Origin of the sequence: Photobacterium damselae (assembly GCF_003026815.1) — a bacterium.
Taxonomy (GTDB): domain Bacteria; phylum Pseudomonadota; class Gammaproteobacteria; order Enterobacterales; family Vibrionaceae; genus Photobacterium; species Photobacterium damselae.
This window is the reverse complement of the sequence record NZ_PYOG01000009.1, coordinates 57,672-155,188: the sequence shown is the minus strand read 5'-3', so window position 1 is coordinate 155,188 and position 97,517 is coordinate 57,672. Positions and strand designations below refer to the sequence as shown.

Here is a 97,517-nt window from a genome sequence, read left to right as displayed (position 1 = left end):
GCCGCTCGCCGCCCTTAACGTTCCCCGAAGGTTCAGTTAAGTCGCTGCCGCTCGACTTGCATGTGTTAGGCCTGCCGCCAGCGTTCAATCTGAGCCATGATCAAACTCTTCAATTAAAGTTTTGTTGCATCTAACGATACGGCTCAATGAATACTGTTAATTCATCATAAATGATGAATGAATTGACTGTGCTGATACCCTTCTTTATATAAAGAAGTGAATCAATTTGGTCACTCAGCTTCATTGATTAAATCTTTTAGACTAAATCATTTCACGAGTGCCCACACAGATTGCATGGTCAAATTGTTAAAGAACAATATCATCACAACCGCTCTTAATTCAGTGCCTTGTCGTGACAACAGGGATGCATTATAGGTAGATTTTCGCCTCTGACAATAGTTTTTTTGATAATTTTAAATGAACGAAGTTTTATTATTCATTTTTGTGATTTTTGCCAGTTAGCACAGCAAATTGCTGTCTTTAATTTAATCAAACTCACTGTATTTGGATAATGCAGTCTTAAGACTTACTGCTTGAGAGACTCCATGACGGTCAGACCAACTCACTTTGACATCAATTGTTCTTAATGCACCAGACAAAGATAAATTAGAAGCATCACACGTTAATGTATAGATAGAACCGCTCACCATAGATTGTCGGCAATAGGTAGAATCAGCCATACTAGCAAAGGGAATCAAACCAGTTGCTCCACTAACATTGCTAGCCCGTGTTTGATAATACTCCATTTGGCTTTCTGCTATATGAAGTGCATCTAACGTTTTTAATGCATTTTCTGCTTTTACTTCCATATAGGCTTGCATTTTTACAAGTCCTAAAATACCTACAGATAGCACGGCAAGAGTTATTACGACTTCTAATAGGCTAAAGCCTTGGGGTTTTATTGCTTTAGAAGTCATGCCATGATCCTTTTTTCCAATTAGGCTTATATTTGGGAACATAAGGATTAAAATTGCGATTGTAGGTTAGATTTAATGATGATGAATATGTAGTCACTCCTTTTGGAGTATCAAAGATTATCCCACCAGTTGGCACAAAAGATCCAAATGAGAAAAAAACAGAATTAGTATCTAATAAATGAGCATAAAATGAACTACTACTCATGGCTTCCCATCTAGGAATAAGACTAACATTATAAAAATCTGGCTCATCTATTAAATGATAGACTGAACCATTAAAAGTTGTAGAACCAACAGTCCCAACAATCCCATTTTCAAAAACTAAGACTTTAGCTTGATTTATAATTGTTGGATTAGATCCAATTAAATCACCATGTAAATCGCAATCTCCTTTTACCCAAACTTTATTTGAAATAGCAAATGCTTTATTAATCTTCTCTGCACATCGATTATCAGAAGTAATACTATCTATCGAGCCATTTATTACTTTAAATTCGGATTTTATCGATGCTATCTCACTTCGCTTTTTATTAAAAAAACCTTCAAATGGATCAAAAAAAGGATCATATTCAAAATCTTTTTTGACTGGGCCATTTGACGATGGAGGAGTTATATTTGTATCAAAATTAGAAGCATCAGTATTATACTCATTATTGCAAATAGCACTGCTACTAACATTTGGATAAGAAAATGTCACATTATAATGCCCCTCTCCAGGTTTAAGAATTTTTAATCTATCTAAGGATTCTACCTTAGACGAATATTTAATACTAATACATCGATAATTATTTCCAGATATATGATCAATAACATCTGGAGCTATTTTTACATCTCCCAAAAATTTTAGATCAGATCTACTTTGAATAGCACCATAAGATTCTGGTAATAAAAAAATCTCTTTCTCTATTTTCTTTACCGCCAATTTATTATAATAACTTACAATAATATTATCTGAATTTATATCAACATCAGCCAAATCTAATTCATGTTCACAATCAGGAAAAGATGCACGAGCATCAGATATACTTCCTACTTTTTGAACTTTCGCAAACCCACACTCTAACCCGCCTTCCGCAGCCCAATGAGCCTGCCTCGCTAGCACTTCATTTTGAGTACGCTTAATCTGATAAAAGAGATTTTTATAAGAGGCTAACGAAAATATCAGAGCCACTACTAATAACATACTTGTTATTAGTAGGGTCGACATTCCTTGTTGATAATATCTATTCATTATTGCCAATTCCTTGTTTTAATTTGAATCGACTTTGTCGTACTTACAGCTGACGACTTTATTTTAGCTGCTAGTTTTATTGTTAATAATTGACTGGTAGCACTAGCTGAACTTATTGGTGTATTTTCAATATCAAATTGATTAACCGTAATCTGCTTATCATAAATTAATGAATAAGATCGTTCTCTGGATAAAGAACATGCATTTAAAGCTGTTATTTCATCATCAATTGATCGATAAACTAATTTTCTATCTTGTTCGTTATACATTACTTCATTATATCGACGCCCATCAGGAGAATGATAAGCATAAGCTAGACAGTTATTATCAGAATTTACATAAACGACATTACTCGCACCTGATAACTTCAAACTTGAAGCCCCACTCGATACATACCCTGCCCGCAGTACATCTTCTTTGATTAATCGAAAAGCATCATTAACATCTTGCTGTAATAATAATTCTAATGAGCGCTTATTTGCTGCTTGATAACCAGATAAAAAAACTGATCCAACAATGCCAATAGCAATTAAACCTACAGATGAAGCAATTAATAACTCAATTAAACTAAAACCTTTAGCACTTTTCATAGCCACTTAACTTCTCAGAATCCGCTTCAAAGCAGGTATAAATCCGTCCAGTTTTATTAAAAATAACTGTTTTTAGATGATAATCACCAAATTGATAATCAAAATTACCGCCAAAACCTACATTTTTGGGTTTACCATAAATAGGATCGAAAGAAAATTGCTTCAATGTACTACTATTTTTAAACGTGACCCCAGAAAAATCAGCACTCTTTATTGATGAAAGACTACTTGTATCGATATCATCACAATTCTTTTTTGTATCTATTGAAGAAAAAACACACCAATCGCTATTTTCTCTCATACCTGGTACTAATGGGGCATAAACATACACTTCCACTCCACGCATCACAGCTTCTGATTTTGCATGCACCAATAGCCACTCAATCTCCGTTGCTAATCGCTTTATTTTATTTCGCTCTATCAGATCGCTAAAAGAAGGCGCAGCAGCACCGAGTAATACCACCATGACAGACATCGCAATAATCAACTCAAGTAACGTAAATCCACGGCACTTTAAGCTATTTTGCTGTAGGTGATGTAACTGAAAGAGAGTTTCGCGAGCCATTTCTCAAATCCCTAACATAGAGGGGTACTCTAGGTGATAACAACTTGATTCATATCTTATCACCGCCGCAAAATAGCCTTTATGGAAGAAAAAAAAGTTATCGAGTTAACTCTGATATTTTAGGGATATAACTAAATGAGTAGACAAAAAGGCGTGACACTGATCGAGTTGCTGATTGCTGTTGTTGTTATTGGTGTATTAGCTGCGATTGCCTATCCTAGTTATCAAAGTCACGTAATCAAAGCACATCGCACTCAGGCTATGGGTGATCTCACGATGATTCAACTAGCGCTGGAAGAACAGAGAACAGCAGGTGTTAGCTATGCAAATTACACTCACACCGAGATTCAAAATAAGCTCTGCATCGCATGTGTCGATAAAGAACGCTATGAGTATGCAGTAAGCAAATCTTCTAGTGGTTATACAATCACAGCAGTTCCACAAAAACCGCTACAAAATGACCCAGAGTGCAATACATTATCTCTAGACCAAACAGGCCAAGGACAGCCATCTTCCTGTTGGTAACAAATAATAGATATCTTTAAATAGAAAACCTTAATTAACAGGTAACCATTAATTAAAGGGAACTAAATGATTCAGTTCCCTTCTATATATTGCTCCAAACTGAAAATATCAACCTAAAAAAAAGGTTTTTCGATTTTTAACTTAACCATAGCTAAATATTTTATTTTTCTATAAATATTACTGTACTTGGTTAAAATATTCTTCGAGTCAATTACCGTCATATTTCCCCAGTATGACAAGGTATGAATGCCATCGCTGTAAGGTTCTACAGGCATCACATCTTTGTAAAACTCTTCTTGATAGCTTGTTGTTGATATGTCTGTGATTCTCATAATCTTCAAACTACCGCCGTACGTAATCTCACAATTTTGACAAACTCGGTAATACTGTCCATTACGCTCAATAATAGGTCCGCCATTACGACCAAATGCTTTATTATTTGCTATTGGGGAACTTGGATGCAGTGTATAGTCGCCGAGCAGAGAATCTGATACATACAACTGCTGCTGGAACGCATTATCTGATGTTGATGTAAACAGATAAAATGTATCATCAATTCGCTTAATACAAGTATCGATAAACTTTGAACCACTTAATAGCGTTTTTTGTTTAATAAATTTCACACCATCAAACTTGTACAAAGTGATCTCATTGAGATCAGATGTTTCAACAATACAATATAGCTCATGGTCATCTTCAAAGACGAAAGGAAATGATTTATGTCCAACGATATTGCTGATATCTTCAAAGAAGTTGTATCGATTTCCCTCAAAATCAACACACTCAATTTTTCCATTTCCGTGAGAATAATCAAAGATTTCATAAGCAATATAAGATTTATTTTCAAACACAAAAACAAATGGATCTGCTTCAAAATCTTTATCAGTAAAATTAAACCACTGAATATTACATGCACTAAGGCCTTTTTCGATAACATCTAGTGGATGTTCATTAATCAAGCCAATACGCCAAAAATCCTGATCGGTAAATCTACTGAGTAAAGTCATTGAACCTTATTCCTTCATGTTGTTGTGTTTTATCATCTTATAAAATCACTATTAAATATAGTAAGCAGATAATCATAACACCTGCAAATAATTTATCATTTGAAAATTTACGTTCAAAAAACAATCGTATAATTGAAATGGTTATACTATATCTAAAAGCAATAAACGTTATTCACATACATAATGATAGTTAGTTTTAAGATTTACTACGTTAACTGATAAAGTGATTTTATATGTCAATATTAAATAAAAATTTCATCCAGATTTCTCTTATAAGCTTATTAGTTCCAATAACATCACATGGAATGTCTATCGAACACAGTCCAAAAGAGAGTTATGAGATAATTACAAATCCTGATATCGGAATTACAGATCATCAAACAATTAATATAAGAAACAATAAAGACTGGAACATACCGAGTTACCCTGAAACTTCAGTTGTATATTACCGTTGGTATTGGGAGGAATTAGAGCCAGAAAAAGGAAAATATAATTTTAAGTTGATTGACGATACTATAAATGAAGCCAAAAAATTGAATAAGAAGATAGTTATCCGCTTCATGACGCTGGCTGGTCTTAACGAAACTTACTATGAAGATTCACCTAGAGCTGGGAAAAAAATTCTTGGTATTCCTTGCTGGCTCAAGCAACAAATCGATCCAAAATCTAAAAATGGTTGTCAAAACGATAATAGTTTCGTTGTAAATTATACCGATCCTAAATTTAAAAAGTCATTACAAAATTTCATTACAGCTATGGGGAATCGTTATAATAATAACTCTAACATTCTACGACTAGATGTTGGCCTTATTGGCACTTGGGGTGAATGGCATTTAGGTACCCATAAAAAATACTCTCAATCCACCTTAGGATTTTCAGGCTATAAAAATAAAGATCTAACACCATATATTGATATAATGATGAATGCTTTTCCTAATCATATGCTAACTATAGACCTAGGAACAACCGATGATCATTTTACAAGCTATGCAACTAAAAGAAATCTAGGATGGAGAGCCGATTGCTTTGGTGACTGGAGACCTGGCTGGAATCATATGCAACAAGCTTATCCTGAAACATTCCAACATATCAAAAAAGATAAAAGTTCAAAAAATGATACAGATCCTTATTTTTTAACACGCTGGAAAAAAGCACCTGTAGATTTTGAAATCTGTGAAACAATGAAAGAATGGGATGAACAACCAAAGATATATACCAAAAAGAAAGTGGAACAAACTTTTGATGATGCTCTTTCCTTACATGTATCACTAATGAATCTAAAATCTGATCCTATTCCTAAAAAATATCAAAAGATACTTAATCAATTTTTGACTAAAATCGGATATAGATTCGTATTAGAACATATTAAAATAACCAGTGATTTCCAGAAAAACACACCAATAACAATTACATCGCAGTGGAAAAATGTCGGTGTTGCTCCAAGTTATAACAACTACCCTATCACTTGGCGTATTGTGAATAGCAAAGGTGAAGTCATTACTTATTATGATACTAAGAATGATATTACAAACTGGCTTCCTTCAGAAAAATTAAATGATACAGCGCCAATTTATACTCAAAAAAATACATTTACATTACCAAAGACAATAAAAACTGGAAAGTACCTATTAGAGGTTGGGCTTGTTAAACCAGGGACACACGAAGCTATCATTGGTTTAGCTATTGAAAATAAAAATAAAAACCGATGGTATCAATTACAAGAGTTTAATATTAGATAGAAAAAAGGCATGTGAGTAAGCATGCCTTTATTTTATTGTAAGAAATTAGCTTTAAAATAATCCCAAATACCAAATGAGAAATTTTTAAAAATATCAATGCCTAATGCTGACTTAATTAAATACAATGTTAATACAGCAGACATAAATAGAAAAACGAGTATAACGACAAGAGAAATAACTTTAATAATCGTAGTTATAGATTTCTCACGTCGTTGCTCGATCCGGCGATTCTTCCCAAGCAAAAAAACAGCATAATACCGCCACCTCCCAAGACCAAAAGTAGGCCTAAAGTCAATGTAATGCTCGCTAGTTCGGCTACTTGCTATAATAGCATCCTCAATTGCATTACGCTGAGTATCATCAAACGAATCCAAAATTTCATTTGGTATATGATAAAGAACTCGTTCAACAATACCTTGTTGGTTGTGACTTATTTTACTGTTAGAACTCATGCTATTCACCAGTACTTATTTATCATGCTCGGCCTGTTGAAAAACATTATAAGTCTGCTCAGCAATTAGATCCCAGTCATATTTTTGTAAATAATCATCATAAGATATTAAAGGTTGACCAACAGACTCTATCAGTTTTTTTGCTAAATCATCACTATTTCCACAGGAAAAATAACGATCATTAGGCAGATGAACTGCTTTATTAGCGGGGATATCACTAACTATAACAGGTAGAGAAAATGACATGGCTTCTAACAGGGCAATAGGCAAACCCTCACTGAAAGATGGTAATACGAAAGTATCTGCCTGAGAGAAAATACTATGCAGTTCTTCACCAGATAAAAATCCAGTTAGGACAACGCCAGAAGTCTCCTTTGCTACTTTTTTCAGGTCATCACTATATTCAGTTGGATGATCACAATCTCCAACTAGAACCAGCTTTTTATTAATCCCACTTTTCTTGTAGGCATCCAATAAAACATCTAGACCTTTTTCTTGAGAGAACCGACCGACCGCAACAACATAATCACGAGATTCTAGATCAAATTTTGATAAATACTCATTGATTTTATGCTGCTCAGGAAGCTGTGGCTTATGCACACCATTAAAGATTAAATGTGTATCTTTACGACCGTACTTTTCTTCCATTAAATTTTGCATAAAGTCTGAAATAACAATAACTTCAGATGCATATTTAACAGCACATCTTTCGCCAAGTCGTAAAACAAACTTAGCTAATTTACCCCACTTTTGATGATCATAATTCTGACTATGATGAGTAAAAACAACTTTTTTGCCAAACAATCTTAATAATGGCGTAACTAGACCCGGACCAATGGCATGGATATGAACAATATCGGCTTTTTCTTTAATAGCATACAAGGCCGCTAACAACGAATGTAACGGTGCCTCTAATGATTTATTCGTAACCGAAGGTAAGGCTTTAAGTTTTACACCTAAATACTCACTTTCAGAATATGGCACATAGGGTTTTCGTGCTGTAACAGTAATATCCAAGTTGTATTTCTCAACTAAGAGTGGATATAACGATTGGCAATGAGATTCAACCCCACCTTGTACATTGGGAATACCTCGGGTGCCTAGGACTAAAATAGATTTATTCACAAGCTCATCTCGTCAGAATAAAGTACCTACGCATTTGCAGGTACATATGATTATCAAAATTATTTAGAAAGTAGAGACTGATATAACTTTATCAATTCACGTTTATGCACATCTAAAGAATATTTTTCTAGAAGACGAGAGCGAGCTTTAAGTCCCATATCGGTAACCAGTTCACTATTATCAGCTAGAGCCTGCATTTTACTTGCTAAATCATTAGCATCGCCCGATTTAAACAGATAACCCGTTTCACCATCAAGGATCTGTTCTGGAATACCACCGATATTGGCTCCGATAACTGGTTTACCATAGCTCATAGCTTCTAGAACTGACATTGAACAATTTTCATTCCATTCAGAAGGAACAATAACTGCTTTAGCATTCTTGATAATATTAGTTAAAGTTTCACCAGTCTGAAAACCTAATAATTCTACATTATCAAAATTGTCTTTAAGATAATCAAACATCGGCCCAGTACCCAATACCTTAAGAGGGGTATCACCTGTTAGCTTTTTATGGGCTTCAGCTAAAGTTACAACGCCTTTTTCCTGAGTTAAACGCCCACAGAATAAGAAGTATCCACCATCGTCTCCAACTTCAGTAGCCGAGGCATCAATACCATTAACAATCACTTCCACATTCGCAGATGGAATTTGGCGCAAGATCATCGATTTCATAAAATCACATGGTGCAATAAACGTATCTAGAGCTTCATAGCTTTTCATCACTCGATGATACAAAGCTTCAAGAGAAAGAAGAATACTGCGAGGCCAAGAACCATCCTGCCATTGATATTTAAATAGATTAATATTACTACCAGAAATCCAATCTAAATCAATACTCTCACCTGCTGCTAACATGCTGTAATTAGGGCATACAGATTTATAGTCATGAGCAGTTAATACCGTTTTACAGCCATGCTTTTGAGCAACTTTGATTACCGATGGGGTAATTTGATGATAGATATTATGAAAGTGCACAATATCAGGCTTTTCTGCTTTAATAAGTTTCTCAAATTGTTCACAAGCATCTTTATTATGTACAAAATTAATAGCGACTTTTAAGCTATCAAAAATAGAGTGCTTACCATGATAATCAACATTTTCAACAAAATACTCAGATTGTTCTGATGGAATATTTTTCTCATGCTTCATCGAAAAATCAATGACTTGATACCCTGCTTCTTGTACCATCTCTCGCTCTTGGAAAAATACAGTTTCTGCACCACCATGCGGGAAGAAGAATTTATTAACAAATAAGACTTTCATGAAAACACCAACTATTATGAATTATTTTGGTTAACAACATTCTTAATATCTGCAGCAACTTGCTGTCCAATAGAAGCATAAGAACGATTATTTTTTATATAATTAAATCCTGCATCCAGCTCTGATTGCGTCATAGGCTGCAGCGCTAATTCAATCATTGATTGAGCGTATGATTTAACAGACCCATCAGTTACACGACCACAACCTGACTCTTGAATAACAAATTGCTGATCTGGAGAATCATTACAAATCATCGGTTTTTTGAGCGCCATATATTCCATAGCCTTTGTTGGTGTTGAAACATCCAACAATAATCCTCGATTCATAAAACCAATCACCATATCTACACCTTTTAAATAGGCCCAAGCTTCATGTGTTTGTACCCATCCTGTAATACAGAAGTCTTCAGTTAACCCCATATCATCAGCAGTTTGTTGTAGAAAATCGCGATCTTTTGCTACTTCAGAATCACCCACAAACAGCAGTTTTAACTCTGGAACAGTTTTTTTGGCCTCTTGAAAAGCTTCAATAATAACTTCCAGTTTACGTAAACGATCTAAACTACCTAGATAGCCTATAACTGGAGCATCACCCCATGACTCTATTTTCTTGGCTTCTGTTTCTGAAAATGCGTCAATCTTTTCAAAATCAACGCCCATTGGTACTACCATCATGCTATTTTCATCAATACCTTTGTTTTTCATATAATTAAGCATGAAATCACTTTGAGCATAGACACGATCTGAATGCGGTAGGATAATATGATATAAAATAAACTCTTCTAATAAACCACGAGCTAAAATTATCGGTCGTTTCCAACTTGGAATATTTTCACTCTTATCTCTCGCTCTCATTGAACGACTTTCGGCATAAAGAAATGAAACCCAATAGGTATATGGCAGTTTAATCATCTTTGCGATCAATAGACAAATCAAGCCCACCCATACCATGTCTCTAACTTGGATTAACTGAAAACCATTTTTCTTTGCTTTAAAAGACATCTTAGCCGCAGTAAAGAAATACACTAAAGAATCTAAATGACGATTAGTCGTTTTTTTACTTGTCACTAAAGTACTATCGTTAGATTCAATTTTTATTGTTTCATCTTTTGGCATACCGATGATTGTTGTTCTAACCCCTTCTTTAGGCAACTCTTTTGAGTAAAGAACATCAACATCAGGACGATACGATGGTAGTTCTTCTGGTACAAAATTAATTACATTGACTTTATTATCCATCAGTTAACCTTCACTTATTTTTTTAATCACTTTAGCTGGACTTCCTACTGCAATTGAGTTGGCAGGAATATTTTTTACTACTATTGATCCAGCACCTATAATTGAATTATTGCCAACAGATATACCACCAAGCACAATAACTCCAGGACTTAATTCCACATTATTTCCTATCACTGGAGAAACATGCTTTCCTGTAATAGGATCAATCTTATTACCAATAGTAACGTTATGTTTAAGCATCACATTACGGCCTAAAATACTGTCAGCATTTATAACTATATTTTGAGGATGATAAAGTATCATTCCCTCCCCAATTTTTGTCCTTGGTGGAATATCCAAGCCACAAATAAATTTCAATAATTTTAAAAATAATATATTTACAATAAAAACCTTATTTATTAATGAACTACTATAAAATAAACTTGCCAGCCTAAAGTTAATAATAAATAACTTTGCAGTTAAGCTAGCGTTTATAGATAGTTCATTCCTGATTAATCCGATCATAATGAGCCTCACATTTAGCTAATGTTACCTTCCTTATAATCATTATTACACCAAGAGAAAAATAAAACTGAAATTGAAATACTAAAATTAATGCTAACAATGGAGCATAGGGTAAAGTAATCAAACCAGCGATAATAAAACCAATAAATGCCGGTTGATAAGACAATAACTTTATATCTGCTTCTGATAATTGTGTTTTAGAAAACATTGGTCTAGGATTTGAATTTTTTAATATCAAGTAGACGATTGTAAGCAATAATCCAACACCAACTACACCAATTTCCCATAGATAGATAGCTAATGCCGTAGAACCTAAACCGAGATCAAATAGCATCGCAATATAGCCAGGCTCTGCTCCACCTGCATTCGAACTATTTAGACCATATCCAAACAGTTGATTGACGAAACCGTATATATCTGAATTGTGGGACCAAAAGACTAATGCCGTTAAACGCCCAAGTTCATCTAAATTACCATCTAAACCATCAACAATAGTATTAGGGTCAAATATATAACCAATATTCTCTATAAATATATCAAAAATACTCATTGAGTGTGATTGATACTTACTAGCATAGCCAAGAGATAAGATAGTAATAACTATCGTTAAAATGGCTACAATCCCAGTAATTGCTAATAGTATTGTTTTTACATCAATAACCCTAACTTCTTTAACATAGCTTGGCTTGATATAAACCAAAAGTAAGAAAATTGGAGCTAGCAACGTTACAAATTTCACTTCAGCAACAATACAGATGCTAAAACCAATCGCGAAATGCAGCAACACGGATTTTAATGTCGTTACTCCATGCTTATACTCTGATAACTTCATCATCATAATAAGCAGTGTGAAAAGCCCCATTGATGCGCCATTACCACCGGCAACCATACTACCGCCAAATGTGCCAACAACGGAGTCCCATGAATCCATTTCACCTTGAGCAGCTACTCGAGCGGGTACAATGACAAGAACTTCATAGATTACAAAAGGAATTTGGGCATAAAAAACCCAATACAACTTCTGACAAACTTTATATATTTGAGATTCTCGACAAAAACCTAATAGCAGGCATGGCAATAATAAAGCCATACCTAAACCATTTTTCACACCTGCAATAGTCGTTTTAATCCCTTCTTGAAGTAATGAACTTGTTAGGGCTAAAACAAATAAACCTAAGAATAGAATCAAAATAGTAATTTCAATTTGATCTAAAGGTTCAAAATTATATCGCGTTTGTAATGGCAGAAGACAAAACATAAGAATTGTCATTATAAATGGTAACCAGAGGAAAGCACTAACTCCGGTAAAATACTGTGCTGTTCCACTAAAGATTAGTGTAATAAACACATAAATCTGAAAGAACAATCCTGTATTCATTTATAAAATACCTTCTTCGTGTAGCTTCACTGCATCTTTATTTATCTTGATATAAATCATCAAGTATCGTGCTGCAGTAAGTACCGTAAACATCAATAATGATACTACATAGCTCTTATACACAAAGGGAATAAGAATAAAGGCAATAATAACTATCGCTAATTGTTCACATTGAATTCTTAAAAAATAGTTTGGGGTACCAAAAATTAATTCAATTACTGTCATTGGTACAAACGCCAACATAGCAAAAACATAAGGTAGCATTAATCGAGATGTCTCAACTGATTGTACCCATTGTTCTCCAAGAACATGTTCTGTCAACCAAGGATAAACAAAATAAATACCAGCCACAGTAATCAAAGCAATTGAAATTAAGAACAAACGTACTTGTTTAAATTCCACATAGTTAAAGGTTTTATTTCTAAAATCTTCAGACCATTTTGAAAATGTATAGTTACGAACCGATTGCCCAAGAATAAGCACAGGTGACAGACAAAATCTATTTACTACAGCAAAATAACCAGCAACAAGTGGACTGAACCAATAGTTAATCAAGACAGTAGGTAATTGCAAACTAGCATTCGCAACAACTTCAGCTGTACCAACACGAGATAAATGATTCCAATGTTTAAACAAGAATTTTACTTGAGTTGTTGGTGAAAAATCGCTTAGCGTAAAGTCATTTTTATCTAATGATGAATACAACCAATAACAGATTAGAATTAGATGTGCAAAAGCCCAAATATAGTAAAAATATTCAACTTTCCATGAGATCAATAGTGATAAAGAGACTATTGATGTGACACTAATACGCTGAACCGCTAATCGTTGAAATTTCTTCGAACGTAGTAATATATTCTCAGATACAATCATCATGGCATAACTAGCAGTTAATACATAAATAGCCATTAATGGTAATGAGAAGAAATAACTCACCACGAATATATAGGCTGCACTCACAATCCAAGATTGAAGTAATCCAAATACTACAGCTTTACCTAAATCCTGTTGATCAACTTTAGGTAATAAGAAATGTGAGCCATATAGCGCAACTTGTGCTCCAATTAATATAATGCCATATATTAGTGAGTAATTACCAACATCAGACATACCAAAACGATATGACATGAAGAGAATGGTAAATGCACCAATCACTTGAGATATAACGGAAGCGCCCCCTATTGTGGAGGCACCTTTAATTAAACTCATAGAAGAACATCCTTAGATGGAGCTATTTGCAAATTTTCATTAGATTCTAATAAATTTGTATCCACTTTATTCAATACGCAACCAACTACCTGAGACCCATATTGTTTCAATAAATCAATTGCAGAAACACATATATTTGAACTGTTATAATTAGATGCTGTGACAAACAGAACTTTATCTGCATGTTTACTTGTTAATATTGCATCTTTAGAATCCAATACAGCGGGAGTATCTATAATGATGAAATCATACAGCTGACGAAGTTCAGTAAAGACTTTCTCTAAGTTTTTATTTGTTAAAGTAATAAGTGGTGACTGATTCGCCTCTTGACCAACAGATAAAAAATCTATTGATTGAGTATGAGTAATTGCATCTTTTACAGACAGCTGTTGACTTAATAGATCAGTCAATCCAAGTATTTCAGTACAACCTAATGATTGAGTTAATTGGCTAGAGCGAAGATCCATATCAATCAAAAGAACTTTTGAATCAACTGCAAGTGCTTTTGCTACAAGCGTTGCTATTGAAGATTTTCCTTCTTGGGCAGTTGCCGATGTAACAACATATACCTGAGCAACATCCTCCTGAAGTAACAGCTGACTACGAATACCAAAAGAAGCTTCATCAAGTGTATTTAAATCTGAGCTATTATTGATAATATTTTTAGGTGTCACCTGTTGAGAATAAGCGCGAACTTCACCCAACACAGGTAAACCAAGACGACGTTTAACTTCTGCAATAGACATTACTTTATTATTAATTGCTGCCATAACAATCACAAATAATGTTGATGTAAGTAATGACATAATAGCAATAACTGCAATTAATAATGTTTTATTTGGTTTCGTTGGTTTTAATGGGATAATCGCCTGATCAATAATTTTTGCAGATGACTCTGAAAACTGACTACTTACTTGAGTCTGATTCTGACGTTTTAATAACTCATTATATAACTCTCTAGTTTGACTAATGTCATCCATCATATTGTCATAACGAGTCTTTTTATCACCCAACAGTTGAAAAGCATTTGCTTGTTTGTTCACCTCTGCTTGCAGTTGATTTTCTTTTAGTACAGCAGCTTGATACTGCTCTTTAATACCTGAGGTGATCTCATTTACTAAACGACTAGCCTGAGCTTGTAAAATGTTTAGCTGAGAACGAGCTTGAATTACTTTTTCATACTTAGGCCCATAACGATCTTCTAGATTAGAAAGCTCCGTTCGTTGCTCAATAATCATCTGACGTAAATTTTCCATTTGGGGATGGCGAGATACATCAGGAATACCAACTAAGCCATTGATGCCCAACTTTTTTGCGTCACGTGTAGTTTTATAGATAGCTTCTAAATTTGCTCGTTGTGCAGTCGCTGTCGCTAAACTATCTGTTAATAAAGATAATTGTTCTGTTTGAAAACCGTCGACGCCACGAAATGTAATCAAACCTTCTTTTTTTAAGAAGTCATTTAATTTTGCTTCTTTTTGCTTTAATTGAGTATCTAGATCTGTAACTTGTTTTGCCAATAGATTTGAAACATTAAGGCTTGCTTCATGATTATCATTGATAGAAAAATGAGAAAAAACATCTACAATCTCATTAGCAACGCTTGCAGCAATTTTAGGATCTGTTGACTCAAAGCCAACTTCAACCATCTGAGTTTTACGGACAGGCGAAATTGAAAGATGCTTAGTTAAATATTTGATACTACGCTCTTTCTGCCTAGCTAAAGAATCATCTTTTACTTCTTTTTTACCTATAAACTCAGGTAACTCATACAGTTTTAAGTCATCAACAACCTGTGACATTACACGGCGTGATTTTAATAATTGATACTGGGTCTCATAATATTCTTTACGAGTAGAGTCAAAATCTACAACTTTTGCAAACGTAGTTGGATTCGTTAGCTCTGCCTTAAGTAAAACTGTTGCATAAGCTTCATACTTAGGCGTAAGCTTTTGGATTAAAGGAATTGAGGCACCAGTAGTCAGCACCGAAAAGGCAATAATCTTCCACCAATTCTTTTTCGCAGCTTTTAGAAAGCGAGAGAAATCAATCGTGCTTTCTAATTTACTTCCATCCTCTACAAATAATGAAGCCATTTATTCTTACCTTAAATTAGAAAAAACTTTGATCAATGATAACCGTATCACCAGGGTTAACCGTTTGAGTTGGTAATACGTCCTCTAAAAGCTGGCCATTTTTGAGACGAATACTAACATCATCACGATCTGCCCTATCGGTAAAACCTCCAGCAATAGCAATAGCCTGCTCCAGAGTTAATCCCGGATGATACTCAAAATTCCCTGGAGATTTCACTTCGCCAGATACATAAAAATCTCGAAAACTACGCATAGTGACAGTAACCATTGGATTTTTTATATAACCATTTTTTAACCGATTTTGAATCTCAACAGATACCTGATCTAATGTTTTACCGATTAATTGCAATTCACCAATAAGTGGGTACATAACTTTACCGCTGCTATCTACGATAAAATTCATTGATAAATTTTCTTCGTTATATACAAGGATTTGAATATGATCGCCGGCACCAAGTAAATACTGATTTTTTGGTGCTGTTGATTCAGCCATTACGCTCATACTAGAGATACAACTGATCACATATACAAATATAAATATAAATATAAATATAAATATAAATACTATTAATTTTTTCATATTAAATCGCCACTTTTATCGATAATCCAAACTGATTTTTCTCATAACCTAAATTCCTACCATATAAATTTGGACCAGATATCACATTTATATATAACGGATCAGAATTTAAACTAGAATTATATACTGAGTAGTTATATTCAAAATTAAATTCAACTCGAGGTCTAAATACATAAGTGACATTTAATCGCAAGTAATCATAATCATCATTCCTATCGCGAATATGATATTTATCATCTATATGGGTATAAGATAGTTGAGTAGATACATTACCCAAGAATTCATGGTTCCAAGAAATACTATTTATATATGACTGAATATAATCACCTGTATTATCAGGCTCCTTTACTTCGCTAGCAGATTTTAAAACGATTGCTGAATAATTAACTGGTTGCCATTTATACATAACACTCCAATTAATACTTGAAGTGTCAGTAGTATTCATATACTTCTGGACATTCGTTATCGATGCTTCAATTTTTGATTTACCCGTAATTTGACTAATATAAGACACCCCAGCAAGTAGCTCTTCATTATCGCGGGTACTATCTAAGTATTCGTACTGCCTGTACATTAAAATGTAATCAAAACGTGTTTTATGAGTATAAGAATGTCTAAAGATTAAAGACATTTCACTTTCAGTCAGATTCTCATTCTCTAAATATGTTTGAAATGTACTACTATAACTATTTAATACATCATAACGTAGTCGTTTTTGACCTACAGAAAAATCAATTCTTCCCTTTGCGTCTTTCGCTCCATAACTATATTTAATTGCAAAATCCGTATCTTTCTTTTCTATAGGCTTTGTTATTTGAAAATTATCAAAGGATGCAACATCTTCTGCAGGAGAGTTATCATCAAAATAAAATCCGTTAGTTACCCCAGTACCTAAGGCTTCATGCCCTAAGCCATAGTTTGCTGTTAATTCTAGATGATGACGTAAACCCATCTCCCATTTAAAGATTCCGTTAAAGTTATGGTCGCTATAGTTCTGGTCGCTACTTCCTTGATAACTAGTCACATCATTCGTATATTTACGATAATCACCTGAATAATAGAGACCAAAATCCTTAGTGTAACGATGACCTGTTATAGAGAATGCAGGCTTAATCGTATAGTAATTTGAACCAACAATATGATCACTGTTTTGATTAAATACATTGTCATCATAGCCATAATCACTCGATACTGATGAGGAAAACTCAAGCCCTAACAAGGGATCTATATGCTTAGATTCTTGAAAAGTAATGTTTGCACTTGCATTGATTGCGTAAGTCGCACTAAGACAACTTAATAATAACAAGTGAATTTTATTGCTCTTAAACCGAAGCATAATTATTGTCTGACACCCTCTCTGATAAACAGTGTTTGACCTACGAACCATATAGCATAACAAAGCCACTAATATTGATGATTATAATGAAAACATCACACCACACTGTCAATTTTTTGTCACGATATGCATTTCATAGATTTACTTTTACTTCATGCTATTGATTTTAAATAATAACTTAAGAACAAATTAAGCTTTTAAAACTAATAATAAATCGATCAGTAATTATCAAACAGCTCTCACATTCAATATCCGAATAAATAAAGATCGAAGCATTCATGAATTTATATACAAACAACTATCATTGTTAGCACAAATAAAATATCAGTCATAAATATCTGTTCAAAATCATCTAGTAGCTCTAAATTTTCAATCGTTGCCTATTTGTCTCCAAGTAACTTCAACAATAAGAACAAGTTGAGAAAGACTTCCAATCGTTTCCCTAAAGCCGACACCTTGACGTTACTTAAGCATATTGTTGAAATAATAAATTCTATTGCAAAAAAAAGCCGATGCTCTCAACAAGCATCGGCTTTAAAAAAATAACGTCTAAACGCAGTGATTAGTTCGTTAGATCATCAAAGAACTTCTTCACACCGTTAAAGAAACCTTCGGATTTTGGCTTGTGCTTACTTGCCGCTTTACCATCAAATGTTTCTTCTAACTCTTTCAGTAATTCTTTCTGACGAGAGCTTAAGTTAACAGGCGTTTCAACAACCAGTTTACAGATAAGATCGCCCATAGCACCGCCGCGAACAGACTTCACGCCTTTACCACGCATACGGAACATACGGCCAGTTTGCGTTTCAGAAGGTACTTTTAGATTAACACGACCATCTAGCGTTGGAACCTCAACTTCACCGCCCAGAGCTGCCATTGTAAAGCTTACTGGTACTTCGCAGTATAAGTTGCTGCCATCACGTTCGAAAATATGGTGAGGTAATACATGAACCTGTACATATAGATCACCTGCTGGTGCACCCATTTCTCCAGCTTCACCTTCGCCAGCAAGACGAATGCGATCACCGGTATCCACACCTGCAGGAATTTTAACAGATAAGGTCTTTGTCTCTTCAACTCGGCCTTCGCCATGACACTTACCGCAAGGATCGGTGATGATCTTACCGCGGCCATGACAGTGAGGACAGGTTTGTTGAACAGCAAAGAAGCCTTGACGCATCTGAACTTGACCAACACCATGACAGGTTGAACACGTTGACGCTGTAGAGCCCTCTTTAGCACCTGAGCCATGACAAGTATCACACGCTACTAAAGTAGGAACTTTGATTTCTTTTGAACAACCACGAACGGCTTCTTCCAAGCTCAGTTCTAGGGTATAACGCAAATCTGCACCACGTTGAGCACGTTGCTGTTGACGACGACCGCCACCACCAAAGATATCACCGAATACATCGCCGAAGATATCACTAAAGTCAGCACCGCCACCACCGAAGCCGCCGCCACCCATACCACCTTGTTCAAAAGCAGCATGGCCGTATTGATCATAAGCAGCACGTTTTTGGCTATCGGTTAGAATTTCATAAGCGCTTTTAACTTCTTTGAACTTCTCAGCAGCTTGCTCGTCACCCTGATTACGGTCAGGGTGAAACTTCATTGCTAGACGTTTATACGCTTTCTTAATATCACGCTCGCTGGCATCACGCGCAACACCAAGCACTTCATACAAATCACGTTTAGACATAATTTTTAGGTCACCTGTTATATAGATACGGGCGTAAGAGTAAACCCCAACGCCCGTATCGCCATAAGACTATGAATTAATTATTAATTACAAATCTTATTTTTTGTCGTCTTTAACTTCTTCAAACTCAGCATCAACAACGTTATCGTCTTGCTGTTGAGCTTGTTGCTCGCCTGCGCCAGCTTGCTGTGCTTGAGCTTGCTGCTGAGCGATTTCCATTAGTTTTTGAGACGCTGCGATCAGTGCTTGAACTTTCGCATCAATCGCTTCTTTATCTTCGCCTTTACGCGCTTCTTCTAGTTCAGAAACAGCAGCTTCGATTTTCGCTTTCTCATCAGCAGGAAGTGCATCACCAGCTTCTTCGATTTGCTTACGAGTACCGTGAACTAGTTGGTCAGCTTGGTTGCGAGCCGCTACAAGATCTTCGAACTTCTTGTCCGCTTCTTTGTTTGCTTCCGCTTCCTGAACCATTTTCTCGATTTCTTCATCGCTTAGACCACCAGACGCTTGGATAGTGATCTTCTGTTCTTTACCTGTGTTCTTGTCTTTTGCAGAAACGTTTAGGATACCATCTGCATCAAGGTCGAAAGTTACTTCGATTTGAGGCATACCGCGAGGTGCAGCTTGGATACCTTCTAGGTTGAACTGACCAAGAGACTTGTTGTAGCCAGCTTGCTTACGCTCACCCTGTAGTACGTGGATAGTTACCGCGTTTTGGTTGTCTTCTGCAGTTGAGAATACTTGGCTAGCCTTAGTTGGGATAGTTGTGTTCTTCTCGATTAGCTTAGTCATTACGCCACCCATGGTTTCGATACCAAGAGATAGTGGAGTAACGTCTAGAAGTAGAACGTCTTTCACGTCACCTGCAAGAACACCACCCTGAATCGCAGCACCAACAGCAACTGCTTCATCTGGGTTAACGTCTTTACGAGCTTCTTTACCAAAGAATTCAGCAACTTTAGCTTGAACTAGAGGCATACGAGTCTGACCACCAACTAGGATAACATCATTGATATCACCTACAGATAGGTCAGCATCAGCTAGAGCAACTTTTAGCGGCTCAAGAGAGCGTTGTACTAGATCTTCAACTAGAGACTCAAGTTTTGCACGAGTCACTTTGATGTTCATGTGCTTAGGACCAGTCGCATCAGCTGTGATGTATGGTAGGTTTACATCAGTTTGCTGTGCAGAAGATAGCTCGATCTTCGCTTTTTCTGCTGCTTCTTTTAGACGCTGCATTGCTAGCGGATCGTTCTTAAGGTCGATGCCTTGCTCTTTCTTAAACTCGTCTACTAAGTAGTTGATCATACGAGTATCGAAATCTTCACCACCTAAGTGAGTATCACCGTTAGTTGCTAGAACTTCGAAAGTTTTCTCGCCTTCAACTTCATCAATTTCGATGATTGAGATATCGAATGTACCACCACCAAGGTCGTAAACTGCGATAGTGCGGTCGCCGCCTTTCTTATCAAGACCGTAAGCAAGTGCTGCTGCTGTTGGTTCGTTGATGATACGTTTAACATCTAGACCTGCGATACGGCCAGCATCTTTAGTTGCTTGACGCTGTGCATCGTTGAAGTATGCAGGAACTGTGATAACTGCACCAGTTACTTCCTCGCCAAGGAAATCTTCTGCAGTTTTCTTCATTTTCTTAAGAACTTCAGCAGATACCTGAGGAGCAGCCATTTTCTGACCTTTCGCTTCTACCCATGCATCGCCGTTGTCAGCCTTAACAATTTTGTAAGGCATGATTGAAATATCACGCTGTACTTCTTCGTCTTCAAAACGACGACCGATTAGACGCTTAATCGCGAACAGTGTGTTTTCAGGGTTTGTTACCGCCTGACGCTTAGCAGGCTGACCTACTAGAATCTCACCATCTTGAGCGTAAGCGATTACAGATGCTGTTGTGCGCTCGCCTTCAGCATTTTCAATTACACGTGGTTTGTCACCATCAAGTACTGCTACACAAGAGTTAGTTGTACCCAAGTCAATACCAATGATTTTACCCATCAGGCTCTCTCCGAATTCGTTAGTTTCTAGCGTGCTTCTCACCATATTATGAAAAGCAGCGTTGAGGGGAACTTCCCCTGACAATCATTTAATGTCGTATGACTACTAAATAAGGTCGGCAAATTGCTTTTCAAGGGAGAATTCAAAAAAAATTTCAAAATAATTAAAAAAACCCACCGAAGCGGGCTTTTTTAGTCACTTAAATGAATAACACTTAAGCTTGAGTATCAATATTACCTGCAGGCGCTTTTGATACCATAACCATAGCTGGACGAATCACACGACCGTTTAGCTCGTAGCCTTTCTGCATAACAAACATAACAGAGTTAGGCGCGTGGTCTGCACTTTCTTGGATAGACATCGCTTGGTGGAACTCAGGATTGAATGCTTCACCCATTGGGTTGATCTGAGTTAGACCAAACTTAGCCACTGTGTCTGTCATTGTTTTCAGTGTTAGTTCAACACCTTCTAGCATTGGCTTAATCGCTTCATCTGACTTATCAGCCATTTCGATAGCACGCTCTAGGTTATCGATAACAGGCAGTAGCTCTTCAGAAAACTTGTTCAACGCAAACTTACGTGCTTTATCAATTTCTTGTTCTGCACGGCGACGAACGTTTTCACCTTCAGCCATTGCACGTAGTGCTGAATCTTTTGCTTCATTTGCTTTTGCTTCTGATGCAAGTAGTGCCGCTTCTAGCTCTGCAATACGTGCTTCATATAATTCTTCTGCAGTCATTTCTACAGCTTCTTGCTCAGCAGATTCAGTTTCCACAGTCTCAACATTGTCTTGTTGTAGCTGCTCGTCCTGTACTTTTTTCTCTTCGTTATTCATGCTTACGCTTCTCCGCCAAGATAAATTAAGTTCGTTTACTGTGAGTGGTGCCCAGAAAAAAGCATCACAAAAATTACAGTCTTGTGCCATATTATGGGGACGATCTTTTATGATTCAACCTTATATTCTTAAGTTACTTAAAGATATAAAACACAAAATAGGACAAGTTTTCAGTTGTAGCGCTATACTGGCGTTACTTTCGTCTGTCGGATCAATGACATGAAGCGTATTTTTGACACCATCGCCCTTATTGGCAAGCCTCGCAATCCAGAGGCATTACAAACTCATCTTAACCTCTATAGCTGGCTCACCGAGCAAGGTTACAATGTGTTGGTCGATCAGAGGTTAACCGGTGATTTAGACATTCCGGCCGATTGCTTTTGCGATCTGCTCACCATCGGCGATCTGGCTAATCTAGCGATCGTTATTGGTGGTGATGGCAATATGCTAGGGGCTGCTAGAGTGTTATCGCGCTTTGATATCTCGGTCATTGGTGTTAATCGTGGCAATTTGGGATTTTTAACCGATCTCGACCCTGATGAATTCCAACAACAATTGGGCGCAGTATTAGCCGGTGAATTTGTTACTGAACACCGCTTCTTACTGGAGGCTGAAGTTCATCGCCACGGCCAAATTAAAAGTCGCAATGCCGCGCTAAATGAAGCGGTTCTTCACCCAGATAAAATTGCGCACATGATTGAGTTTGAGGTTTACATCGATGAACGATTTGCGTTTTCTCAGCGTTCAGATGGCTTAATTATCGCAACCCCAACAGGCTCAACGGCTTATTCGCTATCTGGTGGTGGGCCAATTTTATCACCGAGCCTCAATGCGATTACCTTAGTGCCGATGTTCCCTCATACCCTTTCGTGCCGACCAATTGTTGTCGATGGTAATCATCGTATTAAATTGATGGTTTCACCTGAAAATGGCAGCACATTAGAAGTCAGTTGTGATGGTCAGGTATCTCTTCCAGTTAGCCCAGGTGATGAGATTCATATCTACCAAAGCCCAGAACAGTTACAGCTCATTCATCCAAAAAGCTACAGCTATTACAATGTTCTGCGCAGTAAATTAGGATGGTCTAGCAAGTTATTTTGATTAAATAGCTAACAGCCAGATGAAAAGCCAACCAATGTGTTGGCTTTTTTTATGTCATTTTTTTGTCTTGATATCAGAAACTTATTCAAAATCAAAAAATATCACTAAAAATAGAGAACAGGACTTTACTGGGTATAATTACAGTATATACTGTATGAAAAAACAGGTGTTGATTTAAACAGGTGAACACAAATGCTCTCGCACATGACAATCTCAAACTTCGCTATTGTCAAAACCCTCGAATTTGAACTGAAATCAGGAATGACCACCATTACCGGTGAAACAGGTGCAGGTAAATCGATCGCTATCGATGCACTCGGTTTATGTTTAGGCGACCGTGCTGAAGCCTCTATGGTTCGCCCTAATGAAGATAAAGCCGATATCTCTGCGACATTTTCATTAAATAATAATCAGTCTGCTCGTCGCTGGTTAGAAGATAATGAGCTTATTGATGGCGAAGAGTGTATCTTGCGCCGAGTGATCACCAAAGAAGGTCGTTCTCGCGGTTTTATCAATGGCAGCCCTGTTCCTGTCTCGATGCAAAAATCGCTCGGGCAACTGCTTATTAATATTCACGGCCAGCATGCGCATCAGCAACTAATGCGCCCTGAATATCAACAACAGATGCTTGATCAATATGCAGGTCATCATCTATTAATGGAACACACTCGTGAAGCGTATCAACGTTGGCGTCAAGCTCATAACGAATTAAAGCGTCTAACTCAGAGCCGTGAAGAAAACGAAGCTCAAAAGCAGTTGATCCAGTATCAAGTCAAAGAGTTAGACGAACTGAGTTTAGGTGAAGATGAATTTGATGAGATCGAAGAAGAGCACAAACGCTTATCAAACAGCGGAGAGCTTGCAGTATCGAGTCAAACTGCTCTATCTATGCTTTATGACAACGATGACGGTAATGCACTACAAATGCTGCAAATGGCCAGTCAGCAAGTGTGCAATCTAGGTGAATTTGATAGCAGTTTAAGTGCGATCCCTCAAATGCTAGAAGATGCCATCATTCAAGTTCAAGAAGCGAGCCAAGAGCTACGCTGCTATCTTGATAACTTAGATATGGATCCGCACCGCCTAATCTATTTAGAAGAGCGTCTAGCTAAGATCATGTCATTAGCGCGCAAACACTATGTGATGCCAAATGAGTTGTACCAGAAACATCAAGATCTTCTTAAAGAGCTAGAAAATCTCGATTGCAGTGACGAACGTTTAGATGAAATGGCGCAAAACGTAGAATTATTGCGTCAAGAATGTTTAGCCGCAGCAGAAAAACTCAGTAAGAGTCGTGAACGCTATGCAAAAGAGCTAAGTTGTAAGATATCAGAAAGCATGCACCAACTGAGCATGGAAAACGGTCAATTCTGTATTGATATCCAAGCCGATCCAGAACGCATGTTAAGTCCATTAGGGTTTGATAATATTACCTTTTTGGTTTCAACAAACCCAGGACAACCCTTACAACCATTAGGCAAAGTAGCATCGGGTGGTGAACTGTCCCGTATCTCGCTTGCTATTCAGGTGATTACCGCGCAAAAAGTGGAAACACCAAGCCTTATTTTCGATGAAGTTGATGTGGGTATCAGTGGCCCAACAGCGGCCATCGTGGGCAAAATGCTGCGCAAGCTAGGTGAATCGACACAAGTTATGTGTGTTACGCACTTACCGCAAGTTGCCGGCTGTGGTCATCAGCAGATGTTTGTTGCAAAGAAAAGCTCTGAAGGTCAAACAGAAACAAACATGCGCCCATTAACCGTTGATGAGCGTGTTGCAGAACTGGCGCGTCTATTAGGTGGCAGTGAAATTACTGAGCGCACCTTAGCCAATGCCAAAGAACTGCTGGTTGCCGCTTAATGTAACTACTTAGCTAGACAATAATTTTTACTTCTTCCCTCACAATCACGCTCAAAATTCGGAAAAGTGGTAGTGAGGTGAAGAAGTTTTCCTATCCCTTTGCGGCGAAGTCAAATAAACTTAGCCTTTGATGCAACTATTCACCTTGTGATTGGTCGAATATCAAACTTCAAACACTTTTTTATTCACCGCTTTTTACTTCTGCCTTTACCTTGTTTATCATCGCAGCAGTTAAAACTAAAAAGCCAGGATGCTATGAATTGGAAAAACGTTGTCGCGTTAACCTTAGCGTTAAGCGTACTAAGTGGCTGTTCAGTCCTAAACCGTTTGGTTTACCAAATTACTATTGATCAGGGTAACTACGTAGAACAGAAAAACGTTGATGCTCTTCGTATGGGTATGACGCAAGAACAAGTTCAATATGTACTTGGAACCCCAATGCTAGTTGATCCTAGCTATCCAAAGACATGGAACTACATTTTCTACGTCAAACCGGGCCACGAAAAACCTGAACAAAAAAATCTATTCCTAAACTTTGATGATCAGGGTCGCTTAGTCAGCATGTCGGGAGACTTTAAACAAGGTCCTAACTTCACGACACCAATGAACTAAATAAAATTTGGTTCGAGTTAACTAAGCTCAATAGCCAAACAACAAAAAGCTCGCCTAACATAACATTAGGCGAGCTTTTTTATTGAAATCGACCAAGAGCTCAAACTAAGCTTTTGCTTGCTCTAAACGCTTACGGCGGATTTCACGAGGATCTGCTGTGATGGGACGGTAAATCTCAATTCGATCGCCATCATAAACCGTAGAATCTAACCGTACATTACGGCTATAAACGCCTACTTTATTCTTTTTCAAATCGATATCTGGGTACTGAGTTAAAATACCCGATTGCTCGATAATCTCCTGAACAGGGGTATTCGGTTGGACCGCCAATTTCAGTACTTTTTGCTCTTGAGGTAGCGCATACACCACCTCAACATGAATTAATCTTTCTTCAGAAGCCATAAATTTCTTTTGCGCGAGAGGTAAACGCACCCATCATATTATTGGTTAAATCGCGGAAAACTTTACCAAATGCGGCGTCCATCAAACCATTGGCAAACTCAAAATCGAGATTCAGTTCCACCTTACATGCAGAAGCATCCAGCTCGGTAAACGTCCAGCCACCAACTAACTTTTTAAAGGGGCCATCAACCAGCTGCATCTCGATAGCTCTTGCCTCAACCAACTGGTTTCGAGTGACAAACGTCTTCCTAATGCCTGCTTTAGATACATCTACCGCAGCCATCATATATTGCTCAGAGCTTTCAATGATCTTGGTTCCTGCACACCCAGGTAAAAACGCAGGATACGAGGCAACATCATTAACCAGTTCAAACATTTGCTGAGCACTAAAAGGAACCAGTGCAGAGCGACTAATTTGCGGCATAGCTTCTCCTTCATAGAAATCTTTCTCACCTATCAAGAACTTAACGCTGGTAAATCAAGCACTAGGATATGTGATAGAGCAATGATACCATTATCTGGCAATCAGCGAAAATAAAGCACAATAATGCGTGCTGATTGAATTCGACCAAACACATCGATGTTTTGGGACTGCAACAGAGACTTAAGAGGTCAACATGGCTAAAAAACCAAATAAAAAGCCAGGTAGTAATACCATCGCTAAAAATAAATCAGCTCGTTTTGAATTTGCGATTACTGACGAATACGAAGCGGGTATTTCACTTCAAGGTTGGGAAGTAAAAGCGATTCGTGACGGTAAAGTAAACATGACAGAGAGTTACGTTTATCTGCGTAACGGTGAAGTGTTTATTTCTGGCCTAACTATCACCCCACTGCAAGCTGCATCAACGCACGTGGTTGCCGATCCAACGCGTATTCGTAAACTGCTGTTAAACCGCCGTGAAATCGACAAACTAACAGGCGCAGTAAACCGTGATGGTGAAACAATTGTGGCGCTGAATATGTACTGGAAAGCCTCATTTGTTAAAGTGAAAATCGGTACTGCTCGTGGTAAAAAACTTCATGATAAGCGTGCCGATACTAAAGCGCGTGACTGGCAGCGTGATAAGGCTCGTATCATGAAAGGTAGCCTACGTTAAGTTCGCGTTAATTAACGTCTATTTTCGAAAATCAAGTGGTGGATAATCATCCAAACAGGCGGTAGCGTAGCATTAAGTTGTTGACGCTACCGAATTATCTGCTACCATCGAAAACATATTCAGGGGCTGATTTAGGATTCGACAGGATCACGACGGCTCGTGGAGCATGCCGAGGTGCGGTTGGCCTCGTAAAAAAGCCGCAAAAAAATAGTCGCAAACGACGAAAACTACGCACTAGCAGCTTAATAACCTGCTCAGAGCCTGCTATCCCTAGCTTCAGCTTGTAAGACGGGGAATCAATAGCAGTCAAACCCAAACAAGATAGCGAGGGAATCTTTGACTAGAGAGATGAACCGCGAAATAGAATTCTGGTATGTCTTTGCATGGCGTGTCTGTCCGCAGTGCACTGACGAGATTAAAGACTGACTAAGCATGTAGCGCCATTAGTTAGACTGGTTTTGGACGCGGGTTCAACTCCCGCCAGCTCCACCAAATTCGTATACGAAGACGTCCTAGGACGTCCAGAGAGCCCACTAAGACATTGTTTTAGTGGGCTTTCTTGTATCTATAGTATCCATTACTGTCCAGTAGCATCCACACCTTTTGGTATTCCACGTGGTATTCCAAACTTTTTGGAGTACAATTTTGGAATACCATTAGCAACGGAGGCTAGTTATCATGGGTACTAAGGCAGTACGACTCAACCAAAAGCAAATTGAACACGCCAAACCAAAAGAGAAAGATTATGTACTCTCTGATGGTGACGGATTACAACTCCGAATCCGTACTAACGGCTCTCGCCTGTGGAACTTCAACTACCGCCACCCTATTACTAAAAAACGAATCAATATGGGGTTAGGTGCCTTTCCTGAACTCTCTTTAGCTCAAGCTCGAAAACTCACAATGGATGCTCGATCTCTTGTTACTCAAGGTATTGACCCTAAAGACTATCGTGAGCAACAAAAAATTGAAGAACAAAAAGTAAGTAAGCACACACTTATCAACGTGTCAACTCAATGGTTTGAATTAAAGAAAGAGACTATTACACCGAACTATGCGGAAGATATCTGGCGTTCACTAGAAAAGCACATATTTCCTCAAATTGCTAACTACCCTATCTCTCAAATCACAGCCCCAATGATCATTGCTATTTTGCGTCCTATTGAAGCAAAAGGCAGTTTAGAGACCGTAAAGCGTTTAACTCAACGTCTTAACGAAATCATGAACTATTCGGTTAACTGCGGATTAGTAATTTCTAATCCTTTAAGTGGTATTAAAGCCGCTTTTAAGAAACCGAAAAAAGAAAACATGGCATCACTAAAACCTGATGAGCTTCCAGAGCTCATCAATGCAATTGCTAACGCTTCTATTAAGCGAACGACACGTTGTTTAATAGAATGGCAACTTCACACTATGACACGCCCAGCAGAAGCTTCTAGTACCCGTTGGGAGGAGATAGATTTAGAGTCTAAGATCTGGACAATCCCGCCCGAACGCATGAAGAAACGCAGAGAACACCGTATTCCTTTGACAGAACAAGCACTCTTACTACTTGAAACGATGCAACCAATTAGTGGACATAGAGAATTTGTCTTTCCTTCAGATAGAGATCCTAAAAAGCCATGTAATAGCCAAACGGCTAATATGGCTCTTAAACGTATGGGATTTGCAGGAAGATTGGTAAGTCATGGTTTGCGGTCACTTGCCAGCACTACACTAAATGAGCAAGGTTTTGAAGCGGATTTAATTGAGGCAGCATTGGCACACGTTGATGATAACCAAGTACGCAGCGCATACAACCGTACTGATTATCTGGAGAGACGTATACCTATGATGATTTGGTGGAGCCGACATATAGAAGAGGCTACCCAGGGGAGCCTCTCTGTAACAGGCACTAAGCAATTGAAAGTAATCGGATAAAAATCAAAGCTGGTGAAGGGGAATATCCCCCTTCACCTTTATTTATTCACACTGAAACGCCTGATAATCAAGTCAGCTGAGTCGGTTATTTTCCCCAACCATTTAATATCACCATACAAGCCATCAGAAGACGTTACAGGAATGACATGAACTTTACCCCCTATTGGCAGCACTTATGCGCAATTTTTGAACTAAAGTACGCTTTTGCGTTTCTGCTGTACCGTCTGTATTTAAACAGATCCAATATAGTGACTTGTTATTGTCTTCTATCAGTTGACGAAATAAACCATTTATATGGCTATCATCAATGTTGAAACCATAACCAATCACTACTATTGCATCACACTCAGAATAACGATCAAAGAGACTCACATAACGTCGTGACATATCAACTGACGTCAGCGGTTTTAATCCACTTTGAGTTAAGATAAATGGAACATAGATTTGATCCTTTGGGATATCCTCTACATGCTGACAAGACACTACTGAGTTCTTGTATGGGTTATAATAATCACATACACCACCATTCAAATGATGAACATTTGGAATTTGATAATCAAGTTGTTCAGCAATAGCCTCCACAAGATTATTGTAGTTAGCCGTTCCTATTGCTGATATTTCAATACCAAGTTCTTCACAGCGCTTCAGATCGTGATAGTAGCCATTATCCGGCAACTTCCCAACGTGATCTAATTGATCTTTGATGTACTTTCTTGTAGCCCACAAGAAAATAACCATTTTAGAAAACTTAGCCCATTCGGTTTTTGGAGAATATAAATAGCGGAAATGACTATCAATAAGAGACTGATAATCTAGAACAGTCGTGAATATATTCTCTAAAAGTTGTTGAGCTAAAGCAGAAAGTAAGTCACAGGTAGATCCATTTTCTACGTCATACTCTCGTTTCGATTCCATCAGCAACTCTAGGGCACTTAACCCAGCTTGGCTGAACTCAACTTTGAACATCCCTGATACATCATCAAAAATAGGAATATCATCAGGAGCAGCCTCAAAGAGCTCTTGATTAAGTCGTTGAACTAACTCTTGCCCATGAGCGCCAACCAATAATTGCAAGAAAGCACCCGCATACCTCTGAAGGTCGGCTGTATTATCTTTAGATCTCAAAATGCTCAGCATTGCCGAGTACATCTCACTTCCAAATAACTTAACTTCATCAGCAAGTAGACTATTTATCTGAACAGCTGTAGAAAACAGCTGATCACCAAAAGCATGGTCCATTTCTTCATTAAACTTATCAATAGCTGCTTGCTTATCTATACCAAGGTCAGCTAGCGCTTTATCCGCTTCTATATCAAAGTTATTAAGCCTACGCACGATTTCAGACTTTCGGTATTCAATTGAAGATTCAATAAGGCTTGTGAACTCGTTTTTACCAAACGCATGAATTCGTTGGGTCGCATACTTTTCCGGAAGCCAACCAGTAACATATGGATCATATTTATCTAAGCTTCTTAAATGATCCCGCAATGCTTGTTTATGTTCACTGACATCTTGGCGAAACAGATCAATCGCAAATTTTCCACCTATAGGCAGCCCATAGCCTACTTCAGCACCCGCTCCAAAGAAAAAGCCTAACTTCATACTTTCAATACACCTCGATTTTAGTTAAGCATACAGTGTCATAAACTAAATCGAAGAAAAGAGTAACAGTTCACATTATTCAAAGTATCGAGTAGATCTACCACTTCATCCTTATCACTGAGCCTTAGCCACTTAGGTATGCACTTATCCACCAATATTACCGAACCTGGTTACTTTTCGTTCTATACAGATAACTTACAATAGCTTCATTCCCGGGCCACCGTTGGCTACCAATAACAGCGCCCTTATTATTCAAATTAGCTTTCCTGTTAGCAGCCATAAAGAGTTCATATCTCCTACTGAACAATATCCTAAAAAGACTGTAATCATCAGGCAACCAATATGGACTTGAAAATAATAGAGGTTAGATAAAACTGGTTAGTCATGGCCTACGCTCGCTTGCGAGTACCACGCTCAATGAACAAGGCTTTGAGTCAGATTTGATTGAGGCTGCATTGGCACACGTTGATGATAACCAAGTGCGGAGTGCTTATAACCGCACTGATTATTTGGAAAGATGTATACCAATGATGATTTGGTGGAGCGGGCATATAGAAGAGGCCGCCAAAGGCAGCCTCTCTGTGACAGGGACCAAACAACTTAAGATAGTTTAATATTCATAACCTAAGATGGAGCGCATCATCTTAGGTGCGCTTCAGGCTTTAAATATTCAGAACCAGCTTACAATGTATCCATCAAAGCTAAACACATCACTCTTTCCCAATGGTTAATAAAAGACGACGCATCTATGACGGTTTGAAAAATGATGTTTTTACTAGTCTCCTTATCAACCGGAGCAACTAGCAATGCATTGTACTGAGCCATCAGTGATACAAGCCTTGGCCCTGCTTCTTTTGAGAACCTTAAAGCCAAATCAAAATCTTTAAAATGCTTATCAACGCGTTTTTTTTGGTCGTCCTCCCAATATTCAGGAGGCGAAACAAAGTATTCAATTACACCTGGCTCATCATTCTCTCCGGGGTGATAACGAGCATACAACCATTGTTCGTTGAAAAATCTATCATCATCTAAATACGGTTGCAAAACTTGCTCTTTCTCGGCAGACGCAAATGCCTGACCTTTTCCATCCATATTACAGTCGCGGCACGAAGGAACGAGGTTCACCGGCACTATAGAAAACTGAGGATAATGAGCTTTAGGTAAGTAATGATCTAAGTTCCTTGGACGTCCAATTCCACCACAGAACGGGCACTTATCGTTGGCCGCAACCATTAGCGCATCATATACCGCCCTTGCTGGTTTCCTTTTACCTACAACATAATAGTCATAGAGCTTAACTAAGTCCGACTTTTTTAAGCAACCAATTACTACAGGGTCGTCTTGTGGACGAGGAAGTGGATCAATCGTATATAGTTCACCTGTTGTCGCTGATGCTTCATATTCCTCAGCCTTTTGTTCTAATAAACGGGATACATCAGTTACGTTTTGCCGTAACCCTACATTGCCGGTAATTCCGCTGCGACAAAGACTTAGCATTTCCGGATAAGAACTAACAGGGCGTTTTAGCTTTAACATTCGTCCTTGCTCCTATCACGATTTACAACTAGAGCTTTGAGGAGTGCTCTTGCCTCAATACCAAGCTGATCACGATAATCTTCAACAATAGATTCATATGTTCCCCCTGCTTCAACTGATTTTACCAATAAGTCATGAAAACCGGATTTTACTACTTCAAGGCCAAACACTTCTCGCGTCAATATTCCAACATTCTCTCCAAACGTCTCAATTGAAGGTCTCAGCGGCTTGGTTTCCAATCCCGAACGATTTATCTTCCAAACACATCTTCTAGGCACTTCTTGGAGTACAACTGGAGAATGAGTCGCGATGATCGCCACCCCATTACGGTCCAAAAGTAAATCGGATAGTGCACGAACAAAGGCAGACAATAGCGGCGGATGAAGATGACTTTCCGGTTCATCAATCAACACTAGTGTTTTTTCTTCCACCGTAGCGACCAATCGAGTAATAGTTAGCAATACCACTGCATGGCCGGAGCTCATTTTTTTGATACGTTTTCGAGCCTTGCTTGTAAGTACTTCCCCCGAATATTCAGCGAGTTCTTTTAGCCCCATACCTGCAAAATTTTCATCAGACTCCAACGTATCAATCGCTTTGAGCCATCGCCCTTTCTTCGGAGCTTGATTTAGACAAGCTTTTAACGCGTGAAGGAAATCTTCATGTATATCATTCAAACCCTTAAGAGAATCATCCCCATTTTTTAAGCCTATGTAAAAATAGCAGGTACCTTTCGAAGGGTCTGGTTGTTCGCTAGGAGGGGAGAAGGGATCAAATGCGCTAAATGAGACTGATACAAGGCTACTGAAATAGTCTGTGTCAATAGGGTTGTTACGCCAACCCTCAACATCATAAAATTTTGCAACTGACTGCCCTTTGCTGGTCACCGCATCAATCATTCCATTGAGAAGCGTTGTTTTCCCGACACCATTGCGACCTATAATCGCATGAATATTCGATGTGGGCTTATCTCCAACTTTCACACTAAATTTCAATTCAATACCGGACATTTTATCTTGCACCGGTCTGACAAATTTAAACTCAAAATCGGTCAGCGGGCTGCTTCCATCCAATACCCTAGAAAACTGTCCTTTGATAACAGACAAGCTCACATCTCTAAGTAAAGATGTACGAAAAACATCCTCATCCTGAACTAGTTCAATAAGGCTAGAATCAAAAGCAATATCTTTTAGTCCGTTGAGCAAGGCCTCCCTTGTAAATTCAGAGAGTTGGGCAATATTTTTATAGTATTCGACATCTTGACCTACAGAAAAATAGCCGTCGGGTAGCGCATGAAATAACGAACTCAATGTGCCATAAGTGGATTTTTCTGTAGTTTGTCCTTTAAACCCTATTTTGACCTGACCGATGTCATGCCCTCCCCCCTTCTCATCAAAGACCGTAAGGAAGAACATAGTGACGAATGAAAAATCATTCCATCGGTCAACATGCAAATAAGCAGTGTTTATACCCGTAGAAGGAACTTTTTGTTCTCTTGGTACGATAATAATATTCATTTTAATTTTCCATCATCTAATATTGCTCAACGTTGTAAATAAAAAACGATTCGCATGCTTAGTACCTTTCGTTGTCGTTAAGAACTAAGCAGTTCTATTCAAAGATCCAGCCCTGCACCATTATGCTTCAACCAAGAAACATGTTTTTGATAGTCAGGCATAATTTTATCGACGATATTCCAAAAAGCGGCGCTATGATTTGGTTCAATGCGGTGTGCTAGTTCATGAACCACAATGTAATCCAGAACTACGAGTGGTGCCATCAGGCAACGCCAATGAAAGTTGAGGTCGCCTTTCGGTGAGCAGGAAGCCCAGTGGTGTTGAAGATCCATTACACGGATTGCACGATAATCCACTCCTAGCTTTGGGGCGAAATGCTCTACTCTTTTGCTAATACGAGATAATCCTTTGGTGCGATAGAAGTGCTTGAATAGCTCGCTACCGTATCCCGTTTTATCACGACGCATGAGGAAGTAACCATTTTTCAGGATCAAGTCTTCTTTCTGCTCGTCCACCAGCTTTAATCGATAATTGCGACCCAGATAGGGGAAGCCTTCACCGCTCACGAACTCACGTTCGACTTTGGTACGGTTAAGATCTTCCCACTCTGCAAGGTTGCGATAAATCCAACTGCGTTTTTCCTCAACGATGCTCTCTACTTTTTCGATATCGTAACTTTCAGGCGCAAGCACAGTCACACTCCCATCCCGTTCGATAAGAATGCTAGTAGTCTTTCTCTTGCTTTGTTTCAAGCTGTATTTGATATCTTTGTATTGCATTAGTGATATTTTTTCTTATCTTGATTTGGTGAATTGCGTTCACGCAATTGCTTTAGTGCATCATCAACTAGATTTTTTTCTTCTGTATAAGAAATCCCATAACTTGATTCCTCAAGCCCTCGCTCTGCGCGATTTCGTTCAACCAACGCAGGTAACTCAGTTTTAACACGCTCACTTTTGGAAAAAATATTCTTTATTGGTTGACGCCCCTTTAGGGCTGTTGTTTTCATGACGTCATAGATTAAACTGGTCATTAACCCTATAACAACCGTTATAAACAAGCTTCCCTTGGCAGTTTCTTTTAATGCTATGATCGGCTGATGTTCTAACTCTGGGAAAGTTAGCTCTGATTGTATTGATAAAATTATATCGGCAAGAGCTTCTCGAACATCTTCAGCATTAAGCAAGAACTGCTTCCTGACTTCATACGGCAACGAAGATTGGTGCTCTGCCTCTTCAACATAGTTAATATCAGTTGCTACCTTGATCAGACCTAGCTCATAGAAACTCTCATATTGCTCCAACTCTTGAGCTAGGTATAAATCAACACCATCCAAGTCATATTTCAGCATGGAGAGATCAGGTTGTTCGCTGATTTGTTTTTGCAAGGCGTCAGGATCAATCGCGCGGAGCTTTTCGATAATTTCATCGATACGTTGGTTCAGCGCCTGATCGGACAGAATCAATAGCTCCCGTCTACGCGCCAGCGCCACCACCTCAATCGTTAATTTTTCACGCGCTTCTTTCAGTTGCGGTACTTTACTGAGTATAAAGCGTTTTTTGATGCGCCCTCTCAGCTCAGACACAAGGTCTTCACGCTCCCAGAAGTCTAGGCTACTGATATTCTCACCTAGCTCTTCCATAATGGCATCGACACAGGCTTTCACCTTGTCCAGAGGCTTAACAGGCTCGCCTTCTGGGAATGCAATGCTGACAATCAAATCAAAGAACGGATCCGATACTTTGGCGTTGGGCCCGCGTCCCGCGTCGATTTCATCTCGCAAAGCACTCAGCTCTAAGATCATTTTTTCCCAGTTGCCAGAGTGCTTTTTGATTATCTCATCCAGCTTCTCACTCATTTTTTTGTGGAAGACTGGGTCATCATCCGCATTGACTTTGCAGTGCTTACGAATGGCGTGTTCCATCTCACTCGCTTGCGCTTGTAAATCCGGCTCTTTACCCATGTGCGTCATAAACGCATCACTGAACAGGTCAATCGGTTTAATTTTAGGGTTAATGCCCAAGCTGATCAGATGCTCGTTCACAAGGTGGCGAATTTTTGCGCCCACGCCTTGGAAGCTCATGCTGTCATCTTGGTAACGCTGGCGTGCTTTCGCTTGAATGTGCACAAACTGGTACATCGGCGTTTTATAAGGGTCCGCCAAGGAGTTGGGCATGATGATGTCCATGCTTTGAAGGAACTTCTTCAAGAACACGTTAAAACTGTCACGCTGGCGAGGGTCTTCTAGAACTGCGATCGCTTGAAGTTGAACTTGATAGTGCTCATCGATACTAAGCTTCTGGTTCACAAACGCTTCGATGTTGTGAACCTTGAGTTCGGTAAACAACTGAAGCAATCGGCGATACCGACTTTCCAAAACTGGCACTTCGCTATCAATATTTTGCAAGCTTTCCAGAATGTCCTCTTGGTCATCCTGCGAGTACATGGACAGGGCATCTCTCAGGTGATGAGCCAGACCAATATAATCGACGATATACCCACGCTGCTTTTCTTTCGCAGTGCGGTTCACACGGGCAATTGTTTGCAGCAAGTTATGCTCTCGCAGCTTTTTATCGAGGTACATCACCTGTTCAATTGGCGCATCGAAGCCCGTTAACAGCATGTCGCAGACAATCAAGAAAGCGACGCCAGTATTTGGCTTGCTGTGATCAAACTTCTTCTTGAAGCTCTCGACGGCTTTTAGCTCTTTGGCCTGCTTTCTGGCATAGGTGAAAGACGCTGCCTCATTGGTGTCATCGCTGGAGATCACTACCGCCGTTTTCAAAAACTCAAGGCGTTCAAGCCAGGCTTTGTCTATACATTGCTCTGATTGCTTTTTGTATCGCTCGATTTCTTTCGCCAGCGCCTTTTCAATGTAGGTTTGGTAGTGAATTGCTGCTTGCTTAGAAGAGCACACCACTTGAGCTTTAAAGCCTGCTGGCAAAATCTGCCGTATGTAGTGTTTTACTAGGTCCTCAGCAATTTCCTCAATGCGCTTCTCTGCTTCAAGAATATCCCCTTCAGCACCGTACTTTTTACGGATCTCTCTTAGCTCTTCTTCTGTTCTGTCCGAAAAGAGATCTTCAAACTTGGTATCAAACCCCGCTTTATCGTAAATCGCACTGTCAGCGGTTTTACCTTCGTAGAGGATTTTTAACGTGGCACCATCATCGACAGCATCCTGAAGCTTGTATTTGTCGATATAGGCTTTTTCCTGGCTGACGCCAAAACGCTTCCAGGTTGGATAAGTGTGGTGGTCAGCAATAAGCGGTGTTCCCGTGAACGCCACTCGGGTTGATTTGGGGAAAGCATCAAACAGATTATCTGAAAGACTGGGGCGGTCTTTGCCGCCTCGCTGGGTGCGGTGCGCCTCATCCACCAAGATCAGGACTTTTTCACCGGCGTTGATCACGCCGAAAGGTCGATGCATAACAATCTCAGCATCAAAGTCAGCTTCCAGCTCTTCAATGCGCTCAACATCGCCCGCTTCTTTTGCTTCTGCGAGGTGCTTAGACAATAGCTTACGAACGGATTCAGGCAGGAAACTGCTGTCTTGCTCGCGGAACTTATGCACCATCACCATATTAGTGTTCGAGGTGTCGTTGGCCAGCTTCTCTTTTGCATCCTTGGTGCTCTTGATCTCAACGACCGTATCACCAATTAACGCTGCAGTATTGGTCAATTGCTCTTCAAGATCACTCCGGTCATTTACCATCAGTACCTTGTAGCTTTTCAGCTCTGGGTGGCGACGAAGCTTACGCACCAAGAACACCATGGTCAGGCTTTTTCCGCTTCCTTGGGTATGCCAAACCACGCCTGAACGTTGAATCCCCGTTTCGCCTTGCTCCATACGCTCAATGATTTTCTGCACCGCGCGAAATTGTTGGTAACGGCAAATCACTTTTACGCGAGGGCCGTTGTCGGTATCCATAAACAGGGTAAAACAGCGGGTAATATCAAGCAGCCGTTGCGGGTGAAGCATGCCCTGAACGAGCTTTTCCTGGCTGCGATGGGTGCCAATTTCTGGTGCAATATAAGGCTCAGTATCGGGGTGGATAGTTTTCCAGTTGAAGTAATAATCCTCATTCGAGGTGATAGTGCCCACTTTGCAATCATCACCGTAGGTGCTGATCATCAACTGGTTGGTAAAGAACAGAGCAGGTTCACCTTCGCGCAGTTTGCTGTGTTCAGGCTCGCGCAAGTCTGCATAGCGGCGCAATTGGTCAATACCTGCAGCCATTGGGTTGCAGCAATGCTGTGACTGCTCTTTACACTCAATCACCACCAGCGGCAGGCCGTTGACGAACAATACAATGTCTGGGCGTATGTGCTCTTTACCTAGCCCTGGGGTATCAACGCGGAACTGATTGATGGCGGTGAACGTGTTGTTGTCCCAGTTATCAAAGTCAATCAGCTTAACAACCGGATCTTCTTCGCCGGTCAGTTCGTTGCGATCAAGCTGCCATTTGTGGAGACGGCCAATAAACTCTTCATTGGCCGCCAGTAATTTGTGAGTACCAAAATCGGTGACATCATCGAGCAAAACATCGAGTTGGCTATCCGTCAGCCAAGGCTTACTGTCATCAGTGGTATTAATGCGGTGAACTGCGGCTTTAAAAATGTCTTTTAAGATGACTTCACGAAACGAGCTGCGAAAGCTGGTGGTTGGGTCGGTCGGCACACCTTGCCCTAAATCCGTTACATCCCAGCCCATGCTTTTAAGCTGGTTTAGCAGCGGCTTTTCGACCAATTGGTACTCTGACATTGTTTGATATCCTTATTACTGGCAGCGAGGCGTTTGCCTGCTGCCATTTTTCTTATTTTTTGTTATGCGGGTACGGGGACTTTGCCTGTTAAGAGGTCTTGCATTAGGCCAGTCTTTTGAAGTTTCAGCTTGTCCAACGAGGTCTGATTAACTTCAATATGATTATTTAAATTTTCATAACGTTCATAGATCGCATTTTGCTCTACTGGCGAGGGAACTACTAGCTTCAGTTTCTTGAGCGTTTGAGACTGGATTGCATCCATAACCCCCCCTTGCGATTCACGCCTAAACCAACTTTCAGCCCAAGGTGAATGATTCAATTGCCAACAAACTAGTTCAGGTAATATTTGTTCCTTATCAAACGTCATTGTCCATAAATGCTTAGACGATAAAGCCAGCCCTATGGATTCGGGAATAACGCACGATCTTCCGACCGTTCCCATTATCGTTATGACTACGTCTCTTTCTCGAACGGCATAACGAGATAGTTCTCTAAACTTCCGCTCAGTAACAAAGCGCTTATAGCTAGCCTTGAATCGCTCAACAAAAATATTATCGATACCTAATAAGGGAATACCTTCACTGACCAGCTCTTCTTTCAGCAGAGCACTACCGAATGGCCCACTTCGCATTGGACTGGTTACTTCATCCAGCAGGTTTTCTAACTCAATCACTTTCCAACCCTTCGGCAACATTCCCAATGGCGTCTTATAATAAAGCTCTGGCGCTTCTTCAAAAGTTGGGCGAAGGGTTTTGGTTTCTGGGTCGATACCTCGGCTAAACAAATCCGCCATCATGCCTTGCTTGATGGCGGTGTATTTGTCGATAAGGGCTTGAGTGGCGTCGAGTTCAGAGTTAAGGCATTGGATTATATCTGTAACTTTTTCGCCCACTCTACGATTCTTTGGCATAGGAATTTTCATTTCCGAAAGATCTTTTGCGCAAATAGCATCAAAAGTTGAACCTTGAGCACGACGATGAAGAAAACTAGCCGATACAGTGAACGCCTCCCTCAAATATAACGCCGATACAATATTGCTTTTAACCGCAGCTAACCCTCGCCCAATACAATAATCTTTGTCTGCAACATTGGTTGTACCAACTGGAGCTCTTACACTAACTAATAAGCTACCTTCTTTAGCAACCTTTCCAGGAGACGTACAAAAAACACCAGTCTCAGGATAGCTACCTGTAAAATCTCCACAACCTTGCAAGAAAGGGATGTACCTATCATCATCTGTATATGTTTCAGAGTCTGGCGATTGCCCCATCGTAATCGCAGCAATTTTCCCTAGTTGCACCCATTCAAAATCACTCATAACCCAGCTCCTTCATAAAGCCAGCTAGCTTGTTCGCTTCCTGCTCTCGCTTGGCAATAATGCTTTTGGCGGTAACTTGGTATTTGCGGTGTAGGTTCTCGATTGCAGCGATACGGTCAAGCAGTAACGCACGCACATAACTTTGGTATTGGCGATCCAGTTCGGTTTTGAACCGGTCCAAAATCAACACTTTCGCTTCTTCTGGTGTGATTGCGTCACGGGCGATCTCAAGCAGTTCATCGCGGCGTTTTTCGGTTTCCTTGATTTCGGCTTTTAGCTGTTTCAACTCATCTTCTAAAGCTTTGTGTGCTGCAAATTTAGCCTCAATCGCGGTAGCTTCAGCAGCCGCCACAGCACCTTTTCGCGCGTGTTCTTTAATCAGCTCAAGGTTATCTAACTGAACGCCGAGTTCATCCGCTAAAGCAAGAATCTCGCTATGGACTGCGAAGTTCATTTCTTTGCCTGTCAGCCCTTTTGCAAAATCCCCTTGCTTAGTGCCTTTTGGAAGTTCGGCATTGCTTTTCAGTTGGGTGAACGCATCTTTGATTTGGGCTTTCAGCACTGCCAAGCTGGTTTTGATCGTCGCTTTGTGTTCTTTCAGCTCGTCTTTAAGCTGCTTAACATACTCAGACGGTAGCGCAGGGTTTTCATCGGTCGGCTCATAGTCCTCTTCATCTGCTGCATCAACAAAAGCTTGCAGTTCGCTGATACGCGCTTGCTTGATCTCCAGCTCTTCCACCACATCCGCGCACTGGCTAGCAAACAGCACTTCGTCCGGAATGAGCTCAGCATTCCAACCGCTTGCTGCAACAGATTTGAAATCTGCTTCCAGGGTTTTAAACCAATCCGCTAATGCACCACGCACCTTGTATTGGTTCAGCAGTTTGATCGGCATTAGGTGCTTTTCAATGGTGTTCAGAGATTCGCGGCGCAGAGCAAATACTCCTTCATCACCGAGCTTTTTGTCCCCCAAAGCTTCAAAGCCAGCAAAGTCTTGTTTCCAATCATCCAACGCTGCTTGAAAATCCGCATGTTTTTTCAGTACTGCTGGGAAGCTTTCAATGTGAGATTTGAGCGATGATAGTGCTTCAAACTCGTCGGCAAAGTCTTGGAACTCGTTGTTAGCACGTGGAACGAACAGACTTTCTTTCAATCCTGGGTAATCATTCCAAGTGCTTTGCAGCGCATCAATTTCTGTGGTTGGAATACCGCCGCTTAAGTGCGCTTTAACGTTTTGAGGTTCAGGTGCAGGGCTGTTATCGACATAGCGGCGAATATTGAGGTTGTAATCTTCTCGTGCCAGTTCATCTTTGTGTACCAAACGCGCATATTTTTCGACGCCTGGGTGCTTTTCATCTTCCAGCATGACTTTATAGACGCTGGTGATTTTCTCAATATCTTCAGGGCGCAGGCTATTTTGGTTTTTACCTTCACGATATTCACGGTCAGCGTTAATATACAACACTGAGTCACGTTTTTTACACCCTGCTTTATTCAACACCAACACACAGGCAGGAATGCCCGTACCGTAGAACAAACCTTGCGGCAGGCCAATCACGGCTTCAAGAATGCCGCGCTCAATGAAGTCTTGGCGGCAAGTACGCTCTTCAGCGCCACGGAACAATACGCCGTGAGGCATCACCACAGCCGCTTTACCATTCGCTTTGAGTGAGGCCACCATGTGCTGCACAAACATCAAGTCCGCTTTCTTGCCAGACTCTGGCATAAAGGTGTTAAAGCGTTCTTTGAGCTGCATATCCGCTTTCTTATAGTTTTGTGAAAATGGAGGGTTGGCAATTACGCGATCGAAAGGACGCACTTCACCATCTTTGGTTCGGTGCAGTGGTGTGGCTAGCGTGTCACCATTTTCGATATCTGCGCCACCTGTTCCGTGCAAGATCATATTCATCTTACAGATAGACCAGGTGCCGCCATTATCTTCTTGGCCAAACAGATGAATTTTCTTAACGTTGCCGCCCGTTTCCTGCACGTAGTTGCGGCTTTGAATTAGCATGCCGCCCGAACCACAAGTCGGATCGTAGATCTCCATGCCTTCTGCAGGCTCAAGAATTTCTACTAGCAAGCGCACAACTTCGGCAGGGGTGTAGAACTCACCACCTTTCTTACCCGCACTATCGGCAAAGTACTTGATCAGGTATTCATAGGCTGCGCCCAATAGATCGGGGAATTCGAAATCGCTATTTGAGAGAGGGATGCTGTCAAAATGCTGAATAAACTCAACCAGGCGCTCATCAGGGATCGGTTTTTTGCCCACCTTACGGTTGAAGTTAATGTGCTTAAGTACACCTTCCAAGCCTTTCTTGGTATTACTCTCTTCCAATGCTTCAAGCGCTTTGTTTAGCCCTGAGCCAACATTGGTTTTCAAGTGCTTTAGGTTTTCCCAGCGCGCTTTTTCCGGTACGAAGAAATCAAATTGTTCTTCGTCTTCTAGCAGAAGTTCGATCTCATCATCGTCATGCCCCTCTTTCTTTAGCTCGCTTATTTTCGCTTGATAGTCCTTGTGGAATTGGTCTGACATGCGTTTAAGAAATAGGATGCCGAAAATGTATTCCTTGTACTCAGAGGCATCCATTTTGCCACGAAGGATGTCGCAAGCTTTGAATAGCTTGCTGGACAGTTTATTAAGCGTCAGTTTTTGCATAGTTTTCTCAATGATTGTGTTCAGCCAGTGCGGAACCGTTGAATTTGATAATGGGTTAAAGATAGATAAGCTTGGTTGCCAATAGGCTATTCACCCACACCTTTTTGCTTCTCAATCCAGGCATCGAGATCTTCTCGTTTGAAGCGCCATGAACCGCCGACTTTGAAACCAGGAAGCTTTCCTTCGCTTGCTAATCTATATGCTGTTTTTTCTGCCAACTTTAGGTAAGCGGCCACCTCTTTCAAGGTTAAAATTTGGTCTACCATTCAGAGTGTTATCTCATGTTGGTTTAATTCATCAGAATTGATATTGAGAGAATATGGGAAAATTGGGGAATGGACAATGATCTAAGCCTAATTATGCAATCAATTGTTCTTTAAAGAATCAAACAAATTTCAGATATATATCATCTTTGTGTAGAAGCCCATTTACTATAAGGAACCAAGGCTATGCACGAACTAAAAGACTATGTTGTACATACTCCAATGACAGCAAACCAAGTATTAGAAAAAGCCGCAGAAATTGTGGCTAACCGATATTTACGTGGTGATGTATTTACCAACCCACAGGCAACAAAAGATTTTCTGCAATACAAAATGGCAAGCTATGAACGTGAAGTGTTTGCTGTATTACTTCTAGATAATCAACATCGGCTTATTGAGTACAAAGAGTTGTTTTTTGGCACCATTGATGCAGCAAGTGTTTATCCGAGAGAGGTAGTAAAAGAGGCATTTAACTGCAATGCTGCTGCGGTGATCTTTGCTCATAACCATCCATCTGGAATAGCTGAGCCGTCTAATGCCGATAAACACATCACGCAAAAGCTCAAAGATGCCTTAGCACTGATTGATATTCGCGTATTGGATCATTTTGTGGTGGGAGATACGTGTATCTCTTTTGCTGAGCGGGGGTATTTATGATTGAACAACACTATGGTGAATTACAATTACCACTCGCCCTACATCATCACCTTGAAAAGCTATTGAGCTGTTATACGATCCCCGTTCAAGCAACGCGTTTAGTAATAAATTATAGGGCGTTAGATTATTATCAAACCAAACAAGGTATCCACCCAATAGAAATACAACTCAAGAAAAATGGTGATCAATGGCTAGTGATGTTTATTGCCAGTTTTTCATTTACCAACACACATCATAAATCTGTCGATGTTGAATTATATTTTCACTTAATCAACCACTGGTGCTATCAACCTGATGCTGGTGGCCGTTGTAACCTTCTTCATCCAACCATTAATGATCTGTTCCACACTTGGGTCGCAGCTTTTCTGCATCACATTCAATACCAACGATTCGATGATATTAGCTTAACCGTTCTACGCTAATTCTTATCTGGTTTTAATACCTATTCCACAACCAATATCTTGTCGCTACAAGAGGCTTCATTATGTCTGTAATTTCATTTACAACAACCTTACTACCTATTTCAAATAAGCTGAAATTATTACTGAGTCAGACACTATGCGTCTATCTAACTCAAGCAATGCAACTTAATCAACAATCAGCAGAACGTTATACATTTAATTTTAGAGATACTAGCTATAATACTGAAAATGGTGGATTCCGTCCGATTGAAATAGCTATTAGCCAACAATCATCGGGAGAATGGAATATTGAATATATTACTGAATTTGCTTACTTCGGAAATTATTACCCTGAGTTAGAAAGAAGTATGGATTTTGATATAACTAATAACTGTTGGTTCACTTCTCACAGTGGCTGGCTATCATTTAAAACTCACCAGCAAGATGTCAATGAATTATATCAAGTATGGGAAGGTAACTTCTTAGCTTATGTTGATATGGATGCTTACGACCAAATAAAAGTAAATTGCTAATATATTAAAATAATACAAATTAAGATAGAGGGTATTAATACCCTCTACCATTTATTAGTTTCTATCTCTTTCTGCTATTTTTTCAACAATCCAATCTTCTACCTCTGATTCAATCCAAGCAACAGCTCTATCTCCTAATGAAACACTTTTAGGAAATCGAGACTCCTCCATAAACTTGTAAATACTTGAACGACCTAAACCAGTTAAACTCATTACTTCTTTTAATCTAATTAATCTCATGACGATTTCCTCTAATTCGTACACAAGATTTAAGCTCTGAGTAAAATTAAACTGTTATCGACAACTACACCCAAAAGAACGATAATACCTATTAATATTTTTTGTTCTTGTTTTAGCTAAATAGCTCACTCTACGAAACAAATCATCATACTGTTCTTCATATTTACTATCATGATAGTTAACTACATAAGCACAGTTATTAGGGAAATAAACAAGACTTTTTCCTTGGTTATAATCTAAACTTAAAGAACTTCCCCAAGCCGATACAATCATTGATGCTAAACTTCCATCATGATGATATTCACCAATACTTCTATATACATCTTTGTTAACAATGATCATCACATGATAATGTTCGTTATCTGATTTATCTTGCTCTCTGCACCAAACATAATGTAAATCACATTTATAGTTTCCTTTCCATCTTTTATTCTTTCTTCTTACATCATATTTTATTTTAGACTTCAATGAATCAATAAATCGAGGTATTAATCTATCGCGATTAAATCCATCATGAAGGTCTCTATCAAGAAAGTCTACATAATTAACCTTAGGTAATCTTAAATCAAATCTTATTGCTAGTATCCTTGGATATTGATCTATTGATTTATCAATAACTTTTTCAATAGAATTCAAATAACTATTATTAAAGTCTTCATTAACAACACTTCTTTTATTCCATTGTTTCTTTATTAAATAACTCATTAATTACACCTATCAAGTTTAAGTATCATAGGTATATACATTTAAGTTATTTATTACAGGTTACATTAATAATGAATATATTAGATATAGCAATAGAGTAACAGCCTTATGAAGATAATATTAATTATATCCAACAGATCAACATAGCTAACAATCGTTGACAGCTATAGACTCATCGACAAGCTATGATAGAAGAAGTACTCTGTAGTTAGAGTAATGTGATATGTATCCATAATTCGATATAGATCACAGAACATCCAATTCAAAATCAATAAAATCATAAACTTAAAAAACACTTAAAATGTTATATAAATCTATTGTAAATACACTAAATCTCTATGTGAGATTCTTATAAACACACTAAAAATTCACTAAGTGATATAAAATGCATAAATATATAATAAATGAATATGAGTTTGATATAGCTATAAAATACTTAAAAAGACACACACGAGATTATATAAAAGAAGAATTAGATTATTTATCGGATGAATATCTACCCTTAAATAAAAAAATAGAAAAGCTAGAAGATATAATTAATTCAGAACAACTGAAAAGTGATTTAATAAGAATAAAGAGATTAATTGAAGATGAAAGAATAACTAAAAGTGAACTATTATGGATAGATAGTAAAAACCATAGGTTATGTAATTATATATATTATATATTGAATAACAGAAGAAAATTATATTTATTAAATAACACTGAACTGGATCTACCATACCTTATTGATGATGAATCATATGAAATAGATCATGACATTTATAAAAATACAATTAAAACAAACTCAATAAACCATCAAGAAAAATACAATTCCATATGTGAACATATCATAACATCAAACTTCAACAAAGAAACAAAACTTAATTTAATTCATGTTCTAAAAGAATCATGGCGCTCAGTATCAGAATGTAAGATTATAACTAATTTTTTAAATGATAAAGATATTAATAAGTGCACATGGGCTGTTGAATACCTAAAGAAAAATAAAAAAGATAGATTTGATTTTGAGATAATATCTGAAGAAGACTATTATGATAATGTCGTCTTATATTTTGATACTTGCGATGATAAATATAAAAAAGAATTATTGATAACCAAAATGAAAAAGGCGTGGTCTCAGAAAAAATGTAGAGATGCTAAAAATGGTTTTAAATATTATAGTTTCAACATGAAAGAAAGCATTAATAACAAGCTATCTGAAATGTCTAGAGAATTAAATATAAGTAAAAATCTTTTAGTTGAAAAAATTATTGAAAAAGAATATAAACAATTTAAAGATAATTTAAAATAAAAAGATAAGAACTGATGATATATCATCAGTTCTTTTGTCATCATCTATCCCATACTAACCAATCATCAATATCAATATTATTTTTGCTATTAGTCTTCAATTGCATCAAAGAGATATCATAATTATCTAAATCCCCAGATATACAATAACTACAAAATTGATGACAATTATAGCGATAAAATGAATATTCGTCATGAATACCAATTTGAGATTCCGCTCTCCATGCAGAAACTACAGAACCAGAGGCGTTTCCCTTATAAGAACTTACATATATTGATATTGCAGTAGTATTTTCAATAAAATCTTTTGATGAAACTGATTCTATAATCCCATGTCGATTCTTATGGACTATTTGATCATTATCAATATAGATTCCAGAATGTTCTGCATAACCTAATAATAAATCACAATAAACAATCGAACCTTCTACTGGTTTTACTTTAGGTCTTAGTACATTATCAATAAAACTATCAGTTATATTATTAATAACTGGTATTAGAGTCAAGTAACGTAACATTATAAATATAATCCTATCTTATTATCCAAGTTATGATATATATTTAAAATTATTTGAAATTTTCTATTTCAGAGTAAGATGTAAAATAAAATCCATACATGGCTTTTATTTTTAAGGTAATTAGTAATCTAATCCCCAATTTTTCTTATACTTGCAGAGCACAAGTAAATGTTAATACTTGCCCATTATTGTTCGATAATGTGTATACGTTATATTCTTGCTATTATGCAAGCGACCAGTAATCAGGTATCGTTGATTGAGAAAACATTAGAACAGATAGCATAGATAAAAATGCAAGAGAGGTAACTTTAATCATCAGACTTTACCAATAAAGTTATAAGTATGATCTTAATATGCGATGAATACCATATCGTGATTATTGTCATAAATTGAAAACTGTAAAAATCCTTTAGATATATATCCATTAAAGTCCATTAACAACCGTAAGGTTTTGTATTCCAAACGGTATTCCAAGGAAAACTTGAATTAACAACAAAACTTTAAAAACAAGGAATTATAGCATGAATTCAACTTACGCCAGCCCACCAAACGTTTGGGAAGGCCGCAAGTTCAATAGGACTTGCGGCCTTTTTGTATCTATCGTTTCCATTAGCATCTACATCTGTTGGTATTTCACTAGATACCACTACTCCTCAGCTTCTTGCGCAGACCTCTCAATATCCCCAGGAAGGGATAAATACTTCCTCATCCCTTAGTGGGGATAATGTAGACTTTACCCTCTTGTGGGGATATACTTTTACCTATCCTCACTAAGGGATAATTAAATATCTTGAAGGTGCACCTTAATTCTATAGAGAACTGGAACAAATGATATATAGTCCAAAACAATTAGCAGATATGATGCTACTGATACGTCAGAAGAATGGATGGACACAGTCAGAACTAGCCAAAAAAGTCGGCATCAAGCAAGCTACAATCTCGAACTTCGAAAACAACCCTAACAAAACAACACTTTCTACCTTCTTTAAGCTGGTCCAGGCAATGGATCTAACATTGAGTATCCAAGAGAAATCGCAGGTAGCTTCGTTAAATGAAAATGATGATGAGAGTTGGTAATGCAAAAGCTAATCGCATACATGAATGGTGAACTTGTTGGTACTCTAGAGAAACATAAGAATGGTGCTCACACTTTTCAATATGATAAAAACTGGTTAACCAATGCGGTAACTCGACCACTATCATTGTCTTTAAAACTTCAATTACCAGCTATCACTTCCGATGCAGTTATAAACTATTTTGACAATCTCTTGCCAGACAGCCCTCAAGTCAGAGATAGAATAGTTGCAAGGTACAAGGCGTCATCCAAACAACCATTTGATCTACTAAAAGAAATAGGAAAAGACAGTGTTGGTGCGATTGCTTTACTTCCTCCAGACCGCCCCTATAAAAAAGAGCCACTTAGCTACGAAGTCCTTGATAACAAAAAACTAGAAACTGTTCTTTCTGCATACAAGTCTGATATTCCGCTCGGAATGCTCGAAGAAGAAGAAGACTTTAGAATCTCCGTGGCAGGAGCTCAAGAGAAAACGGCTCTCCTATTCGCTGATGAGCAATGGTGTATACCGAAAGGAAACACCCCCACCACTCACATCATCAAGCTGCCAATCGGCGAAATACAACAAGCCAACGCGACCCTAGATCTCAAAGATAGCGTAGAAAACGAGTACCTTTGTATTGAGCTAGCTAGAGCTCTGGGGGTTACAGTTCCCAACGTCAATATAATCCAAACAGACAACATTAAAGCTTTAGCTGTAGAACGCTTTGATAGGCGCTGGACAAAAGACAGAGCAAGCTTGCTACGCTTACCTCAGGAAGATATCTGCCAAGTATTTGGTATGCCATCATCCATTAAGTACGAATCTCAAGGTGGCCCTGGCATAGCTCAGATCATGGAGTTATTAATGGGGTCAAGTAATGCTCTAGAAGATCGGTATAACTTCATGAGATTCCAAGTATTTCAATGGCTCATTGGCGCTACAGATGGACATGCTAAAAACTTTTCTATCTATATTGATAAAGGAGGTAGCTACAGACTCACTCCATTCTACGATATTTTGTCAGCCTACCCACTATTAGGAGGAAAAGGGCTCAATATCAGAAAGCTTAAGCTGGCGATGGGATTGAAAGCAACAAAGGGCAAGAAGTATGAAATCAGTAAAATCCTGCCTCGTCACTTTTTGGATACAGCTAAAGATGTAAACTTTAATCAAGACACGATGCAAGAGATAATTGATGAAATGAAAGATGCCTTACCGAAGGCGATGTTACAGGTAAGTGCTACATTGCCTAAAGGCTTTCCTGAGCATATCGTGGGCTCAATTTTTGAGAATACTCAGAAAATAGTTAAGAAGATTTAGCTATATCAAACCAGAATCATCAGGAAAATCAACATAAGCGGACGCGGGTTCAGTTCCTTTTTCAGTAGGAAATTAATGTAATAACAAATTCAAACAATCGTTTTAAATTATTGAATTTAAAATAAATGAGACAACTATTCAACTTACGCCAGCCCACCAAACGTTTGGGAAGGCCGCAAGTTCAATAGGACTTGCGGCCTTTTGTATTTATCGATTGATAATCTAGAATTCCAAGATACACATCATAGCCAAAAGTAATATTTCCCACCTCTTCGCTATACCCTTATGACACTAGCTTAATTCAATAAAAGATTTTTGGTACACAGATGGGTACTACGTACTCGTTATTTTAGTTCTTTCTCTTTTGGGTCTCTCTTCAAGCTCATATAATAAATAAAAACGAAGAGTTAGGGTGACCGATGAACCAAGACCTATTTAAAAGCTCAGTTGCCAAAATCAAAGTAGGTAAAAACCTGCCGGATGCTATCTACTTACATAAAGATGCTTTTTCTTCCTTACCCGATAATCTGAAGCAATTTATACCGGCTGTCGCAAAAGCCATTAAACTTGAAGATGAGCAATGGGATCTGGTTAAGTTATACAAAAAAGAGTTCCGGTTATCTTTTCTTAGTTATCCTACCTTCTATAGCGAATCTTATCCGCCACTTAAGCAAAGTGTCATCGTTGATCTTGTTAAACTAACCCACAAACGTACCGATTACTGTAAATCAGAAAACCCACCTATTTTGCATCGAAAAGAGATCATGATAACGACAAAGTTAGCTTAGACATCATTAAGCTTGGTTTATCCTCAGTAAGCACTTATAGGCTCTGCTTAGTATGAGGGAGGAGGAGTAATTCCTATCCTATAGCTTTCTTCTTCGCTATTTTCTCAAAACTTTCACTTAATTCATTTTCTTCATGGTAAGTCACAAGCAAATGTTTCATTGCTCGGGTGAACCCAACATATAATAAACGAACAATTGAGGATACATCGTCATCATTCTGGTACTGGTGACTACTATCTATGATCACAACCGTATCAAATTCAAGGCCTTTGCTACTGTGAATAGGTAAAATAGCTAACTGATTCTTTTTAGGATCGTACTTTTTCTTATAGTCTGATTTAGCAAGCCAAATACAATCTATTCCAGCTTTTTTTAATGCATCTAATGCTTTTTTACCCATATAACTACTTGGATATAAAATAGCTATATTTTGTAATAATCTGCCATCTAGTTGCCATTTTTTAATGCATCTAACTAAAAAACAAACTTCTGATTCAGCATCTGGAAATTGGCGCACAATTGGATTATCCCCCGATATTCCTGCCGCTTCGGGTTTAATCACGGGTATATCATCATGATCAGCTTGTTCAAAATACGTTTGAGCAAATTGATATGAGAATTGCAGTATTTCTTGAGTATTACGATAGTTTAATTTTAAGATCGTTGTACGGCCTTGAGCTTGAATACCAACACTAGACAATGAAAAATTAAGCCCATTTTTATGTTTATAAATAGACTGTGCATCGTCATATAACAACAATAATGAGTTAGTGTCAGGATCAACCATTTGAGTAATCAACTTTAGCCAATCAGCTTCAAAATCATGCCCTTCATCAATCAAAACGGCACCATACTGAGCTCTAGGTATATCCCCCTTATCAACCCCAGCAATAACACTATCAACTTGCCTTTCCCAAACTGCATTATCTCCATCAACTAACTTGATGTGATAAGTACGTAATTGTTGACCACACCAATCATGGAAATGGTAAACCTGTACCTTATGCTCTATTTCTTTATCTCGTATAAAACTACGTAATTTGGATGCCAATGTAATATTGAAACACAATACTAAGATTGGCTTGTGCAGTAAGGCTGCCAAGTGAAGACAACGATAGCCTAAAATAAGTGTTTTACCTGATCCTGCGACGCCATGAATAACTCGGTGTCCTTCACCTAAGCTTCTAGCCAACTGTTCTTGCTGGATATCCATAATTTTGATGATATCCGGCATATTTCCTGAAAAATCCTCATGCTTAAATTCAAAATCCTCTTCCTCGAATAACGATGCTTGATCTGGGGACTGAATACGTATTTCAGGATAAAGATGCCATCTAATTCGATCTATTTGAGGAAACGTTAACTGATTAGGAAATGTATAGTTAAACATTCCCCATAATTGACTTTGGAATACTTCTATATCAACACTATCAGTCATCTCATCTTTACAAATAACCAAATGTGGCGGTAAGACAGTATCTTGCGCATCAAGAGGAATGGCATCATTTAATTGTTTGCGAGTAATATTTGTTAATACCACGCCATAACCATAGGGTAATACTAATGAACCTTTATATTTTCCTTCATGATTAATTAATTGTAGATCAGATTTTAGTTTGTTTAATACCGTGTAGGTACATTGTCTAACCTGCTCTAAAGGATTCGCTTTTCGCTCTAATCCCTTATCTGTATGTAATGTAACTTGAGTACTAGTAAGATCAGAAATTGATGATAACTTCCAGTCCTTAACTTCAAGGAAAAGTAGACCGCGATCAGGGTGCAATATAATAAAATCTGGATAACGACGCTTTTTTCCTACTGGTATATCAAACCAGCACAAATAATCATCTTCTAAATGCGTTTCAAGCCGACGAGCAAAGCGTCTCTCTCCCGATGTCATCTTTTTTAGGCATGTGGATAATGCAGGGATCAAAATAGCCATACTCGTACTCAATTACACGATCAATATTAACTAGCAGAAAGTACCGTATAAGAGTCAGTATAAATATGATATAAAACACAAATTTGTTATTTGATAGCCTATTTATAATGCAGTCTGCATTTATGAAAAGATTATATGTATTATTAGCCTATAACTAATTGGTGCCTATTAGGATGTTCTATGTCGATTGATTTCTACAACACTCATGCAGATGATTTCTACCAATCTACCGTTAATGTCGATGTCAGCCCGCTTTTAGAACGATTTATTCCTTATTTATCTCCTCATGCACATGTGCTTGATGCTGGCTGTGGTTCTGGCCGCGACAGCAAATCTTTTCTTGATATGGGTTATCAAGTTACCGCGATTGATGCCAGTGAAGAGTTAGGCAAACGAGCCGAGCAGTTAATTGGTCAATCGGTTGAAATCACTACGTTTCAAAACTTCACCAGCCAGACTCAATTTGATGGGATTTGGGCTTGTGCTTCTCTGTTGCATGTTCCCTCTCATGAGCTTGCTAGTGTCTTTAATAAACTGTCTAACATGCTAGTTACTGGCGGGGCTTTTTACTGCTCATTTAAATATGGCAATGATGATGTTGAACGTAATGGCCGTTTCTTTACCAATAGTACAGAACAACGACTACAAAGCTTTTTAGTTGGCTCTCCACTACAAATTCAAGAAACATGGATTACAGGCGATTTGCGTCCAGGGCGAGAAGACGAAAAGTGGCTCAATGTTATTTTGGTGAAGTAAGATGACTAACTCTTTATATTACGGTCATAAACTAAGTTCAGGTTCGGCAGAAGATCCCCTACTACCGAAATTAATCCATGCAATCAATCACGCTTCTATCATTGAGATCTCCGTCTCTTTTATTATGAAGTCTGGCATTGAATGTCTATTTAATCCCCTGCTTGATGCCTTAGACAGTGGCGCAACCATTGAAATTTTGACCTCTGACTATCTATCAGTTACTCAGCCAGTAGCCCTACGACAGTTAATGTTACTGGTTGAACGAGGAGCAAGAGTTCGAGTTTTTCAATGCGATCATAACGTCAGTTTTCACTTAAAATCGTATATCTGCGTTAAAACAAAAGAAAACTGCATTGAGCAAGGTTGTGCTTGGGTTGGTTCAAATAATATGAGCCGAGGAGCATTATGCAGCAGCTATGAATGGGCATTACGCTACGACTATGAACATCCTGATGACTCTGAAGCTGCAACCGAGTTTTATTATATTCGCCAGCAATTTCAGCGCTTATTTAAGCATCCTGCAACCCATTGGTTAACGCACTCCTGGATCGATGCTTATATCGAACGCTATCAACAACAAAGTCCTGAGATCATAAAATTAATCACGGGAAGTTTTGATATAAGCGATGAACCGTTTCATCCTAATAGCATTCAAAACGAAGCTTTAGTCGCGTTAAATAAAACACGAGAAGCAGGATATCAAAGAGGACTTGTTGTTCTTGCTACAGGAATGGGGAAAACTTGGCTATCGGCCTTTGATGCAAAACAACTGCAAGCACAACGCATTTTATTTGTTGCCCACCGAGAAGAGATTTTAACGCAAGCTGAACGTACTTTTATTTTACTAAATGAGCAGGCAAGTACGGGACATTATCACGGCCAAAATAAAGATCTGGATGCTGATTATTTATTTGCCTCCATTCAAACATTGGGTCAAGAAGAACATCTCAAACGATTTGCACCAGATCATTTCGATTATATTGTGGTGGATGAATTCCATCATGCAAGTGCTCCAACCTATCAGGCCTTACTCAACTACTTCACCCCTCAGTTTTTATTGGGTTTAACAGCTACACCAGAGCGCTCGGATCAAGCTAATATTCTGTCACTTTGTGATAATAATCTGGTGTTTGAGCGTAACTTGGTTCACGGCATTGATGAGCGTATTTTGGTGCCATTTGACTATTTTGGTATTTATGATCAATTCGTAAACTATCAAGAAATTCCTTGGCGCAATGGTAAATTTGATCCCAAAGTTTTAGATAACGCTTTTGCAACTCAGCTTAGAGCTCAGCACATTCTTAAACATTGGCAGGAAAAGAAGCAAACTCGGACTCTCGCTTTTTGTATCTCAAAAAAACACGCTGATTATATGGCAAACTTCTTTACCCTAGCTGGAATTAAAGCCATTGCAGTGTACAGCTATTCTGAGGTTCGTCGTAATGAAGCGCTAAAACAACTAGAACATGGCGAGATTGATATTATTTTCTCGGTAGATCTCTTTAATGAAGGCACAGATATTCCTGCGATCGATACCATCTTGATGATCAGACCAACTGAGTCAAAAATCCTATTTTTACAGCAACTCGGTCGTGGATTGCGGCAGTCTCCAACAACAAATAAGCAAAAGTTAGTGGTTTTGGATTTTATCGGTAACCATCAATCTTTCTTAATCAAACCAACAGCCCTACTTGATGTCTCGAATATCCGTGATTTAGTCAAAAAGATAAACCACGGCACGCAACTCACTGAAGGATGCTTTATCAATTATGACCTTCAATTAGTGACTTTTTGGCAAGAGATGGCAAAGCGCTATCGCATCAATAGCGAAGAAGAATATCAAGAGCTCAAAACTGTACTTGGTCATCGTCCAACAGCCACTGAGTTTCTACAAAAAGGTTATCGTTTAGATAAAGTTCGCCAACAATATGGGAGTTGGTTTGCCTTAGTTGCGGCACAAGAAAACAATGAACAACTAAAGCAATTAGTACAAGAGTTTGGAGATTTTCTCCATCGAGGTATCGCGCAAACAGCCATGACCAAATGTTTTAAAGCGATTTTGCTTGAAGCCTTTTTAACTCTTGATGGCTTTACGACTGCACCAACAACTGAACAATTAGCCTCACAAAGTTTATTGGTGCTAAATCGTTACCCAGAGCTAAAACAGCGCGATGTAGCGAAAGCCGAGCAACATTGCCAACCTAATGATGAAAAGTGGCACAAATACTGGTTAAGAAATCCTATCCGAGCCTACACCACGGCTAATCAAGATGGTCAGCGTTGGTTCTCTCTTGAAGATGGTCGATTTAAAGCAAACTTTGTTGTTAACGCATCAGATCGTGAAATGTTGCATCAGGCAGTAAAAGAGTTAGTAGATTTACGTTTAGCTGAATATGTGTTGCGGGTGAAAAAGTGATAAAAATAATATTCACAGTTAATGTTATTTTTATAAATAGTCTATTTCCCCATCATTTAAACTGCATATCTAAGTTGATTTTTTAAAAAAAGTGAATAATTAAAGCATATATAAGGATAAATATATGCTTTAACCAAAATCGTGATCGAGATCAATCTTTATCATTTGTATGACAATTAATATATATCAAAAGAAACAACACATTCTTATTATCGGAGTTAGTTTAAATGTGTTCTACTTCAGGTTTAAACAGTTTGTTTAAATATCGATTAAATATAATCATTATATCCTTCGGGGATGATAGTGATTACTCTTACTGCATCTCAAATCTATTATTCTAACCTACTTAAGCGTGGCTTACTCTAAGTCTATTTGCGCTTATCTAAAATCTAATACAATTAGACCATAAATTTCATATTTATGATTGGATAGTTGTATCTTCAATTTTATTTTACTTAATTTTAATTAACTTAGGTGATCACTATGTCTGATATGAGTATATCGCAAGCTCATAAGATAGGAGTACTTGCTTTAACATTAGTTACTGCATCAAATATGATGGGTTCTGGTGTTTTTATGTTACCAACTAATTTAGCTGGTATTGGTACAATATCTATTTATGGATGGATTTTTACTATTGTTGGTGTATTAGCATTAGCTTTAGTATTTGCAAAAACGAGTTTAATTAACCCTAAGGATGGCGGAATTGTCGCTTATGCCAATGATGCTTTTGGTCCATTTATTGGTTTTCAAAGTACTATATGTTATTGGATTAGCGCATGGATTGGTAATGTTGCTTTATTAGTTGCAGGTGTCGGTTACTTAAGTTTCTTCTTCCCAATATTAAAAGATCCTACATATGGCAGTATTACCGCAATTTGTATTTTATGGGCATTCGTTATTCTCGCAAGTTTTGGTGCGAACGTAGCAACTAAAGCTCAATCATTTACAGCAATTTGTGGACTTATCGTTATTTTAGGTGTTGGTTTAATTGGTTGGGGTTGGTTTAACCCACAAACTTATAATGCCGTTTATAACGGAACAGGGCAAAGTAATATGCATGCTATTATTTCTGCTGCGTCAATTGCATTGTGGGGTTTCTTAGGCGTTGAATCAGCGGTAGTTGCATCAGGTCAAGTAAAAGATCCAGAGAAAACAGTACCTAAAGCAACAGTTTATGGCTTATTGATCACATCGGTTTGCTATGTAGGTAGTTGTGCTGTAATTATGGGAATTGTACCTCACGATGTTCTAATCCATTCACCAGCACCATTTGCTGATGCTGCAAAATATATGTTTGGCCCAACAGCAGGTAACATTGCCTCGGCTCTTAGTATTATTGCTTGCTTTGGCTCAATATCTGGTTGGTTAATCCTTCAATCAGAAGCCCCTAAAGCAGGTGCTAAGTCAGGTTTATTCCCTAAATTCTTTGGAGAAGTAAATAAAAATAATGTTCCGATGAAAAGTTTAATATTCACAGGAGTATTAATGAGCATCGTATTATTAATGACCGCATCACCTAATTTAGCAGACCAATTCCAAATTATTATTCTAATGTCGGTATTTGCATCATTACTTCCTTATATGTATGCAATTATTGCTTTACCAATAATTATGGCTGCAAAAAAAATGGATAAAGGTCGTAAGTTCTATACCTATGCTATTTTAACTGCCATTGGTATGATTTATTCAATCTTTGCACTTCTTGGTTCTGGTAGTGATTCTATATTCTGGGGGGTTGTAATGCTTATATGTACAATACCTTTATATTCTTTTGTAGCTGCAAAAAAAGCACACAGTGGTAAATCTGTAATTGATGCAAAAGCATAATTAATCATACCACAAACAATTAAATTTAAATTATCAACATGAGACTATATTAAAATGACTCTATCTATCGAAAATCAAAATAAACTAGATGTATTTTGGGCGCACTGTGTTAAAAACCAATACTTTAATATAGGTTATCCTGAATCGGCTGATTTTAATTATACAAATCTAGAACGTTTTCTTCGTTTTTCTATTAATAACTGTGGTGACTGGAGCGAGTACTGTAACTACTTACTAAACTCTTTTGATTTTGAAAAAGAAGTTATTGAGTATTTTGCACATACTTTCAAAATTCCATTTGATAAGTGCTGGGGTTATGTAACTAATGGTGGCACAGAAGGTAATATGTTTGGTTGTTATTTAGCTCGTGAGCTTTTCCCAGATAGTACCTTATATTATTCAAAAGATACGCATTACTCTGTTGCTAAAATTGTTAAGCTTCTTCGTATCAAGAGCCAGGTTGTCGAGTCGCTTCCTAATGGTGAAGTAAATTATGATGATCTAATTAAAAAGATCGAACAGGATGGAGAAAAACATCCAATTATATTTGCAAATATTGGTACAACAGTTAAGGGAGCTATCGATAATATTTTCGAAATTCAAGATCGCATTGCAAAACTAGGCATTGCACGTGAAGATTATTATATCCATGCCGATGCCGCTCTAAGTGGTATGATTCTGCCATTTGTCGATGAACCACAAGGCTTTAACTTTGCTGATGGTATCGACTCTATTGGCGTATCAGGTCATAAAATGATTGGCTCTCCAATCCCATGCGGTATTGTTATTGCTAAGAAAGAAAATGTTGACCAGATCACAGTAGAAATTGACTACATTGCAGCTCACGATAAAACCATTACAGGCTCTCGTAATGGCCATACTCCATTAATGATGTGGGAAGCAGTGAAGAGTCACAGTTTTGATGAGTGGCAACAACGTATTAACCGTTGTTTAGAACTCGCTGAATATGCTGTTCAACAGTTCCAAAAAGCAGGTATTGACGCATGGCGTAATAAAAATTCAATCACTGTAGTATTTCCTTGCCCATCAGAAGATGTTTGGAAAAAACATTGCCTCGCGACATCAAATGGTCTTGCTCATATGGTGGTATCTGCTCACCATCTTACACATGAAAGCATCGATGATTTAATTAATGATGTTATTGCTGATGAGACCAGAAAAATTGCTTAATCACTTCTAATAATAACAAGGCTATACCTATCTATGAGGTATGGCCTTTTTCACTATAAGGAACATATAAATGGACATAAAATCGATTCGAGGAATGAAAGATATCCTTCCAACAGAAACACCTATTTGGCAATGGGTAGAAAAGGTTCTTCGTAAAGCAACTAAAAATTATGGATATAAGGAAATTCGTCTACCTATCTTAGAACCTATCGAATTATTTCAACGAGCTGTTGGTGAAGCGACTGATATCGTTTCTAAAGAAATGTATGATTTTATTGATAAGTCTAACGAGCATATAACATTAAGACCAGAAGGTACCAGTGGTTGTGTCCGTTCTGTTATAGAAAATAACCTTTGTTATAACAATACCCAACGTCTGTGGTATCAAGGTCCTATGTTTCGTTATGAGCGTCCACAAAAAGGTCGCTTAAGACAATTTAATCAATTCGGTGTAGAGACATTTGGTATGTCGAATGCAGATATTGATAGCGAGTTAATTTATTTATCTAATGAGATATTTTCAGCATTAGGATTAACCAAGCATATTAACTTAGAAATCAATTCCTTAGGTACTATAGAAGAACGTTTAGAGCATAGAAAAGCACTTATTAATTACTTTAAGAAACATCAAGATTTATTAGATGAAGATAGCCTTATTAGGCTAGAAAAGAATCCTCTTCGCATTCTTGATAGTAAAAACCCACAGATGCAAACTATGCTAGAAAATGCACCTAAACTCTTAGATTATTTAACAGAAGAATCTTTAGATCACTTTAAAACTGTTTGTAGTAATCTTGATCAGGTCGACATAAAGTACACGATCAATCCTCGATTGGTAAGAGGCTTAGACTATTACACTAGAACTGTCTTTGAATGGACAACAGATCAATTAGGATCCCAAAGTACGGTGTGTGGTGGAGGTCGTTATGATGGTCTTGTTGCTTTATTTAGTGGTCAGTCATTACCAGCGTCTGGCTTTGCTATCGGTATAGAGCGTCTCATCTTATTACTTGAGGCAGTTAATATTACCCCACCTCACGACAGCTCAAAAAAAATCATTTTCACCTGTGAAGATAAATTAGATACCAATAAAGCGTTAATCCTAGCAAAAAATTTACGCGATACATTCCCTCAACTCGAGGTTTATAGTGATTTTTCTGGTAGTAAACTCAAAAAACAGCACCAGCGAGCATTAAAAGAATCAGCAGATATTGTAGTAACACTAAATGTAGATCATACATTGGGCATATGGTCTATTTCTGATAATGATAAGCTAGTTATAAATAAAGAAGAATTTCTTGATCATATACAAATATTTATCAAGGAATAGATCTAATAGAGGTAAAATAAGTTCTTTATATATCATATATATAGAACTTATTTTACTTGAGTCCAGTGAATCAAACACTGGGCTCAACTTCAATAAATGTTACTAGCCCTAAACCACGCCAGCTAGCACACCTTCAATTTCATTATCGGTCGCCATAAGTGGCAGTGAAAATGAGAAATAGTGATCGCCACGGCCTGCGTCAACTTCAACCAAGCAATGCACTAAACTGCCCTCTAATACAAACGATAATTCCAGTTCTTTATCTGAAAACATGCTGTCATTGCGAAACTCAATTTCTTGGTAACAACCCGATTGAGATAAAAAGCCATTACCACGCAGTTGGCCTTTTTCTACATCTGCTTTTGCTAAGGTATAACCGCGATTTTCGATAGTTTGAAGAATCTTCTCAACCACAGGTAGAGGTTTAATTTCCAGATAGTCGCGATCTTGAGGGTCAATAGCAAAGTTCAAATCAAGAGTTGTTTCAATCCAAACATGACTCTGATTATGACTAGCATTCAGTACCGTTATTGGCGTTTCATCATGAAGGGCTAAGGTAAAAGGAATTTCTAACTGCTGATGAGCTTCAATTTCAAAACTATCAGTCAGTTGTAGTGAGCCTAAAGTTAATACTTCGTAGTGCGAATTTTGTTCTGTTTCAACTTGAACTTCGGTATTTAACTTCAAATGAATGGCATCCACTTGCTGAGTTACCTCACCACCGTGAATATGAATGGTGCCACGCAATGTTTCTCCTTGATAGAGGACCGAATTATCAACAATGGTATCGACTTTAGCGCCACCAATACCTAATGATGCTTTGAGTTTGGTAAACATAACTTTCCTTTGTCCTTCTTTTATCGCTAATTCTTATTATTTGAACTAGTAAAATAGCAGATATACAGCATAAAAAACCAAATAAAACTCTAACTTTAACAGGAATGCTCAATACGCATATTTTTGCCCTTTATTAGCACTTTTTACTTCTAATATGAATATCCCAATCAAGCCTATAAACTACATTCACCACGCAAATAATACAAATACAACCATTTCCGCTTAAATATTGAACTAATTATAATTCTATTAGATAAATCAAAAACAAACATTACAACCAATATGCAACATCAATTTAACCAACAGATAGCTCTAGGATAATTAGATAATCAGCATAAAACACCAAAAATGTCATTTGTTTGACGCTTGATGTGGCACATTCTAATATGTTTACCATTTATGTTTAGAGAACACGTGTACGCTGAAAAATTGCTATAGCTTATTTCGATTCTTAAATTTTGTTCCTTTTTTTACCCATATTGCTTTTTAGGTATATTCCTTTAACGAAATCAATCGCACTTTTTATACCTAGTTAATGGCTTTGGTTTGGAAATAGCTACAATGAATTATGACTTGTGCGAATGCACCATTATTAGAATTTAAATTGTGAGCGAGAAGCATTTTTATGGAATATTTAGAGCGAATTAAACGTCTAGCAAAAATCCAAGGTATCAGCCAGAAGCAACTAGGCGAAGCGTTGGGTCTACAGCAAGGTACAATGAGCCGTAAACTATCAGGTAAGTATGGTATTGAAGTTCGTGAATTAGAGACTATTGCAACGACTCTAAACACCTCTATCGGCTATATCCTAACAGGCCAAGTAGATACGGGTACTCAGGCAACAACAACCATTACTAACGAATCAGCAACAGGTTCTACTTGTACTTATATTCCTGTTATTCACCGTAAAGATTTTACATCTTACGCAAGCGGTGACACAGTTGATGTAGTTAGCAAACGTGCAATTCCTCAACATCTTGACCGTGAAGAGTGCCTAGGCCTTCTTGTTGATAACGAAAACATTGCTCAGTGCGCACCTGTTGGTAGCTATGCTCTGGCAACTAAAACAGCACAATACCGTCCAAAGCAGCCAGTATTTGCATCAGTTCGTGGTAGTGAGCCAGATTTCTACCATATGACTCAGCTAGCTGATGGCGTGGTATTCTCAACATCACAACCAGACTTCCCTAACCTGTTTGTGAATAATGGTGAATTCGAAGTTCACGGCTACATCATTCAATCTGACTGGGCTTACGACCGTTAATGGTAGCATCGATTCTTTAACGATTCGCTCACAGTTCAGAAAGCAGGCCATGCAGCAATGTATGGCCTGTTTTTGTATTATGAGTAGAGTTACTTTATAAACCGCTTCAACAACACAGATCCGATTAAGCCAGTTAGCGCAGCACCGCCTATAGCCCCTCCATTTCGTTCTTGTTCGACCTGATTTTTATCTGCAATATCATTTAATTCAGACCAATACTGATCTCGTTGACTTTCATCTTTAGGCTTTATGTAATCAAGAGCATCGATGTGATGAATACGACTTAGCTCATCTAAATCTGGCTCTGTTAACATTGATTTATAATGTTGTCGTAACAAAGCGGGGGTCTTATTTTTTGGTGGAACCCAAGAAAAACCTAAAATCATACATCCTAAGGCATAATGATAATAACGACTGTGACTCCAAGCTGTAATCGTTGAAAGTCGACGAGGAGCAAAACTAACCTTTACTTCTTCTTGTTGGAAAGCTTCATAACTGTTCCATAAGTTATAAGATTTACCATTGGTATCAAGTAATGTCAGATAAGATGGAATACTGCCACTTTTCAAAATAACAGAAGATATAGGAAAGATTTCCCCATCAATAGCTTCAATGGCTACCGTTCGTGTTTCAACGCCACGATGATAATCAGCAATCACTTGAGTTGAATTGACTCGGTGCTTATCAAGATTATAAGGACCTTTACCGTCAGGATACGCAACATTTAAATTAACAGGACGACCATCGAAAAAATCAAGAAAGATCGAGTTGAATGACTCAGCTGGTTGAGTATAAATGGACTGAACTCCCATTCCACCCCGAGCAAAACCTCGGCATGTGCCATCCCAATCATCAGCAGTTCCATAAGCTTTAGAAAAAATATCTTTAAATTGTGTTCGATCAAACTCAAAAGCTTGAGGATTGAGATCGACATCCATCTGTCGAAACATCTCAATATAATCGTCACAATATTTAATCGTAACAGCATTAAAATCTGCAAAGTAGTTATAGTACTCAGTCTTATGTTGGCCTACTGGTGGACTATGCTCTTTGAGTTTATATCTCTCGGCATCAACGGTTTTCAATAAATAATCAGAATAACTTTTCGTATACTCCTTCATATCTTTCTTGAGCAATTCATATTCATTGTTTGAAAATAGATGTTTACCATTAATCAAACCATCTCGTAATAGTGTTAAATGCAAACTAGAAAAGATACTAAAAAGAGGATACAACACATATTCATGGTTCTTTTGTTGAAACCAAGGTCTTTGATTAATAAAGAACAAATTAGCTGCTAAAAAGTGTATTTTAATTTCGTCATCAGAAGCTCCAGCTTGAATAGTTTTAAGATACTGCTTTAAAACACCTTCTAGACCTTCTAATACTTGTTTTAATCTTTCATAAGTATCTTCAGACAGCTTTTGATCTATTAATTTCTCTACTTTTTCTCTTATTTCCTCCCAAATATCTTTCTGAGAAGACGGCCATAATAAATGAACAAGAAATGATAAGATATCACCAATATAGGGGACATAATGCAGCGCAAAAGCTAGGGATAGCTTGAAGTCCTCAATAATATCGTCCGTTGAAAAATCTGGAAAAGCAGCTTTTACTGACACTCCTGTTGAATCAAAATTATCGCCATGTAATATAACATTCGCTCTACTGTTACTTGAAAATAAAGCTAATGCAATCAACGCCGACAATTTTTTTAAGGCTAACCGCCGTTCATTAGTGAAGTTATCCATTTGATTATCCTCATTGACTCATTACAAAGTACAACAAAATAGGGGCTTAAAGTTCTAAACCCCTTATGGTTATTATTTCACTTCTTCACACCATGGGGCCCATAATGGACCGCTGGACTGATAGTTTTTTGATGTGCCAGATTGTTTAACAAAGTTTGGCGTACACACTATTTCTGCCCCTGAACTCGCCAAAATAGGAGCAACATGAACGGTAACAGGATCACCATCTGCAACATCATCAACGTTAATACATCGAGTCTCACCTAAATTGAACTTTTCTGTCATTGGAGACTGAAAATTAGGTGCTGTTGCATAAATTTTAGCTGCATAACCAACTCCAAAAGGTAGATTTACACAGACAAAACTGGATTCTGAATTATTACCTGTAACAACATTAGCCATAGATGCTGATGACATTAATAATACAGATAAACAAATGGCTGAATTTACTTTATTCATAATAAACTCCATAACATTAATATGATTATTAAAATTTGGAACTTCTGTTTTGCGCTATTATTAAATGTCATTATCTCCTTAATTGTAAAAACAAGGATTCTTATTGATTCAATTAAAAATTATCAACTTAGCATATAACACCTAATAAAAACCCAAAATCCAGCGTTATTGTCTAAGGATGCATTTAATTGCAAGCTAATACATAGCATTTAAACTACATGTATTTTATTGTCGAAAACTAAAGGCAATATTGATATTGAAGTAATATAATTAATTACATTCAATTACATTATTTCAATAATTAAGATAAGACCAATTTAAAATTATTTTATTACCCAGAAAATTAGATTTATTAAATATCAAAATCACAATCATTTAATGAATAGTTTTCTAAATTAATGGATATATATCTTAATTTCTCATGATAAAATCGCTATAGTAATCCTCTTCTGATATCACAAGCTCAATCGTCAAGGACTCTGTATGCAAAAGGTTATTGTTGCCTCCACCAATCCCGCAAAAATATCGGCGGTCTCAAGTGCTTTCTCTGCCGTTTTTCCAGAACAACCATTTGAATTTATTGGTGTATCTGTAGAGAGTGAAGTACGCGATCAACCTATGACAGCAGAAGAAACCTTAATGGGGGCTCAAAATCGTGTTCGTAATGCACGAGCACAAGAACTAGATGCAGATTATGTGGTTGGTTTAGAAGCGGGACTAGATGGCGATCTAACGTTTGCATGGATGGTCATTGAGCATTGGGGCAAAATCGGTAAAGCACGTTCAGCCTCTCTGCCTCTTCCTCCTGCTGCATTAACGCAATTGGCTCAAGGGCGCGAACTGGGTGATGTTATGGATGAGATGTTTCAAGCCCACAATGTGAAGCAAAAAGGGGGAGCAATCGGAATGTTAACCAATCATTTGCTAACCCGCAGTTCAGTCTATCATCAGGCGCTAATTTTGGCGTTAATTCCATTTGTGAATGAAGAATGGTTTTAAGCGGTTTCGAGGTTTCGAGGTTTCGAGGTTTCGAGGTTTCGAGGTTTCGGCAATAGCTTGTATCAATAAATTCTATTATCAAGCTCTCTGCCGACTTTTTCCTCTTAACCTAAACACCTTTTTTCACTGATTTTTTACTGCTTATCAACCATTTGTTTAAGCTGTTCACCAATCCAAGCTTTAGTTGCTTCATCTTGGTGTTTTAGTTCATTAGAACCACGAGTAATGGTTGCTACTCCAACACCTAATAGCTCGCTGATTTTACGCTGACTACGCTGACCATTAAGTAACTCATGAACGATATTTACTCGCGCTAATAATGCATCGCGCTCATCAGGAGTCAGTAGCAATTGCAACAGTGCATCTTCTTTTTGTTCTGTTGCTGCTTGGCGAAGTAAATCAATAACCTGTTGCCACTGGGTAAAATCTGGCGTTTCTGGTGTTGTTGACATGGGAACCTCAATTAGCGTGTTTCGATATCGGAAGTTTACCTGTAACTCGTCTATCTACCAAGAAACAAAACCTTAACCAAGCATAATAATGAACTGCTCGATTAAGGCTTATACCGTTAATGACGTTGTAAAATGCGATTAGTAACGCGCTTTCAACTCATTAGGACGCAATAGTGAGGTTTTCTGCCCCAATTGATCACCGTAGAAAATATCAAACATTAAGATATTTTGGACATAATTACGGGTTTCATTAAATGGGATCTGCTCAATAAAGGCAAAGGCATCGAGCTTACCATCAGTGACTTTACGCCATTGATTCACCCGTCCTGGACCTGCGTTATAACCAGCGAAAGCATAGATACGATTATTATCAAAACGATCCAGCGCCATCTTCAAGTATCCACTGCCCAAACGAATGTTAGTACCCGGGTCATACAATGAATTCACGCCGCTATAACTGCGTCCCAATTTTTGCGCCGTTTCTTTTGCTGTTGCAGGCATTAGCTGCATTAAACCACGGGCGCCTACATACGATTGTGCATGAGTATTAAACGCACTTTCTTGACGAGATAGAGCCATCAGGGTCGTCATTGGAATATCGCGTTTTTCACCAAAGAACTGATACCACCACTTATGAGCAACAGGGAAACGCAAACTAATGTGATCCCACATTTTGGCTGAAATCGTAGCTTGAACCGCTAAGTGATGCATTTTGTGCTGCTCAGCATATACTGCCAAAGCTTTCTTGGTTGGCTCATCAACTCGACGTAATAAAAACGCCCATTCGCTATTGGCAGCAACCACTTTATCTCGTGCCACCAGCTCACGAATACGCACTAATGTCTTGTGATACGGTTTTAATAAAGCATCGTTTGGCGCAGCGGTTTTCTTAGGATAAGTGATCGGCTGTTTTAAGATTGTCGCAGCTGCTGCACTGTAAAAATCACGTTGACCAAGTAGGGATTGGTAAATCTTATTGGCTTCTTTGGTTTTACCCGCTTTTGCTAGCACATAAGCATGCCAGAAGGTCCAGCGTGTGCTCTGTTTGGCTTCTGTCGGTAACCGATTGATCCAACTGCGAGCATCAGACCAATTTGCCTCTCTAATTGAACTTTGAATACGACGAGCTAAAACAGACTCATTGTCGCTGCTCTTAAGTTTGCTATCGCGCCAAGAAGCCAATTGTGGATCTTGTGTCGACATCAAACGTGAAGCGACATAATCGGCTAGTTCTTGTTTTTTTGCCGCCGAATATTTCTGTCCTGACACCACTTGGTTGTATTGTGCAACGGCTTCTTTAGGATCTTTACGCGCAAGTAACTGATAAGCCGAAGCAATCATCTCTTGGTTTGTTGCTGTTACCGCACTGCTTTTGGCGATCGCTCCAACTTTATTAGGGCTACTCACCAAAGTTAGCATCTTATCGCCCGTCGCTTTCGCTGAACCAGAGAGCTGTTTATCTAAATGCGTCAACAAGCCCTTATCACCACGAGCAAGTACCAACTGCATACGCTGTAAAATCAATGCATTCGTACGGTTGCCTGATGCAGCCCAAGCCTCTAATAAATCATCACAGCTATTTGGTAATGATTTACCTGTTAACCAAATTTCACGGGTCGTTTTCCAAGCTTGCGTTGCTTTGCCGGTTTGGCTTTGGGCTAAGACATAATTACATTGCTGCCACTTACTGCTTGGCTCTGTTGGCTGAACCGCTAGATACGAACGCCATTGATCGTCTGCCGCTAAGTTAGTTAAGTAACGATTTTTTACTCGGGTGCTAAACGGTAAGGTACTGTACTCTTTTAAAAAGCTTTGTACTTGCGGTAGGGTTTTGTCACTCAGTTGAGCATTAAACTCGCGATAATCGAGATAAGGTGTGAGTGGATAACTGTTTAATTTAGAGCGTAATGACTTAAATGTTGAAATATCTTTGTTATCTAACGCTTTTTGGGCTTGATCATACCAAGCTCGTTGTTGTTCTAATGAAGCGGCAGTAGCGGTATTGCTGCATCCTAGCGCAAAAACCACGGCCACAAAGATTTTTTTTACAGAAGAAATAGAAGGCACGAAAAAGCTCCGTTTCGGTGTAATAACGGCTACCAAAAGCAGTGAAATACCGCGGTAGACCTAGCCAATTTATGATACCAGCAAGTTTAGACTAAAAATCGAGCACTAAATTCACTAATTTTTTATATTCTAATCAACTTCAAGAGGTTGATCCTCGCTCCTTAGAGAGACTTGAGTATAATAATTATCAACATCACTGTTAAACTTGTGTCTATAACAGGTAAAATAGTTTCTTTCATTTAAAGATCAGAGATAACAACGGATATGGCTGAATACGTCTATACCATGTCGCGAGTTGGCAAAATTGTGCCACCAAAGCGTCAAATTCTAAAAGATATTTCGTTGAGCTTTTTCCCAGGCGCTAAAATCGGTGTTCTAGGTCTCAACGGTGCAGGTAAATCTACCCTGCTACGCATTATGGCGGGTATCGATACTGATATCGAAGGTGAAGCTCGCCCACAACCAGGTCTAAAAATCGGTTACCTACCGCAGGAGCCTGTATTAGACGAAGAAAAAACCGTTCGTGAAGTTGTAGAAGAATCGGTATCAGATGTTAAAGAAGCTCTGATTCGTCTAGATCAAGTTTATGCCGCTTACGCAGAACCAGATGCAGACTTTGACGCCCTAGCTAAAGAGCAAGGCGATCTAGAAGCGCTAATCGAAACTAAAGACGGCCACAACCTAGGCATGCAACTAGAGCGCGCGGCAGATGCCCTTCGCCTTCCTGAGTGGGATGCAAAAATCAAGCATCTTTCTGGTGGTGAGCGCCGTCGTGTTGCTATCTGTCGTCTACTACTCGACAAGCCAGATATGCTGCTACTTGACGAACCGACTAACCACTTGGATGCTGAATCTGTTGCATGGCTTGAGCACTTCCTTGTTGAGTACTCAGGTACTGTTGTGGCAATTACCCACGACCGTTACTTCCTAGATAACGCTGCGGGCTGGATCCTAGAACTTGACCGTGGTGAAGGTATTCCATGGCAGGGTAACTACTCATCTTGGCTAGAGCAAAAAGATGCGCGTCTAAAACAAGAAGCGTCTCAAGAGCGTGCTCTACAAAAGACCATCGAGAAAGAACTTGAGTGGGTTCGTCAAAACCCTAAAGGTCGTCAGGCGAAATCTAAAGCACGTATGGCCCGTTTTGAAGAGCTACAAAGCAACGATCACCAGAAGCGTAATGAAACAAACGAACTGTTCATTCCGCCAGGTGAGCGTCTAGGTGATAAAGTTATCGAAGTGAAGAACCTAACCAAATCATTTGGTGATCGCGTTCTTATCGACGATTTATCATTTAGCATGCCTAAGGGTGCTATCGTGGGTATTATCGGTGCTAACGGTGCAGGTAAATCAACACTATTTAAGATGCTAAGCGGCAAAGAGCAGCCAGATTCAGGTACTATTGAATTAGGTGAAACAGTAAGTCTAGCGTCAGTTGATCAGTTCCGTGATAGCATGAACGATAACAACACGGTTTACCAAGAGATCTCTGAAGGCGCTGATATCATTAAGATCAACAGTTTTGAGATCCCAGCTCGTGCTTATGTATCTCGCTTTAACTTCAAAGGTAGCGATCACCAAAAACGCATTGGCGACCTATCAGGTGGTGAGCGTAACCGTGTTCACCTAGCGAAACTACTAAAAGCGGGCGGCAACGTATTGCTACTCGACGAACCAACCAACGACCTTGATGTTGAAACACTACGTGCACTAGAAGAAGCACTGTTAGAGTTCCCAGGTTGTGCCATGGTTATCTCGCACGACCGTTGGTTCCTAGACCGTATCGCAACGCACATTCTAGACTACCGTGACGAAGGCCAAGTGAACTTCTTTGAGGGTAACTTCACTGAATACGCTGATTGGTTGAAGAAAACGCTAGGCTCAGATGCGGCAGAACCACACCGTATCAAGTACAAGCGTATCGCTAAGTAATCGCGATATTCTGTTATAACGTATCTAAGGGTGGCAATCGCTGCCCTTTTTTACGCCAATTACTCTTAACGTCATTCTCTATTCTTCACCTTTTTAAACAGCCAGTTACGAGTGTTTACACTAATTTTCACGGTAAAACATAGTCAAAAGGCATATTTTCGCTTAAAATTCCGCCTCTTTTCATTTATGAGAAATACGGCATCCATATTTGATCTATGATGCTAATGAACCGAAAATTGAGCTGAAGTGGTATGAGTAAAGCGAATAAATCCGTTAACAACAAAGCGCCAATACGCAAGCTAAAACAAGAAAAGCCACGCGATAACAAGCCGTTGATTATGGCTGGTGCGGGGTTTTGTGGTACGTTGTTTGCTCTACTTTGCTACGGCACTTTTACGCTTTATCAAGACGCTTATGACAATAATCAGCAGTTAGATTTATTAAATCGCCAAGCACAGGAATTGGCCGCCTCTTTAAATGAAGAGAGCGAGATGAATCAAAAACTTAATGCAGAGCTTGAAAGCAAAAATGAGTCGCTTGAACATTTAAATCAACGCTTAGACGATATGGAAACTGTGCTGGGGTTACAAACGGATGGCGAAAACCCTTATACGCTAGAGCAACATATTGATTCCGCAGCGATAGATTCTGCAGTACGTGCCACCTTGTTTCGTCTGATCCCAAATGGAATGCCAACTCCCGAGCATATTCAGCTCACCTCAGGCTTTGGTACTCGTGTTCACCCGATTACGAAAAAACGTCGCAGTCATAATGGGCTTGATTTCGCAGCCAAAATTGGCACACCGATTTATGCCCCTGCCGATGCGGTTATAGAGCAAGCCCGTTCTAGCAATTCAGGCTATGGTAATCATTTACAGCTAAACCATGCGATGGGCTTTATCTCTACTTACTCACATTTAAGTAAGTTTAATGTAAAGCGTGGGCAGTTTGTTCGTAAAGGGGATCTCATTGGTTGGACAGGTAATACCGGACTGTCAACGGGGCCTCATTTGCATTATGAAATCCGCTTTTTAGGTCGACCACTCAACCCTAAAGCCTTTGTTAAATGGACGCCTGAAAACTTCGACTCGCTGTTTGCAAAAGAAAAAAGTGTGCAATGGGCTTCTTTGCTCAATATGATCAATGGCATGGTGGGAATGCAGGTACAACTCACCCATGATGACAGCACAAAAGGCCTAACAACGGCACAAGTGACTCATGAAACGTCCGAGCAAGATGATAATAAAAGTCAAACCAAATAAGCTGATAGCAGACTCAAATAGCGACTAAAAAATAAGAGCTCATCTTCTACTATGACCCTAATTAACGGTTATGTAGAGAATATGAGCTCTTTTTAATGGCTAGTTGGCAAGTGTTTATTTGGCAACACGCTCAAAGGCTTCGAGCGCTTCTTGCAGATCTTCTACCGGAATAATTTCAATCCCCGGGATCTGGCGACTGGCATTGGCTTTGGGTACAACAGCGCGAGTAAAGCCTTGTTTTGCAGCCTCTCGAATACGCTCTAAACCATTTGCAGCCGGGCGAATATCACCATTTAGGCCGATCTCACCAAATACAATCACATCTTGAGGGATCGGAGCGTTTTTGAAGCTAGAGAAAATCGATAACAATACCGCTAAATCCGCCGATGTCTCTTCAATACGAATACCCCCCACACAGTTGACGAAAATATCCATATCCGATAAGCGTACTCCACCATGACGAGCTAATACCGCAGTCGACATTGCCAAGCGATTAGAATCATAACCTACGGTCAAACGACGAGGATTTTCCGTCACCGATTGATTACATAGAGCCTGAATTTCCACCAGCAAAGGACGCGTACCTTCCCATAATGTGGTGCATGTCGAGCCCGGATGATTCTTATTAGAACGACTTAAGAAGATAGCCGATGGGTTCTTAACCTGCTTCATGCCTTGCTCGGTCATCGCAAAGAAGCACGACTCACTATCGGAGCCAAAACGGTTTTTCGACGTACGTAAGACTCGGAACTTTTCATCAGCTGTAGATGAGAGCGCAAACAAGCCATCAACAATGTGAATAAGCTGCATAGGACCCGCTACATTAGAATCTTTATTGATGTGACCGATGATCAAAAATGTCACTTCATGAGTTTTCGCATAACGGGTGAGCGCCGCTGCAGATTCTTTAACTTGGCTTGGGCTACCTGCAGCAGAATCGTTATGTGCCACCGTCATGGTCTGAATTGAGTCGATAATCACAAAGTCTGCTTTTTGCTGTTCAATCAGATTAATGACCTGCTCAACCGATGTTTCGGCAACCACATTAATGCGATCAAGGTTTGGCGTACCTAAGCGTTTTGCACGCTGTGAAATCTGATGAATCGATTCCTCGCCCGAAACATACAGAGCCGACTTATGAGCAGCCACAGCGCCAATACTTTGCAATAACAGGGTAGATTTACCAGCGCCAGGGTCACCACAAAGCAGCAATACCGAACCTGGCACCACGCCACCACCAAGAACTCGGTCTAGCTCACTGATACCAGAGCTAAAACGTGGTACATCTTTACTCTCAACATCAGACAGCTTTTGAACTTTACTTGGTGCACCCGCGTAACCACCGCTAGCACTGCCTGCTGCGCCTATTGCTGATTTTGTTTTCGGGATTGTAAACTCAGTAATGGTATTCCAAGCGGCACAGGCACTACACTGGCCCTGCCAACGCGGGAAATCTGCACCACAATCGCTACATACATAAGCTCGTTTTGCTGCTTTTGCCATTCTCTACCTTAGTTGATTTTTTGACGATCAAAGCCTTAAGTTTTGACGTCTTCGGTCGATATTACCGATAGATATTTTGGATATAGAAATTACCATGCAGCCAGTGCACGATAAAGGTCTTCTCGAACAATTAGTTTCACTCTACCACGATGGTGACTTTGAACCTATGTTCGAAATGCTCACTCAAGATTTTAGTGGCCCTCAAAAGCTGCAGTTAAAAATTGAACTGCGCCAACTTATGATGCCCATTAATAAAGAAATTGATTTGCGCGGTAGAGTGAAAGGGGAATGTCGCCCTTATTACCTTAATGAGCGTCAGCACTGGCTCGATGATGTGGCGTTGAATATTTATCATCAGCGTATTCAGCACTATGGTGGGGTTTTATGTTATGGCCTTTACCAAGAGATTATTCACAGCCGTAATAGTTTTCGGGTTTTACACAAACAACAAACCGAAACTAAACCGCCACAAGAACCCACTCAACTACTCGACCCTTTTGCGGTTAATATGATCCGTTTTGGTCACTATTTAAGCCGTGAAGAACACCGTGTCCAGATCTCAACTCAAGTAACGCTAGTAACCGATAAACAACAGACCATTCATGGTAATAGTTATGATTTATCATTTTCTGGAGCAAAAATTAAAGTTCCTGCTGCGTTTCATTATCAATTAGGAGAGGTCATTGCCCTTACCTTTCCGATATTGGCAGAGAAATTAAATGACGATCGACTCAATCAGAGTATGTATTACCGAGTTCTTGCCATTGATGATATTGCCGAGAATCAAAGCAGCAAATGGTTACGCCTAACCACAACTCAAGATAATTTAGCCCTAAAAGAAGCGATCCTAAAAATTAAACAGGTGGCGGCTCATTCACGAGATGATCATCAAGATAAGTTCATTCGAGCTCGAACCAAGGGGTATGAGCATTGCTACTTAAAGCACTCAACAGGCCTGCCTTTATTTTTTAGTCAGCAGCAATTGAGCTATGCCCTACTAACAGAGCACAACCGTCACCTTTGGCACTACTGGCATGATGAACGTAATCTGCCGAATATCAATCACCTGCTAAATCCACAGCGGATGGCCATGTTGACCAAGCACGGGTTATCACACAGTAGAACGTTAATTTATAGCTTTTGCCACCAGCATGAAGGTAAAAGCTATTTCTACTCAGCGTGCTTGCCAGAAATGAGTCTAGAACAGCGCCGTCTATTTTGGCATTTAGGTGCAGCAAGAGATAGTTGGCGAGTCTGGCAACTGACGCTTTCCCCATTGCAGGGAGAAGATCTTGCTCAACTTAATGAGCTGGCGCCCGATCAGACTCAGGAATATCAAAATTTCACTCACATTGCGCTGTTGCAAGATCTCACCGATACTCACGCTCAGCAGGATTATCGTTTAACCTTAAAGCCCAATGCCTCAGCAAAAATTTTACAGCCATTTCGCCATCAAAGAGATCCTATTTGCCAAGCATCGGCCATCTTGTTTGATCCTCGCCCTCAACGGAGCGAAGAGCGCTTTACTTATCAAACTGAGCTAACGATATCGCATGAAACCGGTTCTTTTTCAGGTTGTACAGTTGATTTTTCAACTAAGGGATTAAATATCCAATTAGCCTCACCTTTGGTTGCCAAACGAGATGATGAAATAGCAATTAGCTTTCCTCAGTTACAGCAAAAAAATAAGCAATTACCACTATCGGATCTTAGGTATCGCATAGTACGAATCAATGCAGAAGGTACCAATCTACAAGCTCAATTACTGGATATTGTCTGTAATATCAAAGGGGAAAGCTGCTTAAAAAATATCGTTAAGCATAATGCAAAACACTTGGCTGTTTGTGAAGAAGATCGACCTCAACATGTTCTATTACAAGCTATGCATCAACTGCTTCTCACTCGATTAGACAGCGTGCCGTACTTTGTTGAAAAGCTGGAACATAAACTAACAGTTACCAGTATTGGTTGTAATATTCCTCTGCCAAGTTTAGCTAAGTTATTTCAGCAATTTTCTCATACTCAGCAGCCGAATGGATTTTCTCTTGCCCCAATCTTTAAGGGTCGAGTACAAACTATGCTAGCAAAGACTCTGCGCCCTGTTGCTATCACAAAACCATACAGCCATGAGCTTTATCTGCATTTGGTTCATCAACAAGGGAAAACGCAATGTGTCGCATCATGGTTATTACAAGAGTTTGAATCCACTCAAGCCAGAATTACTTTTATTGAACATGCACGTAGCCATGGGGAAATAAAAGTGCTACGCATTACTGCCGCCCCCATCTTTGATTCGATGACATTATTAACCCAACAAAAGCTGAGTGAACTGGCCAGACTCACCCTACACCGCGCCCGAGGACTGGAAAACGAATTCTCAGCGTTAGTCGGATGCGGAGAGATTTTTGATATCACAGATGAAGTACTGGTTCGTTTAGCCATTAGCTAGTAGCTAGATTTTGCCTATTGCTAAACTCTGGATGGTTTCTGTGATAGGCTAAGTATAGATTATAATCTATAATAGGCGTAACGGATTAATGTGGACAGTTATCACGACAGACTTATTTGATCAGTGGTTTGATTCGCAATCTGATGATACTCAAGAAAAAGTATTAGCAGGCTTGGTTGCATTACAAAGAGGAGGTCCGACGATTGGCCGTCCTCTTGTTGATACAGTTAATGCATCTAAATATGGCAATATGAAAGAGCTGAGAGTACAACACCGAGGGGAACCAATAAGAGCTTTTTTTGCATTCGACCCTTTACGCCAAGCCATTGTCCTCTGTGCTGGCAATAAAGGTGGAAATGAAAAACGCTTTTATAAACAAATGATCCCCCTTGCCGATCTTGAGTTCACAAAGCATCTTGAAGAATTGGAGAAATAACTATGGCTAGAAATTTAAATGATATGTTGGCATCTCGTTCTCAAGAAAGCCAAGACCGTATTGCTGAAATGGCTGATGAAATGTTACTAGAGGTTCAATTTCAAGCTATCCGCGAAGAGCTAGAGATTACTCAAGCAGAACTTGCCCGTAATATGGGGATTAGCCAACCATCTGTTGTTGCTATTGAGCAGCGAGGAAACGATGTAAAGCTATCAACCATTAAGCGTTATATTGAAGCAATGGGAGGTAAAATGAGTATCAATATTGAGTTACCAACGGGTAAGCATGTTGGGTTTAATATTTAGCAGTTACTATGAGCTACAAATTAGTTGTAGCTCAATATATTTTAGTATCTAGTGCCTTTAGCAATATTATCTCTAACCAAACGAATTCATCCAATCGACTCCGCTCCTAACTTTAAAAATACCGCACTATCAACTAGAAATAGCCTTCATTCCTACCTCTGTTTACTTTTCGATATTTTGACAACAACTCTGGTTTTTCCACGATAAATGATGTGGAACCAAGCTGGCCGATAATATACACAACACAGCACCTAATGAACCATAATTAATGGCGGTTTGCGCCTGTTGCTGAACTTTAGGCTTGGCATGAAACGCAATACCAAGGCCTGCAGCTTTCATCATCGCCAAGTCATTTGCACCATCACCAATTGCGACCGTATTATGAGGTTCAATCTCAAACTGCTCACTTAATTGATGTAAGTAATACGCTTTGGCATCGGCATCAACCACACTTCCTACTACTTCCCCAATTAGTTTACCGTCTTGAATTGCTAACTGATTGGCATAGACACCATCTAAATCCAGCATCGCTTTAAGTTGATCAGCAAAGTAGGTAAAACCACCCGAGGCAATTGCGACTTTCCAACCAAAAGCTTGTAGCGTTCGTACCAGTTCAATCAGTTCAGGCATCAAAGGTAATTGCTCTAGCACTTGCGCTAAAATGGCTTCATCAGCACCTGAAAGTGTCGCAACCCGTTGACGCAAACTCTGCTCAAAGTCTAACTCCCCTTGCATGGCTTGTTCGGTAATGGCAGAAACCAACTCTCCTGTCCCTGCTAATTTCGCAATCTCATCAATACATTCCATTTCAATGGCGGTGGAATCCATATCCATCACCACCAAACCCGGTTTATTAAGCTCAGGGAGATCTTTGGTTAACGCAAAATCACACTCAGCACGATAAACAGCAGCTTTGATTGGATCGCTAAGATCATTTTTGATCAGCAGAACATCGTAATCCCCGACCTGCCAAGCGGCGACCAACTGCAATCTTTGTTGAGCCCATTCTTCAATAAGAGCAATACGCAATGATGAGAGATCTTGGCCAAATAAGATCCACTGTCCTTGCTGTTTATCACGTAACGAGGCTTGTTGTAATTCAGGAAAGCGACGGTATAAAGCCGCATGTTTTTTAATTTTCAAAGGAGATAACGATAATTCCATGGGTTTCCTTATCCATTGATATCGAATGAGGTATATGTCCTTTCTCTACGTTAAAGAGCTGTTAACAAAAGTGCAAGCGGAAAGGGGGTATTTAAACTCAATTTGTGCTGATTTTTTACTCAACTGCTCCTTGAGACAAAAAATCATGTAGAATGAGCCGCAATTAAAACAAATAGCGAATAACACTGCTTATGTGGAAACTGAACAAATCTCGCTGGCCACGGTTTAAGCAACTCGGCGTCTTGCTGTTTAGCTTAATCGGTGTGATTGGCATGTTGGAATATGGCGCACGCCTTACCCAAGATAATTATGAGATGCTTGGCGAACAGACGCAGGCGCTTTCTCGTATTTTAGTTCGTCAAGCGGCAGAAACGGCAGCTCCCGATATTTTGGATAATGACCAAGATAAATTACAAGATTTGGTGCAACAGCTTTCTAAAGAACCGCTCATTTTAGATGCCAGTGTTTATAACTTAGAAGGTCAAACCTTGGCAAAAACAGAAGGCTCAATGCCCCTTGAACAGGTCACAGGCCTTTCAACACCTTTAGCGGTGGCAAGCATTGGCCGTCAGCAGATTGTGGAGCCTATTTTCTCAGATCAGCATATGGTGGGTTTTTTACGCATCACCTTAGAGCACGATAAGCTATTGGCTCATGCAAGCAGTCAAATTGAATATATGACAACGATCATTCGCGGCTTAGTGATCTTTGCCATTGGCTTAGGATTCTTACTGGCGTTTACTTTTGGCCGTCGTAAAGATATCTGGCACTTTCCATTTTTGATGACGGCAAACAGTAAAGAGTAAACCACGCTCTCGTTTTACCTCACACGAAAGACATATATCAAGGACCAACAATCAATAGATATCAAAAAAGGGCTTGCTCAATAACCAGAGCAAGCCCTTTTACTTAGGTGTAAATAAATCAGCGATTATGCTTCTTCTTTATCACCGATAAGTACAGATTCTAGAGCGATTTCCATCATTTCGTTAAATGTTAGCTGACGCTCTTCAGACGTAGTTGCTTCGCCTTTTAGGATGTGATCCGATACAGTACAGATAGTTAGCGCTTTAGCACCAAACTCTGCTGCTAGACCGTAGATACCAGCAGCTTCCATCTCCACACCTAGGATGCCGTATTTGTCCATAGTTTTGAAGAAATCGAAATCTGGGTTGTAGAATAGATCTGCTGAGAATAGGTTACCTACGCGAACTTTAATGCCCTTCGCTTTTGCCGCTTCAACTGCATTTTGTACCATGCCGTAATCTGCCAGCGCTGCAAAGTCATGACCACCGAAACGCATACGGTTTACTTTAGAGTCTGTTGATGCACCCATACCGATCACAACATCACGTAGATTTACGTCGTCACGAACCGCGCCACAACTACCCACACGGATGATCTTCTTAACACCAAAGTCTTTTACTAGCTCTGTTGCATAGATAGAACATGATGGGATACCCATACCGTGGCCCATTACAGAGATACGACGACCTTTGTAAGTACCAGTATAGCCATACATATTACGTACGTTACATACTTCTTTGATATCTTCTAGGAAAGTTTCTGCGATGTACTTAGCGCGTAGTGGGTCACCTGGCATCAGAACTACGTCTGCGAAATCACCCATTTCTGCATTAATATGTGGAGTAGCCATAGTTGTGTCCTTTTCCTGATTAGTTACGAATCTTATTCGCAATTTGTTGTAAATAATGGCGTTAATTTACTGTGGTAGTTATCTATTTCAGTGATAACCACCACACAATGCATCATTAACCTATCGACTGAAAAAATCAATCAATTAAAGAAACGATTTACCGAATTCCATGTCGCTAGTGCCAAAGTACTGTGCCAATGATTGACCAATATCGGCAAATGTTGCACGGCGACCTAGAGAGCCCGCTTTAATTTGTGGGCCATAAACAAGAACTGGAATGTGCTCACGAGTATGATCAGTACCAGGCCATGTTGGATCGCAACCATGGTCTGCGGTGATCAATAGAACATCATCATCTTGAAGCAGTTCTAGGATTTCAGGTAAACGCTTGTCGAAATACTCAAGTGCAGCAGCATAACCTGCCACATTACGGCGGTGACCGTATGCTGAGTCAAAATCAACAAAGTTTGTAAATACGATGGTGTTATCACCCGCTTGTTTGATCTGCTCAAGTGTTGCTTCAAACAGAGCTGGAATACCTGTAGCTTTCACTTTCTTAGTGATACCGCAACCTGCATAGATATCAGAGATCTTACCAATAGAAACCACTTCACCTTGTTTTTCATCAACCAATTTTTGTAATACGGTTGCTGATGGTGGCTCAATAGATAGGTCACGACGGTTACCAGTACGTTCAAATTGACCTTTACCCGCACCGATAAATGGACGCGCGATAACACGGCCAATATTGTAATCTTCAAGCTCTTCACGAACGATCTGACACAATGTCATTAGATTATCTAAACCGTAAGTCTCTTCGTGACAAGCGATTTGGAATACTGAGTCAGCTGAAGTGTAGAAAATTGGCTTACCTGTTGCCATGTGCTCTTCACCAAGATCATCCAGTACTTGAGTACCAGATGCGTGGCAGTTACCTAGGTAACCTGGAAGATTGGCACGCTCAACGATGCGATCAAGTAGCTCTTGAGGGAAGCTGTTGTTGTGCTCTTTAAAGTAGCCCCACTCAAACAATACCGGCACACCTGCAATTTCCCAGTGGCCAGATGGAGTATCTTTACCAGAAGAAATTTCTTGTGCGTGGCCGTATGCACCCACAATCTTAGCATTTGGATCTAGGCCTTCAGGGAAGTAGCCTGATGACTCTTCACACGCTTTACCTAAACCCAGTTTATTCAAATTAGGAAGATGCAACGGACCACTACGTTCGCCATTGTCAGCTTCACCGCGAGCACAAGCTTGTGCAATGTGGCCAAGGGTGTTAGCACCAACATCGCCAAATGTTGCTGCATCTTCTGTTGCACCGATACCAAATGAATCAAGAACAAGAATAATTGAACGTTTCATAATCACTCCATTAAACATCTTCAGGGCGAATGCGAGCGTATACTTCCGGTGTTGCTTGTGGTTTTTCATCAGCAATAGTGATGTTAGCGCGAACGGCTTTTGCTGCTTCTTCCCACTGAGCTTCAGTGCGAGCATGTACCATAGCAAGAGGCGTATCTGCGTAAACTTCATCACCAAGACGAATCATATCAGCAAGGCCTACAGCATAATCAATGGTATCTGCCGCAACGCGACGACCACCACCCATGCCAACTACAGCCATGCCTAAACCACGAGTATCCATCGCACTCGCAAAACCAGTTTTCTCTGCAAATACTGGTTTAATAATTTCTGCAGTATCTAGGTAGTTGTTATAGTTTTCAACAAAATCTAATGGACCACCTAGGCCTGCGACCATTTTACCAAAACATTCGGCTGCTTTACCGTTGTCCAGTACAGCTTGTAGCTTAGTACGAGCTTCAGCTAAATCTTGTGCTAAACCACTTATCACTAACATTTCAGCACATAGCGCCATCGTTACTTCATACAAACGAGGGTTACGGTATTCGCCAGTTAAGAACTGAACCGCTTCACGTACTTCTAATGCGTTACCTGCAGTTGACGCCAATACTTGGTTCATATCAGTCAATAGTGCTGTGGTGCGAGTACCTGCACCATTAGCTACAGCTACGATAGATTTTGCTAGTTCTTCTGATTTTTCGTACGTAGGCATAAACGCACCAGAACCCACTTTGACATCCATTACTAGGGCATCAAGACCAGCAGCCAGTTTCTTCGACAAAATCGATGCTGTGATAAGTGAGATATTATCAACGGTCGCGGTTACATCACGAGTTGCGTAAACACGTTTGTCGGCTGGCGCTAAATCACCTGTTTGACCGATAATCGCCACACCCGCATCTTTTGTTACCTGACCAAACACTTCGTTGGTTGGGGTAATGTTGTAACCAGGAATTGATTCTAGTTTATCTAATGTACCACCAGTGTGACCTAGGCCACGACCTGAAATCATTGGAACATAACCACCGCATGCTGCCACCATAGGGCCAAGCATTAGAGAAGTTACGTCACCGACACCACCTGTTGAGTGTTTATCAACAATTGGGCCATCGAAATTCATGTGGCTCCAATCGATAACCATACCAGAGTCACGCATTGCACAGGTTAGCGCAACACGCTCAGCCATGGTCATATCATTAAAGTAGATAGCCATTGCAAATGCTGCGATTTGACCTTCTGATACCGTATCTTTTGCAACACCTTGAATAAAGAAATTGATCTCTTCTTTTGTTAGTTCGATGTTGTCACGTTTTTTACGAATGATTTCTTGTGGTAAGTACATAATAAAATCCCGTTATTTGCCGTTATTGGTGCTCTATCTTGAGGGTAAAGATAGAAATAATTATTCATCTGGGTGGTGATTTCTGACGTTTTTTTCATCACCGATACTGCAAAATAACGAATTTCAGGTGCAGAAAAGGAAGACACGTATTATTCGCGCCATTCAAAACCAGTTTATTGAATAATTATGAAACGAAGAGTTGGAGCCGATGGCCTGCACATCACAGACCATCGTAACCTTGCGACAAGTCGCAGACAGCGATTAGTAACCGCCTTCTGCTGCCTTCTCACCTTCACCTAGAGTGTGAAGTAGGTTTGCAAGTAGGCTTGATGCACCAAAACGGTAGTGCTTGTTATCAGCCCAATCAGAACCGAAGATACGATCTGCCATGTCTAGGTAGATTTGTGCATCTTCTGCAGTGCGAACACCACCAGCAGGTTTAAAACCAACTGTTTTCTCAACACCCATAGCTTTAATCACGTTTAGCATGATTTCTGCGTATTCAGGTGTTGCGTTTTCAGCCACTTTACCCGTTGAGGTTTTGATAAAATCAGCGCCTGCTTTGATTGAGATTTCAGAAGCTTTCTTAATTAGCTCTTCAGTTTTTAGCTCGCCTGTCTCGATGATCACTTTAAGTTGAACATTATCGCCACATGCTGCTTTACACTGCTTAACAAGCTCAAAGCCTACTTCTTCGTTACCAGCCATTAGAGCACGGTATGGGAATACTACGTCTACTTCATCTGCACCGTAAGCTACGGCTGCTTTAGTTTCAGCAACAGCAATTTCGATATCATCATTACCGTGCGGGAAGTTAGTTACTGTCGCAATACGGACTTCAGGTGTACCTTGCTCACGTAGCTGCTTCTTAGCAACTGGAATAAAACGAGGGTAGATACATACTGCTGCTGTGTTACCTACTGCAGTTTTGGCATTCTTACAAAGCTCGATAACTTTTGCGTCAGTGTCGTCATCGTTCAGTGTAGTAAGATCCATTAATTTAAGTGCACGTAGTGCAGCAGCTTTTAAATCGCTCATGACTATCTCCAGTCCAGTTAATTTCTAACAAGCTATAGATTCCTGCTCTATTTGCTCGACGTTCGCTTTTCTACTATGCGCGTCTGCAGACAATGAACAGTCAATGCTAAATCTAGCATTTATGAGCGGACTTGTTCCCTGAAGACTTCGATTGTTATCGAACTGCTATCCTTAGCACCGCGCAAGGCTTTTTCACCTTGTCACCAATCGAACTCGCATTATTGCCAGCTCAAGTAATCGTTACTTTTTGGTGGAAGCTCATCATACCAAGGTCGGTAGCAAGCCTCCATTAAAGTTGTGTTTCCTGGGGTGGACAATGTGTTTCTCAACAGCGATAAAGAATTACCGGAGAAATCTTGCGTTTTTTCATCAAATTATGAGAAAAATCGCTCAGCAATCCAACCCCAACAAATGCCACCTAAATAAACCCCAACTATTCCCATTACCCCCGATAGTACAGGCGGTGCTGGTATAGGTAATTTAAGGGCTGAAAAGAAAATTCCAACGGCAAATCCGGCCACGGTAGCTACCATCACTTCATACATAACATGCTCTCTTTGTCGGCTCTGTTATCAATGAGTGTAGACCGAATTTATCGCTTCGTTGACCCGACTAATCCTAGCAGATCATATTGTCAGAAATTGGAACGCAATCGATTTTATGCAATCTGATGGGAAACAATTAAGGGTATGTTTACGGAATCTGTTGATCGAGTGGTAAGTAGCAAAAAAAACGCCACGGCTTTTACCCCGTGGCGTTTATTGCAATTGTTATATTGCTAAAGCTTACATAGATAGGCTAACAAACAGACCTGCGATTGTTGCAGACATTAGGTTAGATAGCGTACCTGCTGCGACAGCCTTCATACCAAAGCGTGCGATTTCTGCGCGACGAGTTGGTGCTAGACCACCTAGACCACCTAGTAGGATTGCAACCGAAGATAGGTTTGCGAAACCACATAGTGCGAAAGATACAATGGCCTGAGTTTTCGTACTCATTACCGCCTTTGTAGTTTCTACACATAGAGGTAATGTCTCTTTTACTACGTCAGCGGCAACCATTGTACACTGTTGTGCTGTTGTGCTGATGTAAGGGGCAAAGTTTAGGTATGCTACAAATTCGTTCACAACCACTTTCTGGCCGATGAAAGAACCGGCTACTAGCGATTCGTTCCAAGGAACACCGATTAGGAATGCTAGTGGTGAGAACACATAACCTAGGATAAGTTCTAGTGTTAGGTGTGGCATACCGAACCAACCACCAACACCACCAAGTAGACCGTTGATAAGTGCAATTAGACCAATGAATGCAAGAAGCATTGCACCTACGTTTAAAGCAAGTTGCATACCAGATGATGCACCCGCTGCCGCTGCGTCGATTACGTTAGCAGGTTTTTCGTCTGCATTGTCGTCATCGTCAGCTAGTTGCTCAACAGGCTGCTCAGTTTCAGGCTTGATGATTTTCGCAAATAGAAGACCACCAGGTGCTGCCATGAATGATGCTGCGATTAGGTATTCTAGAGGTACACCCATAGATGCGTAACCTGCTAGTACACCGCCCGCAACAGAAGCCAAACCACCACACATTACTGCAAACAGCTCAGATTGAGTCATTTTAGGTACGAACGGACGCACAACTAGAGGTGCTTCTGTTTGACCAACGAAGATGTTCGCTGTTGCAGACATAGATTCAGCGTGAGAAGTACCAAGAACTTTACGTAGACCACCACCAAGAACATTGATAACGATCTGCATAACACCTAGGTAGTAAAGTACGCTAATAAGTGCAGAGAAGAATACGATAACTGGTAGTACTCGTAGGGCGAAGACGAAACCGCCACCACCGAACACTTCAAACATTTTGTCTGAAGTTAGGCCACCAAATAGGAAGTTGATACCGTCGTTACCGTAAGCAATAACGTTAGCAACACCTTGTGACATACCGTATAGAACGTCACGACCAACAGGTACATAAAGAACGAATGCACCTAATAAGAATTGGATGGCAAAAGCACCACCAACAGTACGTAGATTAATAGCTTTACGGTTATCAGATAGAAGTACTGCGATTGCTAGCAGTACAACCATCCCAACCAGGCTCATAAACAGGCTCATAGTTTATGGCTTCCCTTTAGTTAAGTTTGGCGTCTCGACAATGTGACTCATCAAGTGAGTTCGGCGCATTATACTCATGCAACGCCGGATAAAATAATGCGAGCTTCACAGTTTGCAAGGAAAGGTGATGTAAGTTTAATCATACTTGTGAGGGCGATCACAAAGCGCAGTACAAGTTACGCAATCGTTTTACGCAAACGTTTTAATAGTGGGAGTAATATCACAGCTTAAGCTTAAAAAGTTCAGTTGAGGTTAAGCTTGTTATCCGTTCAATTTCTGCTCGGGATTCTCCTCTCAACGCCGTTAATACATCGACGATATCAACCAATCGGTCAGGACGGTTCGGCTCACCTTGATAACCACAAACAGGCATATCTGGCGCATCGGTCTCAAGCATTAAAACATTAAGCGGTAGTTGAGAAATAGTATGGCGCGTTTTCTTCGCCCGAGGGTAAGTAATTGTTCCGCCAACACCAATTTTGATACCTAGCTCGATAATCTGTTGCGCTTGCTGCACACTACCACTAAAAGCATGGAACACACCTCCCGCTTTCAGCTGATTATGTTTAATCAATTGAATTAACTCAGGAAATGCCTTTCTACAATGGAGGATAACAGGAAGATTAAACTCATTAGCAAGCTGTAATTGACCTTCAAGCAGGGCAATTTGTTGCTGTTTGACGGCGAGGGTTTGTCCTCCCTCTATCGCAAAATCCAGTCCGCATTCACCAATAGCAACACACTTTCGCCCAATATTAATATCGGTTTCGATGTGCACTTTTAACAGCTCTAATGCAGCAAGATCATGTTGGTGATTAAAAAAGGGATGCAGTCCCAAACCGTAATAGAGTTCAGGATATTCACTACAAAGTTTGGCCACTAACGACCAATTATTCAAACCAACAGAGGGAATGACGATAGCGCCAACCCCCGCTTGTTTGGCTTGTTCTAAATATGAATTGGGCGCTTGAATAAAGGGCTCAAAATCAAAATGGCAATGACTGTCAATTAGCATAGTAAAACCGATCAATTTAGTGCGTTCAATCGCACTTTTCCGCCGCTGTTGTTTCCATATTCTGTTGAAATTGTGCGGCAGTGCGATCGCGCTTTTTTTACTGTTTTTTTTCCACCATAACAATCATAGAACGTCCACTCGCAATAATATTATCATCTTGATATTTAGGCGCTTTTTCCATTCTATAAATATCATTAGGCGGCTCCAGGCCTGTATTAACCAAAATATACCAATCACTGTGATCTCGTTTTGGTAAAGTAAAGTTTAACGGGTCCCAATACGCATTACAGATAACATAAAGCTCATCTTGTGTCAGTGGATGATGAACCGTTAATGCAACCGAATGAGAGCGCTCAGACCAATCAGGTTGATTTGGCTTCACACCATGCCACTCAATCCCAACATTACCGAGCACTTCTTCTAATGAACGATGCATATTCCACTCTATCGTTGGCTCTGCTCGTCGAATTTGCGCCAGTAACTGCACAAAGCGTAATAAGTCAGCATTTTTCTCAACCAACTGCCAATCAAACCAGCTGAGCTCGTTATTCTGACAGTACGCATTATTATTGCCCTGCTGCGTCCGTCGTACCTCATCCCCCATACAAAGCATTGGCGTACCAAGAGAGAGATACAGTGTCGTTAGGAAATTTTTGCATTGGCGGTGACGAATCGCTTCAATTTCGGCAACATCCGTTGGACCTTCGATACCATAGTTACACGAAATATTATGGTTATCACCATCACGATTATGCTCGCCGTTATCCCAATTGTGCTTGTCTTGATAACTGACCAAATCATTTAAGGTAAACCCATCGTGGGCACAGATAAAATTCACCGAACGATGTGGCGTATGATGCTGAGAGCTATAAATATCAGGAGAGCCTAAAATACGAGAAGAAAAACGGCTGACGGTATTGCGATCACCACGCCAAAATGCACGAACATCATCTCTAAACTTACCGTTCCACTCATTCCAGCGATCGCCAATAAATGAACCGACTTGATAAAGCCCTGCGGCATCCCACGCTTCGGCAATGATCTTAGTGCCACTTAACACAGGATCAGAATCAATTGACCACAACAATGGCGGCTCTTTCATCGGTTTACCATCGCTATCACGAGCTAACACTGACGCCAGATCAAAGCGGAAACCATCAACATGCATCTCTTTAACCCAGTAATGTAGCGCATCAATAATCATACGTCGCTGAACGCTGTAGTTTGCATTACAGGTATTGCCACAACCGCTGTAGTTCGCATATTGATGTGTTTTCGGATCAAGGAGGTAATAGCCATCATTTTGCAGTCCTTTAAAACAAAAAGTTGGACCGTTTTCATCCCCTTCTGCGGTGTGGTTAAACACCACATCTAAAATAACCTCAATTCCCGCTTTATGCAGCTCTCGGACCAAGGTTTTAAATTCATTGATCGCCGCTAATGGATCTTTGCTCGAACTGTATGGGCTATGCAAAGCAAAGAAATTAATCGGACTGTATCCCCAATAATTTTCTCTGCCCGCGGGAGCATCATGTAGATCAAAATGTTGGATCGGCATCAGCTCAACTGCGGTAATGCCGAGCTGTTTAAGATAGGAAATCTTATCGATGATACCAGCAAAAGTACCACGATGGCTTGGTGTAACATTAGAGGATGGGTGCTGAGTAAAACCACCGACATGCATCTCATAAATGATGGTATCGGTTAGTGAGTGGCGCGGAGAGTCTGTGTTTTGCCAATCAAAGTGGCTATGATCAACCACAATGCTTTTCATACAACAATCCATATTAGAATCAAAATCTCTAGCTCGCTCACGGGAGTAGTCATGATTCATACAAATAGCATGGCTGTAGGGATCCAGTAGTACCTTGTTTTTATTAAATCGCAATCCTATTTCAGGTTGCCACGGACCATCGACAGTAAAGGCATAAATTTGCCCATGAGTAATATTAGCGACAAACGTGAACCAATAATGTCCTCGCTTGTGGTAGATAGGATCTAACGTAAATGACTTAAAGGGAGTCGGCGCATCCGCACTTTCAAACAGATGCAACTCAACTTTTGTCGCATCTCTAGAATACAAGCTAAAGTTGACCCCTTTGGCTTTGATTGTTGCCCCAAGGGGATAGGGTTCACCAATTGCCGAGAAGATCCGTTTATATTGTTGAATGTCCATGCTTATACGCCTTAATTACGCAATTAATCTCTTAACTAAGGCGTATAATACAAAGTCTCAACTTAAGTAAGTGTGAATAAAAATTCTTGTTACTAAGATCACGAATGGTGCAAAGGTATTTCCCATTACGCCATGGAGTTAGGCTAAGTTTAATTCCACAGGTGGAGCGATAAAGCCCTGATATCTCCAAATAGGCAGCCCCTCTAGTAATGCAAGTTGCTCACTATATTGAATACCTGTAGCGATCACTTTAATATCCAATCCAGCCGCAATACTTGCCAACGCTCGTCCTAATTCATATTTACCAGATTCTGTCGAAACACCAGCAAAAGATTGGTCTAGTTTTACGTATTTAGGTCGTAATGATAGAAGATAATCCACACTGGTTAACTGACGCCCATAATGGTCGATTCCCCATGAAATATCTTTTTGATTAAATAACAGTGCTAAAGATAGACATGCTGATAAATCTTCCTCAATAGCCGACTCAGGAACTTCGAACGACAATTTGTCACTCATGGCACTTTCATTTAAAAAATGTGCTAGCCAGCTTTGAAATGATGAACTTCTAATACTATTTACCGTTAAGTTTATCGCTATCGTCGACCCACTATGCGCCAATAACGAAGCTTGCTCAATCATCTGTAAAATACATTGGTCAAGTCGCTCTCCCAAACCATACTCTTCCACATAAGGCATAAACGTCTTAGCCACCACTCGTTCATCTCCCAGCAGTAATTGGCAAAAGACTTCATTTTGTACCGTGGCTGTTGTCGCTATATTTTGAATAGGTTGAGACTTAAAAACCAGTGCACGATCAGTGATTGCTTGTTCTATCGATGTAGCCCAATTTAAAACGGCTAAACCATGATAATGGGTGACTGTATTATCTGCCCAATGTACTTTTTGATGGTGCTCTTGCGCATAATTAAGAGCTGAGAGTGTTTCCTGATATAAGCTATTTTTAGTACTAGCATCAGTCTTTGAACTTACACCAATAAAAAACTCACCATTGCTTATCTCAGATTGTTCTATCTCATTTTGAATATCTTGAACAATATACTGGATCTCTTGCTGCTGCTCTTTAACCGTATGTTCCGTTAAAATAATGGCTAATTGAGAACGATTGAGTTGTGCAAGAACGGTACTTTTTAAGCATCGCTTTTGCAGACTTTGGGCAAGTAAACGTAAACTATCTTGATAGACAACACTGCCATACTGTTCATGAATTTGCTCTAGCCACGCACAATCAATGATCGCTAAAGCGCCAGCAACAGGTTCATCAAGCCAAGAGTTCATACGATCATAAAAATACTCAGCATTTGCCAGCCCAGAACGTTTATCGATCTGTTTTTGTAATCGCAGTGACTGTATTTCCTGGTTAGACAGTTGAATATAGTTATTGAGTTGTTTAGCCATTAAATTGATAGCTTGGGTAATCCCATCAAGTTCAGGAAGAGCTCGCTCAACAGATACGTGAGACTTTTCATGTTTTGCCACTTGCTGAGTATGCTGCGTTAATACATCAAGCCGAGACATTAATCGCTGCCATCCCCAACTCATTATCAGTAATGCCGCAATAACAACGGAAATAAACGTGCAAGCAATCGCTAAAAAGTAGTACCACAGCTGTAAATAAGCCCATGATGGATTAATGCTCACAGTCAAAGAAGCCAATTCTAACCAACCTGCTTTTATCGTACGCTGCTGTTCTAAGTTCGACCATGCAATCCATTGTGTGAACCATGAAGGGACAGATGTTGATTCTTCTATCGCCTTTTGCCACTGATAAACCTGCCCATCAACCAAACTCGTTAAATGAATCTCAGCTAAATTGCGAGGCTGTTGCGGAGTAATAATCTGCTCAATAGATTGATTATCCCCCATCTCAAGCGGTGTTACTGTTGCAATAGAAATATTATGAATTGTATTAACCAACTCGGCCTGTAATTGGTTATTGACCAGTTCTTTCACTTCTTTTAGTTGAAAATAACCAGCAATGCTAAAAACAAAAACTAACAGCCCTAACAACATTAAAGAGCACTGTTTGTATAAGCTCATACCTTACCTAATATAAAAAAATAGCAGGAAACCGTTTGATCCCCTGCTCAATTATTTACTGACCTTGAACACCGCTTATATATTCTTGTTCACCATACCAAGTCTCTGGTGTGGTAATTTGCAGCGAAGACAACAGTTGTCCAGTCGCATTAAGTAATCGATATTGAGCTAACAATTCATCAAATTCTGCGCCAAGATAATCCTTTTTTGCTTCAAATAATTCATTTTCCGAATCCAATAAATCCAGTAATGAACGTTGACCTAATTTAAATTGCTGAGCATAAGATGATTGTGTCTCTTTTGAAGCGGCAACATGTTCTTGAATAAATGTTTTTTGTTCACCTAAATACTGGTATGCATTCCACGCTAATGTCGTACCATCAACAATACTACGATAGGTATTTTGTTGAATTCCTTTTGCTTCACCAATCTTATAAGCCGCCTCTCGCTCTCTAGCTGTATCCTTGCCGCCATTAAAGAGGTTATAGCGCATTTGAATACCTGCTTTTAGCTCTTGGCTATCACCATCATTAGGGCTACTACGATCATAAGATTCATTTGACCATAATCCACTAAGTTCCAAATCGATGTCAGGGTAATAGTTCGCTTGTGTCGCGTCTTTCTCAGACTCTGCCGCTTGAATATCACTGTAAGCGGCTTGTAGCACTGGATGATTATCCTTAGCTAAAGTGAGTGCTTGCTCTAATGTTTGTGGTAACGCAGCCCGATCAGCAGCAGGCTTGGTCATATTGATCGGAGCTTGTTTAGTAATTTTGGCATACTCACTTTTTGCATCTGCCAAATTATTTTGAGCGGCAACTAAATTAGATTTTGCTCGCGCTAGACGGCCTTTACTTTGTGATAAATCCGCCGTTGAACCCAACCCAGAACGAGTTTTCTCTTCAATTTGACCATATAAGGCTTGGTGCTTATTCACATTTTCCTGTGCCAGCGCCACAATTTGACTTGCTTCTAAATAATTTAGATAAACTTTAGCAACCTGCAATGCCATATCTTCAGCGGTTGCAAATAACTGCCATTGCGCAGCACTCGTTTCATGATCTAAACGATCAACATCATGGGTGGTAAAAAAGCCGTTAAATAAATTTTGACGCAGACTTAAACCTAGCTCACTACGATCTAATTCAATATCTCCCTTTTTAGCGGCTTTACTCACTGGGGTTTCATTTTTTTCTAAACCATAACCTGCCGTAAGATCTAAAGTCGGTAAATAACCAGACATCGCCTGATTAACCTGCTCTTCTCGGGCCTTAAATTGATTAAATGATTGTGTAATCACAGGGCTTGTTTCAATGGTATACGCAACTGTTTGTTCCAATGTTTGGCTATTAACAACAGGAGCAAATAATGCAGAACTCACCGCTAAAGCCAATAGTTGTTTAGCCGTCATTCGTCCTAATTTATGTTTTTTAATAGCTAAATCATGAACTCCATTTGTCATGAAATGATCTCCATATTCTTTTAAATTAATGCTCACGCAAAGCCATCTCTTTGGCTCTTAAGATTGGGTTTAGAATGTAATCAAGAACACTTCGCTTTCCTGTTATTACATCCACGCTGGTTAACATTCCGGGAATAATCGGCATCAATGTGCCGTCGGACCGGGCTAAACTTGATTCTTTTGTCCTAACTTTAATAAGGTAAAAACTGTTATCGTCTTTATCTTGTGTAGTATCAGCACTAATGGTTACTACTGTGCCATCTAGTCCACCATAGCGAGTAAAATCATAAGCGGTCACTTTCACTACTGCGGGTAACCCTGGGTGTAAAAATGCGATATCTTTTGGCGCAATCTTTACCTCAATAAGCAGTTGATCTTCACTTGGCACAATTTCCATAATGTCTTTGCCAGGTTGAACAACGCCCCCAAGAGTCATGATATTAATCATCTTAATCGTGCCATTCACAGGGGATGTAATAATGGCTTTGTCAACTTTGTCTTGAGCTCCAACTTGAGCCTCAGTTAAACGAGAAAGACGAGCACTAAGTTCATTTAATTGAGCCCGAGCTTCTTTGTTATAAGTTAAAACTGCTTCTCTTCGTTTTAAAATTGCTTCATCAAGTGCCGCTTTTACTTTAGGTTGCTGTAAATATAAGGTAGACAATTCGCCTTTAGTTTCATTAACTTGTCGCTGAAGCTGTAATAAATCCACTTCAGATACAATGCCTTTTCGAGCTAATGGCCGGGTCATGACTAACTCTTTATTAATCAAATGTAAGCTACTCTTTAAGGTTTTTATTTGAGAAACCAATCCATGACTTTCTTGCTGTTTCTGGACAATTTGTCGAGCTAAGATGGCAATTTGGTTATTCAGTTCATCTAAACGACCATGATATTCTGCCGTCTGTTGTTTAATGAGTTCGGGTTCATTTGCAACTAACGCCTTAGGAAAATCGAGCGGCGCTTTATTCACTCTAACTTGTTCCTTCCACCCTTTATTCGCATCCGCAATTTCAATACTTTGAATCTCTTGCTTTAAACGAAATATATTCGCTTGCAAGCTCTCTTCCTCTTCCACTTGCTGCGCAAGATCAGACCGAAAGCGAGTATCATCAATCCGAGCTAAAGGCTGTCCTTTTGTAACTTGCATACCTTCTGTGACAAACAACTCTTGTAAAATACCGCCGTCTAAGCTCTGAATCATTTGCACTTGAGAAGAAGGAATGACTTTGCCTTCACCACGAGTGACTTGATCCAATTGCGCCCAAGCAGCCCAAGAGATAAAACAAATCACCATAATAAAAAATAACCGAATGACCCAACGATGCTGCTTAGGGGAATCAAGCAACATCGCCTTATATAGATCATCAGTCATATCCAATTCATCGAGAGAGCTTGACTGTTTCATTGCTCACCTCCAACTAAGCCACGGCGTAATTTTTCTAGAACGGGTGCTTTTTCACCATCGAGTATGATTTGCCCCTTATCCAGAACCATAACCCGATCAACTAACGTCAATAGAGACATTTTATGCGTGATCATCACTAAGGTTTTATTGGGTAAAATACGCTGGATCGACTGAATAAATTGTTGTTCAGTAATGGCATCCATACTGGCGGTTGGCTCATCCATTAATAAAATGGGTGGATCGACCAAAATAGCACGAGCAAGAGCTACTGATTGACGCTGGCCTCTAGATAACGATAAACCACCTTCGCCAACCTGTTTATCCAACCCTTCACTGTCTTCAGTGCAAAATTGAGCGACACCAGAAAGCTGCACCGCTCGCAATAGTTGATGTTCCGTAACCTGACGATGTCCGAACATAATATTGTCACGAATGGTGCCATGAATAAGTGTGATATCTTGAGGCATGTAGCCTATATTTTTTCGTAGATCCGCAGGATGAATTTGACTCTCGTTGATCCCATCAAAACGCAATTGACCATCACTTGGTTGATATAATCCGGCTAACAGTTTTGCAAGAGAGGTTTTACCCGATCCATTTTTACCAAGAATGGCAATTTTCTCACCAGGCTTAATATTAAAATTACATGGGTAGAGCGTGCTGCGTTTTTGCTGCGGATAAATAAATTGAAGATTCTCGGCTTGAATGGCCCCTTTTAATCGGTGACGACTAATCAAATGAGCTTTGCCTGTAAACTCATCCTCTTGTTCCATTAAAAGATCCAGTTGAGTAAGTGCATTAGCCGTTTGATTTGAGCGCGTTAATAGATTAGCTAACTGCGCCATTGGTGATACAACTCGCCCAGATAACATCACTGCGGCGATAATTCCCCCCATAGAGATATCCAAAGTTGAAAGTCGATATACACCAAGAATTACCACCCCAACCGTTGTTAATTGCGTAATATACGTCGCAAAGAAAGCAACTGAGTTAGACAGTTTTTTAAGTTTTAACTGCCAATCTGCAGTATGAGCATTCATCTGCTGCCATGATCGCTGCATAATTCCTTCTGCAACGTTAGATTTGATGGCTTCCGCTGCAGTTAAACTCTCAATCAAATGCGCGTGTTTAATTGTGGAATATTTGTTAGCTTCAGTAACTGCAAACTTCAACTTAGGCTGAACCCATAAGCTATAACCAATAATCAAAATCCCGGCACAGAGCGGAATTAGGGCTAAGTCTCCAGCAACCAAATAGATAATGACAAGAAATAATGCGGCAAATGGTAAATCAACCAGAGTCGTTAAGGTGACAGAGGTTAACATATCTCGAATACTATCAAACTCACCGATCTGTTTAGCGGTAGCTCCAACAGATAAGCCTTTTTTTGCCAACGGAATCCCTAATACCTTGGCAAATAATTGTGATGAGACAATAATATCAATTTTCTTTCCCGCTAAATCGATTAAATAACTACGCATATGGCGGAGAATAAAATCAAATGTAAAAACTAATGCAACACCGCTCGCTAATACCCACAGCGATTCAAACGCTAAATTGGGTACTATTTTGTCATAAACATTCATCATAAATAGCGGTGATACTAAAACAAATATATTAATTAAAATTGAAGCTAATAGAGCATCACGATAAATAGGAGAAGCATCTTTAACTAAAGACCAAAGCCAATGTCCTTTTTGCTCAATAAAATTAACATCTATACTTTTGTCACCTCGATATTGTTGTTTAACTAAAAAAGCATACCCTGTATAAATATTATTAAGCTCTGAAATAGCTATCTCAGATTCCCCACCATTTTCAGGTAATTGAATAATAACTTTATCTTGATTTGGTATAATTTCGCGTAATATGCAAGCTTTCTTATTGTTTAATAACAAAATACAAGGTAAAACCAACGGCGATAATGTATCTAATGGCTTACGTAATAGCTTGGCTACTAGACCAATACGACTCGCCGCTTGAGAAAATAGCTCTGGCGTTAACTGTGCATTATTTAAGGGCAAACCGACAAGAAGTGCTTCACCTGAACATGGATTGCCATAGTGTTCGGATAATAAAACCAAACAATCTAACAAAGGATCTTCAGTAGTTTTTTCAGATGCAGGAATTGTCCATTGCTCTTGCTTTTTCTGTTGTTCTACTACAAATACCACTTAATTATCTCTAGCAATAAAAACAAAAATAGAGGGCAGAGTACCCACCCTCATTTTAATATTTATAAGTTGTCATCAATTACTGGATTTGGAATCACGGTCAATTCTTGAGAGCTATTGGAAGCCAAATCATTAAATATCAACTCATCTTCCTGATACGTTAGTAAACCATTTGTGATAATGCCTAAATTATCGCTAAGTTCATCTAGTGTGATATTTTCTAAAATAATCTCAGTCTCTTCAGCCTGATCATTAATAGTAATCACACTGTTATCATCTCTTTGTGAAAACGAAATATACTCATCAATCGTTTCTGTTGTGGCATGAGTTAATAGGAGTGATAGATCTAATTTATCATTCACAATATCAAAATCAGATAATATTTCTGGTTGTTCAGTCAAAACTCCAACACTATCTAACAATATATCCTCTTGTAATAAAGAAGATTGATAGTCATCTTGATTTTGCATCAAACCTAATAATGGATGTTCATCTTCTGACTCACTCAATAAACGCTCAGCTCTCTCCATTGATGACTCATCATCCTGTTGTTCAACAGAGAATAATGAACGTGAGCGGCCATTCATTGAAATACCGTCAGCATGAGTAATATTTTGATCTAAATTACTATTTTCCTGATTAACCACAGTGATTGTTGGCTTAATTTGATCAGCAAGTTCAGCATCAACAACCAACTTAAGATCAGAGAGCGAGACGGATGAATCTGAACTATTCCACAATCCGGTTAACGTAATACTTCCTTCTGCATCAGCAATACCTAATACCGTTTTACCATCACTCGCGTAGAGCACAGCCCCTTCAACCAATCCAGCTAATCGGATTTCAGTTATTGATTCACTGCCATCTAAGTCGGTCAGAGTGACATTAATATCCAAAGGATAGGTCATTATTGGTTGTTCTTTAACCCACTGCCCGTCTTCTTGATCCCAGTAATAGGTGCCATCAGCAAACTGAAGACGCTCGATGTCATAAAGCGCATCCTGCCCCTCTCCTGCAAATGGTGATTTCAAAGAGTAATCTTTATCCGTAACTTGAATAAAGATACTGCCACCTGGGCTCACTGTTGGATTGCTAATATGGTAATCATTAAAATTCCCAGCAAATACTGCGGTATCAATGCCTTCATTACCATATAGAGAATCATTACCTTGTTCCCCGATTAAAATATCATTACCAGAGCCACCATATAGAGTGTCATTAACCGTATTGGCTGGATTAACAGGTGAGCCATCAAGATTCACATCCACATCGTTATTGCCAAGAATGCCATCATCACCAATTAAAATGAGATCTTCTGTACTGAAATGCCCTGAGATAACATCATTACCACCGTTACCTTTAATTGCTGTTTTATCTTTAATCTGATAACTATCAGTATCTTCGGTTAAAGAATGAGCTTTATCCCCCACATTGATTAACGTATCTTCCCAACTAATGAAGTCTTTTCCATCTTGATAAATGGAGCCATTATGATAAACACCCTGGCCAATAATAAATTCGATATCAACTTTATCGGCTACAGCATTAACATGAATCACCGTTGAGTATTCAGGACTTTGCAATTCACCATCTGAAATAACAAAATCAAACTCCGCATAAATACTGCCGTTATTGCCAGTATCTTCACTCCCCTCCATGCCAGATGAATGATTGAGTTCAGGAACAAAGCGAACATCTCCATTATCAAACATAGCCTTTGTTAATAATGTTGAAGTCGTAATATTTTGCCATTGTCCATCAACTTGAATTTGTACCACACCATTAGCTGGTAACTTGGTGATATTAATGCTGAGTTCACTGTCTGGGGTATCAATGTCTTGAGCATTAAATAGCTCCCAGCTTAAAATTGCGGCAGTATCTTCATTGGTAGTGATCTCTATATTTTGTCCAGTTGGCGCTTCATTCACATTTTGCTCATTTAAAACAACATCGACAGTCGTTTGTTTTCCGCCATCTGACACTATAATTTGTAATTGATGCTCGTTATCACCTAATTCATAATCGTTTGCGGCGGCAAGTAACCCTTTTTCAGTTAAGGTTATTTCGCCTTTATCATTAATTTGGAACCAGCCATTATCATTACCTTGTGAGATCTCATAATTGAGAGCACTACTATCGATATCAGTGGCGGTTACTTTGCCAATAACCGTTCCTTCTGTACTATTTTCATCATAATTAAACTGATAACTGTCTTGATCAAATTCTGGTGCATCATTATCTGGCATCACTTTAATCGTGACGGTCGCCTCCGACGTCGCACCATGGTTATCGGTAATTTGATAATCAAAGCTCACATCGCCACTGTAGTTGGCGTTTGGAACAAAGGTTAAGGTGCCATCGGCTGCCACTCGGATTTGGCCGTTTTCAACCGTTATCTCTTGCTCCCCACCAGTTAATTCCACTCCGGCAATCTGAGTGATCTGTATGGTGCCATCCACATCGCTATCGTTGCTCAAGAGATCTAACGCTATCGCGTTATCTTCCTTCGTTGTCACTCGATCATCATGAGCTTGTGGTTCCTCGTTGGTACCAACGATCTCAACGGTGATGGTGTGCTCGGTGCCATCGATGGACTCCACCACAAAGTGGTCGGTGACCACCTCCCCTTCGGCCAATTCATCCAGAGCGCCGTTGGAGACAAAAGTCCACTCACCTTGACTGTTGATCGTAAACTGACCGTATTGACCCGATACCCCCTCTTGCGGCTTAAAGCTGTTGTCTGGGTTATCAACATCCGTTGCGGTTAAGGTGCCGCCTGTGGTTAGGACTTCGTTGGTTTCGATTAACGATTGATGATCGTCGCCGCCTATGACCGCCTCATCGTTAACAGGAGTGACATTAACAGTCACCGTAATGGTAT

General features: G+C 39.4%; 77 protein-coding genes, 1 rRNA gene, 1 other RNA gene and 3 pseudogenes (1 of these 82 only partly in view). 29 read left to right on the top strand and 53 right to left on the bottom strand.

Annotated features, from left to right (window positions below; genetic code table 11):
* The 5 genes from CTN07_RS10855 to CTN07_RS10835 all read right to left on the bottom strand — a co-directional run.
* Window positions 1–116 (bottom strand): 16S ribosomal RNA (locus CTN07_RS10855); the annotation flags it as partial.
* Between the two features lie 369 nt (window positions 117–485).
* Window positions 486–917: a type IV pilus modification PilV family protein gene (locus CTN07_RS10850; protein ID WP_036764344.1), complete on the bottom strand. Its 432-nt coding sequence runs from the start codon at window positions 915–917 to the stop codon at window positions 486–488.
* On the bottom strand, window positions 907–2,148 hold the full coding sequence (locus tag CTN07_RS10845) for a hypothetical protein (protein ID WP_005300920.1): 1,242 nt from the start codon (window positions 2,146–2,148) through the stop codon (window positions 907–909). The genes CTN07_RS10850 and CTN07_RS10845 overlap by 11 nt, the downstream gene beginning before the upstream one ends.
* Complete coding sequence (locus CTN07_RS10840; RefSeq protein ID WP_005300923.1) at window positions 2,148–2,738, bottom strand: PilW family protein; 591 nt, start codon at window positions 2,736–2,738, stop codon at window positions 2,148–2,150. Before CTN07_RS10840 ends, CTN07_RS10845 begins: the two co-directional genes overlap by 1 nt.
* Window positions 2,725–3,303: a GspH/FimT family pseudopilin gene (locus tag CTN07_RS10835; RefSeq protein WP_005300926.1), complete on the bottom strand. Its 579-nt coding sequence runs from the start codon at window positions 3,301–3,303 to the stop codon at window positions 2,725–2,727. The genes CTN07_RS10840 and CTN07_RS10835 overlap by 14 nt, the downstream gene beginning before the upstream one ends.
* Window positions 3,304–3,438: 135 nt before the next feature.
* Between CTN07_RS10835 and CTN07_RS10830 the strand changes: the two genes are divergently transcribed.
* On the top strand, window positions 3,439–3,828 hold the full coding sequence (locus CTN07_RS10830; RefSeq protein WP_036764346.1) for a type IV pilin protein: 390 nt from the start codon (window positions 3,439–3,441) through the stop codon (window positions 3,826–3,828).
* Between the two features lie 113 nt (window positions 3,829–3,941).
* On the opposite strand, the gene CTN07_RS10825 is transcribed toward CTN07_RS10830, so the two are convergent.
* Entirely contained in the window at window positions 3,942–4,835 is an 894-nt protein-coding gene (locus CTN07_RS10825; RefSeq protein ID WP_005300928.1) for a glucosamine inositolphosphorylceramide transferase family protein, read from the bottom strand.
* A gap of 233 nt (window positions 4,836–5,068) precedes the next feature.
* On the opposite strand from CTN07_RS10825, the gene CTN07_RS10820 reads away from it, so the two are divergent.
* Entirely contained in the window at window positions 5,069–6,574 is a 1,506-nt protein-coding gene (locus tag CTN07_RS10820) for a DUF4832 domain-containing protein (RefSeq protein WP_005300930.1), read from the top strand.
* A 32-nt stretch (window positions 6,575–6,606) separates the two neighbouring features.
* Here CTN07_RS10820 and CTN07_RS10815 read toward each other — a convergent pair whose 3' ends face one another.
* The 13 genes from CTN07_RS10815 to grpE form a co-directional block, all read right to left on the bottom strand.
* A complete protein-coding gene (locus CTN07_RS10815) occupies window positions 6,607–7,026 on the bottom strand; it encodes a hypothetical protein (RefSeq protein ID WP_036764348.1) in 420 nt (139 codons plus the stop codon).
* A 15-nt stretch (window positions 7,027–7,041) separates the two neighbouring features.
* Entirely contained in the window at window positions 7,042–8,151 is a 1,110-nt protein-coding gene (locus CTN07_RS10810; RefSeq protein WP_107183705.1) for a glycosyltransferase family 4 protein, read from the bottom strand.
* Between the two features lie 59 nt (window positions 8,152–8,210).
* Window positions 8,211–9,416, bottom strand: coding sequence for a glycosyltransferase family 4 protein (locus CTN07_RS10805; protein WP_005300934.1), 1,206 nt, complete (start codon window positions 9,414–9,416; stop codon window positions 8,211–8,213).
* Between the two features lie 14 nt (window positions 9,417–9,430).
* The gene (locus CTN07_RS10800; protein ID WP_005300941.1) at window positions 9,431–10,654 is read right to left on the bottom strand and encodes a glycosyltransferase; all 1,224 of its coding nucleotides are present in this window, start codon (window positions 10,652–10,654) and stop codon (window positions 9,431–9,433) included.
* A 3-nt stretch (window positions 10,655–10,657) separates the two neighbouring features.
* A complete protein-coding gene (locus CTN07_RS23235) occupies window positions 10,658–11,158 on the bottom strand; it encodes a serine O-acetyltransferase (protein ID WP_036764350.1) in 501 nt (166 codons plus the stop codon).
* Window positions 11,136–12,536 carry a hypothetical protein gene (locus tag CTN07_RS10790; RefSeq protein WP_005300943.1) on the bottom strand — a complete coding sequence of 467 codons (1,401 nt, stop codon included), beginning with the start codon at window positions 12,534–12,536 and terminating at the stop codon, window positions 11,136–11,138. Before CTN07_RS10790 ends, CTN07_RS23235 begins: the two co-directional genes overlap by 23 nt.
* Window positions 12,537–13,745 carry a lipopolysaccharide biosynthesis protein gene (locus CTN07_RS23060; protein ID WP_005300946.1) on the bottom strand — a complete coding sequence of 403 codons (1,209 nt, stop codon included), beginning with the start codon at window positions 13,743–13,745 and terminating at the stop codon, window positions 12,537–12,539.
* On the bottom strand, window positions 13,742–15,841 hold the full coding sequence (locus tag CTN07_RS10785; RefSeq protein ID WP_005300949.1) for a GumC family protein: 2,100 nt from the start codon (window positions 15,839–15,841) through the stop codon (window positions 13,742–13,744). The genes CTN07_RS23060 and CTN07_RS10785 overlap by 4 nt, the downstream gene beginning before the upstream one ends.
* Before the next feature lie 16 nt (window positions 15,842–15,857).
* Window positions 15,858–16,334 (bottom strand): polysaccharide biosynthesis/export family protein, encoded by a 477-nt coding sequence (locus CTN07_RS10780; protein WP_050787771.1) that lies wholly within the window; start codon window positions 16,332–16,334, stop codon window positions 15,858–15,860.
* A gap of 88 nt (window positions 16,335–16,422) precedes the next feature.
* The gene (locus CTN07_RS10775; RefSeq protein WP_036764352.1) at window positions 16,423–17,757 is read right to left on the bottom strand and encodes an outer membrane beta-barrel protein; all 1,335 of its coding nucleotides are present in this window, start codon (window positions 17,755–17,757) and stop codon (window positions 16,423–16,425) included.
* A gap of 562 nt (window positions 17,758–18,319) precedes the next feature.
* Window positions 18,320–19,459 (bottom strand): molecular chaperone DnaJ, encoded by a 1,140-nt coding sequence (gene dnaJ, locus CTN07_RS10770; RefSeq protein ID WP_005300956.1) that lies wholly within the window; start codon window positions 19,457–19,459, stop codon window positions 18,320–18,322.
* A gap of 96 nt (window positions 19,460–19,555) precedes the next feature.
* Window positions 19,556–21,472, bottom strand: a complete 1,917-nt coding sequence (gene dnaK, locus CTN07_RS10765; RefSeq protein ID WP_005300958.1) for a molecular chaperone DnaK — start codon at window positions 21,470–21,472, stop codon at window positions 19,556–19,558.
* A 214-nt stretch (window positions 21,473–21,686) separates the two neighbouring features.
* Window positions 21,687–22,307, bottom strand: a complete 621-nt coding sequence (grpE, locus tag CTN07_RS10760; protein ID WP_005300962.1) for a nucleotide exchange factor GrpE — start codon at window positions 22,305–22,307, stop codon at window positions 21,687–21,689.
* 219 nt (window positions 22,308–22,526) lie between these two features.
* Between grpE and nadK the strand changes: the two genes are divergently transcribed.
* The 3 genes from nadK (at window position 22,527) to bamE (ending at window position 25,880) form a co-directional block, all read left to right on the top strand.
* A complete protein-coding gene (gene nadK, locus CTN07_RS10750; protein ID WP_005300967.1) occupies window positions 22,527–23,408 on the top strand; it encodes an NAD(+) kinase in 882 nt (293 codons plus the stop codon).
* A 192-nt stretch (window positions 23,409–23,600) separates the two neighbouring features.
* Window positions 23,601–25,268 (top strand): DNA repair protein RecN, encoded by a 1,668-nt coding sequence (gene recN, locus CTN07_RS10745; RefSeq protein ID WP_005300970.1) that lies wholly within the window; start codon window positions 23,601–23,603, stop codon window positions 25,266–25,268.
* 255 nt (window positions 25,269–25,523) lie between these two features.
* Window positions 25,524–25,880, top strand: coding sequence for an outer membrane protein assembly factor BamE (bamE, locus tag CTN07_RS10740; protein ID WP_036765125.1), 357 nt, complete (start codon window positions 25,524–25,526; stop codon window positions 25,878–25,880).
* 105 nt (window positions 25,881–25,985) lie between these two features.
* On the opposite strand, the gene CTN07_RS10735 is transcribed toward bamE, so the two are convergent.
* Both CTN07_RS10735 and CTN07_RS10730 read right to left on the bottom strand, forming a co-directional pair.
* Window positions 25,986–26,282 carry an RnfH family protein gene (locus CTN07_RS10735; RefSeq protein ID WP_036764354.1) on the bottom strand — a complete coding sequence of 99 codons (297 nt, stop codon included), beginning with the start codon at window positions 26,280–26,282 and terminating at the stop codon, window positions 25,986–25,988.
* A complete protein-coding gene (locus CTN07_RS10730) occupies window positions 26,272–26,706 on the bottom strand; it encodes an SRPBCC family protein (RefSeq protein WP_036764355.1) in 435 nt (144 codons plus the stop codon). The genes CTN07_RS10735 and CTN07_RS10730 overlap by 11 nt, the downstream gene beginning before the upstream one ends.
* A 193-nt stretch (window positions 26,707–26,899) precedes the next feature.
* Between CTN07_RS10730 and smpB the strand changes: the two genes are divergently transcribed.
* The 3 genes from smpB (at window position 26,900) to CTN07_RS10715 (ending at window position 29,302) form a co-directional block, all read left to right on the top strand.
* Complete coding sequence (smpB, locus tag CTN07_RS10725; RefSeq protein ID WP_005300982.1) at window positions 26,900–27,382, top strand: SsrA-binding protein SmpB; 483 nt, start codon at window positions 26,900–26,902, stop codon at window positions 27,380–27,382.
* A 122-nt stretch (window positions 27,383–27,504) separates the two neighbouring features.
* Window positions 27,505–27,874: a transfer-messenger RNA gene (gene ssrA / locus CTN07_RS10720) on the top strand.
* 186 nt (window positions 27,875–28,060) lie between these two features.
* The gene (locus CTN07_RS10715; protein ID WP_005300985.1) at window positions 28,061–29,302 is read left to right on the top strand and encodes an integrase domain-containing protein; all 1,242 of its coding nucleotides are present in this window, start codon (window positions 28,061–28,063) and stop codon (window positions 29,300–29,302) included.
* A 153-nt stretch (window positions 29,303–29,455) separates the two neighbouring features.
* Here the strand turns inward: CTN07_RS10715 and CTN07_RS10710 are convergent, their stop codons facing one another.
* Window positions 29,456–30,904, bottom strand: coding sequence for a hypothetical protein (locus tag CTN07_RS10710; RefSeq protein WP_005300988.1), 1,449 nt, complete (start codon window positions 30,902–30,904; stop codon window positions 29,456–29,458).
* A 265-nt stretch (window positions 30,905–31,169) separates the two neighbouring features.
* Between CTN07_RS10710 and CTN07_RS23055 the strand changes: the two are divergent.
* Window positions 31,170–31,518, top strand: a pseudogene (locus CTN07_RS23055) (tyrosine-type recombinase/integrase); the annotation flags it as partial.
* 67 nt (window positions 31,519–31,585) lie between these two features.
* Here CTN07_RS23055 and CTN07_RS10700 read toward each other — a convergent pair.
* The 7 genes from CTN07_RS10700 to mads1 form a co-directional block, all read right to left on the bottom strand.
* Window positions 31,586–32,440, bottom strand: coding sequence for an HNH endonuclease (locus CTN07_RS10700; RefSeq protein WP_005300991.1), 855 nt, complete (start codon window positions 32,438–32,440; stop codon window positions 31,586–31,588).
* Window positions 32,434–33,957: an AAA family ATPase gene (locus CTN07_RS10695; RefSeq protein ID WP_005300994.1), complete on the bottom strand. Its 1,524-nt coding sequence runs from the start codon at window positions 33,955–33,957 to the stop codon at window positions 32,434–32,436. Before CTN07_RS10695 ends, CTN07_RS10700 begins: the two co-directional genes overlap by 7 nt.
* A 98-nt stretch (window positions 33,958–34,055) precedes the next feature.
* Window positions 34,056–34,736 carry a M48 family metallopeptidase gene (locus tag CTN07_RS10690; RefSeq protein ID WP_005300997.1) on the bottom strand — a complete coding sequence of 227 codons (681 nt, stop codon included), beginning with the start codon at window positions 34,734–34,736 and terminating at the stop codon, window positions 34,056–34,058.
* Entirely contained in the window at window positions 34,736–38,722 is a 3,987-nt protein-coding gene (locus CTN07_RS10685; RefSeq protein WP_005301001.1) for a type I restriction endonuclease subunit R, read from the bottom strand. The genes CTN07_RS10690 and CTN07_RS10685 overlap by 1 nt, the downstream gene beginning before the upstream one ends.
* A 62-nt stretch (window positions 38,723–38,784) precedes the next feature.
* Window positions 38,785–40,041 carry a restriction endonuclease subunit S gene (locus CTN07_RS10680; protein WP_005301004.1) on the bottom strand — a complete coding sequence of 419 codons (1,257 nt, stop codon included), beginning with the start codon at window positions 40,039–40,041 and terminating at the stop codon, window positions 38,785–38,787.
* A complete protein-coding gene (locus tag CTN07_RS10675; RefSeq protein WP_005301005.1) occupies window positions 40,034–42,703 on the bottom strand; it encodes an N-6 DNA methylase in 2,670 nt (889 codons plus the stop codon). Before CTN07_RS10675 ends, CTN07_RS10680 begins: the two co-directional genes overlap by 8 nt.
* An 86-nt stretch (window positions 42,704–42,789) precedes the next feature.
* Complete coding sequence (gene mads1 / locus CTN07_RS10670) at window positions 42,790–42,969, bottom strand: methylation-associated defense system helix-turn-helix domain-containing protein MAD1 (protein ID WP_036764357.1); 180 nt, start codon at window positions 42,967–42,969, stop codon at window positions 42,790–42,792.
* 183 nt (window positions 42,970–43,152) lie between these two features.
* Between mads1 and radC the strand changes: the two genes are divergently transcribed.
* From radC to CTN07_RS10655, 3 genes are all read left to right on the top strand, one after another.
* Window positions 43,153–43,623 carry a RadC family protein gene (gene radC / locus CTN07_RS10665; protein WP_036764359.1) on the top strand — a complete coding sequence of 157 codons (471 nt, stop codon included), beginning with the start codon at window positions 43,153–43,155 and terminating at the stop codon, window positions 43,621–43,623.
* The gene (locus CTN07_RS10660; protein ID WP_036764361.1) at window positions 43,620–44,045 is read left to right on the top strand and encodes a DUF2787 family protein; all 426 of its coding nucleotides are present in this window, start codon (window positions 43,620–43,622) and stop codon (window positions 44,043–44,045) included. The genes radC and CTN07_RS10660 overlap by 4 nt, the downstream gene beginning before the upstream one ends.
* Before the next feature lie 62 nt (window positions 44,046–44,107).
* Window positions 44,108–44,557, top strand: coding sequence for a DUF2787 domain-containing protein (locus tag CTN07_RS10655; RefSeq protein ID WP_036764363.1), 450 nt, complete (start codon window positions 44,108–44,110; stop codon window positions 44,555–44,557).
* A 54-nt stretch (window positions 44,558–44,611) separates the two neighbouring features.
* On the opposite strand, the gene CTN07_RS10650 is transcribed toward CTN07_RS10655, so the two are convergent.
* The gene (locus CTN07_RS10650) at window positions 44,612–44,797 is read right to left on the bottom strand and encodes an AlpA family transcriptional regulator (RefSeq protein WP_036764365.1); all 186 of its coding nucleotides are present in this window, start codon (window positions 44,795–44,797) and stop codon (window positions 44,612–44,614) included.
* A 54-nt stretch (window positions 44,798–44,851) separates the two neighbouring features.
* Window positions 44,852–45,502, bottom strand: coding sequence for an inovirus Gp2 family protein (locus CTN07_RS10645; protein ID WP_005301008.1), 651 nt, complete (start codon window positions 45,500–45,502; stop codon window positions 44,852–44,854).
* A gap of 385 nt (window positions 45,503–45,887) precedes the next feature.
* Here CTN07_RS10645 and CTN07_RS10640 point away from each other — a divergent pair, with 385 nt between their 5' ends.
* Complete coding sequence (locus CTN07_RS10640) at window positions 45,888–46,796, top strand: hypothetical protein (RefSeq protein WP_005301010.1); 909 nt, start codon at window positions 45,888–45,890, stop codon at window positions 46,794–46,796.
* Window positions 46,797–46,836: 40 nt separating this feature from the next.
* On the opposite strand, the gene CTN07_RS10635 is transcribed toward CTN07_RS10640, so the two are convergent.
* Complete coding sequence (locus CTN07_RS10635) at window positions 46,837–47,313, bottom strand: C40 family peptidase (protein ID WP_036764366.1); 477 nt, start codon at window positions 47,311–47,313, stop codon at window positions 46,837–46,839.
* Between the two features lie 828 nt (window positions 47,314–48,141).
* Between CTN07_RS10635 and hipB the strand changes: the two genes are divergently transcribed.
* The 3 genes and pseudogenes from hipB to CTN07_RS10620 form a co-directional block, all read left to right on the top strand.
* Window positions 48,142–48,390, top strand: coding sequence for a type II toxin-antitoxin system antitoxin HipB (gene hipB / locus CTN07_RS10630; RefSeq protein WP_036764367.1), 249 nt, complete (start codon window positions 48,142–48,144; stop codon window positions 48,388–48,390).
* On the top strand, window positions 48,390–49,691 hold the full coding sequence (locus tag CTN07_RS10625) for a type II toxin-antitoxin system HipA family toxin (protein ID WP_005301013.1): 1,302 nt from the start codon (window positions 48,390–48,392) through the stop codon (window positions 49,689–49,691). The genes hipB and CTN07_RS10625 overlap by 1 nt, the downstream gene beginning before the upstream one ends.
* 419 nt (window positions 49,692–50,110) lie before the next feature.
* Window positions 50,111–50,461: pseudogene (locus CTN07_RS10620) on the top strand (DNA phosphorothioation-associated putative methyltransferase); the annotation flags it as partial.
* A 91-nt stretch (window positions 50,462–50,552) separates the two neighbouring features.
* Here CTN07_RS10620 and CTN07_RS10615 read toward each other — a convergent pair.
* Window positions 50,553–52,421: a 3'-5' exonuclease gene (locus CTN07_RS10615; protein ID WP_005301017.1), complete on the bottom strand. Its 1,869-nt coding sequence runs from the start codon at window positions 52,419–52,421 to the stop codon at window positions 50,553–50,555.
* Window positions 52,422–52,601: 180 nt separating this feature from the next.
* On the opposite strand from CTN07_RS10615, the gene CTN07_RS10610 reads away from it, so the two are divergent.
* The 5 genes and pseudogenes from CTN07_RS10610 to hisS all read left to right on the top strand — a co-directional run bounded on the left by CTN07_RS10610 (window position 52,602) and on the right by hisS (window position 59,944).
* Complete coding sequence (locus CTN07_RS10610) at window positions 52,602–53,177, top strand: class I SAM-dependent methyltransferase (RefSeq protein ID WP_005301020.1); 576 nt, start codon at window positions 52,602–52,604, stop codon at window positions 53,175–53,177.
* Between the two features lies 1 nt (window position 53,178).
* Window positions 53,179–55,590 (top strand): annotated as a pseudogene (locus CTN07_RS10605) (DEAD/DEAH box helicase family protein); the annotation flags it as partial.
* A 486-nt stretch (window positions 55,591–56,076) separates the two neighbouring features.
* Window positions 56,077–57,423, top strand: coding sequence for a histidine-histamine antiporter (gene hdcC / locus CTN07_RS10600; protein WP_005301026.1), 1,347 nt, complete (start codon window positions 56,077–56,079; stop codon window positions 57,421–57,423).
* A 54-nt stretch (window positions 57,424–57,477) separates the two neighbouring features.
* The gene (locus CTN07_RS10595) at window positions 57,478–58,614 is read left to right on the top strand and encodes a histidine decarboxylase (RefSeq protein WP_005301029.1); all 1,137 of its coding nucleotides are present in this window, start codon (window positions 57,478–57,480) and stop codon (window positions 58,612–58,614) included.
* Window positions 58,615–58,684: 70 nt separating this feature from the next.
* Complete coding sequence (gene hisS / locus CTN07_RS10590; RefSeq protein WP_005301032.1) at window positions 58,685–59,944, top strand: histidine--tRNA ligase; 1,260 nt, start codon at window positions 58,685–58,687, stop codon at window positions 59,942–59,944.
* Window positions 59,945–60,052: 108 nt separating this feature from the next.
* Here hisS and CTN07_RS10585 read toward each other — a convergent pair whose 3' ends face one another.
* Window positions 60,053–60,781, bottom strand: a complete 729-nt coding sequence (locus CTN07_RS10585) for a sporulation protein (RefSeq protein ID WP_005301035.1) — start codon at window positions 60,779–60,781, stop codon at window positions 60,053–60,055.
* Window positions 60,782–61,406: 625 nt separating this feature from the next.
* Between CTN07_RS10585 and CTN07_RS10580 the strand changes: the two genes are divergently transcribed.
* Window positions 61,407–62,045 (top strand): helix-turn-helix domain-containing protein, encoded by a 639-nt coding sequence (locus CTN07_RS10580; protein WP_005301036.1) that lies wholly within the window; start codon window positions 61,407–61,409, stop codon window positions 62,043–62,045.
* 89 nt (window positions 62,046–62,134) lie between these two features.
* On the opposite strand, the gene CTN07_RS10575 is transcribed toward CTN07_RS10580, so the two are convergent.
* Both CTN07_RS10575 and CTN07_RS10570 read right to left on the bottom strand, forming a co-directional pair.
* Window positions 62,135–63,796 (bottom strand): insecticidal delta-endotoxin domain-containing protein, encoded by a 1,662-nt coding sequence (locus CTN07_RS10575; protein WP_005301039.1) that lies wholly within the window; start codon window positions 63,794–63,796, stop codon window positions 62,135–62,137.
* Between the two features lie 72 nt (window positions 63,797–63,868).
* Entirely contained in the window at window positions 63,869–64,255 is a 387-nt protein-coding gene (locus CTN07_RS10570; protein WP_036764371.1) for a hypothetical protein, read from the bottom strand.
* Window positions 64,256–64,738: 483 nt separating this feature from the next.
* Between CTN07_RS10570 and yjjX the strand changes: the two genes are divergently transcribed.
* Entirely contained in the window at window positions 64,739–65,254 is a 516-nt protein-coding gene (gene yjjX, locus CTN07_RS10565) for an inosine/xanthosine triphosphatase (protein WP_036764373.1), read from the top strand.
* 134 nt (window positions 65,255–65,388) lie between these two features.
* Here yjjX and trpR read toward each other — a convergent pair whose 3' ends face one another.
* On the bottom strand, window positions 65,389–65,706 hold the full coding sequence (gene trpR, locus CTN07_RS10560) for a trp operon repressor (protein ID WP_005301042.1): 318 nt from the start codon (window positions 65,704–65,706) through the stop codon (window positions 65,389–65,391).
* Between the two features lie 138 nt (window positions 65,707–65,844).
* A complete protein-coding gene (gene sltY / locus CTN07_RS10555; RefSeq protein ID WP_005301045.1) occupies window positions 65,845–67,773 on the bottom strand; it encodes a murein transglycosylase in 1,929 nt (642 codons plus the stop codon).
* Between the two features lie 264 nt (window positions 67,774–68,037).
* On the opposite strand from sltY, the gene ettA reads away from it, so the two are divergent.
* Together ettA and CTN07_RS10545 are read left to right on the top strand one after the other, a co-directional pair.
* On the top strand, window positions 68,038–69,705 hold the full coding sequence (ettA, locus tag CTN07_RS10550) for an energy-dependent translational throttle protein EttA (RefSeq protein ID WP_036764375.1): 1,668 nt from the start codon (window positions 68,038–68,040) through the stop codon (window positions 69,703–69,705).
* A 251-nt stretch (window positions 69,706–69,956) separates the two neighbouring features.
* Window positions 69,957–70,967 (top strand): peptidoglycan DD-metalloendopeptidase family protein, encoded by a 1,011-nt coding sequence (locus CTN07_RS10545; protein WP_005301051.1) that lies wholly within the window; start codon window positions 69,957–69,959, stop codon window positions 70,965–70,967.
* A 114-nt stretch (window positions 70,968–71,081) separates the two neighbouring features.
* Here the strand turns inward: CTN07_RS10545 and radA are convergent, their stop codons facing one another.
* Window positions 71,082–72,470: a DNA repair protein RadA gene (radA, locus tag CTN07_RS10540; protein ID WP_005301055.1), complete on the bottom strand. Its 1,389-nt coding sequence runs from the start codon at window positions 72,468–72,470 to the stop codon at window positions 71,082–71,084.
* Window positions 72,471–72,564: 94 nt separating this feature from the next.
* Between radA and CTN07_RS10535 the strand changes: the two genes are divergently transcribed.
* From CTN07_RS10535 to CTN07_RS10525, 3 genes are all read left to right on the top strand, one after another.
* Entirely contained in the window at window positions 72,565–74,919 is a 2,355-nt protein-coding gene (locus tag CTN07_RS10535; protein WP_005301059.1) for a PilZ domain-containing protein, read from the top strand.
* 88 nt (window positions 74,920–75,007) lie between these two features.
* Window positions 75,008–75,355, top strand: coding sequence for a type II toxin-antitoxin system RelE/ParE family toxin (locus CTN07_RS10530; protein ID WP_036764377.1), 348 nt, complete (start codon window positions 75,008–75,010; stop codon window positions 75,353–75,355).
* Window positions 75,356–75,357: 2 nt separating this feature from the next.
* Window positions 75,358–75,660 (top strand): helix-turn-helix domain-containing protein, encoded by a 303-nt coding sequence (locus CTN07_RS10525; protein WP_036764379.1) that lies wholly within the window; start codon window positions 75,358–75,360, stop codon window positions 75,658–75,660.
* Between the two features lie 162 nt (window positions 75,661–75,822).
* On the opposite strand, the gene serB is transcribed toward CTN07_RS10525, so the two are convergent.
* Complete coding sequence (gene serB / locus CTN07_RS10520) at window positions 75,823–76,824, bottom strand: phosphoserine phosphatase (RefSeq protein ID WP_005301064.1); 1,002 nt, start codon at window positions 76,822–76,824, stop codon at window positions 75,823–75,825.
* 191 nt (window positions 76,825–77,015) lie between these two features.
* Between serB and CTN07_RS10515 the strand changes: the two genes are divergently transcribed.
* A complete protein-coding gene (locus CTN07_RS10515) occupies window positions 77,016–77,630 on the top strand; it encodes a YtjB family periplasmic protein (RefSeq protein WP_005301066.1) in 615 nt (204 codons plus the stop codon).
* Between the two features lie 125 nt (window positions 77,631–77,755).
* On the opposite strand, the gene deoD is transcribed toward CTN07_RS10515, so the two are convergent.
* The 13 genes from deoD to CTN07_RS10450 form a co-directional block, all read right to left on the bottom strand.
* A complete protein-coding gene (gene deoD / locus CTN07_RS10510) occupies window positions 77,756–78,481 on the bottom strand; it encodes a purine-nucleoside phosphorylase (RefSeq protein WP_005301070.1) in 726 nt (241 codons plus the stop codon).
* Window positions 78,482–78,625: 144 nt separating this feature from the next.
* The gene (deoB, locus tag CTN07_RS10505) at window positions 78,626–79,846 is read right to left on the bottom strand and encodes a phosphopentomutase (RefSeq protein ID WP_005301073.1); all 1,221 of its coding nucleotides are present in this window, start codon (window positions 79,844–79,846) and stop codon (window positions 78,626–78,628) included.
* Window positions 79,847–79,856: 10 nt separating this feature from the next.
* Window positions 79,857–81,188, bottom strand: coding sequence for a thymidine phosphorylase (deoA, locus tag CTN07_RS10500; RefSeq protein ID WP_005301076.1), 1,332 nt, complete (start codon window positions 81,186–81,188; stop codon window positions 79,857–79,859).
* Between the two features lie 261 nt (window positions 81,189–81,449).
* Window positions 81,450–82,226 (bottom strand): deoxyribose-phosphate aldolase, encoded by a 777-nt coding sequence (gene deoC / locus CTN07_RS10495; RefSeq protein ID WP_005301079.1) that lies wholly within the window; start codon window positions 82,224–82,226, stop codon window positions 81,450–81,452.
* A 374-nt stretch (window positions 82,227–82,600) separates the two neighbouring features.
* Window positions 82,601–82,771, bottom strand: coding sequence for a XapX domain-containing protein (locus tag CTN07_RS10490; RefSeq protein WP_036764382.1), 171 nt, complete (start codon window positions 82,769–82,771; stop codon window positions 82,601–82,603).
* Window positions 82,772–83,011: 240 nt separating this feature from the next.
* Complete coding sequence (locus CTN07_RS10485; protein ID WP_036764383.1) at window positions 83,012–84,340, bottom strand: NupC/NupG family nucleoside CNT transporter; 1,329 nt, start codon at window positions 84,338–84,340, stop codon at window positions 83,012–83,014.
* A 220-nt stretch (window positions 84,341–84,560) separates the two neighbouring features.
* Entirely contained in the window at window positions 84,561–85,355 is a 795-nt protein-coding gene (locus CTN07_RS10480; RefSeq protein WP_036764384.1) for a TatD family hydrolase, read from the bottom strand.
* A 97-nt stretch (window positions 85,356–85,452) separates the two neighbouring features.
* On the bottom strand, window positions 85,453–87,531 hold the full coding sequence (gene glgX / locus CTN07_RS10475) for a glycogen debranching protein GlgX (RefSeq protein WP_005301087.1): 2,079 nt from the start codon (window positions 87,529–87,531) through the stop codon (window positions 85,453–85,455).
* A gap of 138 nt (window positions 87,532–87,669) precedes the next feature.
* Entirely contained in the window at window positions 87,670–89,592 is a 1,923-nt protein-coding gene (locus CTN07_RS10470) for a bifunctional diguanylate cyclase/phosphodiesterase (protein WP_005301089.1), read from the bottom strand.
* A gap of 55 nt (window positions 89,593–89,647) precedes the next feature.
* Window positions 89,648–91,054 (bottom strand): TolC family outer membrane protein, encoded by a 1,407-nt coding sequence (locus CTN07_RS10465; RefSeq protein WP_005301092.1) that lies wholly within the window; start codon window positions 91,052–91,054, stop codon window positions 89,648–89,650.
* Window positions 91,055–91,079: 25 nt separating this feature from the next.
* The gene (locus CTN07_RS10460) at window positions 91,080–92,462 is read right to left on the bottom strand and encodes an HlyD family type I secretion periplasmic adaptor subunit (protein WP_005301095.1); all 1,383 of its coding nucleotides are present in this window, start codon (window positions 92,460–92,462) and stop codon (window positions 91,080–91,082) included.
* Complete coding sequence (locus CTN07_RS10455; protein ID WP_005301099.1) at window positions 92,459–94,636, bottom strand: type I secretion system permease/ATPase; 2,178 nt, start codon at window positions 94,634–94,636, stop codon at window positions 92,459–92,461. Before CTN07_RS10455 ends, CTN07_RS10460 begins: the two co-directional genes overlap by 4 nt.
* A 62-nt stretch (window positions 94,637–94,698) precedes the next feature.
* Window positions 94,699–97,517 carry the end of an Ig-like domain-containing protein gene (locus CTN07_RS10450; RefSeq protein WP_005301102.1) on the bottom strand. It continues 6,478 nt past the right edge of the window, so only the last 2,819 of its 9,297 coding nucleotides appear in the window; its start codon lies off the right edge, out of view; its stop codon occupies window positions 94,699–94,701.

Bases quoted from the DNA above. Each gene is read 5' to 3' on its own strand.
- CTN07_RS10850 (WP_036764344.1), bottom strand. From the start codon at position 917: ATGACTTCTAAAGCAATAAAACCCCAAGGCTTTAGCCTATTAGAAGTC.
- CTN07_RS10845 (WP_005300920.1), bottom strand. From the start codon at position 2,148: ATGAATAGATATTATCAACAAGGAATGTCGACCCTACTAATAACAAGT.
- CTN07_RS10840 (WP_005300923.1), bottom strand. From the start codon at position 2,738: ATGAAAAGTGCTAAAGGTTTTAGTTTAATTGAGTTATTAATTGCTTCA.
- CTN07_RS10835 (WP_005300926.1), bottom strand. From the start codon at position 3,303: ATGGCTCGCGAAACTCTCTTTCAGTTACATCACCTACAGCAAAATAGC.
- CTN07_RS10830 (WP_036764346.1), top strand. From the start codon at position 3,439: ATGAGTAGACAAAAAGGCGTGACACTGATCGAGTTGCTGATTGCTGTT.
- CTN07_RS10825 (WP_005300928.1), bottom strand. From the start codon at position 4,835: ATGACTTTACTCAGTAGATTTACCGATCAGGATTTTTGGCGTATTGGC.
- CTN07_RS10820 (WP_005300930.1), top strand. From the start codon at position 5,069: ATGTCAATATTAAATAAAAATTTCATCCAGATTTCTCTTATAAGCTTA.
- CTN07_RS10815 (WP_036764348.1), bottom strand. From the start codon at position 7,026: ATGAGTTCTAACAGTAAAATAAGTCACAACCAACAAGGTATTGTTGAA.
- CTN07_RS10805 (WP_005300934.1), bottom strand. From the start codon at position 9,416: ATGAAAGTCTTATTTGTTAATAAATTCTTCTTCCCGCATGGTGGTGCA.
- CTN07_RS10800 (WP_005300941.1), bottom strand. From the start codon at position 10,654: ATGGATAATAAAGTCAATGTAATTAATTTTGTACCAGAAGAACTACCA.
- CTN07_RS23235 (WP_036764350.1), bottom strand. From the start codon at position 11,158: ATGATCGGATTAATCAGGAATGAACTATCTATAAACGCTAGCTTAACT.
- CTN07_RS10790 (WP_005300943.1), bottom strand. From the start codon at position 12,536: ATGAATACAGGATTGTTCTTTCAGATTTATGTGTTTATTACACTAATC.
- CTN07_RS23060 (WP_005300946.1), bottom strand. From the start codon at position 13,745: ATGAGTTTAATTAAAGGTGCCTCCACAATAGGGGGCGCTTCCGTTATA.
- CTN07_RS10785 (WP_005300949.1), bottom strand. From the start codon at position 15,841: ATGGCTTCATTATTTGTAGAGGATGGAAGTAAATTAGAAAGCACGATT.
- CTN07_RS10780 (WP_050787771.1), bottom strand. From the start codon at position 16,334: ATGGCTGAATCAACAGCACCAAAAAATCAGTATTTACTTGGTGCCGGC.
- CTN07_RS10775 (WP_036764352.1), bottom strand. From the start codon at position 17,757: ATGCTTCGGTTTAAGAGCAATAAAATTCACTTGTTATTATTAAGTTGT.
- dnaJ (WP_005300956.1), bottom strand. From the start codon at position 19,459: ATGTCTAAACGTGATTTGTATGAAGTGCTTGGTGTTGCGCGTGATGCC.
- dnaK (WP_005300958.1), bottom strand. From the start codon at position 21,472: ATGGGTAAAATCATTGGTATTGACTTGGGTACAACTAACTCTTGTGTA.
- grpE (WP_005300962.1), bottom strand. From the start codon at position 22,307: ATGAATAACGAAGAGAAAAAAGTACAGGACGAGCAGCTACAACAAGAC.
- nadK (WP_005300967.1), top strand. From the start codon at position 22,527: ATGAAGCGTATTTTTGACACCATCGCCCTTATTGGCAAGCCTCGCAAT.
- recN (WP_005300970.1), top strand. From the start codon at position 23,601: ATGCTCTCGCACATGACAATCTCAAACTTCGCTATTGTCAAAACCCTC.
- bamE (WP_036765125.1), top strand. From the start codon at position 25,524: ATGAATTGGAAAAACGTTGTCGCGTTAACCTTAGCGTTAAGCGTACTA.
- CTN07_RS10735 (WP_036764354.1), bottom strand. From the start codon at position 26,282: ATGGCTTCTGAAGAAAGATTAATTCATGTTGAGGTGGTGTATGCGCTA.
- CTN07_RS10730 (WP_036764355.1), bottom strand. From the start codon at position 26,706: ATGCCGCAAATTAGTCGCTCTGCACTGGTTCCTTTTAGTGCTCAGCAA.
- smpB (WP_005300982.1), top strand. From the start codon at position 26,900: ATGGCTAAAAAACCAAATAAAAAGCCAGGTAGTAATACCATCGCTAAA.
- CTN07_RS10715 (WP_005300985.1), top strand. From the start codon at position 28,061: ATGGGTACTAAGGCAGTACGACTCAACCAAAAGCAAATTGAACACGCC.
- CTN07_RS10710 (WP_005300988.1), bottom strand. From the start codon at position 30,904: ATGAAGTTAGGCTTTTTCTTTGGAGCGGGTGCTGAAGTAGGCTATGGG.
- CTN07_RS10700 (WP_005300991.1), bottom strand. From the start codon at position 32,440: ATGTTAAAGCTAAAACGCCCTGTTAGTTCTTATCCGGAAATGCTAAGT.
- CTN07_RS10695 (WP_005300994.1), bottom strand. From the start codon at position 33,957: ATGAATATTATTATCGTACCAAGAGAACAAAAAGTTCCTTCTACGGGT.
- CTN07_RS10690 (WP_005300997.1), bottom strand. From the start codon at position 34,736: ATGCAATACAAAGATATCAAATACAGCTTGAAACAAAGCAAGAGAAAG.
- CTN07_RS10685 (WP_005301001.1), bottom strand. From the start codon at position 38,722: ATGTCAGAGTACCAATTGGTCGAAAAGCCGCTGCTAAACCAGCTTAAA.
- CTN07_RS10680 (WP_005301004.1), bottom strand. From the start codon at position 40,041: ATGAGTGATTTTGAATGGGTGCAACTAGGGAAAATTGCTGCGATTACG.
- CTN07_RS10675 (WP_005301005.1), bottom strand. From the start codon at position 42,703: ATGCAAAAACTGACGCTTAATAAACTGTCCAGCAAGCTATTCAAAGCT.
- mads1 (WP_036764357.1), bottom strand. From the start codon at position 42,969: ATGGTAGACCAAATTTTAACCTTGAAAGAGGTGGCCGCTTACCTAAAG.
- radC (WP_036764359.1), top strand. From the start codon at position 43,153: ATGCACGAACTAAAAGACTATGTTGTACATACTCCAATGACAGCAAAC.
- CTN07_RS10660 (WP_036764361.1), top strand. From the start codon at position 43,620: ATGATTGAACAACACTATGGTGAATTACAATTACCACTCGCCCTACAT.
- CTN07_RS10655 (WP_036764363.1), top strand. From the start codon at position 44,108: ATGTCTGTAATTTCATTTACAACAACCTTACTACCTATTTCAAATAAG.
- CTN07_RS10650 (WP_036764365.1), bottom strand. From the start codon at position 44,797: ATGAGATTAATTAGATTAAAAGAAGTAATGAGTTTAACTGGTTTAGGT.
- CTN07_RS10645 (WP_005301008.1), bottom strand. From the start codon at position 45,502: ATGAGTTATTTAATAAAGAAACAATGGAATAAAAGAAGTGTTGTTAAT.
- CTN07_RS10640 (WP_005301010.1), top strand. From the start codon at position 45,888: ATGCATAAATATATAATAAATGAATATGAGTTTGATATAGCTATAAAA.
- CTN07_RS10635 (WP_036764366.1), bottom strand. From the start codon at position 47,313: ATGTTACGTTACTTGACTCTAATACCAGTTATTAATAATATAACTGAT.
- hipB (WP_036764367.1), top strand. From the start codon at position 48,142: ATGATATATAGTCCAAAACAATTAGCAGATATGATGCTACTGATACGT.
- CTN07_RS10625 (WP_005301013.1), top strand. From the start codon at position 48,390: ATGCAAAAGCTAATCGCATACATGAATGGTGAACTTGTTGGTACTCTA.
- CTN07_RS10615 (WP_005301017.1), bottom strand. From the start codon at position 52,421: ATGGCTATTTTGATCCCTGCATTATCCACATGCCTAAAAAAGATGACA.
- CTN07_RS10610 (WP_005301020.1), top strand. From the start codon at position 52,602: ATGTCGATTGATTTCTACAACACTCATGCAGATGATTTCTACCAATCT.
- hdcC (WP_005301026.1), top strand. From the start codon at position 56,077: ATGTCTGATATGAGTATATCGCAAGCTCATAAGATAGGAGTACTTGCT.
- CTN07_RS10595 (WP_005301029.1), top strand. From the start codon at position 57,478: ATGACTCTATCTATCGAAAATCAAAATAAACTAGATGTATTTTGGGCG.
- hisS (WP_005301032.1), top strand. From the start codon at position 58,685: ATGGACATAAAATCGATTCGAGGAATGAAAGATATCCTTCCAACAGAA.
- CTN07_RS10585 (WP_005301035.1), bottom strand. From the start codon at position 60,781: ATGTTTACCAAACTCAAAGCATCATTAGGTATTGGTGGCGCTAAAGTC.
- CTN07_RS10580 (WP_005301036.1), top strand. From the start codon at position 61,407: ATGGAATATTTAGAGCGAATTAAACGTCTAGCAAAAATCCAAGGTATC.
- CTN07_RS10575 (WP_005301039.1), bottom strand. From the start codon at position 63,796: ATGGATAACTTCACTAATGAACGGCGGTTAGCCTTAAAAAAATTGTCG.
- CTN07_RS10570 (WP_036764371.1), bottom strand. From the start codon at position 64,255: ATGAATAAAGTAAATTCAGCCATTTGTTTATCTGTATTATTAATGTCA.
- yjjX (WP_036764373.1), top strand. From the start codon at position 64,739: ATGCAAAAGGTTATTGTTGCCTCCACCAATCCCGCAAAAATATCGGCG.
- trpR (WP_005301042.1), bottom strand. From the start codon at position 65,706: ATGTCAACAACACCAGAAACGCCAGATTTTACCCAGTGGCAACAGGTT.
- ettA (WP_036764375.1), top strand. From the start codon at position 68,038: ATGGCTGAATACGTCTATACCATGTCGCGAGTTGGCAAAATTGTGCCA.
- CTN07_RS10545 (WP_005301051.1), top strand. From the start codon at position 69,957: ATGAGTAAAGCGAATAAATCCGTTAACAACAAAGCGCCAATACGCAAG.
- radA (WP_005301055.1), bottom strand. From the start codon at position 72,470: ATGGCAAAAGCAGCAAAACGAGCTTATGTATGTAGCGATTGTGGTGCA.
- CTN07_RS10535 (WP_005301059.1), top strand. From the start codon at position 72,565: ATGCAGCCAGTGCACGATAAAGGTCTTCTCGAACAATTAGTTTCACTC.
- CTN07_RS10530 (WP_036764377.1), top strand. From the start codon at position 75,008: ATGTGGACAGTTATCACGACAGACTTATTTGATCAGTGGTTTGATTCG.
- CTN07_RS10525 (WP_036764379.1), top strand. From the start codon at position 75,358: ATGGCTAGAAATTTAAATGATATGTTGGCATCTCGTTCTCAAGAAAGC.
- serB (WP_005301064.1), bottom strand. From the start codon at position 76,824: ATGGAATTATCGTTATCTCCTTTGAAAATTAAAAAACATGCGGCTTTA.
- CTN07_RS10515 (WP_005301066.1), top strand. From the start codon at position 77,016: ATGTGGAAACTGAACAAATCTCGCTGGCCACGGTTTAAGCAACTCGGC.
- deoD (WP_005301070.1), bottom strand. From the start codon at position 78,481: ATGGCTACTCCACATATTAATGCAGAAATGGGTGATTTCGCAGACGTA.
- deoB (WP_005301073.1), bottom strand. From the start codon at position 79,846: ATGAAACGTTCAATTATTCTTGTTCTTGATTCATTTGGTATCGGTGCA.
- deoA (WP_005301076.1), bottom strand. From the start codon at position 81,188: ATGTACTTACCACAAGAAATCATTCGTAAAAAACGTGACAACATCGAA.
- deoC (WP_005301079.1), bottom strand. From the start codon at position 82,226: ATGAGCGATTTAAAAGCTGCTGCACTACGTGCACTTAAATTAATGGAT.
- CTN07_RS10490 (WP_036764382.1), bottom strand. From the start codon at position 82,771: ATGTATGAAGTGATGGTAGCTACCGTGGCCGGATTTGCCGTTGGAATT.
- CTN07_RS10485 (WP_036764383.1), bottom strand. From the start codon at position 84,340: ATGAGCCTGTTTATGAGCCTGGTTGGGATGGTTGTACTGCTAGCAATC.
- CTN07_RS10480 (WP_036764384.1), bottom strand. From the start codon at position 85,355: ATGCTAATTGACAGTCATTGCCATTTTGATTTTGAGCCCTTTATTCAA.
- glgX (WP_005301087.1), bottom strand. From the start codon at position 87,531: ATGGACATTCAACAATATAAACGGATCTTCTCGGCAATTGGTGAACCC.
- CTN07_RS10470 (WP_005301089.1), bottom strand. From the start codon at position 89,592: ATGAGCTTATACAAACAGTGCTCTTTAATGTTGTTAGGGCTGTTAGTT.
- CTN07_RS10465 (WP_005301092.1), bottom strand. From the start codon at position 91,054: ATGACAAATGGAGTTCATGATTTAGCTATTAAAAAACATAAATTAGGA.
- CTN07_RS10460 (WP_005301095.1), bottom strand. From the start codon at position 92,462: ATGAAACAGTCAAGCTCTCTCGATGAATTGGATATGACTGATGATCTA.